Below are 115,343 nucleotides of genomic sequence, written 5' to 3' on the forward strand. Positions count from 1 at the left end.
AGTCGGAAATTGTGCTGCCGATTGGCGAGCGGGTCACTTTCACCATCGTAAGCTGTGAGCTGAGTGGCGATTTCGCAAAAGCAGAGGTTATTAAGGATGGCGGCGATGATCCGGATGCTACGCATGGCGCGAGCATTTTTTCGGAGGTCAAATGGCATGACGGCGAAGGCATCCTGCTTGATGGCGGTGTTGGGGTTGGTAGGGTTACAAAGCCCGGGCTGCCTGTGCCGGTTGGCGAAGCCGCCATTAACCCGGTGCCGCGCCGTATGATTCATGAAGCGGTAGAAGAGGTGCTGCGCTCGTTCGAGCTGGAAGGGCGAGGCGTAAGCGTCGTCATTTCCGTGCCGGAAGGCGAGCAAATCGCGCTCAAAACGTTAAATGGTCGCCTCGGTATTATCGGCGGCATTTCCATACTCGGGACGAGAGGTACGGTTGTGCCATTCTCTACCGCAGCATACAAAGCGAGCGTCGCGCAAGCGATTAATGTCGCAGCCGTCAGCGGCTGCGACCATCTTGTTTTATCGACAGGTGGCCGCACGGAAAAGTTTGGGATGGAGCTTTATCCGGATTTGCCGGAGGAGGCCTTTATCGAGATGGGCGATTTTATCGGCTTTTCGCTGAAAATGGCCCGAAACAAGCATATTCGCAAAGTAACGCTAGTCGGCATGATGGGCAAGTTTTCGAAGGTGGCGCAGGGCGTCATGATGGTGCATTCCAAAAGCGCCCCCGTCGACTTCGGCTTTCTTGCTGAAATTGCGGAATATGCCGCCGTTCCCGAAGGGCTTGTGGAAGAAATACGCGGTGCGAACACCGCTTCGCAGGTCGGTGATATGATGCAGGAGCGCGGCATCGACGCCTTTTTCGAAAGAATGAGCGAGCTGTGCTGCTACCACAGCAAGAAGGAAGCGGGCGGACAGCTGATCGTCGAGACGGTCATTATATCTATGAAGGCTTTGCTGTTAGGCAGGGCTGAACAATAGCATTTTCAAAGGCATTCTAGCTGCTTGGCAGCAAAGAATCGGGGGAGATAGAGCTTGGGGAACAAAATCAAAATGATCGGCATTGGCGATGACGGAGCGCAAGGCTTGCCGCCGCTTTATGAGGACTGGATTCAAGAGAGTGAAGTGCTCGTTGGCGGCGAGCGCCATTTGGCTTTTTTTCCACAATATGCAGGCGAGAAAATCGTCATTAAAGGCGGTCTGACCGACCTGGCAAAGCAGCTGCAAGCGGAGAGCAGGAGGACGGTCATCCTCGCTTCGGGTGACCCGTTGTTTTATGGAATCGGCGGTTATTTGGCGGGCAAGGTGGAGCTTGACATTTATCCGGCGCACAGTTCGGTGCAGCTTGCTTTTGCGCGAATGGGCGAAAGCTGGCATGATGCGCTGCTGACCAGTGTGCATGGCAAGAGCATGAAGGGGCTGGCGCAGCGTATCGACGGCAAAGCAAAGATCGCGCTGCTGACCGACGACAAAAACAATCCAAGCGTTATCGCCCGCTACCTGCTCGATTTTGGCATGACTGAATATAAAGCCTTTTTGGCTGAAAATTTAGGTGGAGCGGATGAGCGTACGGGGTGGTATGAGCTTGGCGAGCTTGCGGAGGCGGAGTTTTCTCCGCTGAATGTACTGATTTTGAAGCGCGTAGGAACTAGCCCATCGTGGCCGCTCGGCATTGCGGATAGCGAGTTTGCCCAGCGCAAGCCGGACAAAGGGCTGATTACCAAACGTGAAATCCGCGTGCTTAGTCTTGCGGCTATGCAGCTTAGAGAGACGAGCACCGTTTGGGATATTGGCACCTGCACAGGCTCTATGGCGATTGAGGCTGCGCGGATTGCGCGCCAAGGCGACGTATACGCCATTGAGAAGAACGAAGGCGATCTTGCCAATTGTGTGGAGAACGCCCGGAAATTCAGAACGGACCTGACGACCCGGCTCGGACGCGCCCCTGAGGGGCTGGATACATTCGCTGATCCCGATGCGGTATTTATCGGCGGCAGCGGCGGCGAGCTGCGCGAGCTGCTGCATATTTGCTGCACGCGGCTTAAGGAAGGCGGACGCATCGTCGTGAATGCGGCAACGATTGAGACGATGGGCAAGGCGATGAGCGCTTTTGAGGATGAGGGCTTTAAAACCGATATTACGCTTGCGCAGCTGTCGCGCAGCAAACCGATACTGGATTTGACGCGCTTTGATGCGCTTAATCCGATTTTTCTAATAACGGCATGGAAGCAGCCAGAGACACTCATCGAGGAGGAAAGCAGCAATGACTAAGCTCGGCAAATTATATGGAATTGGAATTGGACCGGGTGACCCGGAGCTGATTACCGTTAAAGCGTTTCGACTTATGAAGGAATGTCCGGTTATTGCCTATCCACGCAAAAAGATGGGTGCCAAAAGCTATGCGCTGACGATAGCTGAGCTCTATGTGAACGCAGCGGAGAAGGAAATGCTCGGACTGACGTTTCCGATGACGAAGGACCGCGAATCGCTGGAGCGCCAGTGGGAGAAGACGGTGCAGCAAGTATGGCAGCCGCTAAGTGAAGGACGCGATGTAGCTTTCGTTACAGAAGGCGATCCGATGATCTACAGCACGTATATCCACCTGATGCGGCTTATGCGTGAGCGTCATCCTGAAGTGGAGATGCAGGCGATTCCCGGCATTTCTTCGTTTAATGCGTCAGCTTCCCGCCTTGGCATTCCGCTCGCCGACGGCGACGAGCATGTGGCGATTGTTCCGGCAACGCCAAGCTATGAGGCGATGCGTACCGCGATTGAACGCCACGACTGCGTCGTCTTCATTAAAGTGGCGAAGGTGCTGGATTTGATGCTGACCGTGCTGCGCGACTTGAAGCTGGTTAAAAATGCTTATGTTCTGACGAAGGTTACATCGTCCGAGGAGCAAGTCTGGATGGATGTCGAGGAGCTGCAAGGGCGCGAGCTTGAATATTTGACATTAATGGTGGTGAGAAAATGATCGTACATATTATAGGCGCGGGTCCCGGTGATCCGGATCTCATTACGGTAAAAGGGCTAAAGCTGCTGCAAGCGGCCGATGTTGTCATGTATACCGATTCACTCGTTAACGAAGAGCTGATTGCGAAAGCGAAGCCCGAAGCCGAGGTGCTGAAAAGCGCAGGCATGGACTTGGATGAAATGGTTGGCATCATTGTAGACCGCGTGAAGCAGGGAAAAAGCGTAGCCCGCATCCATACGGGCGATCCCGCGATGTATGGGGCTATTTTGGAGCAGATGGTGCTGCTTAAGCGTGAAGGCATCCATTGTGAAATCGTGCCGGGCGTGAGCTCCGTATTTGCTGCCGCTGCCGCGGTTGGCGCTGAGCTGACGATACCTGACCTGACCCAAACGGTCATTTTGACGCGGGCCGAAGGACGGACGCCTGTCCCCGAGCTGGAGAAGCTGAAGGATTTGGCGGCGCATCGCTGTACAATCGCGTTGTTCCTCAGTGCTACGCTGACGCGCAAAGTCGTACAGGAGTTTAAAGATGCCGGCTGGGAGGACGAGACGCCGATTGCCGTCGTTCGCCGGGCGAGCTGGCCGGATCAGCTCATTATTCGCACAACGCTTGCGGGGCTTGACAATGCGATGCGTGAGCATGGCATTCGCGCGCATGCGATGATTTTGGCAGGCTGGGCGCTTGACCCAGAGCTGCACAATAAAGATGCGCACCGTTCAAAGCTGTATGACAAAACGTTCACGCACCGCTTCCGCAGAGGAGTGAAGCCGGAATGAGCGTAATCATTCAGCTGGAAGAAGGCGTAATTCCGGATATTAGCCAAAAACACGAATATGCCGTAGTTGCGATTACAAAGCATGGCGTGCAGACTGGCAGACGGCTGCTGGAAAATATGGGCGCCGTCGATTTGTATTACATGGGCAAATTTGAAGCAGGAGATGAAGAAAGTCGCGGGATTCAGCTGTTTAACGGCTCGGTGCGCATGCTGTTTCCTGCTTTGTTTCCGAAATATAAAGGAATCATCTGTATTATATCGCTTGGCGCCGTTGTGCGAATGATTGCTCCATTGCTGCAAGACAAGAAGAAGGACCCTGGCATCGTCGTTATTGACGATAAGGGGGAGCATGTCATTAGCGTGCTGTCCGGCCATCTCGGAGGAGCGAATGAGCTGACGCGTGAGACGGCGGCGGCAATTGGCGCGCGCCCAGTATTGACGACGGCATCGGATGTACAGCGCACGCTGCCTGTCGATTTGTTCGGGCGTCGCTTTGGCTGGGAGTGGGAAAGCGATGCAAAGCTGACGCCTGTCAGCGCCGCTGTCGTCAATGAGGAGCCTGTTGCAATTGTGCAGGAGTCGGGCGAGCGGAACTGGTGGATGCATGACACACCAATGCCTCCTAACCTGGTCGTATATGACTCGATTGCCGCAGCAGAGGCTGCCGCGCCTAACGCGGCGCTCATAGTCACACACCGCCTGCTGGAGGAGGAGGAGCAGAAGCTGCTGGATAATGGCGTGCTTTACCGTCCGAAGGTGCTGGCGCTTGGTATTGGCTGCAATCGGGGGACGTCTGCGGAGGAAATCGAAGCGGTTATTGCTTCTTCCTTAGAAGGTATTCGTGCTTCGATCCGCAGTGTCAAGGCAATCTGCACCATTGATCTTAAGAAGGATGAAGAGGGACTGCTTGCGGTATGCGCCAAGCATGGCTGGCCGCTGGTAACGTATACGCCTGCCGAACTGAACGAAGAGGAAATTAGCGAGCCTTCTGAAACGGTATTTAAATTTACTGGAGCATACGGAGTAAGCGAGCCTGCGGCAAAGCGTTATACGAAAAGCAATGAGCTGCTGCTGGGCAAGCAAAAATCCGGCAATGTCACGATTTCAATTGGACTTATTCCATACTCATAGGCTCGTGCAGCATTGCTTTTTTCAAAATATAGGAAGTATATGATTGCTCGATCCTTTCTCTATATTTCTCGAATGAAACGCGCTGTGCCGCTATAGGATGGCGACAGCCGTTTCACCTTGTCGCAAGTTTTTAATGAAAGGAATTCACCTGTTATGACGATAGCAACGCAGAAAAGAATCATCATTGCCGGAACGGGCAGCGGAGTGGGCAAAACGACGACAACCGTCGGGCTGATGGCTGCTTTAGCGCGCAGAGGTTTCGCGGTACAAGGCTTTAAGAGCGGGCCGGACTACATTGATCCGACCTATCATACGGCGGCGACAGGGCGGCAGTCACGTAATTTGGACAGCTGGATGTGTCCTCCTGCCACGGTGAAGGAAATTTATTCGCGTGCTTCAAGCACGGCGGATATTTCAATCATTGAAGGTGTCATGGGGCTGTATGATGGCAAAAATCCGCTTTCGAACGAAGGCAGTACCGCTGAGCTTGCGGTGCTGCTGGATTGCCCCGTGCTGCTGGTCGTCAACTGCCAAAGCATGGCTCGCAGTGCAGCGGCTATTGTGAAGGGCTTTCAGGCGCTGGATGAGAAGGTGCGTATCGTCGGCGTCATAGTGAACAAGGTGGGCAGCGACAGCCATTATGAGATTGTGAAGGCCGCTATTGAGCAGGAATGCGGCATTCCGGTTGTTGGTCATTTCAAGCGCAGCAGCGAGCTGCATATACCCGAGCGTCACTTGGGCCTCGTGCCTTCCATTGAACGCGGCGAGCTGTCGCCTTTGTTTGACCAGCTGGCTGCGATGTGCGAAGCGACTGTTGATCTTGAACGCGTGCTTGCGTTGGCAGAAGCGCCAGTCATATCTGAAGCAGCAGCGACCTCCTTATTCGCGAGAAGAGCGTCAGAGGGCAGCGTGCGAATGGCGGTTGCCAAGGACGCGGCGTTTCATTTTTATTATCCAGATAATCTTGAGCTGCTGGAGGCATGTGGAGCCGAGCTTATTTACTTCTCGCCGCTTGCAGGGGAAGCTGTGCCGAAGGATGTATCAGGCTTGTATATTGGCGGCGGCTTTCCGGAAGAATTTGCCGAGCAGTTGGCGCAGCAGCAGCACGTTCACCAGTCGGTGCGGGATGCGATTGCTGGCGGCATGCCGACGCTTGCTGAATGTGGCGGTTATATGTATTTAACGGAGCAGCTTACGAATACGAGAGGCAATAGCTATGCGATGGCTGGCGTGTTGCCGGGAAGTGTGGTCATGCAGGGCAAGCTTGCAGCGTTAGGTTATCGGGAGGCAAAGGGTCTAGGCGCTAATTTTCTGCTGCCTGAGGGCGATCAGGCTCGCGGACATGAATTTCATTATTCTGTCTATGTGCCAAGCACCGATAGCGAAACACCGGAGCCTGCCTACGAGACTAAGGGCAGACGCGGCGTGAAGCAGGAAGGGGCGCAGCTCGCGCAGCTGGTTGCAGGCTATACGCACTTCCATTTTGCCTCAAATCCGGGGATGGCTGAGCGCTGGATTGCTGCATGCCAGGCCTATTCTGCTCGTAAAGCATAACTTGCGTTGAAGCGCTTACGCTTAATGAAAATATAGGAAAGGATATGATAGTTCCATCCATTCTCTATATTTCTAAGGCAAAGCTCTTCAACGCCATGGAGGGACGACGAAATCGTTTTTGCTTGGCCATTTTAAACATTTCGTAACTTTTATATGTAGGGTTTCCGCTATCATAGTAACAGATGAGTAACCTAAACATATAACCGGGGGATGTCCAATTACTATGACGGATTTTCAATATAAAATAAATCGTTTAAGACAATGCGAGTCTACTTGCTATACGATATGTCTAAAGCTATTGCAGAACGAGCAGCAGGCGGCGAAAGCGGCGGAATGGCTGCTCAAACGCTTGTTTGCAGACGAGCAGTTTTGGCAAATCTCCGAGGCTGCACGGGATCGGTATATTTTTCGAATCGCAAGCAGTGCTTATTTAAATCAGACACAGATGCGCTCCTTTATGAAAACTTCATAGGGGGCGTGTTTGTTGTTAAGGGAAGAAAGCAGGGTGACTATGATGAATACGAGCAATACACGCAGCATTACGATTGCACTGTTCGTAGCGACCTTTCTGGCAGCGATCGAAGGGACGATCGTCAGTACGGCTATGCCGAGCATCACGCGAGAGCTGCAAGGAACCCAGCAGTATAGCTGGATTATTTCGATTTATTTGCTTGCTACGGTCGTCACAACACCGATTTATGGCAAGCTGTCAGATTTATTTGGCCGCAAAAATATGTTTATGATTGGGGCAGCGATTTTTTTGTGCGGCTCGATGCTCTCCGGCCTTGCGCAAACGATGACGCAGCTTATTGTTTTTCGCGCGATACAAGGGCTGGGGGCTGGTGCGCTTACAACGATTCCTTATACGATAATCGGTGATTTATACGCTTATGAGCAGCGGGCGAAAGTTCAGGGCTGGATGTCGAGCATTTGGGGAATAGCTGGTATATCGGGTCCTTTGCTTGGCGGGCTGTTAGTCGATTATGTCTCTTGGCGGGCGATATTTTATATGAATTTGCCCTTTGGCATAATCGCGATGTTTCTGCTTGGCTCTACTTTGAAGGAGGCTTATGAGAAGCGGAAGCGCTCGATTGATTATGGCGGAATTGGCACGTTCGCCGTAGGCATGTTCTGTTTTCTCTATGCCTTGACCCTGCTGCGTTCAGAGACGGGCGAGCAGGGAGCCAGCTATATGGAAATCGGACTGCTTTTTGCGGTTGCTGCAGTGCTGCTGGCACTGTTCTTCTATATTGAGAAGCGTGTGCAGGAGCCGCTGATCCCGCTCGTATTGTTCAAAAATCGCACCATTAGCATGGTGAATTTGCTCAGCTTTTTGCTATGCGTCGTCAATGTCGTTATTATTTTTTATTTGCCGCTCTGGCTTCAGGGGGTATATGGAAAAAGCGCCACCTATTCGGGTTTGGCGATGATTCCGCTCTCGGTCAGCTGGCCGCTCGGCTCGATTTTGGCAGGCACATGGATATCGCGAATGGGGCTGAGAAATATAACGCTGCTCAGCGCGCTTTCCCTCGTATTAGGAAGCCTGGGCTTTATGTTCCTGAATGCGGCAACGCCGATTGCCTTGTTTATGCTCTATATGTTTTTAACGGGCTTAAGCTTTGGGCTTGCATTAACCAGCTGTACCATATCCGTATCATCCGCTGTCGAACGGCAAATGCGCGGTGCCTCGGTTGCCACGAATAACTTTATACGGACGCTTGGCCAGACGATCGGAATCGCTTTATTCGGCCTTCTGCTGCACACAGGGAGCACGAATATCATCGACCCGTTGTTGCTGGAGGAAAGCTTGCACCGAATTTTTACGATAGTGGTCGTATTGTCGCTTGTTGTTGGTGCTGTATCGCTTGCATTGCCCCGTATTTCCTCGGCAGAGCGTCAGGAAACGAAGCACGCTTCTTAAAATATTCGTCATAAATAAGGGGTAGAGTGCAACTTTTCAGATTAATTTGCGTCCAAACTTTTGGCGGATATGTAGAAAAATCGCAATTTATTTTGGAAAAGGAGATTCACATGCTTAAAAAAGTCAGCTTATTTGCACTCGTATTCCTTTTTGTCTTTACTTTGGCTGTGCCGATTCAGGCGGAAGCAGCGCAAAATGTCCTAGGTCAAGAGCAGCTCGTTCTGCTTCAAAAGTCGAATAAAATGTACCAAAATGGCACGCTGTATACAGCTACACAGCCTGTAACTGAACTGAAAGGCACGACCTATGTTTCGGCGCGCTCAATTGCAGAGCGGCTCGGCGGCAAAGTCGTATTTGATAAGGTAGCTAAGGAGTATGTGCTGACGACGGAAAAAAACGTACTTCGTTATGCCATTGGGAGCTCCTCCTACAATGTGAACGGAACCGTACAAAAGTTTACTGGAGCACCTTACAATTTAAAGGGTACGCTGATGATTCCGCTTCGCACGCTGCTGCAGCCGCAGGGCATCGCGATGAAAGTGAACAAGGCGGAGAAAAAAATAACGCTGACGTGGACAGTAAAGATCGCGCCAGTCGCAACTTTTACAGTAAGCCCTAAAGTCATTTATGCGAATGAGACACAAGTGACATATACGAACCAGACGACTAGCAGCACCCCTATCATAGACGAGCGCTGGGATGGAAATTTGGCGATGTTTGAACAGCCTGGCACGTATACGGTAACGCATTGGGTTCAAGATTCGGATGGCGTCTGGAGCGAGCCATACGCAGTGACGCTTGAAGTGCTTCAACCGAACTTGCCGCCAGTCGCGAAGTTTGTCACTAACAAAACGAGCTACATGATGGGCGAGCCGATTGAATATACCGACCTCAGCAGCGATGAAGAAAATGCGATTACGAGCACAAGCTGGACGAATAAGCAGCAAGGCTTTTTCGAGCCAGGTCCACAGACGATTACCTTGAAGGTAACGGACAAGCATGGGGCGAGCAATGAATTTTCGCTTTCGATTATGATTGAAGATCAAGAGCTTTATTCCAAACAGGACTTTGGCATGTTGTTCACGCCTCCTGGAGAGCGCTTCTCGATTAATGGAGCTTCGGTTCTGAATTATGATGTGATTCCGTATTCATTGACAGAGTATGGACAGCAAACGCTGCTTCGCAGCAACAGCCCAGAGCGAATTGTAAATGAAGGCGTGTATTATACGGACTCGGCTTCTGGCAACGTCCGATTGATGTCACATAACGTAAACAACCGCCTAAACAATGTGCGCATGTACATCGTCGCGACGAACGAGACGAATCAGGAAGCGACAGTTCAGACACAGCGCGTCGGTATTGGCGGTCCTGCGCTGTACGTGTCGGCAACGGGCAAATCTTCTATTAGCAAATATTTGACCTCGCGTATGAATCCAGTCATGAATGATATTACAACGATTCCTGCGGGCGAGAGCCGTCTTATTTTGAAGCAGCTCAGCGATTTGAAAATTTCGCCGGACCGCGTTTTGACAATGATGGCGGATGTTTCGACCTCCGGCCCAATTAAATTCAGCTACGTCATTATTGATGACGGCAAGGATGTGCTGTCCGAGCTGCCGCTGCTGCCGTATCTGGAGCCGGATGGTATTCACATTCGCGGTACATTCGAGAAGGCGGACCGTACGATTAACCTGACCCAGCCTATAGGCTCAGAGCCAGGTCGTATGATATTTGGCGATAAAGTAGTTGATACACGCCTTACAACGATCGACAAGCTTACAGGAGCGACGATTTACAACGAAGGAAATTATGGCGTTGTTTACGTCGTGAAGCTGTTCAATGTTCAGCCTAATACGCTCATCGCCTTGAATCCGCGTGGCGGACATTATGGCGGTGCCTTCCTCGTCAACAACAATGTTGTTCTGACGACGAATAACTCCTTCCTTGCGAACAACGGTGAAGCAGGTGTCCTGTACCGTACAGGAAGCACATCAGAAGCTGTAACCATTGTATTCTCGCCAGCATCTGGAAGCAATCTGCCAATCAATTTGCTGTTTATGCCAATGCCAGAGAAGAAAGGCTAGCAAATACAGCAAGCAAATTAAAGCAAAAGCATCCTTCTGTTCACAACTGTGAACAGAAGGATGCTTTTTTTATCGCTTTTTATCGAGATAGGGAATTTCCGAACATTAGGCAGTGATCCATCAGCGGATACAAAGTTTTTGTTATGGCATGTGAATGATTTATGATAGCTCGTCATTGTAGCTCAGTTAATAGAGTAGACATAAAGAGTCGAGAGAATAATGAGGAGCAAAAGTACGTATGTTTGCACTCTGTTTTATTATTGGCATTCAAAGTTCGTACTGTAGTTTAAGGATTCAGGGTGGGAACGAATTGTGCTCAAAAAGGCGAACGATAGCGAGTGTTTTTCGATGGATTGTAAGGAGAAAATCAAACGAGCGAGTTCAGTTCATGTCTTCTTTTTCTTTGAAAGCGGTATATTTAGCGTGTTTTAGGCATTTGCCCACGACAACATGTTAAGTTTAATTACATATACTATTGAAAAATCAGGTTACGTGCTTTATTATGTTATAAAACATGACGCAAAATTGAAAGAGGGCAATGGTATGACGACTATACTTATTCGCAACGCAACGATTATGACGATGAATGAACGTGGCGATATTGTAACGGGAGATTTGCTCATTCGCGGCAAGCGTATTGCTCAAATTGGCGGGGAGATATCAGCTGATGGGGTGGAGCGAATCATTGAGGCTGATGGCAAAGTCATACTTCCCGGCTTCGTACAGACCCATATCCATTTATGCCAAACGTTATTTCGCGGTCGGGCAGATGATTTGGCTTTAATCGAGTGGCTGCGCGAGCGGATTTGGCCGCTAGAGGCGGCTCACAGCCCAGATTCGGTTTATTATTCCGCAATGCTCGGCATAGGTGAGCTGATCCGCAGCGGGACAACAACGATTTTGGATATGGAAACGGTGCATCATACCGAGTCGGCATTCCAGGCGATATTAGAGAGCGGCATTCGTGCCATTTCCGGCAAGGTGATGATGGACCACGGCACGGAAGTGCCGCTGGCGCTTCAGGAAAATACGCAGCAATCGTTGCAGCAAAGCGTGGATTTGCTTGAAAAATGGAATGGCGCAGGCGACGGCCGGATCCAATATGCTTTTTGTCCAAGGTTCGTTGTGTCTTGTACAGAGGAGCTGCTCATTGGAGTACGCGATTTATCTGCGCAATATAAGGTTAAGGTGCATACCCATGCTTCCGAAAATACCGGAGAGATCGCAATTGTCGAAGCGGAGCGAGGCAAGCGAAACGTCGTTTATTTGGATCATATCGGGCTGGCAAGGCCGAATTTGATTTTGGCGCACAGCATTTGGCTCGATGAGGAAGAGAAACGGATCATTAAGGAAAGAGGAGTGAAGGTCACCCATTGTCCCGGCTCCAATATGAAGCTGGCATCCGGCATTGCGGAAATTCCCGAGCTGCTGCGCGAAGGTATTGATATTGGCATAGGAGCGGATGGAGCGGCATGCAACAACAATTTGGATATGTATCAGGAAATGCGGCTGACCGCCTTTATCCAGAAGGTGAAGCATGGCCCGACGGTCATGGATGCGCGCACCGTGCTGCGGATGGCGACGATGGGCGGTGCGAAGGTGCTCGGCATGGAGGATGACATTGGTAGCTTAGAGGAAGGCAAGCTGGCAGATTTGCAAATGCTTGATTTGGAGGATTTTCATGTGTATCCATCCTATGATGCAGATTGGTTCTCGCGCGTGGTCTATGCGGCAACCCGTGGCGATGTGGATACTGTAATCATTGACGGACAAATCGTCATGGAGAAGCGCATAATGAAGACAATTGACAAGCCGCTTGTGCTGCGAGAGGCTGATCGTTCTCTTCGTGGACTGCTGGCAAGGCTGTAGCGTATAAGCTGCAAGCCAGAACTTCATTTCCTTATAACGTCATATATAAAAGGCGGTGGCTGCTTATGGATATGCACGAAGTGCTAGAGTCAATTGCGACGCTTGAGCAGCCGGCCGCACTCGCAACGATAATACGGGTAGAGGGCCATGCTTACCGCAAGGAAGGAGCAGCGATGCTGCTAAGGCTGGATGGAACGAGGACGGGGAGTATTAGTCCCGGCTGTCTGGAGGCCGATTTGCAGGAGCGGGTTAGCCGCGTGTGCAGTGCCGAAGCTTTTGAAATTATCATCTATAATATGCAGCCGGAAGAGGACATCATGTGGGGCGATACTATCGGCTGCGGCGGCATCATCCATGTGCTGCTGGAGCCTGTAACGGCAGTATTCAGAGAAAAACTGCTGACGGCCAGAAGCAGGCTACGGGCGGGAACGACCATATTTTTGAATCGAAGCTGGTTGAGTATTGGGGATAGCATCTGCTACAAATTGGAGCCTGCGGCAGCAGCCAGCCTTTCTCGAAATAGAGGGAAGGGTGGGGCTAATAAGCAAGGAGAGGCTGGGACATTTTCGGTGAAGCTGGAGCCGCGTTCACGAGCCATTGTATTTGGCGCTGGGCCGGATGCAGAGGCACTTTGCACAATGCTTCCAAGCTGCGGATTTGATGTGATTGCAGCGGATTGGCATATGCAGATTAGCTCTGAAAATCGGATTCACCCCTGTGGCAGCGTTGTGAGGGTGACGGGTAAGCCTGATGAGCTTGCCTCGAAGCTGCAATTTAATAGAACGGACTATTTCGTCGTATGCAGCCATCAGCTCCACTATGATCATCAACTGATTCAGCTGGCACTGGCAGCGCAAGCTATTTATATCGGAGTCATGGGCTCTCGCAAACGAATAAAGCAACTATTTGGTGAAGGGAAGCTTCCTGAAAATGTTTATGCTCCGATCGGACTTTCGATAGATGCAGATGGAGCATACGAAATTGCGTTAAGTATCGCTTCCGAGCTCGTGCAAGTAAGGGCTGCGCAGCGTGCGAAGGATAAGGGGGAGACTGGCGATGCAGGTGTCAGGTATTTACTTGGCGGCGGGCCTCAGCAGCCGGATGAAGCAGCCGAAGCTGCGGCTTCCTTTGTCGCCGGGAGCTATGCTTGGCAGTCAGGCGCTTCATGCGCTATTAAATAGTGCCATCAAAAGCTGGATTGTCGTTCATCGCACTAACGATGAACTGGAGTGGCTAGACACTCCTGAGCTGGAGCGGGCTTGCACCGCAGCACAGCTGCACAAGCGAGAAATCTCTTTGGCGGCACGGGGAATGTCCTATTCGCTGAACAGCGGATTTGAGGCGCTGCTTGCTCTACATCCACATACGGATGCCGTCCTTATTGCGTTAGCTGACCAGCCTTTTGTGACGGCATCAATGGCAGCGCGTTTAATTGAGGCGCTGGAGCAGGATTCTGCGCTTGATTACGCAGCCTTCAGCGACGGAGCGGCGACGATGCCTCCAGCGCTGCTGCGAGCAACGATGTTTTCCGCTTTGGAGGAGCTGGAGGGTGATCAAGGAGCAAGACGGGTCTTTGCAACAGGTAAGTATAAGGGGAAAATACTCGATTTAAACGGTGAGCCTGACTTTGCGCTTCATGATGTAGACGATGAGGAGAGCTTGCTGGCTGCTATTGATTTTTGGAACAGGAGGGAGAGCAATGGCCATGAATGAACAAACGAAGCCGGAGTCTCCCGTCATATGGCAGCCAGGTGATGCTGCGGAAGCCTGTGCGCTCAAGGCGCAGCTTGGCGAGGAGGGCATTTTTGTTGCAGGCGGTACGCTGCTTCGTACGTGGTGGGAAGCGGGAACTGCCCGTATGCCTGGCCATTTAATTGATATAAGCGGATTAGCTGCCATGCAGCAGTCGATTTCGCTTGTTACAAGCAGCAGCCATCGGCAAAATTATCAGATCGGAGCTGCGGCGCTGCTGTCAGAGGTCAGAAATGATTCCTATATAAAGACTCATTATTCGCTGCTTACAACCTCGATGAAAAATATCGCTGCCCCATCCATACGGAACCTGGCCACGATAGGAGGCAATGTTCTCTCTCGGGTAGGAGACGTGCTTCCAGCGCTGCTTGCATATGAGGCGGTGCTCCTCTGGCATGATGGGCAAGGAGAATTTCAAATTTCGCTTGCACAATGGTTATTGGAAGCCCAGGCAACTGCCGCGTGGCAAAATCTTCTGCTGCTCGCCATTATATTACCGCCAGTCGATTTAACGGAACAGAAGGGGTACAGCAGAGTGGACGTCTATCACAAGGTAGGCCGCCGCGAAGTGTTCACGCCGTCGATAGCAACTGTCGCCATAAGCGCTCTTGTAAGCTCCGAGCAGCATATCGCGGATGTACGCTTAGCAGCTGGCGGTGGACAGACGGCGCCAAAGCGGCTTGAGCATACAGAACGGCTGCTTAAGGACGGCATGCTTGACCGTTCTCTGCTCCATGCTTGTTATGCGTCGGTCATGGAGCATTTTCATCCATCAGGCGACTTGTTCGCTTCGGAAAGCTATCGTAAGAAGATCGTTGCCAACCTGATTGTGTCGGAGCTGTGGAAAGTGATGCAGCCCAAATCATAATAAGCTCGCTAGCTTAGCATTTATAGAGGAGGGGTGATAGCGATGCTGTTGAAACGTGAATCAAGCGGCAAACGGTGGCGAATCAGGCCGGATGGGCTGGAGAAGGTAACGGGCAGCCTTGCTTATTTGACGGATATGTCGGCAGCGGGCATGCTTTATGGCCGGGTTCTGCGCAGTCCTCATCCTCATGCTCTTATTCTCCGCATTTGCACGGAGAAGGCTCGGCAGCTTGAAGGCGTTCATGCCGTGCTGACCCATCTCGATGTGCCCGGTTTAAACCGCTATGGCATTGCCCATCAGGATCAGCCAGTTTTTTGTGAAAATAAAGTTCGGTATGTCGGCGATGCGGTGGCGGCTGTAGCCGCAGAGACGGCTGAGCTAGCCGAATTGGCTCTTACTCTCATTGAGGTTGATTATGAGCTGCTGCCGATCGTTGACGATGCCGAGCGGGCGCTTTTGCAGGATGCGCCGCTGCTTCATCCGCAGGGCAATATTCTTCACCACAGCCAATTTCATAGAGGACAGCTAGGCAGCGGGTTCTCCGCCTGTGCCCATATTGTAGAGGATACTTATTTTACGCCGAGGCAAATGCACACCTATATGGAAACCGAAGGCGGCTTGTTTGTGCCACAGGAGGATGGGCGGTTGACAGTATATTCGCCTACTCAGCATGGGTTTATGGATCGTCTGCAATTATCGCGAATTACCGCGATGAAGCAGGAGCGAATCCGCATCGTCTCAAGCCCCATTGGCGGCTCCTTCGGCGGCAAGGATGAATTGAATGTGCAGCCTTATGGCGCGCTGCTTGCGCTCAAAACAAATCGCCCCGTCAAGCTGCATCATTCCAGATGGGAGTCGGTTCGAGCGGGGCTCAAACGTCATCCGATGAAAATTTCGATGAAAACCGGTACAGATGCCAGCGGCCGCCTGCTTGCACATCAAGTGCGAATTATCGCCGATACTGGCGCGTACGCCACGCTGGGGGCGGAGGTGCTTAACTTTACCGTTGAGCATGTACTTGGACCATACCGCTACGAGCATGTAGAGGTAGACGGTTATTCCGTTTATACGAACAACGGAATGTCTGGGGAGTTCCGCGGCTTTGGCGGAAATCAGGCGATTTTTGCACTAGAAGGGCAGCTTGATCGGCTTGCAGAGAAGCTGGGCATGGACCCTTGGGAGCTGCGGCGAATGAATATGCGCATGCCTGATGATCCGGGGCCGTTCGGTCAGCCGATCGTCGTAACCGAAGGCGCCATGCAGGTGTGGAATGCAGCTGAAGCCAGCGACTTGTGGCAGGAAAGAGGGGCGCCGAATCGAGAAGAGGAGCGCGAGCCATGGCTTAAAGTAGGTATTGGGTCAGCCTTCACCATGCACGGCGGCGGGCTTGGCGTAGGTATTCCCGATCCGGCAGGCGGCAGGCTCTCGCTGGCTGCCGATGGTCGAATCGAAGCGATATTCGGCTACGAGGAGTTTGGGCAAGGCTTGCTTGCTACGCTGGAGCTAATGCTGATTGAGCAATTCGGATTGGCTGCATCCGATATAAGGATGATTATTGGGGATACCGATCTGGTTCCAGACAGCGGCTCTACGACTGCTTCAAGAGCGACCAGCATGATGTGGAAGACGCTGCAAAATCTGAAGCTGCCGTTTACCTCGCAATTGCTGGAGCGGGCTGCGGAGCTGCTTGGAATATCAGTCGATAAGCTCGCAATGGGAGCAGGAGGCATTTATGAAACCGCAGGCAATACCTTGCTGCTGAGCTATAAGGAGCTGGCTGAGGCAGAAGGGGAGCGGATAAGCTGCTCTACCTCCTTTCTGTTCCCGACATCAGATACCTCGCGAACAGGAGCCCATTTTTTATATACGTATGCTGCGGTTGTTGTAAAGGTTGAGATTAATCAACTGACAGGTCGAGTGAGAGTGCTTGACCAATATCATGCGGTAGCGGCAGGTCCTGTCATGAACCCGCAAGGCTTTCTTGGTCAGATTGAGGGCGGCAGCAGCATGGCGCTTGGATTTACGCTTACGGAGGATGCGCTCATGCAGCAGGGACAATATATGACGAAAAATTTGGATACCTATTTAGTTCCAACGATTGTGGAGCATCGCGGTGCGGTCACCGTTGAGCCGATTGAGCATTTGCCGCAAGGAGATAGCTACGGCCCGCGCGGCATCGGTGAAGTAGGCTCGGTTACGCTTGCTCCGGCTATCGCGGCTGCCATTCATCAGGCGGTGGGCATTCGCGTGACGAAGCTGCCGATTGAGCCGGAGCTGCTGCAAAATGATTGTGCTTTTGCTTTTGCTGAAGAGGCGGTGAGCAAGCGATGAGCAAGCATGAAATGCTGGGAGCTCCGCGAGGCGCAAAGCAGCGGGAGCTGGCCTGCACCATTAATGGCGAGGATATGAAGCTTGAAGTGAACGGTGCAAAAAGGCTGCTGTCCGTGCTGCGGGATGATTTAGCGCTTACGGGAACGAAGCGTTCCTGTGAAATTGGACGCTGCGGCGCCTGCATGGTGCTGGTCGATGGCAAGCCGATTAACGCTTGCTTAACGATGGCCTACCAATGTGCGGGCAAGCAAATTACGACAATTGAAGGCATTGGTGCGGCTGATGGAGGCATCGAGCCCATACAGCGCGCTTTTCTCGAAGAGGGAGGCTTTCAATGCGGCTATTGCACGCCAGGCATGATTATTTCGGTTAAGGCTCTGCTGGATCGAAGCCCTGACCCAAGCGAAGAAGAAGTGGAAGAAGCGCTATCAGGCAATATTTGTCGCTGCACCGGCTACGGAGGCATTAAACGGGCCGTCCAGCGGGCGATTGAGTGGAGGAGGGAAGCACCGTGAAATTGGATTTGCTAAATACGATGAGCCGTGAGGCATTTACGAAAGCGCTTGGCGCTATTTTTGAACATTCGCCTTGGGTGGCGGAACTGGCATGGGAGAATAAGCCCTTCGGCTCGGTTGAACAGCTGCATGAGAGCATGGTAAATGCGGCATATACGGCGGGAGAGGAGCGGGTGCTTGTGCTGATTCGCGAGCATCCCGATCTGGCAACTCGAATCAGCATTGGCGAATATTCCACCAGAGAGCAGCAGGGGGCAGGACTTAGCCAATTGACGCCTGAGGAGTATGAGCAGTTTGCAGCGATGAACCGCCAGTATACGGAGAAGTTTGGCTTTCCATTTATATTGGCGGTGCGTGGCAAAAGCAAAGCGGACATCAAGGAAGCGATGGCGTCGCGCATCGACAACAGCCTTCAGGAGGAGCTAGAGGAGGCAAAATGGCAAATTGCCCGTATCACTTTTTTGCGCCTTAACGATTTAATAGAGCAGTAGAACGTACAAGTTTATACCAAAATGGATATAGAACAAAGGGAGAGGGTAATTATGTTGAAGCTTCGCAGCGGACGTACACTTTATTATGGCAAAGGGGATGTACTGACTTACCGCACCTATGCCGCTCCACTGGCGGTGAAGTCTATTCCAGAATCGGCTTTTACTGGCGATACGAACGTGATTTTTGCCCATAATATTACATTTGCAGTAAGTGGCGAGACGCTGCTAACCTCTTTCTCCAAAGGAGACAATACGCAGGTCGTAGCGACGGATTCAATGAAAAATTTTATTTTACGGCAAACGGCCGACTTTGAGGGGAGCACGACAGAAGGGCTGCTGGCGTTCATCAGCAAGCAATTTCTTAGCCGTTATCCGCATATTGATGCAATTGAGCTGAGTGCAGACCGCATTCCATTCCATACGCTTGAAGTGGCAGATGGCAGTGACGGACTCGTGGATAGCTCGCTTGTATACCGCCGTTCCCATAATGATCATGCGAGCGCTTCGATGAAGCTCGTCCGTGACGGCGAAGAGGGAGCAGGCGTTATAGTGGAGCATGAGTGCGCCATTACAGATTTGCAGCTTATTAAAGTTAGCGGCAGCTCTTTCTATGGGTTTGTTCGCGACGAATATACGACACTGCCAGAGAGCTATGATCGGCCATTATTTATTTTTCTAAATATATTTTGGACCTATGGAAATATTGAGCTTGCCGTAGAAGCGGGCTCAGGGCAATACGTAGCAGCCGAGCATATTCGGGATATTACTCATAATGTGTTTCACGAATATAAAACCCCATCCATTCAATATTTAATTTATCAAGTCGGCTTGCGTATTTTGACCCGCTTTCCGCAATTGGCGGAGGTGCGGTTTGAATCGAATAACCGGACTTGGGAAACGGTAGTTGACCATACGGAGGACGATGCAGCTGCTGTCTACACAGAACCGCGCCCGCCATTTGGCTTCCAAGGCTTTACGCTTACCCGCGAGGATTTGGCAAATGAGGAAGCATCCTCATGAGCGGCAAAATAACGACGCATGTGCTCGACATTTCCACGGGAAAGGCAGCCGCAGGGATGGAGCTGGAGCTGTGGCAGCTGTGTGAGGAAACGGGGGAACGGAGGCTGCTTCAAACGGCTGCGACGAATGGAGACGGACGACTGGATGCTCCTCTGCTTGCTGGCGAGGATATGAAGCCGGGTGTTTATGAGCTTGTGTTTGATGCAGGCAGCTTTTTGTCACGCGATCGTGGCATGGCGCAGCTATCGTCGATTGAATTTATTTTTCAGCACATACCGATTCGGTTTCGCGTTAACGATGCGCAGGCGCATTATCATATTCCGCTGCTTGTTGCGCCGGGCGGCTACAGCACTTATCGCGGTACTTAGCAGCTGCGACGAAATAGAAATGAGCGGCACTTTCACTTTATGTCGCCGTAGTTCCTTAGAGCAGTGAGGTAAACAGATAGGCGTGACTGATGGGGAAAAGGGTGGATAGGGATGGCTTCCTACTATGATTGCATCGTTATGAATGGTTTTGTTGTTTTGATGGGTGAAGTGAAAAAGCTGGATATAGGCATTCGCGATGGCCGCATTGCTGCCTTGGAGCCGTCACTCGCAGGTGCCGCGGCCGGCTCCCGAATGGATGCGGAGGGACAGTATGTGCTGCCCGGCATGGTTGATATTCATGTACATTTTAATGAACCGAATTTGGGGCATTGGGAAGGGTTTGCGAGTGGGTCAGCTTCACTTGCTGCCGGAGGAGCGACCTGTTACGTAGATATGCCGCTCAATGGCAATCCGCCGACTGTAACGACGGAGGCGCTTGCGCTGAAAGCAGGTCAGGCAGAGGGCAGCTCGGCTGTTGATTATACATTTTGGGGCGGACTCGTCCCAGGAAAGCTGGAGGAGCTTGCTCCTATGTTCGAAGCGGGCATCGTCGGCTTTAAAGCGTTTATGTCCAATCCCGGCGGCGAAGGAGAAGGGCGTTTTCGCGAGGTGGATGACTGGACTCTGTATGAAGGAATGAAAAAAATCGCCGAGCTCGGCGGCTTTGTCGCTCTGCATGCCGAGAGCAACGCCATAACTTCTCAGCTCGCTGATGCCGCCCTCGCAGCCGGACGCTTGGATGCTGAGGCATTCGCAGCCTCGCGGCCGATAATTGCCGAGCTGGAGGCGGTAAATAAGGCGCTGCTGTTCGCGGAGCAGACGGGCTGCCAAGTGCATTTTGTTCATATAAGCAGCTATGACGCGGTGGAGCTGATTGATCGCGCGAAGCAGCGCGGCTTGCCGGTGACAGTGGAAACGTGCCCGCATTATTTGCTCCTTACGCAGAAGGACATGGCGGCGCTTGGAGCGGTTGCCAAATGCGCGCCTCCTCTGCGCGGGGAGGAGCAGCGTGAGGGGCTTTGGCGAATGATTAGCGAAGGTAAGCTGGATGTTATCGCTTCAGACCATTCGCCATGTCCGACCTCGATGAAGGTGGATGCTGCAAAAACGTTTTTCGAGGCATGGGGAGGTATATCGGGCGCGCAAAGCAGCATGGAGCTGGTGCTTGGTGAAGGGTGGATCAAGCGCGGACTGCCGCTGCCATTGCTAAGCTCTCTGCTATCAGCAGGACCCGCTCAGCGTTTCGGGCTTTATCCGCGCAAGGGAGCTATTGCAGTCGGCTCGGATGCCGACCTGGCTATTGTTGACCCTAATGCGGCTTATAAGCTGCTGGAGGAAAATTTATTTTATAAGCACAAGCATAGCCCTTATGTAGGGAAGGAAATGGCCTGCCGAGTCGTGGCAACACTCGTTCGAGGAACCGTTGTTTATTCGGCAAACGACGGCTTGGTACAGCCTGCATCAGGCAAGCCGCTACTAGGGCTGGGCAGCAGCGTTATACAGTAACGGGAAGATAGGAGGGCGATATTGTCAGCTTTCCTCCTTGCACGATTACCACGCCCGTCCCTGTTAAGGTTGACCCGCACGTGCTTCGTGCGTTATCTTATCCTATACTGGGTCAATTTGACCCCAAGTTTACGGCGTTTATGTAAGATGCGATGAAATTGCTAATGGCAAGGCTTGCAGACAGCTCTAGCTGAGTATGATTCGTACGATCGTTAAACTTATGCTATTTGATACCGCCGACCGGGTTTTTCCTGGAAATATGGGAATGTATATAATTTCTCCATACCTTCTCTATACTTCTCGGAATGAAACGCCGCGCGCCGCCAGAGGACGGCGGCAGCCGTTTAACCTGGTTTGGCGGTTTGCTATAGCTTTGGCTAGTATTTTAAATTTAAAGAGGTGTTTACGATGAAAGATGTAGTGGTACGGGAACAATTAAAAAAACTGCCCAAAATTGATTTGCACTTGCATTTGGATGGCAGCGTGTTGCCTAACACGCTGCGTGAGCTGGCAATGGAGCAGGGTAAGGAGCTGCCCGTTGATGCAGGCAGCGAGCTTACCCCATGGATGCTTGCAGATGAGAACTGCAATAGCTTAAAAGAATATTTGAGCAAATTTCATTTTGTCGAGCCCTATTTGCAAACGCCAGAGGCGCTGGAACGTGTAGCTTATGAAGTGGTTGAGCAATCGGCGGAACAAGGCTGCCGTTACATCGAGGTGCGATTTGCGCCGCTGCTGCATACTAAAGGAGGTTTGTCGCTGGAGGAGACGATGCGTCACACCATTCATGGCTTGAGGCGTGGAGAACGGGATTTCGGCGTTAAAGCGAGGGGAATCGCCATCTGCCTGCGCCATGATGCTTATGAGAGCAATGAACAGGTCATATTAGCTGCGGCCAAGCTGCATGGCGATGGAATCGCAGCGGTAGATTTGGCTGGTGATGAAGCATCCTTCCCGCCGGAGCTTCATCGTTCCTTATTTAATCTCGCAGCTAGCAAGGGGCTGCCGATTACTATTCACGCCGGGGAAGCAGGCGGCGCGAAAAATGTGCAGGAAGCCATTGAGAGTCTTGGCGCCTCGCGCATCGGCCATGGCGTGCGAATTACGGAAAATCCTGCTATTATGGACATGGTGCGCCGTACAGGCACGCCGCTGGAGCTATGCCCGCTGAGCAATATACAGACAAAGGCGGTTAGCGGCTGGGACGCATATCCGATTAAAGCTTTTCTGGCAGCAGGCATTCGGGCGACCATTAATACGGATAATCTGACGGTATCGGGTACGACGATTGGTTTGGAATATGAGCTGTTGATGCAAAAATGCGGCGTGACGCTGGAGGAAATCGGCACGCTGATTTTGAACAGCGCCCATGCGGCCTTTTTGGAGCAGGATGAGAAACGGCAGCTGATTGCCGACATAGAACAGGGGCTTGCGGCTGCGGGAGTAAAGCCTGCCGTATAAGGACGGTCTCTGATTCGGAAGCAATGGAGGAAACGACGTATGCGAACCATTTTAACCGTAATTGGGGATTATGATTATCGTACAATTAAGTTGGATATATAAATGCTTGAAAAGCGCAGTTCCTGCAAATGATAGAGGAACTGCGCTTTTGTCTGCTATAATAAGATCATAAGCATTACGATTAGAGGGTGGTGGGTTCAAATGGATAAAGTGATAGATGAGCAATGTGACGACACTTGTATAGGGACGAAGCCGGAGGGTGCAGATTTGCTTACCGCAAAGGTTGAGGAGCAGACGGCAATCGATTTGGCTGAAATGTTCAAGGCGCTAGGCGACCCGACGCGGGTTAAAATGATTTATGCGCTGCTTTCGCAAGAGCTGTGCGTGCATGATTTATGCGTCGTGCTGGATATGGCACAATCGGCTATTTCGCATCAATTGCGTTATTTGCGCAATGTGCGCATCGTAAAGCGGCGCAAAGTCGGGAAAACCGTCTATTATTCGCTTGACGATGACCATGTAAAGGAAATTTTCATCCAGACACTACAGCATTTGCATCATAGCTAAGTGCTGCGTCCAGATAAGGAGAGGAACTAGACGTGACAGAAATTCCGCCAAAAATTATACAGGCTAGCAAGGAACATATTGCGGACGCTGTCGCCTTTGCAGCGCTAGTACGTAAAGAGGTCATGCCAATGTTTGCGGCAAATGGTTTGTCGCCAGATCTCGTGAATTTCTCGGAGCATTATTTGCATCAAGCGGGAGCTGGTTTTTTTCTGGCCCTTTCAGAGCAGGGAGAAATACAAGGGTGCATCGGTGTGAGGCCCTATGATAACCGGATTGAAACGGCGATGTATGAAGCGGACCGGCCAGCGGCCGAGATCGTAAAATGTTATGTAGCTGCAAGCAGCCGCAGAAGCGGTGTAGGCTCGCAGCTTACAGATGTGGCCAAGCAATTTATCGCTCAGGAGGGCTACAGCGTAGCGTATTTGCACACGCATCGTTTTCTAAACGGGGCAGTCGATTTTTGGCAGCGTCAGGGCTTTGCCATAACGGCCGAAGATCAGGATGAATGGCAGACGGTGCATATGGAGGCGAGCGTTACATAATCATAATCGTACTTATACGTACTATAAACTTTAAATTGCAGCTTATAACCAGATCGATTCAGGCGCGTAGCGCTTGGGTCGTTTTTTTTGACATAGATGGGGTCAACCCTTGACATACCCCCATAGGGTATTATATGATAAACGCAACAATAGATACCCCCATAGGGTATAAGAAGGTGGCGAACGGGATGGAAAACAGGCAAACAACGCTGGAAATTTCGGGTATGACTTGTGCGGCATGCGCCAATCGCATAGAGAAAGGCTTAAATAAGCTGGAGGGTGTATCGCAAGCGACAGTCAACTTTACAATGGAGACGAGCCATGTTGAATATCGAGCAGATACGATTGATTTGGCTGCGGTCATTAAGCGGATCGAGCAGCTTGGATTTACAGCTGAGGAGAAGGTAGAGGAGAAGCAAGGAACGGACCGCCGGCGTGACGATATTCGCAAGCAGCAGCTGAAGTTCATCCTATCAGCCATATTGTCGCTGCCGCTTTTGTGGGCGATGGTTGCGCATTTTTCATTCACGTCGTTTATATGGGTGCCAGATTTATTGCTTAATCCGTGGTTTCAACTGGCGCTGGCAACCCCTGTGCAATTTATAATCGGCTGGCCCTTCTATAAAGGGGCATTTAATGCTTTGCGCAGTGGGGGCGCGAATATGGATGTCTTGGTGGCGCTTGGAACTTCGGCAGCTTATTTTTACAGCTTGTATTTAACATTGAAGCCTGAAGAGCATGCTGGAATGGCAAACATGCCCGTTATGCAGGAGCTGTATTATGAGACAAGCGCCTTGCTCATTACGTTGATTTTACTTGGAAAATGGTTCGAAGCACTCGCTAAAGGCCGCTCGTCGGAAGCGATTCGCTCGCTCATCGGTCTCCAAGCGAAAACAGCACTCGTTGTGCGCGACGGCTCCGAAATGAGCCTCCCGGTCGAGCAGGTAATGATTGGCGATCAGCTTATTGTGAAGCCGGGCGGCAAAATTCCGGTCGATGGCGTTGTGCTGGACGGCAGCTCGGCGATCGACGAATCGATGCTGACGGGAGAAAGTCTTCCTGTTGACAAGCAATCAGGTGATCAGGTATTCGGGGCGACTATAAATAAAAATGGCGTCTTGCGTATTCAGGCTACGAAGGTTGGCAAAAATACGACGCTTGCGCAAATTATTCATATTGTTGAGCAGGCACAGGGCTCGAAAGCGCCGATTCAGCGAATAGCTGACCGTATTTCTGGTATATTCGTCCCAATTGTTGTCGGTATCGCCGTTGTTACTTTTGCCTTGTGGTTTTTTTGGATCGAGCCCGGTTTGTTCGCCGAAGCGCTGGAAAAAGCCATCGCGGTGCTCGTTATCGCATGTCCTTGCGCGCTCGGACTTGCTACTCCAACTTCTATAATGGCTGGATCGGGCCGGGCAGCGGAAGTAGGCGTCTTATTCAAGGGCGGTGAGCATCTCGAATCAACGCATCATATTACAGCGGTGCTGCTTGACAAAACAGGTACGGTTACGGAAGGCAAACCTTCACTGACCGATGTTGTCATCCAAGGCGATTTGCCGGAGCAGGAGCTGCTTGCCCTTGTTGGAGGAGCTGAGAACAGGTCAGAGCATCCGCTCGCGGAAGCTATTGTTGCTGCAATTAAAGCGCGGAACATTGCGCTTCCCGAAGCAGCTGAATTTACTGCCATTCCAGGCTTTGGCATTCGGGCAACAGTGGCAGGGCGCGATATTGTTGTCGGAACACGCGCTTTAATGGAGCGTTTCGCTGTTGCACACAACGGTGAAGCGACAATGGCTGAGCTGGAGGCGGCCGGAAAAACAGTTATGCTGACAGCTGTTGATGGTCAATATACCGGCATGATTGCAGTCGCGGATACGATTAAACCTTCATCCAAGGGAGCAATTGACCGTCTTAAGCATATTGGTCAACATGTTATGATGATTACAGGAGATAATCCGCGAACGGCAGCGGCTATTGCCAGTGAAGCGGGGATAGAGCATGTCATTGCAGGCGTGCTGCCGGAAGACAAAGCGGATGAGGTCAAGAAGCTGCAAGCGTTGGGCATGAAGGTAGCGATGGTCGGAGATGGCATTAATGATGCTCCGGCACTCGCGGCAGCGGACATTGGCATGGCGATGGGCACAGGAACGGATGTCGCGATGGAGACGGCAGATGTTACCCTTATGCGCGGCGATTTAAACAGTATTGTCGATGCCATAACGATGAGCAAAAAAACGATGAGCAACATTAAGCAAAACCTGTTCTGGGCACTAGCCTACAATGTTATCGGTATTCCTATAGCAGCAGCGGGCCTGCTAGCGCCTTGGCTGGCAGGGGCGGCGATGGCGCTGAGCTCCGTATCGGTGGTACTCAATGCGCTGCGCTTGCAGCGGATGAAAATTAAAGCCTGATGCTAATGGCAGGGTTGCCCGTCCGCCTCTAAATCGGGTATTCTAAAAGGGTACTTCATTTCGTTTCTAGGAGAGGACAGCATCCAATGAATAAAAATGCAAAAATTGGCGGCGGCGGCCTTCATCACATCGCGCTGCGCGCATTTGACTTTGAAGCAACGGTGAAGTTTTATACAGAAGGACTCGGCTTTACGCCAAGACATAGCTGGGGTGAAGGCGATGGCCGCGTTATTATGCTTGATAGCGGTGATGGCAACTATCTTGAAGTATTCGCTGGCGGCAAGGCGCCGGTGGAAGGCGAAGGCTCCTATTTCCATTTAGCATACCGCTCCGAAAATATAGAGCTTGCCGTTCAGTCAGCAGTAGCTGCTGGCGCGGTAGTAACGGTCGAACCAAAGGATGCTGTGCTGGGCGACAATCCGCCAACCCCAGTGAAAATCGCCTTCGTAAAAGGCCTGAACGGAGAGATTATTGAGTTTTTCCAAAGCACAGGCGACAATCAGCTGTAAGCAAACGGCAGGCTATAAGCAAGAATCATCATCTTATGTCAAAAATGCTGAAGCAGCCGAAGGCATCGCCTTCGGCTGCTTCGGCTTATGGCCTCCTATTTTATGAAGGCGGGTAGCTATTTTTTAAATATAGGCAACGATATGATGTCGCCATCCTTTCTCAACAATTCTCGGACTGAAACGCGCTGCGCAGCCAAAAGACGGAATCAGCCGCTTTACCTTGTTGGCGGTTTTAGTAGTAAGGGGGCTTGCATGGTCATTGTTATAATAGTTGCGGCGCTTGTGCTGCTATTATATTTGTTTTTCATATTGCCGACACAGTGGCTTAAGGTGGAGCGTTACCGTTATCCGGCGGGGTTAGGGCTTAAGGTGCTGCAAATTAGCGATCTGCATGTTGAAAATATTCGTATCAGCCCAAGGCGAATCCAGAAGCTGATTGCCAAAGAGATGCCGGCATACATATTTCTGACTGGAGACTTTACCCAGAGGCTGAGTTATTTACCGAAGGTTAGACGGTATGTGAAAGCGATTTGTGCAGGAGGCATTCCGGTTTATGCGGTGTATGGCAATCACGACCATCGGATAAAGCCTTCCGGAGTGCGCGAGCTGAGGAAGCTGCTGGAACGGGAAGGCGTTATCGTTCTGACTAACGAGAGCATAGATTTAGGTGCCTTTCAGCTGGTTGGAATAGATGACTGGAGCAGCAAGAAAAGCAAGCCTGGCAAAGCTTTTCACCAAGTTGATTTTTCAAAGCCCATTATCGTGCTCGCACATGACCCCAATACGGTGCTGCACATTAAGCATTCCTATGATTATCTCATGTCAGGTCATTTTCATGGCATGCAGTTTCATGTTCCATTTTTGTTTCGGTTTATTAACAAGGGGAAGCTCGCTGCTTCCGGCTTTTATAAAGGTCAGCATAAATGGAGCAATGGCACCTTCTATATTTCCAAAGGGATTAGCCAGACTGAGCCGAACGCCCGATTCCTCATTCGCAGTGAAGTAACGGTGCATCAATTGTAGAATGGCTATAGCAAAGGGGAGATTGAACCAATGATTTATGTAGTTAGGCATGGGCAAACCGATTATAACAAGGAACAAAGAATGCAAGGAAGGTCGGGGCTGCCATTAAATGCTCAGGGGATAAAACAAGCGGAGCAGCTAAGAGAGAGACTGCGGGACGTCACTTTTCATTTTGTATTTTCCTCTCCGCAAGAAAGAGCTGTGCAAACAGCTGAAATCGCAACCGGCGCTACTGCCATAATTGATGCAAGGCTCGATGCTTTCGATTTAGGGGAAGCGGATAAATTAAAAACGAGCGAGGTGAAAATGAAAGGTTTTACTCCTGATCCAAGCGTCTATAAAGGAGTAGAGGGAACGGATCAATTTGCTGAACGAATTTTTAGCTTTATGAGTGAGCTTGAGGCGAAAAACGACGGCAAAGAGGTTAATATTTTAATAGCCGGACATGCTTGTACAACGGGCTGTATGGGGGCTTACTTCAATGGCATACCGGCAGATAGAAATATTACGAGGTACTCATCGGCTAATGGGGACTACAAGACATATGAGTTCAAATCAGAGATGGCTGATTAATAAAATAAAAGATACCGCAAGCAGCTTATCCTCCTGCTGAGGAAAATGAGCTGCTTTTCTATGACAAAAAACGCACCGTACACTCGCTTTAAGAAGCAGAGTATAGGTGCGTTTCCTTTAGCAGAGGAATGTTATTTCTGTCTATCAGGACTCATATTCCTCTGCGGTCAAGGCGAAAAGAAGGTGATCCTCCCAAACCCCATTAATTTGCAAATAACGAAGGGCAAGGCCTTCTTGGCGAAAGCCTGCACGCTCCAGAACACGAATGGAAGGCGTGTTTCGAGGCATCACCCCAGCTTGCAAGCGATGCAGACCGAGCTGCTCGAAAGCATAAGCGGCGACCAAGCGAACGGCCTCCGATACATAACCGTTGCCATGATGAGCGCGATTGAGAAAATAACCGACATTGGCATTTTGAAACGGGCCTCGTACCACATTGGACAACTCAATTCGGCCAATTAGTTGCTGCCCCAGCATAATACCGAATGGATAAGAAGCAGCCTCAGCCTGCTTCTGAATGCCAAGACTAATATGCTCCTGCTGGCCCTCCAAGGTGAAGAAGTTATCGGGGCGAACGGGATCTACTGGCTGGAGAAGGGCTTGGTTGCTTAATCTAAGCACCAGCATGGCCTCCGCATCAGCAAGCTCGAGGGGCTTTAAATAAATGCTCTGCTTTATTGTCATCTATCGGTACTCCTTTCTAAATAGCCGCACCAGAATTCGATGGTGCGGCAAACGGGGGATGGAAGCGAATCACTAAAAAATGCTAAGCTTAAAAGGCTTCTTGTAAAGCGGATAAAGCCATTTGACACCGCTCGGCGTCAACGTATCTGCGAATAAATGAGATAAGTATCCGATAATGGCCACTCGCATAATGCCTTCAAGGTGAAGCTGCTGCTCCAGTCCCCAGGCGATTGCACCCCATGCTGCGGCAGCCCATACCGTATGGGTCATACCGCGATGCTTGAGCCACGGCGCCACGGCCACGAATGCACCAAGTCCGATAAGCCAGTTCATGCCGAACCAGAAGCCCCCATACACAAAGGCTCCGCCGATAACGCTGACAAGGGCATTGCGGATGAAGCCGCGCTTCGCGACAAGTCCAAGCAGCACGACGCCGATGGAAGCAACGAGCAGCTTCCAGCCAACAGTGTGATTGACCACATACAAGTAGCTGACAATTGCAATCATAATAACGCCGCCCCAAATGAGCAAATCATGAATGAGCTTAGACACTTTGCCGAGCTTGCTGCTCAAAATACTGGGGCCATCAAGATCCGCGCTTAAGGCGGAGATAGCGGCAACGGCTACATAAGCAGCCGCATTCGCAGGGGTGAAGGAATAATAAGCTGCCGCACCGGCTCCAATAGCCATTCCAATCGTAAGATGTGTCGTGCCTTTCATTGTTCCTCCTAATGCCTGGCTATTATCCAGCGGTGTATTCAAACGTATGTTCGCTATGTTATTATACTAGAAACAGTCTTGGGGAACAAGAGTACGCATCATTTCTTTCGCAACTTACAAGTGGGGAGGCAGAAGGATGGAAGAAACGATTATATTTTTTGAGTCGCCTGCCGAATGGCGCGGCTGGCTGGAGCATAATCATGAACAGGAGACGATGCTTTGGGTCGGTTTTCGTAAAAAAAGCAGCGGAAAGCGATCCATTAGCTGGCCCGAGTCAGTGGATGAAGCGCTATGCTTTGGCTGGATTGACGGCATTCGCAAAAGCATAGATGAAGAAAATTACAAAATACGCTTTACGCCGCGGAAAAAAGGAAGTATCTGGAGCGCTGTTAATATCCAGCGTGTTACGGAGCTAAGTGAAAGCGGACTAATGCAGCCAGCAGGGCTTGCTGCTTATGAACGGCGTAAGGAAGCGAAATCTTCCGTTTATGCACATGAGCAGAAGGCGGAGCATATTGTGCTGGCACCGGAGGAGGAAGCGGCTTTCAGGGAGCAAGCCGCGGCATGGAGCTATTTTCAGGAGCAGCGTGCAACCTATCAGAAAACGACCCTGTGGTGGGTAATTAGCGCCAAGAAGGAGGAGACGCGCAGCAAGCGGCTTCGCACCTTGATTGAACACTCCGCCAGCGGACGAACCTTACAGCAATTTACGCCAATCGTCAAGAAGTGACAAGCGTAAACGGCTGTAGCTGCCCTCTGCGGCAAAGCTGCCGTTTCAAGGGTAAACGATAAGCCTGCTATAAAGGGTAAGCTTATAGATGCTTATCTGTTCTTGAAAAAATAATTTTGTTTCTTTTTTGCAACACTTTCCGCTGCATCTGCGTTGTATAGTTATAAGCATAGAAACGAGTAAGGGAGCGGTACAAAATGAAAAAAGCAATTCTCAGCGCAGCACTCGCCATCGCTTGTTTATTAACACTAGGTTTAGCCGTAGATAATGGCAAAGGCAATGCATCCAGCAGCCCGATTAATCAAACGACCGTCTATATGGATCATATAATGAAACAAAATAACGCCTTCGTCGTTACATATGATGAAATTCAGTGGTACGAAGGAGAGGAGGCGAACGTTCAGTTCCGCCAGCATGAACAAGATGCGGAAATGACGGATGCACCAGATGGCTACTACATTGTCAATGACGATCCTCAGCTTCACGACCTGCCGATTGCAGCAGATGCTGAAGTATTCATGCAAATTTACAATCGTACGGGCAACGCGGCAGAAGCAGACATTCAATGGAATGAGCCGATCACTGTTGATAAATTCGTCTCGATTATGAATTCCGATGATCCATTTCAACTGAAAAATTTCCCTTATCACGTTACGATTAAAGACGGGGAAATTGTGAAAATTGTTCAGCAATATATCCCGTAAACCAGAGTGTGAATCCGGGGCATTCGAGCCAAGGAACACATAACCCTAGCTCTGGTCTTGATGAATAGCTGCAAGAGAAGCTGTTATGCGATTATGCGTAGCAGCTTTTTATTTTGTATTAAAAAAAGTTAATTGCAATCAATTGACACAGGAATGAAGGCCGTGGTATCATTCCTGATAGTAAATATTACGAATAGATAACGAGCTAATCGCTCGTTTTTTATTTGAATACTAATCGTAAAGATTACATATATTTAGCACGAAAGATAGGCCCGAAAGGGAGAGGGAGCTTGGTTATGCTGTTATTGAAGGGGAATAAAACGAATAAAAGATTATTTTTCACCATCCTGCTGCTCGGTCTGTCTATGGTCATTGCAGGCTGCGGCAAAGCTTCAAATTCATCGTCGGAGACCGGAAATACTGGTCAATCCACTGCTGCTGCGGAAAATAAAGCAGGAAAAAAGCTGACGCTTCTCTACCACTTTAAGAGCGCAAGTTTAGACCCGCATAATGATTATATTGTTTTGAAAGCGGGCGTAGTTGAAACGCTTGTGCGTATGGATGACAAGCTGGAGCTTCAGCCGTGGCTAGCGTCCGAATGGGAGTCTGTAGATGCGTCTACGTGGCGTTTTATCATTCGCGAAGGCGTTGCCTTTCATAGTGGTGCCAAGCTTGATGCGGCTGCTGTTAAAGCTTCGCTTGAACGCGGCATAAGCGTGAACAGGGCGCTGGACACCGCACTCAAGATCGCTTCTATGAAGGCGGAAGGCCAAGAGCTTACCATTACGACAACGGAGCCGCTGCCAGCTTTTCCATCTGAGCTTGTAAATCCATATAGCGGTATTATTGATGTGGCGGCTGAGCAAGCAATGGGTAGCGAAGCGTTTAATCAGGCGCCAGTCGGTACTGGGCCCTTTCAGGTAAAAGGCTTCACGCCGAATATGGAAATAAATCTGGCCCGTTATGACAGCTACTGGGATGGTACCGCACAGCTTGAAGAAATTACGTTCAAATTTAATGAAGACGGCAATGTACGGGCACTGGCGCTTCAGGCGAAGGAGGCCGATCTCGCCTTTCAGCTTCCAGCCGAAATGGTCGACGTCATTAAACAGGATCAAGATTTGAAAATAGAGTCGCTTGCTGGCTTGCGTGCGCATTTCCTGCTTTACAACCAACAGCAGCCCGCTTTAAAAGACGTATTGGTCAGACAGGCGCTGGACTTGCTCATTGACCGTGAAAGCATGGCGAAGGATGTCATGCTGGGCCATGCTTCTCCTGCCAATGGTCCATTTAACGCGAATTTGCCTTTCGGCAGCAAGGAAGCCGTTCAGCCGCTTGATACAGTCAAGGCGAAGCAACTGCTCGAACAAGCTGGCTATGCACAAGGCAGCAGCGGCAAGCTGGAGAAGGATGGAAAGCCGCTGACCCTTGAGCTCGTTACGTATAAAGGTCGGCCGGAGCTTCCGCTCATTGCCCAGCTCCTGCAATCCGATGCCGCTAAAATTGGCGTAACGTTAACGATAAAGAACGTTGAAAATGTAGATACGTATTTGCGCGAAAATACCGATTGGGATTTGGCCACTTACAGCAATTTGACAGCTCCGCGCGGGGATGGCGGCTTTTTCCTGAATTCGGCGTTTACAGCTGGGGGCTCGCTTAATCCGGCTAATATTAGCAGCGACAAACTGAGCGCAATCCTTGCACAGCTGAATGCTACAGGTGACGCGGCGCAGCGTGTAAAGCTTACGCAAGCTGCCACTGCGGTAATTAAAGCGCAGGCTCTGCATTCCTACGCGGTCTATCCAAACATAATCGTAGGCATGAATAAGAAGGTGACGGGCTGGACACCAGGACCTGAAGAATATTATTTAGTTACAAACAAGATGGATGTGTCTTAACGTGCTGAAGCTCATAAAAAAACGATTGATTCAACTCGTATTTGTTCTCTTTATTTTATCCTTAGTTGTTTTTATTCTGATGAAGCTCGCACCCGGCGACCCTGTGCTTACCTTGCTGCATGCTGATGAAATGTCGATTACTCAGGCTGATGAAGCTGCGCTTCGGGAGGAGCTTGGCTTCAATCAGCCTGTGCTTGTGCAATACGGAAAATGGATGCTCAGGCTAATCCAGCTTGATCTGGGCACCTCATACTTAAAAGGCCGCCCGGTGCTGGATGAGCTGCTTGATAAGCTTCCGGCGACGATTCAGCTGACAGCGAGCGGGCTCGCTGTTATGGTAGCCATTGCGCTCCCACTTGGTCTCATTGCTTCGCGCTATCCAAACCGTTGGCCGGATCATGTGTCTCGTATACTGGCACTTGTTGGCGCGTCGATTCCGAGCTTTTGGATGGGACTGCTGCTCATTTACTTATTTTCCTTAAAGCTAGGCTGGCTGCCGACAAGCGGCAAGGGCAGCTTCGCACATATGATTTTGCCATCCATTACGCTCGGCTTTGCTATGGCTGCTGTCTATGCAAGGCTGCTTCGCTCCGGGCTGCTGGATAGTCTTTCCCAAGACTATATTAAGGCAGCAAGGGCGCGTGGGCTAGCTGAACACCGCATTTTAATTGGACATGCACTGCGTGCCGCGCTGCTTCCGGTTATTACAGTGTTCGGCGTTAGCTTTGGCAATTTGCTCGCAGGCTCCGTTGTCATTGAAACGCTGTTTGCTTGGCCGGGCCTTGGCAGCTTGGCGCTTGAAGCGATTTTTGAACGGGACTATCCGGTTATTCAAGGCTATGTGCTGGCGACGGGACTATTCGTTGTTGTGGTCAATCTGCTAGTTGATCTCAGCTACAGCTTGCTTGACCCACGGATACGTTTAGGAAAAGGAGCCGCCTCATGAATAGGAAAATATCCTCGGAGCTTTCTCTGCCGCTCAGAAGGACCTATAGGGGGCGGCAAATGCTGTATAACCGTACGATGCTGCTGGGTATGGGCTTGCTTGGAGTCATCATGCTGCTTGCGCTGTTAGGGCCAATTATTGTTCCTAATGATCCTTTAACGGTGCAAATGGGAGAACGGCTGCTTTCCCCAAGCTGGCAATACCCGCTTGGAACGGATCATCTCGGTCGATGCATTTTCACGAGGCTTGTTGTAGGTGCGCAGCTTACGCTAGGCATCTCAGCTATTGTTATTGTTACGGTCATCGTGATTGGCGTGCCGCTAGGGCTTATTTCGGGCTATATCGGTGGTCGCCTCGATTCGATGATTATGCGGCTTGTAGACGGCATGGGGGCGCTGCCGGAATTTATTTTTGCCATCGCGTTTGCCGGTTTTCTCGGACCCAGCCTGCCTAATTTGATTTTTGCCATTGTGCTGGTGAAATGGATTGGCTACGCCCGGGTTGTGCGAAGCGTCGCCTTATCTGAGCGCGAGAAGGAATATGTGCTGGCGGCAAAGGTTGCGGGCTGCAGCACTTGGACGATTTTGCACCGCCACTTGCTGCCTCAAATAATCTCTCCTATTATCGTGCTGGCGGCATTAGATATTGGAAAAATCATTATGATCATCTCGATGCTCTCTTATCTGGGACTTGGCGCACAGCCGCCAACGCCGGAATGGGGCGCCATGCTTAATGATGGCCGACCTTATTTTCAATCTGCGCCGCAGCTCATGCTTTATCCGGGACTTGCCATTATGGCGATCATCATTGCCTGTAATCTGCTCGGTGAAGGGCTGCGCGAAGCGTTGGATGTCCGCAGTCGCTAGTGTCGATTCGGGCTTAGTAAGGGAAAGGAGGCGCATGACCTGATGCCGCAAATAATGGAAAAGGAAATGCCTGTGCTGGAGGTTTCGCGGCTGCAAATTTTCACCCGCCTGGGGAAGCAGCAGCGCCCGCTCGTTCATGGCGTCAGCTTCGCCATCCCTAAAGGCGAGACACTTGCGCTTGTAGGGGAAAGCGGCAGCGGTAAAAGTATAACCGCAAGTGCGGTGCTTGGCTTAATGCACAGCTCGCTTGACATTGGCAGCGGTGAAATTCTCTTTCGCGGTGAAAATGTGCTAGCGTGGGCAGATAAGAAGCGGCGAGGCTTGCGTGGACGTGAAATCGGATTTATTTTTCAAAATTATCAGGAGAGCTTTACGCCGTTTATTACGGTTGGCAAGCAGATGAATGAAACGCTGCGTTCTCATGATAAGCTGACAAGGCGTCAGGCAAAGGTGCATGCGCTGGAATGGCTGGAGCAGGTAGGGCTGCCGGCGGAGCGCGTATACAGCAGCTATCCCTTCCAGCTGAGCGGGGGGCAGCTTCAACGGGCTGCCATTGCGGCGGCGATGATGCTTCAGCCTTCGCTGCTAATAGCGGATGAACCGACGACCGCGCTGGATGTGCTTTCGGGCGAGAGGGTGCTCGATGTGCTTTCCAGTCTTCAGAAGCGAACGGGCTGCGCAGTGCTGCTCATTTCACATGATCTGCGGCATGTGGTGAAACGAGCTTCAACGATAGCCGTCATGAAGGACGGACATATTGTTGAGATGGATACGGCAGAGCATATTTTGTATCACTGCCATCACGAGTATACGCAGCAGCTATTGAATGCAAGGCCATATATAACATAAATGAATGAACGTACGCACGTATGGGAATTGGGGAGGTAAATGGCAGGTGCAGCCTTTGTTGCGTGTAGAGCGTTTAAGTAAAACCTTCATGAAATCGAAGGAGCAGGTTTATGCGCTGAAGGATATTTCGCTGCAAATTGCGAGGGGTGAATGTCTGGGCGTCGTTGGCGAAAGCGGCAGCGGAAAAAGTACATTAGGCAAGGTGATTTTGGCACTGGAGCGACCGGATAGCGGTGAAGTATGGCTGGATGATGTTTCATTGCTACAGCTAAAGGGGGCAGCGCTTAGACAGCAGCGGCAGCATGTACAGGTCGTATTTCAAGACCCGAACGCCGCGCTTAACAGCAAAATGCCCATTTGGCGTTCGATCATGGAGCCGCTTGATAATTTTCCGAAGGTAATGCCGCCATTTCTGACGGGTGATCGCTCAGATAGGCTTGGCTTGGCGGCGCAGCTGTTAGCGCTGGTCGGCCTGCCTATGGAGCATTTGGCCCGTTATCCGCATGAGCTTAGCGGCGGGCAGCGGCAGCGGGTCGCCATCGCTCGGGGAATCAGCTTGAACCCGAAGCTGCTCGTCTGTGACGAGCCAACCTCAAGCCTTGACGTATCCGTTCAGGCACAAATTTTGCAGCTGCTCAAAAGCTTGAAGCAAACGCTGGGCATGTCCTACTTGTTTATTTCCCATGACATAGCCTCCGTTCAATATATGAGCGATAGAATGATAGTTATGAAGGATGGAGAAATGATTGATGAGTTTGCAAGCTCCGAGTTGACACATGAGGAGCGGCATCCCTACACCAAGCTGCTGGTGGAGGCGGCGAGCTAGCCATCAAAATACGAGAAAGAAAAAACCTGCCCCTATCTCATGAGGCTGATGGTCATGTCAGGCCATCATAGCGCATGAGACAGGGGCAGGTTTTTAAATATAGTTGTGCAGATAGGCTTTGTCAGTGTAAGCTTTCATCGTTTACAATGAGGAGGAAGGAAGCGGATGCCGAGCCTTAAGCATCGCTGCTTCGACACAATGGGTAAGGGGAGACTTGCGATGAGCGACAGAAAACGAATGATACTCGATGTAGATACTGGGGTCGATGATGCCATCGCGATTTTATACGCGCTGCTTTCTCCTGAAATTAAGGTGGAGGGCATAACGACAGGGTACGGAAACACGACGGTGGAGCAAGCTACAGACAATACGCTAAGAGTCGTGCAGCTTGCCAATTGCGGCTATGAGGTGCCGGTTGCAGCAGGGGCGGTAGCTCCTACCGTAAGGCCTTCGCGTGGAACGGATGCGCATATTCATGGGCATAATGGTATTGGAGATGCCTATCTCCCGCCTTCCTCTCAACAGCCGCTAAAGGAAAATGCGGTAGATTTCATTATTCGCAAGGCAGCGGAAAATCCGGGCGAGCTTACTCTGGTGACGACGGGAAGATTGACGAATTTGGCGCTTGCGCTGGAAAAATCCCCTGAGCTTGCTGGGCAACTGAAGCAGGTAGTGACGATGGGCGGCACGCTGTTCGCTCCTGGCAATGTCACGCCAGTTGCAGAAGCTAACATCTATGCCGACCCTGAAGCGGCGGCGGCGGTTTTTGCATCGAATGTCGCACTCACGATTGTCGGGCTTGATGTGACAGTGCCTACAAGGCTTACGGGAGCTGATTTGGAGAAGCTTGAGCGCTATGCGCCGGAAAATAAGCAAGCCATTATCCGTTTTTTGAAGGAGTCGCTGGGCGTTTATTTTGAATTTTACCGCAAGGTGAACTATTTCATTGAGGAATGTCCGATGCATGATGCGCTTGCCGTTCTAGTCGCGCTTAATCCGTCACTTGTTACAACACAAAAATTTAACGCCGTCGTTGATTGCAGCAGCGGGCTGACAGCGGGTATGATTGTTACAGACAGAAGACCACGTCCATCTGTAGGCAGAAGGGTGGAGTTTTGCGTTGAAGTGGATTCGGCCAAAGCGATTCGCCAAATGATGTCGGTATTCTGGAGCGAATAAGGCTAGATCATGAAAGATCATTTACATGTACGTAATTAAGGGAGGATTTTGGCAGATGGAGCAGCGTTTTTCGCGGGAATCAAGATGTTATAAAACAGCAAGGGTGTTTCCAACAGATGTAAATAATCATAATACGCTGTTTGGCGGAAAACTGATGGCTTATATTGATGATATTGCCTCCATTGCGGCGACGAAGCATTGCCGCCGATCCGTTGTTACCGCTTCGACGGATTCGGTCGATTTTCTTTATCCCATCCGACCAACGGATTCCGTATGTCTTGAAGCGTTCGTTACTTGGACGGGCCGTTCCTCCATTGAAGTGTTCGTTAAAGTGGTGAAAGAGGATTTGCTGCGTGGAGAGCGGGAAGTGGCGGCGACGTCCTTTCTGACATTCGTTGCACTTGATTCGGACAGGCGTCCAGTTGTGGTGCCAGCGGTCGTTCCGGAAACGGAAGAGGAGCTTAAGCTGTTTGAGACAGCAGAGCAGCGGGCGGAAATGCGCCGTACCCGCCGCGAGCAGAGTAAACGCTTTGCTGAATTTTTGACGGTAAAGCATCCCTGGGACTGAGTGGAAATGTTAGCTGTCCAAGTGGAAAAATCGTGTCTGCGGTTGTTTGAATCGCTGCTGCGATTAAGGCCGCAAGGACAGGACGTACTGAATGCATGTGTATACAAACAAGGCGAGGCCTGTACATATGCCTAAAACGATATAAACTGCTTTTTTGCCGCTCACATGGACACCAACTTTCATCAATTCTTTCTTTATTATAAAGTAGATGAGAGCGAAAGTCATGGCGAGGCAGTGGCAGAATGGTTACATATAATCAAAACAGACAGCAGCGCCCCTCCGAGCAGATAAGCCGGAAGGGGCGTTGCTGTTTATTGCCGTTTACGCTTGTAAGGATGTAATGACGCGATCCACGATGCCGTATTGTACCGCCTCCTCTGCGGAGAGGAAATAATCGCGGTCCATGTCCAGCTGAATTTTCTCCAGCGGCTGGCCGGTTCGGGCGGAGGCTATCTGATTGAGATGCTCTCGAATGCGAATAATCCGATTGGCAGAAATCGCAATATCGCTTGCTTGGCCCTGAACGCCGCCATGCGGCTGGTGGATCATTACCTCGCTGTTGGGCAGGGCAAAGCGCTTGCCTTCAGCACCCGCAAGCAGTAGAATAGCGGCGAAGGATGCCGCAAGCCCCACACATATCGTACTGACATCCGGCTTAATATATTGAATCGTGTCATAGATGGCAAAGCCTGCTGAAGTAGAGCCGCCCGGACTATTAATATAAATGCTGATGTCTTTCGCCTTGTCCTCCTCCGCGAGAAACAGCAGCTGGGCAACGATACTGTTTGCGAGCTGGTCGTCAATTGCTGAGCCAAGAAAGATGATGCGATCCTTCAGCAGCCGTGAATAAATATCATAGGATCTTTCACCGCGTGCGCTTTGCTCCACTACGTAAGGGACATAATTGGTCATAGGTTATACCTCCATTTATTCCGTTAGATATTTACTTTCACTGAGTAAACGATTATCGGGGACGAAAAGGATATGCAGCGCCGCAAGCTTTTTTTTGCTCATCTGCGTATCTTAATAAGGACTCCATTCGTTTATAAAATAAACGATTCCGCCGGACCTTCGTCCGGAATCTGGTTAAGAGGAGCATGTCCCATGCGTTTGAAAAATAAAATCGCCTTGCCGAACGTATATACTGGGCAGCAGCTTGCAGACTTGCGCAAGTACAGCATCTCGCTGACAGGCTCAAGCTGGGATGCCGAGGATTTGGCGCAGGAATCGTGGCTGAAGGCGAGCCTCTATGCGGTTGCCGCCAGCCATCAGAATCCCGAAGCGCTGCTGCGGCGCATTGCCAAAAATAGCTGGATCGACCAAGCCCGCAGAAAAGCGGTCTGGCAAAAAATAAGCGGAGAAATGCAGCATTTGCAACAGCAGGAAATCGCAGTCAATAATCAAGAGGCTAGCGACCTTGAAATTGTTTTTCATGTGCTGGTGAAGCATATGACAACGGCTCAAAGGGCTGTTTTTATGCTGCGGGATGTATATGGCTGTTCAAGCATTGAAGCTGCGGAAATTTTGGGGATGACGGAAGGGGCGGTAAAAGCGGCGCTGCACCGTGCCAGGCGAGCGCTTATTGCTGTGCGCCAGCAGCTGCTTCAGGATGGGCTGCCTCAGCCGCAGGAGGAGCAAATGAAAACCTATGTACGGGCGCTGGCCTCCGCCTATTTGTCAGGCAATATGAAGGCAGTTGCCGATTTAATGCAGCTTAGCGAAAATGATCCAGAGCTGGCCATCCATATGGCCCAGCATGAGCTGGGGCGCCTTGCGTCACGGCGGCTGACGGCTCCTGAAGAAGCGCGGAATATGGCGCTGCAATATGCTTTTATACTCGATGCCGCCTAATAGCTAAATTACGGGCTATAGACTAACGAGCGATTGAAGTCATGCCCCTTCATTGACAGTGATAGTTGCCTGGATTATAATTGCCTAAGTCAACTATGTGAGTTATGCATCAATGAGGGGGAACAGCATGCTGTCTCAAGAACAACGCCCGCGCTTATGGACTACTGCATTTATTACACTAACCATTTGCTCTTTTCTAGTTTTCTTTAATTTGCAGCTTTTGCTTTCACCGCTTACGGCTTATACGAAAAGCACATTTATGGCCAGTGACGTATCGGTCAGCCTCGTGACGAGCGTGTTTGCCGTTTCTGCGATTTTAACGCGTTTTATGACGGCATTTGTGATGAAAAGAATGCCACGATTGGCCATTTTGTACATCGGCATTGTGCTTGCTGCCCTTTTTACCGCTATGTATATCGCGGCTGAATCCTTAGGCTCCTTGCTCATCATGCGTGTATTTTATGGCATTGGCTTTGGCATAGCCAGTACGATTATTCCGACGCTCGTATCGCAAATTATTCCCGCTAGGCGCATTGGGGAAGGGATTGGCTATTTTGGCTTGTCCACCAGCCTTGCGATGTCCATTGGCCCCATGATCGGGCTAAATATTTGGAAGCAATTCGGTTTTGAGGCGTTAACCATCACGGGAACGGCAGCTATTTTGCTCGTTATCCCGATGCTTCTCGGGTTTCGTCCTCTTCCGCCAGAGCCTCCGCGCCAGAGCCGGGAGGAGCGAAAACGGGCTGCCTCAAGCAAGCCTCCCTTTAATTTCCAGCTTGTGCTTCCCGCGCTATTAACTGTGCTGCTGTCGATTACATACAGCGGGATATTAAGCTTTATCGCCTTGTATGGTGAGAAAATTGCGATCAACCAGATCGGCTTGTTTTTCTTGTTTAATGCGGTGACAATCATTAGCGTTCGTCCAATTTCTGGAAAATTGTTTGACAGCAAAGGCCATGCGGCCGTGCTTATTCCTGGTGCGTTATGTGTTATCGCAAGCTTGACGGTGCTGTCGTTTACGACCTCCATTTCGCTGCTGATCATATCGGCGCTGCTATATGGTCTAGGATTCGGCGCTGTCCAGCCAACGATTCAAGCTTGGATGCTGCGCAGCTCAAGTCCGGAGCAGCATGGAGCTGTGAATAGCATGTTCTATAACGCAACGGATCTTGGTGTTGCGACAGGAGCTATTTTATTAGGTGCCATTGCCTCAGCGACGAGCTATGAAATGATGTATCGCTGCGCTGCTGGCATCATGATTATCTTTTTACTCGTATATTTGGTTCTTAGCATAACGATGGCTGCAAAACATAAAAAGCGGCGCTGGAGCAGGCCGGGAGCGGTTTCGCAAAAATTTCAATGAGAAACAATTGACATCAACTTACTTGTCATGTAAGATGTAAAATGAATTACGATCTAACATCAGATGACAGCAAGGCATCAAACCATATATTACTTTTCGTATAACCTCGTAAGCCGTATTCAGCTGCAGCTGGATATAAGAACAGGTCGGGGGTATCTACAGGAAGCCTTTACTTCCTAACTACGATAACAAGGATCAAGCTGTATTGGTCGTTGCTATGTGGTTAGGTTTTTTGTGTTGTCTGGGCAAGCTTAGAGAGACAATCAAGGAGGTCTAAGGGTATAAATGAAGTATTTATTATCGGTTTTATTCGGTGCGATTAGTTACGGTGTGTTGTCTACAATCGTGGTACTGGCCTATGGTCAAGGCTATCAATTAGGTGAAGTGGTTGGTGCGCAGCTGCTGACGGGATTTATTTTGGCCTGGATGCTGGCTTTTTATACAAAACAGCGGGAGCAGCGCAAAGCCCGTACGGCTCCAAACGCAGTTTCTTCTGTCACTCAAGCGGCCGATGCCGCCAAAGCGCTTGCCGCTAAGCTGACGTGGAAAAGCAGAGCGCTGCTCATGCTTGCGGGTATGCCGACAGCAATAACAGGCTTGTTGTATTATCATTCGCTCCGTTATATTCCAGCCTCGCTGGCGATTATTTTATTGTTTCAGTTCACCTGGATCAGCGTTTTGATTCAAGCATTCAGCAAGCGTCAACGTCCTAAAGGCGTTATGCTGCTGGCATTGATTGTTTTGTTTGGAGGCACGCTGCTTGCTGCCGGCATTATGGAGGAAGGCGTTGCCCAGTTCAACTGGATCGGCATCATTTTCGGCTTATTGTCCGCCGTAAGCTACTCCTTGTTTATTTTGTTCAGCGGCAAAGCGGTGCCAGCTGTACATCCGGCTTTTCGCAGCGCTTGGATGATTACTGGCGGGTTGCTGCTCGTGTTTATTTTATTCCCGCCGCTGTTTCTATTTAATGGTTTGATTTGGGGACAATTGCTCGTATTCGGCATCCTGCTAGGGCTGTTCGGCGCTTTTATCCCGCCTGTCCTGTTCGCAATCGGCGTGCCGCATATTGGTGAAGGCATGGCTGGCGTATTAGGCGCTGCTGAACTTCCTGTAGCTGTCACGATGTCGGCCCTTATATTGAATGAGCATGTGAGCATGCTGCAATGGGTGGGTGTCGTTGTCGTGCTAATGGGCATATTGCTGCCAGAGCTGAAACGCTTTAAAGGGCGTTCACAGCGGACAATGGCTGCTTAGCTAACGCTTGTTTTTTGTTGAAAAGGAGCAGATTTGCAAAAGGCATAATTTCTTTTTCATCAACCATTGAAACATTTAGCTGAATTTTCTGTCTGTAGCTAAAAGGCGGTGCAAGCTTTGAAACAATGGCTGATTTTGTCGCTCCTGCTATTTTAGGTTCTGCTAAAGGATTAGGGATTTTGATAAAACACTATTTTTCTATAAATGAGCATATTTACTTTAATTGAAAAATAAGGAACAAAAAAGCCGGGAACGAGGATTCCCGGCTTTTTTGTTGTAGTTACTCCAGTAGACACGGTTTGATGAGGGCAGCTTGAGCTAGTTTATCGAGTTTGTGCTACAAGGGATAACCTTCTGGAATCGGTAACAGACAATTTATAGTGATTATAAAATAAACCCCTTATTTACATTTTATACTCATTTCATTTTATTTTTACAATTCGACAAAGAGGGATTTGGATATCGGTGTAGAACAAGGTAATATAATCCAACTATTCGATTTTTTCTCCCAAGATGTGCATTTGAAGTACATTTTTTGTCGGGTACCTCTGTAGAGTCCGCCACTATTATGTCTGGAGCAATGAGGAAAATTTTTCACAATAAAAGAGATTGAATCATGATATCAAAGGAAAGAAGGATTATTCCATGTCAATGAGTAAAACCAAGCTGGAGCTTGAAGATCATGAAGGAGCAGTTTACGTGCTTACGGAAGCACAGCGAAGAATATGGTACATGGAGCTGCTGAATCCCCATACCACGGTAGCTACACTGAACAGCTTGCTTACTATCAAGGGGACGATACAAGAGGAATTGATTGTGGAGGTGCTGCAAACTCTTGCATTTCGTCATGAAGCTTTGCGTATGCAATTGCTGTATAGGGAGGGGGAGGAGCCTCTCAGCTATGTTGTGCAATATAAGCCATTTGATATTGATGTTGTGGATTTAAGAGAGAGTGAAGCTGAAGCATGGCGGGAAAACGTCGATTTTCTATCGCGTCAGCCGTTCTCTCTTTTTGATTCGCCGTTATTTAAATTTTCCTTGCTTCGGACTGGAGAAAAGGAAGCCAGATTGTTTTTGAGCATTCATCATATTATTGCCGACGGCTATTCGCTCAATTTAATAGGGAATGAAATTATTAACGGCTACAGAGCCTTGCTTTGTCATGAGGAGCTTCCTAAGGATTTGGCACCAGCTTGTACGGGGCTGCTGCAAAGTGAGGAGCAATATTTGCAATCTTCCCGCTTTCTAAAGGATAAGGCATTCTGGGACGAAGAGTTCAGCACGCTGCCTCCAATTACTCGTATTGACTCCTCCCAAAGCGCAAGGCAGCTAGCTAGTAGTTCGGCAAGCTGTGTCTATTATGAAATAGCTGCATCCGAAGGGAATGTCATTCATGCTTTCTGTGAGGAGCAGCAGGTTTCCCCATTTAACTTGTTCGTGGCTGCTCTTTGTCTTTATTTGTCGCGGATTTGTGGGGAGGAGGAGATTGTGCTCGGAACGATGTATGCCAATCGGACATCGCGGGAGCAGAAAGCGATGGTGGCGATGCTGGTCAGCACAACGCCTTTCCGTATGCGGCTGGATGCTTCATGGTCGTTCGCAGATTTCCTGAAACAGGTGAAAAGCAAGCAAAGCGAGTTGATTCGGCATCAGAAATACCCGTTTAACCGTATTGTACCTGAGCTTCGCAACCAATTTGGTTTTACGGATGCGCTGCTGCCTGTATTTTTCAATTACCATCCGATGGAGTGGGATGCACTGCCCGCTGACGCACCTTTCCAATATGAGACGAAGCCGCTCGGGAATGAACATCAAGATAACGAATTGACGGTGCACATTCGCGAGCATGTAAAAACAGGCGAAATGGCTCTTCAAATCGATTATTTAACAGACCTGTTCGCACGCGAAGATATTGACCTTTTGATTCAACGCTTGCTGCATGTAATTAGAGAAGCGATAACTGCTCCTATGCAAGCGATAGGACATTTTAATATTCTGCCTCCTTGGGAGCTGCAAGGCGTACTGAACTCGTACAGCTATGGACAGCGGATTAAGCACCGACAGGAGCTTTTATTGCACGAAATGTTCGAGGCGCATGCTGCAAATACACCAGATCATATCGCTGTTGCGGGATCTGACGGCTCGTCGCTGACTTACTGTCAATTGAATGAGCGGGCTAATAAGCTGGCGAGAACACTAAGTCAACAAGGCATACGCCAAGGGGAGCCTGTGGCTATTTTGGGAACGCGATCTCCGCTCATCGTTACCGCTGTTCTTGCTGTATTGAAAGCAGGGGGGGCTTTCGTTCCGCTGGATAATTCGCTGCCTGCTGAACGGCTGGCCTATATGCTGTCGGATAGTGAAGCACGTATTCTGCTTACGGCAGATGATGTCATTATGGCTATTCCTGACTACTGCCAAATTATTGATTTGAGACAAGAGGCAAGCTATGGCGAGGATGGGGCCAATTTGCTGCAGCATTGTGCTGCTGAACAGCTTGCGTATGTTATCTACACGTCTGGAACTACAGGCAGACCGAAGGGGGTTATGGTCGATCAATTCAGTTGGGCTGAAACAGCGAGGTCTTGGGGCCATGAATACCAGCTGGAAGCTATGGAGGTAAGGCTCCTGCAATTAGCGAGCTTTTCTTTTGACGTGTTTGCTGGCGATTTGGCCAGAGCATGGCTCAGTGGAGGGGTGCTTGTTTTATGTTCGGATGAGGCTCGTCTCAGCTTGCCTCGTCTTCACGCCTCTATAGTCGAAAACGGCATTACGCTGCTGGAGTCGACGCCAGCATTGCTCGTACCGCTGATGGATTATATATATGAAAATGATTTAAGTACGGGCCAACTGCAGCTGTTAATTATGGGCTCTGACCGCTTTCCTGCGAAAGACTTTCAGAGGGTGCACGAGCGTTTTGGATCTGCCATGCGCATTCTCAACAGTTATGGGGTAACGGAAGCATGTATTGATGCGTCCTATTATGAAGTGGAGACGGGGGGCATTCAGCTTCAGGAAGGAAGTTTGCCAATTGGTCGACCTCTTCCCCATGTCAATCTTTACGTGCTAGGTCAGGGTGGAACGTTGCAGCCCGTTGGCGTGCCGGGAGAGCTGTGCATTGGCGGAGCCAGCGTAGCTCGGGGTTACCTGAACATGCCGGAACTGACGGCCGAGCGTTTTGTACAAGATCCATTTGTTGAAGATGGGCGCATGTATCGCACAGGGGATCAGGCTTGCTGGCTCCCGGACGGAAATTTGCAGTTTCTGGGGCGTTTGGACGACCAGCTCAGTATTCGGGGCTACAGGGTCGAGCCGGGCGAGATTGAAGCGCGTCTGCTAGATATTGAATCCATCCGCGAGGCGGTTGTTGCGGTCATGCCAGATCGCCAGAGAGAGCTGGTGCTTTGCGCCTACTACACAGCAGAAGCGGAGCTTGAAACGGCTGAACTACGAGCATTTTTGTCTTCAATGCTGCCGGACTATATGGTGCCTGTTGCCTTTAAGAAGCTGGAGAAGCTGCCTTTGACAGCAAACGGCAAAGTGGATCGCAGAGCGTTGCCTGCTCTGGATGAAATCGTCTCCTCCCAATTATACATACGTCCAGTTACAGATGCACAGCAGCGGATGGCCGCGTTATGGCAGGAGGTGCTCGGTCAAGAGCGGATTGGGCTGGAAGACAATTTCTTTGATCTTGGAGGCCATTCGCTGAAAGCCATAACGCTGCTGACGCGCATCCATCAGGAATTTCAAATAGAGCTTGGCTTGCGGGACATTTTTCAGGCTGTATCGCTCAAAGATTTAACCGAGATGGTCAGCACAGCGAGCGAATCTATTTACGAGTCGCTTATGCCCGCGCCTCTTCAGCCGTATTACCCGCTGTCATCTGCACAGAAAAGGCTATTTATGCTGCACCAATTGGATGCTTCAGGACTAAGCTACAATATGCCCACTGTCCTGCATTTGGAAGGGCACCTGGACAAGCAGCAGTTGGAGGCGGCATTGGGAGTCCTTATCGCTCGGCACGACGCTTTACGCACTTCGTTTACCGTTGTAGATGGAGAGCCTGTTCAGCATGTGCATCAGCAGTTGGTCTTCTCCCTTCCTTATGAGGAAGCAGAGGAAAACGAGGCATACGAGCAAATTTCGACTTTCATCCGACCGTTTGACCTCGGCATGGCTCCGTTGCTGCGGGCAAAAATAGTACGTGTTGGGGAGCAACGGCACCTGCTCTTTTTTGACATGCATCATATTATCTCGGATGGTATTTCCGTACAAATTTTAACCGAAGAGCTAGCTGTATCGTATGCCGGGGGAACGCTTGCGCCGCTACAGCTGCAATATAAGGACTATGCTGTATGGCAGCAAGCTTACATGCATACACATGATTACGCCAAGCAGGAAGCCTATTGGTTGAATCAGTTTGCCGGAGACGTGCCTGTGCTTCAGTTGCCGACTGACGAGCCTCGCCCGGCTGTACGCAGCTTTAGAGGAAACCGAGTGGACGCCGAGCTTCAGGGCGAGCTTGCAGCAGCGGTCCGGGAGTTGGCTCGCAAAAGCGGTGCCACCGTATATATGGTGCTGCTTGCAGCATACAGTGCGCTGTTGTCGCGAATTAGCGGGCAAGAGGAGATTGTTGTCGGAACGCCTGTTGCAGGGCGTCAGCACGGGGAGCTGTCAGGGATGTTAGGTATGTTTGTCAACACCTTAGCGCTTCGCATGTACCCGGAAGGCGACAAAACGTTTGCCGCCTATTTGCGAGAAGTGAAGCAGACGGCATTGTCTGCGTTCGAGCATGGGAATTACCCGTTTGAGGAATTGGCCCAGCGTATGGTGCAGAAGCGTGATCTAAGTCGCAATCCGCTCTTTGACGCGATGCTCGTTTTGGAGCAAGCGGATCACGAGGCGTTTAAGCTTGCCAATGTCCATGTTACATCACACGCATTGGATTATACGGCGGCCAAATTTGACTTGACGCTTACCGTGACGGAGCGGGAGGAAAGCTTCTCGTTAAGCTGGGAGTATGACTCCGCTTTGTTTGGACACCGTACGATCACACGCTGGAGCGATTGCTTCCATGAGCTGCTGGTGCAGGCTGCTTGCTCCCAGAACGCGAAGCTGGGTGCATACGATATAGTAACGGCTCAGGAAAGAGCGCAGCTGTTAGACCAATTTGCCGGGACTAAGAAAAACGATGGCCCAGCAACGTCGGTGCTAACGTTATTTGAGCAGCAAGCTATGCAAACTCCAGACCAACCGGCGATCATTTGGGAGAAGGAAGAGCTGAGCTACCGGCAACTCAATGAGTGGGCAGAGCAACTCGGCGCTGAGCTGCGGAGGCAGGGAGTAGGGGCTGACACGATTGTCGCAGTTATGACTCATCGTTCGTTAGAAATGGCGGTAGGCATACTGGCAGCCTTGAAAGCAGAGGGTGCCTACCTTCCGATTGATCCTGAATTTCCGATCGACCGCATCCGGTATATGCTGGGGGACAGCCGACCTAAAGTGCTGTTAACGTTCAGAAAGTATGAGCCGCTTGTTGCGGAACACCATCAGGGCAGTTCTATTTTATATTTTGAGGATCACCCGCTTCGGCACATCCCAGTGAAGGAAGTGAAACGCTCATTCGCTCCAGAACACTTGGCCTATGTCATTTACACATCGGGAACTACAGGTAAGTCCAAGGGCGTTATGATAGAACACGGCAGCTTGGCAAACACAATACAGTGGAAAAAACGCCACTATTCGTTTGGGCCGCATGATAGAGCGTTGATGTTGAATCCTTTTATTTTTGATTCGTTTGTGACTCACTTTTTTGGGCCTATCGTTTCAGGCGCAGCCGTTGTCATTTTGAATGATCAAGACAGCAAAGATGCTTCAGCCATTCGCGAAGCAATCGTGAACCATCAAATTACCCATTTGCAAAGCCCTCCGAGCTTCTACTCTGCCATGCTCGAAAGCATGATGGACAAGGATTGGCGCTCGGTGCGAAGTGCGGTAGTAGCCGGCGAGGCGGTTGGCCTGCCTTTAATTCGTCGACTGAAGGCTATGAATCCACATATGCAGTTGATGAATGAATACGGTCCAACCGAAAATACCGTCGTGACGACAGCAGTGGAACTAACAGTAGAGACGGCTGTAACGATTGGGCGCCCTATACCGAATGCACGGGTTTATATTTTGAATGCACATGGCATGCTGAATCCGCTTGGGGTACCGGGCGAAATTTGCATTGCTGGGGCTGGCCTAGCCCGAGGGTATATAAATCAAGAGGAATTGACGGCCTCCAAGTTTACGGCGAATCCTTTCGTGCTGGGTGAGCGTATGTACCGAACAGGCGATTGGGGCCGATGGCTGCCGGATGGCACATTGGAATATTTGGGACGAATGGATCATCAAGTGAAAATTCGGGGGAACCGGATTGAGCTCGGTGACATTGAGGCGCATCTATTAACGCTTCCAGAAATGAATGAGGTAGCCGTCACTTTAATCGAGGAATCAGAGAGCAACGCCAGCTTATGCGCTTATTTTGTAGCGGAGCGGGAATACGCTGTGAAGGAATTAAGACAGCTGCTTGGCTTGGCATTGCCGTCTTATATGATGCCGTCTTATTTTGTTCAAATACCGCAAATGCCGCTGACTGCCAATGGCAAATTGGATCGCAGAGCGCTTCCTCTTCCTGACAGCAGCAATCTGACCAAAGACAGCAGCTACTTGGCTCCAAGATCCGAGGCGGAACGAAAGCTGATCGAAGTGTGGCAGGAGGTGCTGGGCGTAAGTCCGATCGGGGTTCGGGATGATTTCTTTGAACGAGGCGGACATTCGTTAAAGGCCACGTTTGTTGTTGCTCGCATGCAAAAAGAGCTTCAGGCCGACGTTACGCTGCGGGATCTGTTCCAATATCCGACCGTTGAGACGATGACAGAAGTGATTGCATCCAGATCAATGAAAATATTCGATGCTCTGGAGCCAGCGGCACAGATGGACTATTATCCGCTTACGAGCGCGCAAAAAAGGCTATTCGTGCTGCAACAAATGGAAGGAGCAGAGGTTAGCTACAACATGCCCGCCGTTCTGCGGATGGAAGGCATGCTGGATCCATTACGCTTTGAGTCCTCCTTGCAGCAGCTCATTTTGCGACATGACGCTTTGCGAACATCCTTTGCATTTATAGACAACGAGCCCGTACAGCAAGTGCATGAGCATGTGCAGATAGCCGCAGCTTACCGGGAAGCGGAACAGCAGCAGCTTGATGCTGTAATCGCGGAGTTTGTACGTCCGTTCAATCTTGGACAGGCTCCTTTGCTGCGCGTGGAGGTTGTGCGCGTGGAAGCACAGCTGTACTATGTGCTGCTCGACATGAACCATTTGATTTCCGACGGCGTGTCAATGAGCATTTTTGTAGAAGAATTTACGAAACTATACGCTGGAGAAAAACTGGAACCGCTGCGGCTGCAGTACAAAGATTATGCCGTATGGCAGCAAAAATACACCCAAAGTGCCGTATATCTGGAGCAAGAGGCGTACTGGCTCCAGCATTTGGGCGGAGAACTGCCCGTGCTGCATCTTCCAGCTGATTACACACGTCCGATTTTGCGCAGCTTTGAGGGGGACCGGGTTGACTTCAAGCTAGACAAGGCATTGTCGGAGGCGGTACAAAAGCTCGCGCTGGATAAAGGGACCACTGTTTACATGGTGCTGCTGGCGGCGTACAGTACATTTCTGTCACGGCTGTCCAACCAGGATGAGATCCTGATTGGTTCTCCTGTTGCTGGACGTCCGCATGCAGATTTAACATCCATGATGGGGATGTTTGTTAATATGCTGCCCTTGCGTACATTCCCTTCAGGAACAAAGGGCTTTGCCCAATTTTTAGAAGAAATCAAGCAAACGACGCTGGATGCTTTAGTGCATGGGGATTATCCTTTGGAGGATTTTATTAATCAGGTTGTCAAAGAGCGGGATATGAGCCGCAATCCGTTGTTCGATGCCGTATTTGTCCTGCAAAATACCGATTTGTTGCCTATTGAGCTACCCGATTTGAGCGTAGAATCGTATCTGTTTGCCGAAACATCGGCGAAGTTTGATCTCACGCTTCAGGTTAATGAGCATCAGGACGGCTACGACTGCTCCCTGGAGTTTTCCACAGCATTGTTCGCTCGTGAAACGATAGAGCGCTGGTGCCATTATTTCACAGACATGCTTCATCATGTAGTCGCTGAGCCGGATACGCTGCTGGCGGAAGCAAGATTGCTTCGTGAGCAAGAGCAGCATGAACAGCTTATGGCCTACAGCGGGCTACCTGTGTCGCCTATGCTGCAAGTGTCTATTACAGATCGTTTTCAAGAAATCGTCCATCGTCAGCCTGAACGCCTAGCCGTTGTAATTGGCGAGCGGCAGCTTACGTACGAGGCGCTGCTGTGCCAGTCCTTAGCGATTGCTGGGAAGCTTATTAGCAACGGGCTGCTGCCGCAAGCGGCTGTTGGCATTTTGGCTGAGCGTTCCATCGAATTTGTTGTTGCGGTCATGGGCGTTTTGCAGGCGGGCGGCGCTTATGTACCTATGGACCCGGAGGCTCCGGAGGATCGCCATCTGTATATATTGAACGATTGTGGCGCCGATTGCTTGATCGTTGTTGGCGATTTGCACGTGCCGGAACGGTATGAGGGGGCGGTCATCAGGCTTGATGCTGATATGCTTCTGGAGGAGGCGCTGGGGGACGACGGGAAATCGCATACGCTCCGTCCAATTCGCGGCGATGATCCTGCCTATATCATGTATACCTCTGGCACAACAGGCAATCCAAAAGGTGTGCTGGTCACACACGGCAACGTCGTCAATCTGGTGAGGGGCGGCGGCTATGTGCCGTTTCATAGCGAGCATCGTTTTGCGCAGACCGGCTCGGTCAGCTTTGACGCGGCAACATTTGAAATTTTTGGCGCACTGCTTCATGGCGGAGCGCTGTATCCGGTAGAAAAGGACGTACTGCTGAGTGCGCGACGATTAGGACATTTTATTGCAGCAAACGGCATTACGGTCATGTTTTTGACAACATCGCTATTTCACCACTTGGCTAATGAGGAAGTGGGAATGTTTACTGGGCTTCAGCATTTGATTATGGGTGGAGAAGTATTGCTGCCGAAGCCTGTTCACGCTGTTCAGAAGGCTAGCCCGTCCATTACGATATGGAACGGATACGGGCCGACGGAGAACACTACGTTTTCGACTGCTCTCCCTGTCAGTGAGATGATTGGGATGACTAGTCTTCCAATCGGACGACCGATTGGTGGAACGACAGCCTACGTGCTGGGTGCTGGCGGTCAAATGCTTCCCGTTGGCGTACCGGGAGAGCTTCACCTTGGAGGTGCCGGTGTAGCTAAAGGCTATTGGAACCAGCCTGAGCTTACGAAGGAAAAATTCAAACCTGATCCGTTTATCGAAGGTAAAACCATGTATGCAACAGGGGATTTGGCTCGCTGGCTGCCTGATGGCAATCTCGCATATATGGGACGAATTGATCAACAGGTTAAAATTAGGGGTTACCGGATTGAACTGGGCGAAATTGAAGCGCGTCTGCTGCTGCATGCCGATATTCATCAAGCGGCAGTCGTCATTCGGAAAGATACACCTGGAAACGAAATGCTCTGCGCTTATTATGTTAGCGACGATGCGCTAGATCCCTCGAAATTGAGAGATCAGATGAGCACAGCGCTGCCTTTGTATATGGTTCCCGAGTATTACATCCGGCTTACAGAACTGCCGCTTACGAGGAATGGAAAGCTGAATCGCTCGGCATTGCCTGCACCTGCGTACGATACAGCGGCAACTGCGCCATATGTTGCGCCTCGTACAACGACGGAAGCTCAACTAGCAGCAATTTGGGAGGATGTATTGCAGACGTCGCAAGTGGGAGCGCGGGACAACTTTTTTGCACGGGGAGGGCATTCGCTAAGCGCGATGACGCTGGCATCGCGCATCCATCAAGTAATGAATGTGCGAGTGGAGATTCGTGACATATTCCGTTCTTCAACTCTTGAAGCGCTGGCGCTCAAAGTAGAGCAGGGAGCGAAAGAGCTGTTTGAGGGCTTGAGGCCTTCTGAACCGCGTGACTACTACCCGCTGTCTTCTGCGCAAAAGCGGATGTATGTGCTGCACCAGCTTGAAGGTGCGGAAATGAGCTATAACATGCCTGCGGCCCTCGTATTAAATGGACGGGTGGAGTTTGCACGACTGGAACGCGCCTTTAAGGAGCTTATCGCCCGTCACGAAGTACTGCGGACCCGTTTTGATATGCTTGACGGCGAGCCCGTTCAAAAAATTACCGCAGAGGTTGCTTTCAATTTGTCTTACCGGGAAGCTGGAGGCATACCGATTGAAGAAATAATTCGAAGGTTCATGCGTCCTTTCGATTTGAATCTGGCTCCGCTGCTGCGCATTCAGTTGACGAAGCTGACCGATACGCAGCATCTGCTGCTATTTGATATGCATCACATCATCTCTGACGGGACTTCAATCAGTCTTTTCATCGAGGAGATGACAAGGCTGTATGCAGGCGAACGATTAGAGCCGTTATCGCTTCATTACAAGGATTACGCGGTATGGCTTGCCGTTAACAAGCAGGCGGAAACGTATGTCGCGCATAAAGCATATTGGGTGCAGCAGCTTGGCGGCGAGGTGCCGATTCTTCATTTACCGTCGGATTTTCCCCGCCCAGCTATAAAAAGCTTTGCGGGAAGTCGACTGGATTTTGTTATAGATGCAAAATTGAGCACCCATTTAAAACAGCTGGCGCAAGACACAGGGACTACTTTATATATGGTATTGCTTGCTGTTTATAACGTGTTCTTAGCGAGAATCTCAGGTCAAGATGACATTATTGTGGGTACGCCGATTGCTGGTCGTCCTCATGTCGACCTGTCCAATATGATGGGAATGTTCGTAAACACATTAGCCATTAGATCCATGCCGTCTGTAGACAAAACATTCAGGGATTACTTGGAGGAAATTAAGCAAATTTCATTGGCTGCGTTCGAACATGCGGATTATCCGTTTGAGGAAATTGTCGATCAAGTCGTTCAACACCGTGATGTAGGCCGGAATCCGGTCTTTGATGCAATGTTCGCGCTGCAAAATATGAAACAATCTGAACTTCATATGTCAGATGTCGAAATCCTTCCTGTCCCGATGGAAAACCCGACGGCAAAATTCGATTTGTCTTTGTTTGTCAACGAGTCCGCAGATGAGTTGCATGGCAGCTTGGAGTATGCGACATCGCTGTTTGAGGCGGGTACCATTGAACGCTGGAAAGAACATTTTATTGCACTGCTTCGTCATACCGTGGCTGAACCGGACGTTATGCTCGGCAAGGCGAATTTGCTTAATGAACAAGATTTGATGACTCTGCATCAGTGGATGGACGGGCCTGTGAAGAAGCTCGAAGACACTAGTGTGCATGAGTTATTCCATAAGCAGGCGGAGAAAACACCGGAAGCCGCTGCGCTCGTATTTGGCGATACCCAGCTTACTTATGGTGAGCTTGATCGTTTGTCGGATCAAATGGCTGCTGCTCTACGACAAGAGCAGATCGGAGGCGGAAGCATAGTAGGACTATTGGCTCTGCGCTCTCCAAAAATGATAATCGGTTTGCTGGGCATTTTGAAAACGGGAGCGGCCTTTCTTCCGATTGATCCCTCCTACCCTGAGGAACGAATTTCATTCATGCTGGAAAATTCTAAAGTCTCTTGCTTACTGATGGATTCGGCTTGCGCCCAAACGCATGATTATCTTGTCCGTCGCAGTAAAACGAGAGTCATTGAACAGCTTCTTGCCTCAATAAGCTCCAGCGATACAAGTGGGGTTTCGCATGAGGAGCTTCGGATTACGGCGGCGACCGAAAGCAGCCAACTTCTCTACGTCATCTATACGTCGGGTACGACAGGCAATCCGAAAGGTGTCATGCTTGAACATGGCAACCTCATCAACTTAATTATGCATCAATATGAGCATACTGACATTCCGTTTGACAAGGATGTGTTGCAGTATGCCTCGTATAGCTTTGATGTGAGCTATCAAGAGATTTTCTCTACATTGCTTGCCGGAGGAACGCTGCACTTGATCGAGGAGGAGATGCGCCAAAATGCAACTGCGCTTTTCCGTTATGTGGAGGATCGAGGCATTCAGACCATGCTCCTGCCTTCGTCGTTTGTCAAATTCGTCTGGAACGATCCTACTTATGAATCGGTGTGGCCGAAGTGCGTGAAGCATTTGATTACAGCGGGAGAGGCGCTCATTGTTGGTCATACTCTACAGCAGTTTTTGCGAGAGCAGGGCGTAACGCTGCACAATCATTACGGTCCTTCCGAGACGCATGTGGCTACGACGTATACGATAATGCCGCAAGAGGCGATGGTTGCGCTGCCTCCGATTGGTAGACCGATCAGCAATTCGTCTGTTTATATTGTCGATTCGCTGGGGCAGCTGCAACCGATCAATGTAGCCGGCGAGCTGTACATTGGGGGAGCTTGTGTCGGTAGAGGCTACCTGCATCAGCCTGATTTGACAAGTGCGAAGTTTCTGCCCAATCCATGGTCGCCCGGAACCCGGATGTACCGAACGGGGGATAAGGCCCGCTGGTTGGCTGACGGAAGTATTGAGTATTTAGGCCGTATGGATCATCAGGTTAAAATTAGGGGATACCGAATCGAACCGGGCGAGATCGAAACCAAGCTGCTGGAGCTGGGCGGGATTCGAGAGGCTGCTGTAATTGCGCTTCAAGATGAACGCGGCAGCAATGAGCTATGCGCTTATGTGGCAGGTGAGCGTGAATATACATTTGTTGAGCTGCGCGCAGCGCTTAGAACGATGTTGCCGGAATATATGATACCAGCCTATTTCGTGCAGCTTGCCGTGCTGCCGGTAACCCGTAACGGAAAAATTGATCTCAGAGCGCTGCCGAAGCCGACGGAAAATTTGGCGGAAGGCGATTACGTCTCGCCGCGAACGCTTTTAGAAACTAAGCTGGCTTTGCTGTGGCAGGAGGTGCTGGGGCTTGAGCGCGTCGGCATTCGCGACAACTTCTTCGAGCTTGGCGGCCATTCGCTCCGAGCGATGACGCTTGTATCGCGTCTGCATCAGGTATTGGGAATAGAGGTTCCCCTGCGGCAGCTATTCCTTTCGCCTACGGTCGAAGGGCTGGCGGCTGTACTAGAAACAGCCGACGAGCGCGAATTTGAAGCGCTGGAGCCCGTGAAGGCTCAGGAGGCCTATCCGCTGTCCTCCGCGCAAAAGCGCCTGTACATTTTACAGCAGCTAGAGGGAGTGGAGCTTAGCTACAACATGCCAGTTGCGCTGCGACTGGCAGGAGAGCTGGATCGCGAGCGTCTGGTAAGAACGCTGCAAGCGTTGGTGGCCCGCCACGAATCGCTGCGGACAGAGTTCGTTGTAGTGGACGGAGAGCCGATGCAGCGTATTGCGGCGTCTGCCGTGTTCTCGGTAACGTACGAGGAAGCGACGGAGGAGGAAGCGCAGGAGCGCGTTCGCACCTTCCTTCGTCCGTTTGACCTCAGCAAAGCGCCGCTGCTTCGGACGACGGTAGTGCGTGTGGGCGAAGCGAATCATTTACTGCTGCTGGACATGCATCATATTATTTCCGATGGTACGTCGATGAGTATCTTCATTCAGGAGTTTACGAAGCTGTACGGAGGAGAAGAGCTGAAGCCGCTGCGGTTGCAGTATAAAGATTACGCGGTGTGGCAGCAAGGCTACCGGGAAAGTGCGTCGTATCGGGAGCTGGAGAGCTACTGGCTGAAGCAGTTCGCCGGGGAGCTGCCGGTGCTGAGCCTGCCGCTGGATTATCCGCTTCCGGCAGTGCGTAGCTTCGAGGGAGCGCACGTAGAATTTGAGCTGGACAGCGAGCTGTCAGCAGCGCTGCGGGAGCTGGCCCGGGCAAATGGAGTGACGCTGTATATGGTGCTGCTGGCAGCGTACAGTGCGCTGCTGGGTCGATTAAGCGGCCAAGAGGAGCTGATCGTGGGCACGCCGATTGCGGGACGTTCGCATGCTGACCTGCAAGGCATGCTGGGGATGTTCGTGAACACGCTGGCGCTGCGACTAAGCCCGTCAGGGGGGAAAACGTTCTCCGCCTACTTGCAGGAAGTGAAGCAGACGGCGCTAGGGGCCTTCGAACACGGGGACTATCCGTTCGAGGAGCTGGTGGAGCAGGTGGTAAGGCAGCGGGATATGAGCCGCAATCCGCTATTTGATGTGATGCTGGTGCTGCAAAACACGGAGCAATCGGAACTGAAGCTAGCGGATCTGCAATGGACACCGTACCCCATAGAAAGCGGGACGGCGAAATTCGATTTGACGCTGTCGGTAAGCGAAGAGGAGCAGGGGCTGCGTTGCACGCTGGAATACGCGGCGAAGCTGTTTGAGCAGGACACGATCGAGCGCTGGGTGGGTCATTTTACAGAGCTGCTGCGTCAAGTGACCCGCGAATCACATACCACGCTGGGAAGCATGGACTTGCTGACGGTAAGTCAGCGGGAGCAGTTGCTGGTGGACTTTAACGCGACGGAGCTGGAGCTTCCAGCGAACGCGACGGTGCATGGGCTGTTTGAGCAGCAGGCAGCGCGAACGCCGGATGATCCGGCGCTGGTCAGCGGCTTGGCGGTGTGGACATACGGCGAGCTGGAGGGGCAAGCCAACCGCATCGCGGGCTGGCTGCGCGCACATGGGGTGAGCAGCGAAGACCGGGTCGGTGTGCTGCTGTCCCGTTCGCCTTGGCTGATCGCGGGCTTGCTGGGGATTATGAAAGCGGGCGCGGCCTATGTGCCGCTGGATCCGGCGCTGCCAGGCGGCCGCCTCGAAGGGATGGTTCGAGATGCGGGAATCCGCATTCTTTTAAGCGAAGAAGCCCAACGAGAAACGGTGACAGGCTGGGTAGAAACTCCGCTGCGTCACGTGTTATGTCTGGAGGAGCAGGATGCTGCCGAACAGCAGAAGGCTTCAGATGGGAAGCAGGAGGGGCAGGATACTACTAAACAGCAGAAGGCCTCAGATGGACAACAGGAGGAGCAGGACGCTGATGCACAGCAAAAGGTTTCAGATGAACAGCAGGAGGAGCCAGTCTCCGATAAACAGCAGGCTTCGCCGGTGAGGTTCGCCGCAAGGGAAGAACTGAAAGCTTATGCCTCGTCATCACTGAAGGTGGAGAGCCGTACTGAAGGCAGCGCGTATGTCATCTATACCTCGGGGACGACGGGCACGCCGAAAGGCGTGGTAGTCGAGCATCGGAACGTGGTCAACTTTATAACAGGAATGGTGGAAGCTCTGCCCTTTGCGCCAGCTACAACGATGCTGAGCGTGACGACGGTGTCCTTCGACATCTTCGTGACCGAAAGCTGGGTACCGCTGAGCTGCGGGATGCAGGTTCTGCTGGCGAGCGAAGCGGAGCAGCAGGACCCCGCACAGCTGGCAGCGCTGCTGATGAAGCATCCGGCCGAGATGATGCAGACGACGCCGTCGCGGCTCGTGATGCTGCTGGCGGATGCGCGGAGTGCAGCGGCGCTGCGTCCGATGCAGGCGCTGCTGATTGGCGGGGAGCCCTTCCCAGCGCCGCTGGAAAGACAATTGCGCAGACAAACGGAGGCGGAGCTTTACAATATGTACGGCCCGACGGAAACGACGGTCTGGTCGACGTTTGAACCGCTGAGCGAAGCGGGGGAAGGCGGGAAAATAAGCATCGGCCGTCCGCTGGGGAATACGCAGGTGTATGTGCTGAACGAGGCAATGCAGGTGCAGCCGATTGGAGCGGTGGGCGAGCTGTGCATCGGAGGAGCCGGTGTAGCCCGAGGATACTGGGCACGCGAGGAGCTGACGAAGGAGCGGTTTGTGGCGCATCCGATTATCCCAGGCGAGCGGATGTACCGGACCGGTGATTTAGCGAGATGGCTGCCGGATGGTCGACTGGAGCATATGGGGCGGATGGATCATCAGGTGAAGATACGGGGTTACCGGATCGAGCTGGGTGAGGTGGAAGCGCATCTGCTGCACATCGAAGGGATAAAAGAAGCGGTGGTGACGGTGAACGCTGGAGAACGGGAGACGGATGCCGCGGAATTGTGGGCGTATGTGACCGTGACGGGCAGCAGCGAGCTGGGAGTGAAGGAGATGCGAAGCAAGCTGGCCGAGGGACTTCCCTCGTACATGCTGCCTACGCACATCATAGCCCTGCCGGAGATGCCGCTTACGCCTAACGGGAAGCTGGATCGCAAGGCGCTACCGAAGCCGGAGGCCGGGGCGCAAAGCGAAGCGGCGTATGTGGCGCCGCGGACACCAGTGGAAGCGGAAATTGCGCGGCTGTGGGAGGAGGTGCTGGGGCTTGAGCGCGTCGGCATTCGCGACAACTTCTTTGCGCTTGGCGGCCATTCGCTCCGGGCGATGACGCTCGTCTCGCGTCTGCATCAGGCATTGGAGACCGAGGTACCATTACGAGACGTATTTCTCTATCCGACTGTTGAAGAGCTGGCAGCGGTGATTCGCGTACGGGAACAGAAGGCGTATGCGGCGATTCCTCGTGTGGAAGCGAGAGCCTATTATCCACTATCCTCGGCGCAAAAACGGATGTACCTGTTACAGCAGCTTGAAGAGGCGGGGAAAAGCTACAATATGCCGGGGATGCTGATGCTGGAAGGCGAGCTGAACCGAGCGCGTTTTGAAGCCGCGTTCCGGGAGCTAATTGCGCGGCATGAAACGCTGCGTACGGAATTTGAGCTGGTGCAGGGTGAACCGATGCAGCGGGTAAGGGAAGCGGTTGACTTTGAGATCGCCTATGTAGAGGCCAGCAAGGAGGAGGTCGAAGGCCGTGTGCGCGACTTCGTGCAGCCGTTCGACCTCAGCGAGGCGCCGCTGCTGCGGGTTGAATTAATCGAATGGGCGAAGGAGCGCTATGTGCTGCTGCTGGATATGCATCACATCATTTCCGATGGGGCGTCGATGGATATTTTGGTGGAGGAATTCGCCCGTTTATATCGGGAGGAGAAGCTGCCTGAGCTGCGGATACAATACAAGGATTATGCGGTTTGGCAGCAGTCGGAGGCCAATAAAGCACAAATGAAGGAGCATGAAGCCTACTGGCTGAAAGCCATGGATGGAGAATTGCCGGTACTGGAGCTGCCGACAGACGCCGCACGTCCTGCGGTGAGACAGTCCGAAGGCGCTATATTGGACTTCGAGCTCGATTCGCAGCAGAGGGATGCGCTGCATGAGCTTGCGGCTCAGCATGGAGCAACGCTGTATATGGTGCTGCTCGCAGCGTATACGATTTTGCTGCATAAATACTCTGGGCAAGAAGACATCATCGTCGGTACGCCGATTGCAAGTAGAACGCATCCGGACATAGAGCCGCTAATTGGAATGTTCGTCAATACCCTTGCGATCCGCACATACCCGCACGGCAGCCTGCCGTTTTTGAGCTATTTGCAGGAAATGAAGGAAACGGCGCTCGGAGCTTACGAGCATCAGGACTACTTGTTTGAGCATCTGGTAGAAAATGTGCAAGTTAATCGTGATTTAAGCCGCAATCCAGTGTTTGATACGATGTTTGTCCTGCAAAATACAGAAAACACAGCCATTCGTATAGATGGGCTTGAGCTAAAGTCCTATCAGAGCGAATACGCGATAGCTAAATTCGACCTTGTTTTGGACGTTCGGGAAGAAAGCGACGGACTATCATGCAGCCTACAGTACGCAACAGCTTTGTTCAATAGGGAAACGGCACAGCGGATGGCGAAGCATTTTGCTCATTTGGTAGACAGCATTATTGAAGCACCTGAGGCGGAAATTGCCGATCTGAGCATGCTGAGCAGTAAGGAGCTGGCACAGATTTTGCACGGTTTCAACGATACAACAGCGGAGTATCAGCGGGAGAAGACGATTCAGCAGCTGTTTGAGGAGCAGGCGCAGCAAAATCCAAAGGCTGTAGCCGTTCTGTTTGGGCAGGGGCAGCTAACGTATCGGGCGTTGAACGAACGAGCCAATCGCTTGGCACGAACATTGAGGGCTGCAGGTGTAAAGCCTGATCAATTGGTGGGCATTATGGCCGATCGCTCGCTGGAAATGGTCGTTGGCATGATGGCGGTTTTAAAAGCAGGGGGCGCATATGTGCCGATTGATCCAGACTATCCGCAGGAACGAATCAGCTATATGCTGGAAGACTGTGGGACGCAGGTGTTATTGGTTCAGGAGCATCGGCAGCAGCAAGCTGTGTTTAAAGGCACGGTCATTTTGCTGGATCATGAGCAGTCTTATCATGAAGATGGGGCTAATCTGGAATCCGTCAATATGCCGAGCAATGCGGCCTATGTCATCTACACATCGGGGACGACAGGCAAGCCGAAAGGAACCTTGATTGAGCATAAAAATGTTGTGCGGCTGCTGTTCAACAGCAAAAACCTGTTTGATTTCGGTCCGTCGGATACGTGGACGCTGTTCCACTCGTTCTGCTTTGACTTCTCGGTATGGGAGATGTACGGGGCTTTGCTGTACGGCGGAAAATTGATCATCGTGCCGCCATTGGCGGCAAAAAATCCGGCGCACTTTCTGCAATTGCTTGCTGAGCAGCAAGTGACGATTTTGAACCAGACACCAACCTACTTCTACCAGCTGCTGCGTGAAGCACTGGCAGAGGAAGCGCCGATGCTCAGCGTTCGCAAGGTTATTTTTGGCGGTGAGGCATTAAGCCCGCAGCTGTTAAAAAACTGGAGAGCGAAATACCCGGCGACGCAGCTGATCAATATGTACGGCATTACGGAAACGACGGTGCATGTCACGTACAAAGAGATTACCGAGATCGAGATTGAGCAGGCAAAAAGCAATATCGGCCGTCCGATTCCTACGCTAAAAGTATACGTGCTGGATGCAAAGCGCAATTGCGTGCCTGTTGGTGTAACTGGGGAACTGTATGTAGCTGGCGAAGGGCTGGCGCGTCTGTATTTGAACCGTCCTGATTTGACAAATGAGAAGTTTGTTGACAATCCTTTTGATGCTGGCACAAAAATGTACCGATCCGGTGATTTGGCAAGATGGCTGCCAGATGGCAGCATTGAGTATTTGGGCCGAATCGACCATCAAGTGAAAATTCGCGGGTACCGTATTGAGCTTGGCGAAATCGAAACGCAGCTGACCAAGGTGGAAGCGGTGCAGGAAGCAATCGTTCTTGCTTGCGAGGATGGAGGCGGGGAGAAGCATCTTTGCGCGTATTTTGTAGCAGCTCAGCCGTTATCGGTGAACGAGATAAGAAGCTTGCTATCGCAAGAGCTGCCGGGGTACATGATTCCGTCGTACTTTGTGCAGATGGATCGGATGCCGCTGACTTCGAACGGGAAAATCGACCGCAAAGCGCTGCCAGCGCCTGAAGGCAGATTGCAAACAGGAGAGGAGCTTGTCGCGCCGCGCACGTCGCAGGAAGCGGCGCTTGCGGAAATTTGGCGGGAAGTGCTCAAGCTGGAGCAGGTTGGTGTAAAGGACAATTTCTTCGAGCTTGGCGGTCACTCTTTAAGGGCAGCAACGCTGGTCGGCATGGTGCGTAAAGGGCTGAATGTGGACCTTCCGCTGCGAGATGTGTTTCAATACGCTACCATTGAACAAATGGCGTTTGCGATTGGTGAGCTGGAGCAAGCTGCTTACAGCTTCATTCCTTCAATTATTGATGAAAACGAATTTTATCCGCTGTCCTCGGCGCAAAAGCGCCTGTACATTTTACAGCAGCTAGAGGGAGCGGAGCTTAGCTACAACATGCCAGTCGGGCTGCGACTGGCAGGAGAGCTGGATCGCGAGCGTCTGGCAAGAGCGCTGCAAGCGCTGGTGGCCCGCCACGAATCGCTGCGGACAGAGTTTGTTGTAGTGGACGGAGAGCCGATGCAGCGTATTGCGGCGTCTGCCGCGTTCTCGGTAACGTACGAGGAAGCGACGGAGGAGGAAGCGCAGGAGCGCGTTCGCACCTTCCTTCGTCCATTTGACCTCAGCGAAGCGCCGCTGCTGCGGACGACGGTAGTGCGTGTGGGCGAAGCGAATCATTTACTGCTGTTCGATATGCATCATATTATTTCCGACGGTACGTCGATGAGTATTTTTATTCAGGAGTTTACGAAGCTGTATGGAGGAGAAGAGCTGAAGCCGCTGCGGTTGCAGTATAAAGATTACGCGGTGTGGCAGCAAGGCTACCGGGAAAGTGCGTCGTATCGGGAGCTGGAGAGCTACTGGCTGAAGCAGTTCGCCGGGGAGCTGCCGGTGCTGAGCCTGCCGCTGGATTATCCGCTTCCGGCAGTGCGCAGCTTCGAGGGAGCGCACGTAGAATTTGAGCTGGACAGCGAGCTGTCAGCAGCGCTGCGGGAGCTGGCCCGGGCAAATGGAGCAACGCTGTATATGGTGCTACTGGCAGCGTACAGTGCGCTGCTGGGTCGATTAAGCGGCCAAGAGGAGCTGATCGTGGGCACGCCGATTGCGGGACGTTCACATGCTGACCTGCAGGGCATGCTGGGGATGTTCGTGAACACACTGGCGCTGCGACTAAGCCCGTCAGGGGAAAAATCATTCTCCGCTTACTTGCAGGAAGTGAAGCAGACGGCGCTAGGGGCCTTCGAACACGGGGACTATCCGTTCGAGGAGCTGGTGGAGCAGGTCGTGAAGCAGCGGGATATGAGCCGCAATCCGCTATTTGATGTGATGCTGGTGCTGCAAAACACGGAGCAGTCGGAGCTGAAGCTAGCGGATCTGCAATGGACACCGTACCCCATAGAAAGCGGGACGGCGAAATTCGATTTGACGCTGTCGGTAAGCGAAGAGGAGCAGGGGCTGCGTTGCACGCTGGAATACGCGGTGAAGCTGTTTGAGCAGGGCACGATCGAGCGCTGGGTGGGTCATTTTACAGAGCTGCTGCGTCAAGTGACCCGCGATTCACATGCCACGCTGGGAAGCATGGACTTGCTGACGGCAAGTCAGCGGGAGCAGCTGCTGGTGCATTTTAACGATACAGGGGCAGAAGCGCTGCTTGAGCGGTCATCGACGCTGCATGCGCTGTTTGAGGAGCAAGCGGCGAAGACGCCGGAGCGTACTGCCGTCGTGTGCGGGGATGAGGCCTTAACCTACCGAGAGCTGAACGAACGCAGCAGCACGGTGGCGCATCATTTGCAGAAGCGCGGTGTAGCGCCAGCGGATATCGTTGCCATTATGCCTGAGCGATCCGTGGAAATGATTATTGGTATTCTTGGTATTTTGAAAACGGGCGCTGCTTATGTGCCGATTGATCCGGATTATCCGGCAGAACGGATTCATTTTATGCTGGAGGATAGCAGAGCTCGTGTTTGCCTGACGCATCAAGCAAATCTTCATCAAGTTAAACATTCAGCAGTAGAGGTTCTTCTGCTAGATCTGCTAGACGGGTTAGAAAAACTAGAGGAGCATTCCGCTGAGCCTTTACCTGTAATCCAACCGACAGATGCAGCTTACATCATTTATACGTCTGGTTCGACCGGCAGGCCGAAAGGCGTTATGATCGAACATCGCTCGGTCGTTCATTTGTGCAGATGGCATCAGGCTCATTTTGATATGAGTGCAACAGATCGGACAACTCAATATGCAGGTATTGGTTTTGATGCAGCAGTGTGGGAAATATTCCCTACCCTTACGATAGGAGCCGCCTTGCATATCGTACCGGAAGATTTGCGTCTGGACCCTGTCGCCTTAAATGCCTATTTCGAGGAAAAAAGCATAACGATCAGCTTCTTGCCGACACAGGTATGCGAACAATTTATAACGCTGGAAAATCGTTCTTTGCGCGTTTTGCTGACGGGCGGGGATCGTTTGAAGAAAATTAGTCATACTCGGTATGCTTTATACAACAACTATGGACCTACAGAAGGTACGGTGCTTGCTACAACGGCCCGAGTGGATGCATCCCTTCCTGTCATACCGATTGGGGAGCCCATTTCTAACACCCGAGTGTATGTTCTTACTCAGGAGAATGGTTTGCAGCCTGTTGGTGCTGTTGGTGAACTATGTATAAGCGGAGTGGGTCTAGCGCGAGGATATTGGGATCGAGCGGATTTGACAGCGGAAGCATTTGTGTCGAACCCGTATGAGCCAGGGGAGCGGATGTACCGTACGGGAGACATGGTCCGCTGGCAGGCGGATGGCTCCTTGGCCTATGTGGGACGAAGGGATGAGCAGGTGAAAATTCGCGGTTACCGGATCGAGCTGAGCGAGATTGAGGCGGTGCTGCTGCGAGGGGAAGGGGTTCGCGAGGTCATCGTGCAGGCGCTGCCGGATGCAGCGGGCAGCCTTCAGCTGTGCGCCTACGTCGTAGGCAGCGAGCTGGAGATTGTGGGGCTTCGCAGCTTGCTGTCGGCTTCCTTGCCCGCGTATATGGTGCCGGCCTCCTTCGTGCAGATGGAGAGCCTGCCGCTCACGGCCAACGGCAAGGTGGACCGTCAGGCGCTGCCGATGCCAGAGGCTCAGGCCTCGCACCTTCCGTATGCTCCGCCTCGCACGGCGACGGAGCACGCGCTGGTGACGGTGTGGCAGCAAGTGCTTGGCGTGCCTGAGGTGAGCATCCATGACCAATTCTTCGATTTGGGCGGCGACTCGATCAAAGCGATTCAAGTCGCTTCCCGATTGCTGCAGGTCGGGTACAAGCTGGAAATGAAGACGTTATTCCGCTATCCGGTGGTGGCGCAGCTAAGCCTCCATTTGACGGCGGTAACGCGCACGGCAGAACAAGGAGAGGTGCACGGGTCGGTGCCGCTGACGCCGATTCAGCGCTGGCTGGTGGAACGTGATCCCGTTGACCTGCATCATTTCAATCAGGCGGTCATGCTGTATCAGGAAGAACGGTTTGACCGCGTAGCGCTGAGCGTGGCGATGCAGCACCTTGCCACCCATCATGACGCGCTGCGGATGACGCTGACGCAGGCCGAGGACGGCAGCTATGTCGCTTGGAACCGAAAGGTGGCGGACGGTGAGCTTTATGGGATGGACGTATTCGATTTCCGGGGAGAGGCCGGATGGAGAGAGAAGGTCGAAGCGGCTGCCACGAAGCTGCAAGGCAGCCTTTCGTTAGCGACCGGCCCGCTCATGCGGCTGGGCTTGTTCCAGTGTGAGGATGGGGATCATTTGCTCCTCGTCATTCATCACTGGGTCGTGGACGGGGTATCTTGGCGCATTTTGTTTGAGGATTTTGCGACGGCTTACGAGCAAGCGCTGCAAGGGGAAGCGATCCGGCTGCCGCAGAAAACGGATGCCTTCCAGACGTGGGCGCAGCAATGGAGCGCTTATGCGGGAAGTCCGGCCATGGAGGCGCAGCGTGCGTATTGGAAACAGATCGTAGAGAAGGTGGTTCCGCCGCTGCCTAAGGATTACGAAGTAGTCGCTTCAGAAGCCTATGAATCCTATGAAGCTTTAGGAGCCTCAGAAGCCTCAGAAGCCTCAGAAGCTTTAGGAGCTTCAACACTAGCAACCAGCCAAACGCTGGCTGTGGAGTGGTCGCAAGTGCAGACGCAGCAGTTGCTGAAGGAAGCGCACCGAGCCTACGGAACGGAGATCAATGATTTGCTGCTCACGGCGCTGGCGCTGGCGGTTCAGGCGTGGAGCGGTGTGGGTCGTGTAGGGATCATGCTGGAAGGACATGGCCGGGAAACGATCCTGAAGGATGTGGATGTCAGCCGAACAGTCGGGTGGTTCACGAGCGCGTACCCGGTAGTGCTGGAGATGAAGCCAGAGATGAGCTTGTCGCAGCAGATCAAGGGCGTGAAGGAAACGCTGCGGGCGATCCCGGACAAAGGGGTCGGCTACGGCCTGCTGCGGTATGGGTCCGAGCAGGTGGAAGGAGAGGACTGGTCGTGTGACCCCGACATAACCTTCAATTATTTGGGTCAGTTTGATCAGGATTTGGAGCGCAGCGCACTGCAATTGTCCCCGCTTTCCTCGGGAGAGGCGATCAGCAGTAGAAGGCAACGAGCCGCGGTGCTGGAATGCAATGGGATGATCGCGGGGGGAACGCTGCGCCTGACCATGAGCTACAGCGCGGCGCAGTACCGTCCAGCGACGATGGAGCTGTTCGCGGAGCAGTTGAAGCAGAGCTTGGAGGCGGTGATCGCGCATTGTGTGGCTCAGGAGCGGACGGAGCTGACGCCAAGCGATGTGGGGCTGCCGGACATGAAACAGGAAGAGCTGGATGCATTGGTGAAGCGGAGCGCAGCCATCGGGGAACTGGAGGAGGTATACGCGCTGACGCCGATGCAGCAGGGTATGTTGTTCCACAGCCGTCTGGAGCCGCAAGCGGGGGCTTACGTGAACCAGATGCAGTTGACGCTGCAAGGGGAATTGGATGTGGCGGCGTTTGAACGAAGCTGGCAAACGATTATTCAGCGGCATGCGGTGCTGCGGACGAGCATCGACAGCGGGTGGAGAAAAGAACCGCTGCAGGTCGTGTACCGCGACCGGGCGTTTGAGCTCGCGTATGCCGATCTGTCGCTGAAACCCGCCACGGAGCAAGAAGCTGGCGTGGCGCAGTGGCGGACAGCGGACCGGAGGCAAGGCTTTGATGTGGAAGCGGAGAGCCTCATGCGGGTGGCGTTGTTCCGGACAGGGAAGCATACGCACGAGCTGGTGTGGAGCTTCCATCATATTGTGATGGACGGCTGGTGCTTGCCGCTAGTCATGGAGGAAGTGCTGCGTACCTACAGCACCTACAGCACCTACAGTGCGAACAGCATCTTGGGTCGCGAAGAGGCCCAGCAGGAGCAAGAGCAGCGAAAAGGCCCGGCGTACCGGGACTATATTCGCTGGCTGTCGGAGCAGGACGAGGCGTCGGCGCTGCGCTATTGGAAGGAACGATTGGCGGGCTGCGAAGCACAGGCGGTGTTCCCGAAACGGCAGCGCCAGACGCTAGGCTATGAAGCGAGGCGTGTGAGCGGAGTTGTGGCACGGGAGCAAAGCGAGCGAATCGCGGCAGCGGCGAAAGCGCACGGCGTAACGATGAACACGCTGCTGCAAACGGCATGGGGATTGTTGCTGCATCGCTACAGCGGCAGCCGGGATGTGGTGTTTGGCGGGGTGGTAGCAGGTCGACCTGCTGACCTGCCGGGCGTGGAAAGCATGATCGGGCTGTTCATCAACACGCTGCCCGTCCGGGTCGTGTGCGAGGGAGAGGATACAGCGGCGGATGTGCTGCGGCGGATGCAGGCGGATGCGCTGGCGGCCCAAGCCTATGGCTACTATCCGCTGCATGAGATCCAAGCGCATTGCACGGGAACGAGAGAGCTATTTGACCATATTCTCGTGTTCGAGAATTATCCGATGCCGACAAGCTCGGAAACCTCTCTGGATGCGAGTGGACTCGTTATTACTAGTGTGCAGGCGGACGAACAAACGAATTATGACCTGAATGTGATGATTCAGCCTGGAGAAGAGCTGGTCGTACATTTCGACTATAACGGACAGGTGTATGAACAGGAAGCGATGGAGCGGGTGCAGGGTCATTGGCTGCAACTGTTGGAGCAGATCGTAAGCCAGCCGAACGTGCCGGTCACGCAGTTGGAGCTGCTGACGGCAAGTCAGCGGGAGCAGCTGCTGGTGGACTTTAACGCGACGGAGCTGGAGCTTCCAGCGAACGCGACGGTGCATGGACTGTTCGAGCAGCAGGCAGCGCGAACGCCGGAAGATCCGGCGCTGGTCAGCGGCTTGGCGGTGTGGACATACGGCGAGCTGGAGGGGCAAGCCAACCGCATCGCGGGCTGGCTGCGCGCACATGGGGTGAGCACCGAAGACCGGGTCGGTGTGCTGCTGTCTCGTTCGCCTTGGCTAATTGCGGGCCTGCTGGGGATTATGAAAGCGGGCGCGGCCTATGTGCCGCTAGATCCGGCGCTGCCAGGCGGCCGCCTCGAAGGGATGGTTCGAGATGCGGGAATCCGCATTCTTTTAAGCGAAGAAGCCCAACGAGAAACGGTGACAGGCTGGGTAGAAACCCCGCTGCGTCACGTGTTATGTCTGGAGGAGCAGGACGCTGATGCACAGCAAAAGGTTTCAGATGGACAGCAGGAGGAGCCAATCTCCGATAAACAGCCGTCTTCGCCGGTGAGGTTCGCCACAAGGGAGGAGCTGAAAGCTTACGCCTCTTCATCACCGAAGGTGGAGAGCCGTACTGAAGGCAGCGCGTATGTCATCTACACCTCGGGGACGACGGGCACGCCGAAAGGCGTGGTGGTCGAGCATCGGAACGTGGTCAACTTTATAACGGGAATGGTGGAAGCTCTGCCCTTTGCGCCAGCTACAACGATGCTCAGCGTGACGACGGTGTCCTTCGACATCTTCGTGACGGAAAGCTGGGTACCGCTGAGCTGCGGGATGCAGATTCTGCTGGCGAGCGAAGCGGAGCAGCAGGACCCCGCACAGCTGGCAGCGCTGCTGATGAAGCATCCGGCCGAGATGATGCAGACGACGCCGTCGCGGCTCGTGATGCTGCTGGCGGATGCGCGGAGTGCAGCGGCGCTGCGCCATATGCAGGCGCTGCTAATTGGCGGGGAGCCCTTCCCAGCGCCGCTGGAAAGGCAATTGCGCAGTCAAACGGAGGCGGAGCTTTACAATATGTACGGCCCGACGGAAACGACGGTCTGGTCGACGTTTGAACCGCTGAGCGAGGCGGGAGAAGGCGGGAAAATAAGCATCGGCCGTCCGCTGGGGAATACGCAGGTGTATGTGCTGAACGAGGCAATGCAGGTGCAGCCGATTGGAGCGGTGGGCGAGCTGTGCATCGGAGGAGCCGGCGTAGCCCGAGGATACTGGGCACGCGAGGAGCTGACGAAGGAGCGGTTTGTGGCGCATCCGATTATCCCAGGCGAGCGGATGTACCGGACTGGTGATTTAGCGAGATGGCTGCCGGATGGTCGACTGGAGCATATGGGGCGGATGGATCATCAGGTGAAGATACGGGGTTACCGGATCGAGCTGGGTGAGGTGGAAGCGCATCTGCTGCACATCGAAGGGATAAAAGAAGCGGTGGTGACGGTGAACGCTGGAGAACGGGAGACGGATGCCGCGGAATTGTGGGCGTATGTGACCGTGACGGGCAGCAGCGAGCTGGGAGTGAAGGAGATGCGAAGCAGGCTGGCCGAGGGACTTCCCTCGTACATGCTGCCTACGCACATCATAGCCCTGCCGGAGATGCCGCTCACGCCTAACGGGAAGCTGGATCGCAAGGCGCTGCCGAAGCCGGAGGCCGGGGCGCAAAGCGAAGCGGCGTATGTGGCGCCGCGGACACCAGTGGAAGCGGAAATCGCGCGGCTGTGGGAAGAGGTGCTGGGGCTTGAGCGCGTCGGCATTCGCGACAACTTCTTTGCGCTTGGCGGCCATTCGCTCCGGGCGATGACGCTCGTCTCGCGTCTGCATCAGGCATTGGAGACGGAGGTACCATTACGAGAGGTGTTTCTCTATCCGACCGTTGAAGAGCTGGCAGCAACTTTGGAAGTAGCCGACGAGCGCGAATTTGAAGCGCTGGTACCTGTGAAGGCTCAGGAGGCCTATCCGCTGTCCTCGGCGCAAAAACGGCTGTACATTTTACAGCAGCTAGAGGGAGCGGAGCTTAGCTACAACATGCCAGTCGCGCTGCGACTGGCAGGAGCGCTGGATCGCGAGCGTTTGGAAAGGGCACTGCAAGCGCTGGTGGCTCGCCACGAATCGCTGCGGACAGAGTTCGTTGTAGTGGACGGAGAGCCGATGCAGCGTATTGCGGCGTCTACCGCGTTCTCGGTAACGTACGAGGAAGCGACGGAGGAGGAAGCGCAGGAGCGCGTTCGCACCTTCCTTCGTCCATTTGACCTCAGCGAAGCGCCGCTGCTGCGGACGACGGTAGTGCGTGTGGGCGAAGCGAATCATTTACTGCTGTTCGATATGCATCATATTATTTCCGACGGTACGTCGATGAGTATTTTTATTCAGGAGTTTACGAAGCTGTATGGAGGAGAAGAGCTGAAGCCGCTGCGGTTGCAGTATAAAGATTACGCAGTGTGGCAGCAAGGCTACCGGGAAAGTGCGTCGTATCGGGAGCTGGAGAGCTACTGGCTGAAGCAGTTCGCCGGGGAGCTGCCGGTGCTGAGCCTGCCGCTGGATTATCCGCATGCGGCAGTGCGCAGCTTCGAGGGAGCGCACGTAGAATTTGAGCTGGACAGCGAGTTGTCAGCAGCGCTGCGGGAGCTGGCCCGGGCAAATGGAGCAACGCTGTATATGGTGCTGCTGGCAGCGTACAGTGCGCTGCTGGGTCGATTAAGCGGCCAAGAGGAGCTGATCGTGGGCACGCCGATTGCGGGACGTTCGCATGCTGACCTGCAAGGCATGCTGGGGATGTTTGTGAACACGCTGGCGCTGCGACTAAGCCCGTCAGGGGGAAAATCATTCTCCGCTTACTTGCAGGAGGTGAAGCAGACGGCGCTAGGGGCCTTCGAACACGGGGACTATCCGTTCGAGGAGCTGGTGGAGCAGGTGGTAAGGCAGCGGGATATGAGCCGCAATCCGCTATTTGATGTGATGCTGGTGCTGCAAAACACGGAGCAATCGGAGCTGGAGCTGGGGGATCTGCAATGGACGCCGTACCCCATAGAAAGCGGGGCGGCAAAATTCGATTTGACGCTGTCGGTAAGCGAAGAGGAGCAGGGAATGCGTTGCACGCTGGAATACGCGGTGAAGCTGTTTGAGCAGGGCACGATCGAGCGCTGGGTGGGTCATTTTACAGAGCTGCTGCGTCAAGTGACCCGCGATTCACATACCAAGCTGGGAAGCATGGACTTGCTGACAGCAAGTCAGCGGGAGCAACTGCTGGTGCATTTTAACGATACAGGGGCAGAAGCGCTGCTTGAGCAGTCATCGACGCTGCATGCGCTGTTTGAGGAGCAAGCGGCGAAGACGCCGGAGCGTACTGCCGTCGTGTGCGGGGATGAGGCCTTGACCTACCAAGAGCTGAACGAACGGGCAAATCGACTTGCGAGAATGCTACAGGGCTACGGTGCAGGACCAGAACGTATTGTTGCGGTTCAGTGCAGACGTTCCGTAGAGATGGCCGTCGCCTTGCTCGGGGTTCTTAAGGCGGGCTCCGTTTATCTGCCACTTTCTTTGGAAGAACCTGTGGAACGTAAACAGTTTCTTCTGAAGAATAGCGGTGCTTTGCTACTACTGTCTGATTCTATGCAGGAAGCATCGTGCCCCGTATTGCTATTGGATGACGCCCGCATCGATGCCGAGATGTCTGAAAATCTTTTAAACACTGCAAAGCCCGAAAATTTAGCCTATGTCATCTATACATCCGGCACGACAGGCCAACCTAAAGGCGTTATGGTGGAGCATCGCAGCATTGTTCATACACTTCAATGGAAAGCTGCAACCTACCATTTTGATCAGGGTAAAGTACTTCATGCCAGTCCGTATGTGTTTGATGCTTTCATCTCGCACTTCTTCGCACCTCTAATTACAGGAGCGACGGTCGTATTGATTCGAGATGAAGAACTGAAAGATCCGGGAGCCATTGCGGAGGCGCTAGTGGAGCATTCGATTACGCACGTTCAATTTACGACAGGGATGTTTGCTGTTCTACTGGATATGTTGGAGCCAGCCCAACTAGCAACTGTGCGCAGTGTGGTGATTGGCGGTGAGAAGCTCAGCAGGGCGCTCATTGGAAAAATACTGAATTATCCTCAAATTGCGTTTGTTAGCGAGTACGGACCGACGGAAAACAGCGTTGTTACAACCGCTATGCCTATCACTGGTGTATGGCAGGAACATGGACTTGGCAAAACGATTGGCAAAACGAAGGTCTATGTACTCGCAGCGGATGGGCAACTCCAGCCAATTGGCGTGCCAGGTGAACTATGTATAAGCGGAGTAGGTCTAGCGCGAGGATATTGGGATCGAGCGGATTTGACAGCGGAAGCATTTGTGTCGAACCCGTATGAGCCAGGGGAGCGAATGTACCGTACGGGAGACATGGTCCGCTGGCAGGCGGATGGCTCCTTGGCCTATGTGGGACGAAGGGATGAGCAGGTGAAAATTCGCGGATACCGAATCGAGCTGAGCGAGATTGAGGCGGTGCTGCTGCGAGGGGCAGGGGTTCGCGAGGTCATCGTGCAGGCGCTGCCGGATGCAGCGGGCAGCCTTCAGCTGTGCGCCTACGTCGTAGGCAGCGAGCTGGAGATGGCGGGGCTGCGCAGCTTGCTGTCGGCTTCCTTGCCCGCGTATATGGTGCCGGGCTCCTTCGTACAGATGGAGAGCCTGCCGCTCACGGCCAACGGCAAGGTGGACCGTCAGGCGCTACCGATGCCAGAGGCTCAGGCCTCGCACCTTCCGTATGCTCCGCCTCGCACGGCGACGGAGCACGCGCTGGTGACGGTGTGGCAGCAAGTGCTTGGCGTGCCTGAGGTGAGCATCCATGACCAATTCTTCGATTTGGGCGGCGACTCGATCAAAGCGATTCAAGTCGCTTCCCGATTGCTGCAGGTCGGGTACAAGCTGGAAATGAAGACGTTATTCCGCTATCCGGTGGTGGCGCAGCTAAGCCTCCATTTGACGGCGGTAACGCGCATGGCAAAACAAGGAGAGGTGCACGGGTCGGTGCCGCTGACGCCGATTCAGCGCTGGCTGGTGGAACGTGATCCCGTTGACCTGCATCATTTCAATCAGGCGGTCATGCTGTATCAGGAAGAACGGTTTGACCGCGTAGCGCTGAGCGTGGCGATGCAGCACCTTGCCACCCATCATGACGCGCTGCGGATGACGCTGACGCAGGCCGAGGACGGCAGCTATGTCGCTTGGAACCGAAAGGTGGCGGACGGTGAGCTTTATGGGATGGACGTATTCGATTTCCGGGGAGAGCCCGGATGGAGAGAGAAGGTCGAAGCCGCTGCCACGAAGCTGCAAGGCAGCCTTTCGTTAGCGACCGGCCCGCTCATGCGGCTGGGCTTGTTCCAGTGTGAGGATGGGGATCATTTGCTCCTCGTCATTCATCACTGGGTCGTGGACGGGGTATCCTGGCGCATTCTGTTTGAGGATTTTGCGACGGCTTACGAGCAAGCGCTGCAAGGGGAAGAGATCCGGCTGCCGCAGAAAACGGATGCCTTCCAGACGTGGGCGCAGCAATGGAGCGCTTATGCGGGAAGTCCGGCCATGAAGGCGCAGCGTGCGTATTGGAAACAGATCGTAGAGAAGGTGGTTCCGCCGCTGCCTAAGGATTACGAAGTAGTCGCTTCAGAAGCCTATGAATCCTATGAAGCTTTAGGAGCCTCAGAAGCCTCAGAAGCCTCAGAAGCTTTAGGAGCTTCAACACTAGCAACCAGCCAAACGCTGGCTGTGGAGTGGTCGCAAGTGCAGACGCAGCAGCTGCTGAAGGAAGCGCACCGAGCCTACGGAACGGAGATCAATGATTTGCTGCTCACGGCGCTGGCGCTGGCGGTTCAGGCGTGGAGCGGTGTGGGTTGTGTAGGGATCATGCTGGAAGGACATGGCCGGGAAACGATCCTGAAGGATGTGGATGTCAGCCGAACAGTCGGGTGGTTCACGAGCGCGTACCCGGTAGTGCTGGAGATGAAGCCAGAGATGAGCTTGTCGCAGCAGATCAAGGGCGTGAAGGAAACGCTGCGAGCGATCCCGGACAAAGGGGTCGGCTACGGCCTGCTGCGGTATGGGTCCGAGCAGGTGGAAGGAGAGGACTGGTCGTGTGACCCCGACATAACCTTCAATTATTTGGGTCAGTTTGATCAGGATTTGGAGCGCAGCGCGCTGCAGCTGTCCCCCTTGTCCGCGGGAGAGGCGATCAGCGGCAGAAGGCAACGAGCGGCGTTACTGGAATGCAACGGGATGATCGCGGGTGGAGCGCTGCGTCTAACGATGAGCTACAGCACGGCGCAGTACCGTCCAGCGACGATGGAGCTGTTCGCGGAGCGGTTGAAGCAGAGCTTGGAGGCGGTGATCGCGCATTGTATGGCGCAGGAGCGAACGGAGCTAACGCCAAGCGATGTGGGGCTGCCGGAGCTGACGCAGGAAGAGCTGGATGCGTTGGTGCAGCGGAGCGCCGCCATCGGAGAGCTGGAGGAGGTATACGCGCTGACGCCAATGCAGCAGGGCATGTTGTTCCACAGCCGTCTGGAGCCGCAAGCGGGAGCTTATGTGAACCAGATGCAGCTGACGCTGCAAGGGGAATTGGATGTGGCTGCGTTTGAACGAAGCTGGCAGACGATTATTCAGCGGCATGCGGTGCTGCGGACGAGCATCGATAGCGGGTGGAGAAAAGAGCCGCTGCAAGTCGTGTATCGCGACCGGGCGTTTGAGCTCGCGTATGTCGATCTGTCGCGGAAACCCGCCACGGAGCAAGAAGCTGGCGTGGCGCAGTGGCGGACAGCGGACCGGAGGCAAGGCTTTGATGTGGAAGCGGAGAGCCTCATGCGGGTGGCGTTATTCCGCACAGGGGAGCAGACGCACGAGCTGGTGTGGAGCTTCCATCATATTGTGATGGACGGCTGGTGCTTGCCGCTAGTTATGGAGGAAGTGCTGCGCACCTACAGCGCCTACAGTGCGAACAGCATGTCGGTTCGTGAAGAGGCGCAGCAGGAGCAAGAGCAGCGAAAAGGCCCGGCGTACCGGGACTATATTCGCTGGCTGTCGGAGCAGGACGAGGCGTCGGCGCTGCGCTATTGGAAGGAACGACTGGCGGGCTGCGAAGCACAGGCGGTGTTCCCGAAACGGCAGCGCCAGACGCTAGGCTATGAAGCGAGGCGTGTGAGCGGAGTTGTGGCACGGGAGCAAAGCGAGCGAATCGCGGCAGCGGCGAAAGCGCACGGCGTAACGATGAACACGCTGCTGCAAACGGCATGGGGATTGTTGCTGCATCGCTACAGCGGCAGCCGGGATGTGGTGTTTGGCGGGGTGGTAGCAGGTCGACCTGCTGACCTGCCAGGCGTGGAAAGCATGATCGGACTGTTCATCAACACGCTGCCCGTCCGGGTCGTGTGCGAGGGAGAGGATACAGCGGCGGATGTGCTGCGGCGGATGCAGGCGGATGCGCTGGCGGCCCAAGCCTATGGCTACTATCCGCTGCATGAGATCCAAGCGCATTGCACGGGAACGAGAGAGCTATTTGACCATATTCTCGTGTTCGAGAATTATCCGATGCCGACAAGCTCGGAAACCTCTCTGGATGCGAGCGGACTCGTTATTACCGATGTGCAGGCGGACGAACAAACGAATTATGACCTGAATGTGATGATTCAGCCTGGAGAAGAGCTGGTCGTACATTTCGACTATAACGGACAGGTGTATGAACAGGAAGCGATGGAGCGGGTGCAGGGTCATTGGCTGCAACTGTTGGAGCAGATCGTAAGCCAGCCGAACGTGCCGGTCACGCAGTTGGAGCTGCTGACGGCAAGTCAGCGGGAGCAGCTGCTGGTGGACTTTAACGCGACGGAGCTGGAGCTTCCAGCGAACGCGACGGTGCATGGGCTGTTCGAGCAGCAGGCAGCGCGAACGCCGGATGATCCGGCGCTGGTCAGTGGCCTGGCGGTGTGGACATACGGCGAGCTGGAGGGGCAAGCCAACCGCATCGCGGGCTGGCTGCGCGCACATGGGTTGAGCACCGAAGACCGGGTCGGTGTGCTGCTGTCCCGTTCGCCTTGGCTAATTGCGGGCCTGCTGGGGATTATGAAAGCGGGCGCGGCCTATGTGCCGCTAGATCCGGCGCTGCCAGGCGGCCGCCTCGAAGGGATGGTTCGAGATGCGGGAATCCGCATTCTTTTAAGCGAAGAAGCCCAACGAGAAACGGTGACAGGCTGGGTAGAAACTCCGCTGCGTCACGTGCTGTGTCTGGAGGAGCAGGATGCTGCCGAACAGCAGAAGGCTTCAGATGGGCAGCAGAAGGAGCAGGACGCTGATGCACAGCAAAAGGCCTTATATGCACAGCAGGCTTCGCCGGTGAGGTTCGCCGCAAGGGAAGAACTGAAAGCTTATGCCTCGGCATCACCGGAGGTGGAGAGCCGTACTGAAGGCAGCGCGTATGTCATCTATACCTCGGGGACGACGGGCACGCCGAAAGGCGTGGTAGTCGAGCATCGGAACGTGGTCAACTTTATAACGGGAATGGTGGAAGCTCTGCCCTTTACGCCAGCTACAACGATGCTCAGCGTGACGACGGTGTCCTTCGACATCTTCGTGACCGAAAGCTGGGTACCGCTGAGCTGCGGGATGCAGGTTCTGCTGGCGAGCGAGGCGGAGCAGCAGGACCCCGCACATCTGGCAGCGCTGCTGATGAAGCATCCGGCCGAGATGATGCAGACGACGCCGTCGCGGCTCGTGATGCTGCTGGCGGATGCGCGGAGTGCAGCGGCGCTGCGCCATATGCAGGCGCTGCTGATTGGCGGGGAGCCCTTCCCAGCGCCGCTGGAAAGGCAATTGCGCAGTCAAACGGAGGCGGAGCTTTACAATATGTACGGCCCGACGGAAACGACGGTCTGGTCGACATTTGAACCGCTGAGCGAGGCGGGAGAAGGCGGGAAAATAAGCATCGGCCGTCCGCTGGGGAATACGCAGGTGTATGTGCTGAACGAGGCGCTGCAGGTGCAGCCGATTGGAGCGGTGGGCGAGCTGTGCATCGGAGGAGCCGGTGTAGCCCGAGGATACTGGGCACGCGAGGAGCTGACGAAGGAGCGGTTTGTGGCGCATCCGATTATCCCAGGCGAGCGGATGTACCGGACTGGCGATTTAGCGAGATGGCTGCCGGATGGTCGACTGGAGCATATGGGGCGGATGGATCATCAGGTGAAGATACGGGGTTACCGGATCGAGCTGGGTGAGGTGGAAGCGCATCTGCTGCACATCGAAGGGATAAAAGAAGCGGTGGTGACGGTGAACGCTGGAGAACGGGAGACGGATGCCGCGGAATTGTGGGCGTATGTGACCGTGACGGGCAGCAGCGAGCTGGGAGTGAAGGAGATGCGAAGCAGGCTGGCCGAGGGACTTCCCTCGTACATGCTGCCTACGCACATCATAGCCCTGCCGGAGATGCCGCTCACGCCTAACGGGAAGCTGGATCGCAAGGCACTGCCGAAGCCGGAAGCCGGGGGGCAGAGCGAAGCGGCGTATGTGGCGCCGCGGACACCAGTGGAAGCGGAAATCACGCGGCTGTGGGAAGAGGTGCTGGGGCTTGAGCGCGTCGGCATTCGCGACAACTTCTTTGCGCTTGGCGGCCATTCGCTCCGGGCGATGACGCTCGTCTCGCGTCTGCATCAGGCATTGGAGACGGAGGTGCCATTAAGAGACGTATTTCTCTATCCGACCGTTGAAGAGCTGGCAGCGGTGATTCGCGTACGGGAACAGAAGGCGTATGCGGCGATTCCTCGTGTGGAAGCGAGAGCCTATTATCCACTATCCTCGGCGCAAAAACGGATGTACCTTTTACAGCAGCTTGAAGAGGCGGGGAAAAGCTACAATATGCCGGGGATGCTGATGCTGGAAGGCGAGCTGAACCGAGCGCGTTTTGAAGCCGCGTTCCGGGAGCTAATTGCGCGGCATGAAACGCTGCGTACCGAATTTGAGCTGGTGCAGGGCGAACCGATGCAGCGGGTAAGGGAAGCAGTTGACTTTGAGATCGCCTATGTAGAGGCCAGCAAGGAGGAGGTCGAAGGCCGTGTGCGCGACTTCGTGCAGCCGTTCGACCTCAGCGAGGCGCCGCTGCTGCGGGTAGAATTAATCGAATGGGCGAAGGAGCGCTATGTGCTGCTGCTGGATATGCATCACATCATTTCCGATGGGGCGTCGATGGATATTTTGGAGGAGGAATTCGCCCGTTTATACCGGGAGGAGAAGCTGCCTGAGCTGCGGATACAATACAAGGATTATGCGGTTTGGCAGCAGTCGGAGGCCAATAAAGCACAAATGAAGGAGCATGAAGCCTACTGGCTGAAAGCCATGGATGGAGAATTGCCTGTACTGGAGCTGCCGACAGACGCCGCACGTCCTGCGGTGAGACAGTCCGAAGGCGCTGTATTGGACTTCGAGCTCGATTCGCAGCAGAGGGATGCGCTGCATGAGCTTGCGGCTCAGCATGGAGCAACGCTGTATATGGTGCTGCTCGCAGCGTATACGATTTTGCTGCATAAATACTCCGGGCAAGAAGACATCATCGTCGGTACGCCTGTTGCGGGCAGAACGCACAGCGACTTGCAAGAGCAGATCGGTATGTTCGTTGGCACGTTGGCCATTCGCAGCTATCCAGAGGGCGGGAAGGCGTTATCGGCTTACTTGAATGAGGTCAAGGAGACGTTGCTTAACGCGTATGAGCATCAGCAATATCCATTTGAAGAATTGCTTGAGAATTTGCAAGTTAAGCGTGATTTAAGCCGAAATGCCGTGTTTGATACGATGTTTGTCCTGCAAAATACGGAAAGCAGGCAGTTTGAACTGGATGGGCTCCAAATGAAGCCGTATGCTAGCGCACAAAGGACAGCGAAATTTGACTTAACCCTTCAGGCAATAGAAAGTGAGGATGGGTTGGCTTTCAGCTTGGAGTACGCAACCGCATTGTATAAGCCGGAAACTATACAGCGAATTGCGGGGAATTTTGTCCGCTTGATTGATGAGATGATCGCCCGTCCTCAGGCAACCCTTGCGATGCTGCAAATCATGTCGGATGAGGAACGCACACGGCTGATAGACGTGTTTAACGATACAACGGCAGCGTATCCGCGAGAGCTAGCTATTCATCAACTGTTTGAAAATCAGGCGGAACGAAGACCGCATGCAACAGCGATTTTATTTGAAAATTCGCAATGGTCTTATGGCGAGTTAAACGATAAGGCCAATCGGTTGGCACGGACGCTCCAGAAGGCAGGACTTGAGGCTGAACAACTGGTAGCCATTGTGGCAGAGCGATCTTTTGAGATGATTGTCGGCATATTGGCGATTCTTAAAGCTGGAGGGGCTTACCTGCCTATTGATCCGGAGTATCCGGAGGAGCGCATTCGCTACATGATGCAGGATGCAAATGTGCGGACTGTACTGATCCAGAGCCATTTGCAAGCTCCTATGTTTTCGGATGCGGTGGTTGTACTGCTTGATGCTGAGCAGGCTTATGACAACGATGGTTCAAATCTGGCATCGGCCACTGCATCAACTCAAATGGCGTACGTCAACTATACTTCCGGCTCGACAGGGACTCCCAAAGGAGTATGCGTCACGCATCGCGGGGTTGTTCGACTTGTGACAGATGCGAGCTATGTGGACATTTGCGAAAATGACGTTTTCTTGCAGGGATCAACGATTTCATTCGATGCCGCGACGTTTGAGATTTGGGGCAGCTTGCTGAATGGAGCGGTATTGGCGCTTCTGCCTCCTGTCACTTTGTCGCTTGAAGATTGGACACAAGCGATCCGAAGACATCAGGTTACAATTGCATGGTTCACGTCAGGATGGTTCACGGTTATGGTTGAGCACAAGCTTGAAGGATTGGCAGGAATCAGCCAATTGCTCGTTGGAGGCGATGTAGTATCCAGAGCGCATGTAAAGAAGGCAATGGAACAATATCCGAAATTGCGTTTGATTAATGGGTATGGTCCGACGGAAAATACGACATTTACAAGCTGCCATACGATCCGTTTGGAGGATATGGAGCGTGCCTTGATTCCAATCGGGCGGCCTATCGGAAATACGCAAGTATATGTGCTCGATTCATTAGGCATGTTGCTGCCGCAGGGTGCAATTGGAGAGTTGTATGCGGCTGGAGACGGTGTGGCACGTGGTTATTTGAATCAACCGGATTTGACGGCGGAGAAATTTGTTGATAATCCTTTTGTACCTGGGCAAAAAATGTATCGGACGGGTGATCTTGCACGTTGGTTGCCAGACGGTACGCTTGAATACGTAGGGCGTATGGACAGTCAGGTGAAAATTCGCGGGTACCGGATCGAGCTTGGGGAGATAGAGGCACAGCTTGGCCGAATGGCTTCTGTGCGTGAAGTGGCTGTGGTCGCAAAAGCCGATAGCAGCGCAGTACAGCAGCTTTGTGCGTATGTTGTAGCCAATCGGGAGCTGGCTGCCGGTGAGCTGAGAAGGCACTTAGCCGAGCAACTACCTGGGTACATGATTCCAACGTACTTTGTCCAGCTCGATCGCATGCCGCTGACGCCAAACGGCAAAATCGACCGCAAGGCGCTGCCAGCGCCAGAAGGAATTATTTCGACTGCGGTCGAATATGCAGCGCCGCGTACGCACATCGAAGCGCATCTTTCCCGCATTTGGCAAGATGTTCTCGGTCTTGAACGGGTAGGGGTGTACGACAACTTCTTTGAGATTGGCGGTCAATCATTGCGGGCAACGGCAATGGTGAGCCGTCTGCATAAAGAAATGCATTTGAACGTGCCGTTGAGACACATTTTCAGATTCCCGACCATCGAGCTGCTTGCCAAAGCCATTGCAGACATGGAGCGGCAAGCGTTCCAGACTATCGAGCCTATCGAGGAAAGAGAGTATTATGCCGTCTCCTCAGCTCAGAAGAGACTGTATATTTTGCACCAGCTAGAAGGGACAGGGCTGAGCTACAATTTGCCGAGAGCTATGCTGCTGGAAGGAACGCTGGATCGAAAGCTGTTCGAGGCCGCACTGCACAAGCTAATTGCAAGGCACGAGACGCTGCGGACGAGCTTCCATATGGAGCAAGGAGAATCGGTGCAGCGTGTGCATCATGAAGTACGCTTTGCTGTGGAATATATCCAGGCAAGTGAAGAGGAAGCAGCTGAAGTCATGCGGCGCTTCATTCGCACCTTTGATCTGGAGCAGCCGCCGCTCTTGCGTGCTGGACTCATCGAGCTTTCATCTGAGCGCCATCTGTTCGTACTTGATATGCACCATATTATTTCCGATGGTATTTCGATGGGCATTTTGGTAGATGAATTCGCACGCATGTATGCCGGGGAGGAACTGCCCCCACTGCGCAATCAATACAAAGACTATGCGGCATGGGAGCAGTCATCGGAGCAGAAGAAGCGCCGACTTCAGGCGGAAGGGTACTGGCTAGATGTATTTAGCGGGGATATTCCGATTCTGGAAATGCCAACGGATTATGTGCGGCCTGCGGTGCAAAGCTTCCAGGGTGAAGAGCTTTCATTTATGCTTGGCGCTGAGCAGATTGAAGGTTTGCGGCGCATAGCGGCCGAAAGCGGATCAACGCTTTATATGATCTTGCTGGCGATATACAAAACCTTACTGCATAAATATTCGGGGCAGGAGGATATTGTGGTCGGTACACCAATTGCGGGCAGAACACATGGCGACCTCCAGTCGTTGGTGGGCATGTTTGTAGGCACATTGGCGATCCGCAGCTATCCGGCGCGCGAGAAAACATTTATTTCGTACCTGGAAGAAATCAAGGAAGCGATGCTAGGCGCTTACGAGCATCAAGGCTACCCATTTGAGGAACTGGTGGAGAAGGTGCAGGTCAGCAGGGATATGAGCCGCAACCCAATTTTTGATACGATGTTTGTTTTGCAAAATATGGAGCAAAGAGATTTGCAAATGCAAGGCTTGCAGATTCAGCCATATGCAAATGAGCATATCGCGGCGAAGTTTGATTTAACCTTCCAGCTAGAGGAAATGGAAAATGGTGTCTCGTGCAGCATCGAATATGCTTCTGGCTTATTCAAGCGCGAGACGGTGCTCCGGATGGCGAAGCAATTCGAGAAGCTAATTGAATCGGTTACGGCAAATCCGTATGCAAGTCTAGCATCGTTAGAGATTCTAACAGTGGAGGAGCACACACAGCTCGCGGTATTCAATGCGACAGCAGCGGAATATCCAAGCGAAAAAACGGTCTACCAATTGTTTGAGCAGCAGGCAGAAAAAACGCCGGAAGCGGTAGCCGTCGTTCATAATGAAGAGCAAGTGACGTATGGCGAGCTAAACGCTCGTTCCAATCGCTTGGCAAGGACGCTGCGAGCATCCGGGGTGCAACCGGATCATTTGATTGGCATTCTGGCTGATCGATCCGTGGAAATGATTATAGGCATACTGGCCGTGCTGAAAGCTGGCGGGGCTTACGTGCCAATAGATCCGGAGTATCCTGAAGAGCGTATCCGTTACATGCTGGAGGACGCTGGCTCAGAGGTGCTGCTAGTGCAGCAGCATTTGCTAAATCGCGTACCTTTTGAAGGAAAGCTTATCAATCTGAATGATCCGGAGAGCTTTAGCGAGGAAGAGCCGAACCTGGAGCCGTTATCTGGCGCGCACGATCTTGCTTATGTGATCTACACGTCGGGAACGACAGGAAATCCGAAGGGCGCGATGATTACCCACCAAGGACTAACGAATTACTTGTGGTGGGCACAAGAGGTATATATCGCTGGGGAAAAGCTTGATTTTCCGCTGTACTCATCCATTTCCTTCGACCTGACGGTAACTTCCATATTCACGCCGCTGCTTACTGGCAACCTTATTCGCATCTACAGCGGAGAAGACAAGGCGCTAATAATCGAGCAGATCGTAACAGACAATCAAGTCAACATTATTAAACTGACACCAGCCCATTTAAGTATAATCAAAGAAATGAATATAAGGGCCGGCTCCAATATTCGTAAGCTAATTGTCGGAGGTGACAATCTTGGCGCGGATATAGCGAGAAGCATCCATGACAAGTTTGGCGGAGCTATTACGATATTCAATGAATATGGACCAACTGAAACCGTTGTCGGCTGTATGATTTATCGTTACGAACCAAAAACCGATACGAGCGGCTCCGTTCCCATTGGGGTACCGGCTGCGAATGTCGGCATTTATTTGCTGGATGCGGAGCGTAAGCAAGTGCCGATTGGGGTACCGGGAGAAATGTACATCGTTGGAGATGGCGTCGCACGAGGGTACTTCCGTCGTCCCGAATTGACCGCTGAGAAGTTCGTTGACCATCCATTCATTACTGGAAAGCGGATGTACCGAACAGGGGATTTAGCCAAAATGCTGTCAAACGGAAATTTGGAATATTTAGGCCGCGCAGATGACCAAGTAAAAATACGCGGCTTCCGTATTGAGCTCGGCGAAGTAGAGGCGCAATTGATGAAAGTAGAGGCGGTGCAGGAAGCTGCGGCCATCGCTTGCGAAAACGACGCGAAAGAAAAGCAGCTATATGCCTATTATGTAGCGGATAGCGAGCTTACGGCCGGGGAGCTGCGGAGAGCATTATTGCAGAAGCTCCCAGCGTATATGATTCCAAGCCGCTTCGTGCAACTGGATAAATTGCCGTTAACAGCTAATGGTAAAGTCGATCGCAGACGTTTATCTCTTTTGCAGCAAAATGAGCCGCTTCAAGCCACTTACACTGCGCCAAGGAATCCGCTGGAACGAGCGCTTGCTGACATCTGGCAAGAGGTTCTGGGCATAGAACAGATTGGTATTCACGATAATTTCTTCGATGCAGGCGGACATTCGTTGAAGCTGATTCATATGATTGGAGAAGCTCGCAGCAGGCTGGGTGTGGAAATATCGTTTAGCACCGCCTTCACTTACCCGACGGTTATGGAGCTTGCCGAGCAACTGGAAAGCCAAAACAACCTTGATGAGCTGACAGAGCAGCAACGTACAGGGGTATCTGTGTGGAACAGCAGCAAAGGAGACGGTTTAACTTTGCATTGCTTCCCGCCAATCGTAGGCTATGGGCAAGTGTTCACGATGATGGCACAATCGTTGCAGGAAACGGCGTCTATATATGCCTATGATTTCATCGTTTGCGATGATGCAGCGGAATATTTTGCACAATATGTCCAAAAATTGCAGCCTCACGGTCCTATTCATTTGCTGGGCTACTCTGCTGGGGGCAACCTTGCATTTGAAGTAGCCAAGCGACTGGAGGAACAGGGTCGTAAAGTAGCGGGTATCCTTATGCTTGACGCCTATCCGAGAGAAACGTCTTCCACTAATATGCAGCAAGAGGCGTATCTGGAGACGTTAAAAGAAGAGATTGCGATGTTCATTCGCCATGTTCCCGGGGAGACGGCAGAAAAAGTTAAACAAAACATCCTGGCTTACACAGCATGGATTGATGGAAGTAAAACTACTGGGGAAGTTCATGCTGAAATTCATCTGATCCAATCAGCAGATGTTGTGGGAGAAGAGGAATGGAGAAGGACATCCTGGAGCCATTTAACAACAGGACAGCTGCGAATTTATTTAGGAAGCGGCAAGCATGAGCAGATGCTAGAAAGAGATTATGCTTCAACCAACGCCTTGCTTATAAAATCTATACTTGAACATTTTACTGTTTAAAGGTAACCCGTAAAAAAGGTTAATCCGACTCAGGAAATGCTCCTTGTTAAGCAGTCGGTTTATTCCTGAAACCTATCTGCTTAGCGGGAAGTATTCTTTTTACCAAAAGGAGGCCTGAGTAATCAGTCCTTCAGATTGACGAGAAACCCTGCGTCTTGTCTCAAGACAGTTGGGGTTTCTCTTTGTTATGGAGATCTGAATGAAGATAAAGGAAGGGCATTGCGCAGCCCATTATCTCGTGAGTACGTGCAAAAGTTGTCAAAGCAACTGTAGTTGCTTTATCATAAAAAAGACATCTTCAACAGACCTATAACATGCCAATGACATACGAAAGGAGCCGAATGATGGCTGTTCAAATCGGACTTACAGGCTGGGGCGACCATGATTCGCTGTATATTCCCGGTACAAAGGCGAAGGACAGGCTGGGCAAATATGCAACATATTTTCCCGTCGTTGAAGTGGACAGCTCCTTCTATGCGATTCAATCTCGAGAACGATTTGCCAAATGGGTGGCTGAAACGCCAAGCTCGCTCCATTTTATGATAAAAGCCTATCAAGGCATGACCGGGCATCAGCGCGGTGAAGCGGCAGCATCGGCGGCCTTAAACGACACCGGGCAAATGTTCGCTGCTTTTCGCGAGTCCATTGAGCCAGTTATCGAGGCTGGGCGACTGACCGCCGTGCTTTTCCAATATCCACCGTGGTTTGATTGCACGCAGGATAATGTCCGGCTGCTTCGCGAAACAAAGCTCAGAATGGGCAGCATTCGCTGCGCGCTGGAGTTCCGTCATCAGAGCTGGTTTATGCCGGAGTTTCGTGCGAAGACGCTGGCGTTTATGGAGCGCGAGGGCTGGATACACAGTGTTTGTGATGAGCCGCAAGCAGGCGTTGGCTCAGTGCCAACTGTGCTGCATGCGACTGATCAGGAGCTGACGCTCGTTAGGCTGCATGGCCGAAATGTATCGGGCTGGAACCAGAGCGGAGCGCCGAATTGGCGCGAGGTTCGCTATTTATACCGCTATAACAGTACGGAGCTGCGAGAATGGGCAGACCATATTAAGGAGCTGCAGCAGCAGAGCAAGCATATTTGCATTATTTTTAACAATAACTCTGGCGGGGATGCGGCTGATAATGCCAAAGAACTGATGGACCTGCTCGAACTGAACTGTCCGGATGGGGAAGGGCCATATTTTGTGCGCAATGAGCCGGAGCCGCCAGCGGTAGAGCAGCTGGAGTTATTTTAGATTGGGAGGACAGGTTTATGCCCTATCAGGGACTTGAGCAATCCATTGGCTTTACGATGGGAATGACCTATCGCAAGCTTACTAATTTTTTTCAACAACAATTAAGGGAATATGCGATTACGCCTGAGCAGTGGTCAGTGCTTCTTCAAATAAGCAAGTCGGAGGGCTTGATCCAGAAGGAAATTGCGTTGCGGACGAGCAAGGAAAATCCCACCGTTACCCGAATCATTGACTATTTGGAGAAGGAGCAGCTGATTTACAAGCGGCCTGGCGTACAGGATCGCCGCAGCTTTGTAGTATATATTACAGATAAAGGCCAGCAGCTTATTAATGAAACGATTGCCATAAATGAGTCGGTGAACGATGAAGTCAAGAAGGTCATTTCCGCAGCGGAATATGAGCTGATGATTTCACTAATGCTGCGAATTAATAATCATATGCAGGCATCAAGCGAGAAAAATTAACCGTTTCGGCAGCTGTTAGATTTTTTTCGGCACATAAGGTTTCTTGGAATCTGTTGAAATATCCTCTTAACAATCCAACATTTCCCACCGATATAATTAAAAAGGTCGATGCGATGTTATTAAAAACGGGCTGCGCCGTGTACATATATAGAGCAAATACTTGTGCGCGTGGGAAAAAGGTTGGAGGAGGGAAGGCTTTGGGCGATACAGGCCACAGCAGCAGAGATGCCGGGGAGGCAGCTTTCCAATGGATCAGGCTGACAGGCTTTGAACGGGAAGAGCCGTGCAGACGGCGAGAGCGGAAGGATATCCGAAAAGTACGGGCGTTAAAGCACTTCTATAAAAATTGCTTTATACCAGCTCTTGAACAAACGGTTTTTCAGGAAAATCGTTATTACCAACACCATCAGGAACAGCTGATCGAGCTGTTTTTATCTTCTTTTCGCCAGCTGTGTAATCGGCTCTATGTCAGGCAGCAGGAGGGGCGGATCGGAGCCATTAGCATCATTGAATACAGCTTGCAGCCATCCCCAAGTACGGTAGAATTATTTGGCTATCGGGTAGTGGCCTATGGCGAGCAGGGGTATGAAGATACGGAGCCTTACACGGAAAATTATAATACCGCCTGGCTGTATCAGTTCGTACCAGAGCTGATGACGAATTTAAATGAGCAGCGTAAAGCATATAAGGGAAAAATATTGGGCGGCGATGTTGAGAACATGATGCGGGGCGAGTTGGTTTTGTTCCACCAGTTTGCAGCCCAACTTATCCGCAGCGCCATTCCAAGGGCCATCAGTGAGCCGCAATATGCGGCGCTGGCCAAAACAGAATCGTTCAACATTCGTCTGGGCCGAGAAGGAAAAGGACGCAAGACGATATATATAAAGCATGATTTCTTTGACTTTGGTGGATAAGGATAGGTTGAATATAGAGCAATAGAAGGGAGCTTGAGATGAACAGAGAACAACTGGTAGCGCTATTTACGAAGGAGCAGCGGATGGATATAGTGTTTCCTGGATATCGCCGCGAGATGGACGGCGATATTATTCGGCAAATCGCGCTCGAAAATGACGGCGAAGGCGGCTTCGTTCTATATACCGATTTGAACGAGGATAATGTTGATGAAGCCATTGAGGCGCAGCTTGCTTATTTCCGCAAGCTTGGGCAATCGTTTGAGTGGAAGGTGTACAGCGATGACAAGCCTCTCAATCTCAAGGAGCGCTTGCTGGCACATGGCTTCGACATCGGCGAAGAAGAGGCGATGATGGTTATTCAGCTTGCGGAAGGGCATGAGCTGCTCCAGTGTGAAATTTCACCAGCTATTCGCCCTGTGACAGATGCGGCAGGCATTGATGCATTAGTAGCGCTGGAAGAAGCGGTATGGGGAGTTTCCCACATCGAGCATGGGGAGCGACTGAAGCAGGATTTACAGGATGAGCAAATTGGGCTGCGCATCTATGCCGCTTATGAGGGAGACAAAATGGTCAGTGCTGCCTGGATGTACTTACACGAGGGAACTTCGTTTGCAAGCATTTGGGGCGGATCTACGCTTGCGGAATACCGCGGCAAAGGATTTTATACAGCGTTGCTGGCTGTGCGTGCACAGGCTGCCTGGCAGGCAGGCTTTCGTTTGATGACCGTGGATGCGAGTCCTATGAGTCGCCCGATTTTGGCGAAACGAGGCTTTGAGCAGCTTGCCTATACATGGCCTTGCATGTCGCCAGCGATAAATATTTGATCTAGGTTGTTCATTATAATCATGCTACAATGGACAAAGCTATTGCGAATAATGGGAAGATGCAGGAGGACGAAATGACGATTTTATTGCTGCTCGGCAGCATCAATATGTTTTTAGCGGTTATGCTTGGCGCTTTTGGCGCGCATGCCTTGAAGAAGAAGCTTTCCGCCGACATGCTGGCTATTTATCAGACGGGGGTGCAATACCAAATTGCCCATGCGCTGGGCTTGCTGCTTGCTGGTGTTTTAGCAGGCGGTATACTTACGAGCGGGCTCGTTGTAACCGCAGGCTGGTTTTTATTTGCGGGCATTATTTTGTTCAGCGGCAGCCTTTACGCTCTTAGCCTCAGCGGCGTGAAGAAGCTTGGCGCGATTACTCCGCTAGGCGGACTGTGTTTTTTGATCGGTTGGGTCATTCTGGCCGTTGCAATTGTTCAAGGCTAGCTGCATAGCCGTAGAAAACGAGAGAGCTTGCCGCGGGCAGGCTCTTTGGTCATTTTGCGATAAGGATTGGGAGGAAGCTGGTTTATGTTTACGGGATGGCGCCTTTCGGTGCTGGGACTAGTTGTTGTAGGGACGACAGCGGTTGTCGCTCCGCTGTTCAAACTAATGGATTACGGAAAAACGATTCCGTTGTTTATTTTATTTGCATTGTTTATCGGCTGTATGGAGCTAATGGAATGGATCAAGCGGCGCAATAGAAGACGTTAATTTTTCGGATAAGTAGCAAATACTAATAAATGACAAAAGCTTGCTAATTAAGAGATAGGAGATTTTAGCAAATGCCGCAAATCGACACGCCGTCTGTCCTGCTGCTTTTTTTCGCGCTGCTGGGCATATTGAGCAAAAATAACTCCATCACCATCGCCGCCGTATTTCTGCTGCTTCTCCGGGTAACGAACGTACATCAGGCTTTCCCGTGGATTGAGAAGCACGGCCTCACTTTGGGCATCATCATATTGACAATTGGCATTCTCGCGCCGCTGGCGAGCGGAACGATCAGTATGAAATCCGTCTATGAATCGTTTCTCCATTGGAAATCGCTAGCGGCCATCGTCGTCGGAGTGATGGTTGCTTATTTGGGCGGGCGCGGCTTCCATCTCATGTCCAGCCAGCCGACGATCGTGACCGGTCTAATTATCGGCACCATTATCGGAGTTGCTTTTTTCAAAGGCGTTCCAGTCGGTCCGCTAATTGCAGCGGGGCTGCTGTCGCTGTTGATTAGCAAGTGAGGGTTAGCCATTCTTCTTGCAGGATGGCGTAATAATATTCGTCCCACCAATCGTGGGCGCCACTAGGAATGCACTTTTTGAAAAAGCCCTCCCGACGCATCCCGATTTTCTCCATCACCCGATAGGAGGGAGTGTTTTCGGGTTGGCAGGTGGCAATAATGCGGTGAAGCCGCAGCTCCTCAAAGCCATATTTCAACATCGAGCGTGCAGCTTCCGTGGCATAGCCCTGATTGCGATAATGCGGGCTGAATACCCAGCCGATTTCATAGGTGTGATCGCCAAAATACTTATGAAACACAATATGTCCAATAAGCGACCCGCCGTTTTTCAATCGTACAGCGTAATTTTGCGCCTTGTCGCCGATATTATGGATAACGAACTGCTTGGCGTCTTCTTCTGTTTGCACGCCTCCGGGTATGTAATTCATGACAGCGGGATCGGATGTGTACGCAAGCACTGCTCTCCAATCCTCTCGTTCAAATAGACGAATCCATAATCGTTCAGATGCAATTAACATATAAAGAACTCCATTTCACAATGAATAGTATTAAGCGTAAACGGCCGAAAGCCGTCCTCTGGCGGCAAAGCTGCCGTTTCGCGTAGAAACATAGAGAAAGGATGGGGAAATTATAGCCTTTCCTGTATTTTATAAACAAGTTCGGATTAATGGGCAGCTTTTCCCTTAAATTATACAAAAACACGGAACAGTTACAAGCTTTTCTTATTTTGAAGCTATATTACAATTCGAAAGGCACGCCAGCTCCACCTGTCAAAGGTGTAAGCTGGCGTGCCTTTTAAAATATAGAAAAGGATATATTACCTTTGCAAATACTGTCCTTGCTCTTGCTCCTCATCCAATGCCTGCGGCGGCGGGTTGCCAATTCGCCATTGTACGCCTTGCGCCGCTTCGTTACTGTAGCCGCCATATCCGCTTGCGCCAGCTTGGGCATTGACGCATGCCGGTCCGATAATGGTCGTATTTTGAATCGGCGACAGTACATGGGCAAGCTGCCTTGCATCGACACAATAGGCGAGCTGGAACACCTCCTTTGGTGTAAGACGCAGCACGTCAGAGCCGAATACCGTTTGTGGACAGCGGTCATCAAAAATCGTAATAAAATGCGTATGCTCGCTGCACGCAATAATCCAGTGCCACCAGCCCATTGGAATGTATACGGCTTGATGGTCGCATAACCGATAAGTAAGCAGCTGCTTCGTAAAAGGATTTAAAATCGAAACGACAATTTCACCATGCGTGACGAATACAAGCTCCGTCGTATTGGGATGCCAATGCGGCTCAACGATATGATTTTTGGTCATATGCGCATCAAAAAACGACGTGCTTTTTAGCACCGGCAATTGCTGTGCCGTTAATTGGTTTAAGTAGTTGCAGGAGTCCTTATGGAACAAGGGGGCGCAATTAACATCGTAAAACAAATTTAATGCGGGTGAAGCGAGGTCTACATATTCTGTGCTCATGATCGGCCTGCCTTTCTGAAATCGCAGTTTTTCCAGCATTGTATGCAGCTGCCTAGACGGAGGTGAAGAGCTGGCGCGGAAGTCGGTTCAATGGGCGGTTCACGAAATCAGAATATAGTCCATTAGAACAAGTGTATCGTGAATTGGCTCTCCTGCTCTCAGGCGCTAAAGTTAAAGCATCAAAGCTAGGGAGGAATCACGTTGGAGCAGCAGGTGAAGATTTGGGAAGAGACGGTTTCCATACCGACCTACGGCATAGGCAAACCAGAGCGAAATCCTATGTTTTTAGAAAAAAGAGTGTATCAAGGCAGCTCGGGCCGGGTTTATCCGCATCCCGTTATTGATAAAATCGAAAATGAAAAGCAGCCACAGCCCTACAAGCTCGTCATTCTCGAAAATGAATATGTGCGTATCGAAATGATGCCAGAGCTAGGTGGACGCATTTATCGGGCGCTGGATAAAACGAATGACTACGATTTTGTCTATTACAACAGGGTCATTAAGCCTGCGCTGGTGGGGCTTGCGGGGCCGTGGATTTCCGGCGGCATTGAATTCAACTGGCCGCAGCATCATCGTCCAAACACCTACGGGCCAGTAGAATATCGTCTAGCTGAAAATAAAGACGGCAGCGCTACCGTATGGGTCAGCGAGATTGATCGCATGTATGGCACGAAGGTAACGGCTGGCTTCACGCTGCACGCAGGCAAGGCTTATTTGGAAATTTCCGCACAGCTTTACAACCGTACGTCGCAGCCGCAAACTTTTTTGTGGTGGGCGAATCCGGCGGTTGCGGTTAATGAGCATACGCAGTCGGTATTTCCCCCTGATGTGACCGCGGTGTTCGATCACGGCAAGCGGGACGTAAGCCGCTTTCCAATTGCAACCGGCACCTATTATAAAATGGATTATTCCGCCGGCGTCGATATTTCCCGCTATCGCAACATTCCCGTGCCAACCTCTTATATGGCTTACAAATCCGATTATAATTTTGTAGGCGGGTATGACCATGGGGTGCAGGCGGGCCTGCTGCATGTAGCGAACCATCATATTTCCCCCGGCAAAAAGCAATGGACTTGGGGGAACGGCGAATTTGGCATTGCCTGGGATCGCAATCTGACCGATGAGGACGGTCCTTATATTGAGCTGATGACGGGCGTCTATACGGACAATCAGCCGGATTTCACCTGGCTTCAGCCGTATGAGGAGAAGTCGTTCAAGCAATATTTTATGCCCTACAAAAAGATAGGAGTCGTCAAAAATGCGTCTATTGATGCCGCTGTTAATTTGGAGGTCGATGAGCAGGCGCAGGAGGCTACGCTTTTCGTTTATGCGACAGCTGTGTTCGAGGATGCCCAGATCGAGCTGCGCGGATGGGGGCGCAGCTATTTGCAGGAGAAGGTGAAGCTGTCGCCGACCGACATTTTCAAGCGTGTCGTCGCATTGGATGATGCAGACCAGGCTTGTGATTTGCTGCTGTCGGTTCATGATGCGGCAGGCAGGCTGCTCATTTCTTATCAGCCCGCCAAGCCCGCGCTAGAGCAAATACCTGAGGCGGCGAAGCCGCTTGAAGCGCCAGCTGCGCTCAAGACGAATGAGCAGCTGTATTTGGCGGGGCTCCACTTGGAGCAATATCGTCATGCGACCTTTGAGCCGGAGGCGTATTATTTGGAAGGGCTGAAGCGCGACGCAAGCGATAGCCGCATAAATATAGCCTATGGCACGCTGCTGCTGCGGCAGGGGAAATTTCAACAGGCGGAGGGCTATTTCCGCACCGCCGTTAAGTCGCTGACGTTGCGCAATCCGAATCCATATGACAGCGAGGCACTTTATCAGCTTGGCGTTGCCTTGAAGCATCAAGGGAAGCGCAAGGAAGCGTTCGCCGCCTTCTACAAGGCAACGTGGTCAGCGGCTTGGCAGGATGCCAGCTACTTCTCGCTGGCGCAGATCGCTTGCGCGGAGGGCGCGCTTGCGGATGCGCTGGAGCTGGTGGAGCGTTCCATCGTGCGGAACGCCCGTAATTATAAAGCGCGCCATTTGAAGGCGGCGCTGCTGCGCAAGCTGGGACGCAGCGAGGAGGCGACAGCCTTCGCGGCGGAGACGCTCGGGCTCGATGTGGCCGATTTCGGAGCGGCCAACGAGCGGTGCTTGGCGCTGGCTGCTGGAGGACAGCAGCAGCTTGCGGATCAGGCGCGCGCCGAGCTGCTGCGGCTGATGCGCGGCGATGCGCACAATTATTTGAACTTAGCTGCCGACTATATGGGCAGCGGGCTGCATGAGGAAGCGATTGAGGTGCTGGCGCGCCTCGTGACTTTACTAGAAGACGAAGCGGCGGCGATCTATCCAATGCTGCATTATACGCTTGCGTATGCCTATGAGCAGACAGGCCATTCGGAAGCGGCTGCTGCTTCGCGCCAAGCTGCGGAATTAGCTGCTCCTCATTATTGCTTCCCAAATAGCTTGTTTGAGCTGCTCGTTCTGGAGCATGCAATAGCGGCCAATCCGCATGATGCGAAGGCGCATTATTATTTGGGCAATTTATTGTATGACAAAAAGCGGCATAGCGATGCGATTGCCCATTGGGAGGCGTCGCGCGCAGCAGAGCCGAACTTTGCCACCGTACATCGCAACTTAGCGCTTGCCTACTACAATAAACGCGGCGACAAGGCCGCTGCACTTGAAGCATTGGAGCAGGCTTTTTCACTTGACCAGACCGACGCTCGCGTCTTCTATGAGCTGGATCAGCTGTATAAAAAGCTAGGCTACCCCGCTGAGCAGCGGCTCGCCAAGCTGGAACAGCAGCGAACGCTTGTCGAGCTTCGCGACGATCTGTACATCGAATATGTCACGCTGCTAAATGCGGCTCAGCAGCATGAGCAAGCGGCAGCGGCGCTATCTTCCCGTCAGTTCCATCCTTGGGAGGGTGGAGAAGGCAAGGTGACGGGGCAGCATGTATTCACGCATGTGGAGCTGGCCAAACAGGCGCTCCAGCAAGGGAATGCTCCCCATGCAATTCAATTGCTGAACAATGCGCTCATTTTTCCGGAGCATTATGGAGAAGGCAAGCTGCATGGCGCGCAGGAAAACAATATTTATTATTACTTAGGCTGCGCGTATGAAGCGCTGAATGATCCGCATAGAGCGGAAGAGTGCTTTAAGCAGGCCTCCCAAGGGCTGGAGGAGCCTGCAAGTGCGCTGTATTACAATGACCAGCCGCCGGATATGATTTTTTATCAAGGGCTAGCGTGGTTGAAGCTAGGCAATGAGCAGGAGGCGAAGCGCCGCTTCCATAAGCTGCTTGATTATGCGGAAAAGCATATTTTCGACCGGGTTGAATTTGATTATTTTGCTGTATCACTGCCGGATTTCCTCGTGTTTGAGGATGACTTAAGCAAACGCAACGAAATTCATTGCCGTTATATGATGGGGCTTGGCCTTCTTGGACTTGGCGAGCGAGAGCGGGCAGCGGAGCAGCTTGGCGCCGCCTTGCAATTGGATAACAATCACAGCGGAGCGCGCATTCATAGTCGGCTGCTCGAATAAATGCAAATGAATGAAGCAATTATTTGGAATCTGCTAGCTCTTAGCCCTCATTTGTCATACAATTGTTTCTGGCAATCTTAATTTACCAGAAGGAGTCTATGATGAAACGATTGATTTGGCTAGGCTGTTTGTCTTACTTCATTATCGGGCTTGCCCATGTTGTGCTTGGCTCTGTATTGCCCGTTGTGCTTGAGCATTATGGCAAAGCCTACAGCGAAGGCGGCACGCTCATTTTCACACAGTTCGGCGGATTTCTAGTCGGCGTGCTGCTCTCGCCGTGGCTGAACCGTCATTTGGGCAAAAGGGGAGGACTGCTCCTTGCTTTCGCTATGCTGTTTAGCGCCGAGCTTGCCTTCATGCTGCTGCCGCCTTGGAGCTTGCTGTATCCGATCGCCATTGTAGCTGGCTTTGGCTTTGGCATGATTGAAGCGGTAATCGGAACGATTATTATCGCAGCAGTCAAAAATCAAACGGCCGTCGCCATGAGCCGCCTTGAGGTGTTTTTCGGCGTAGGCGCTATGGTGATGCCGCTCATTGCAAGCGGCCTGATCTGGGCCAATTATTGGCAGCTGTCCTTTATGTTCGTTTCGCTATTTGCTATTTTGTCTTTGATTTTGTGGGCAAAAGGCTCCTTTGGCGAGCTTGATGCGGTGCTGCGAAAGTCAGTCGCAGCGGCGGCAGAGGAAAGGCAGCAGGCGAAAAGTGGAGGCAAGCCGCTTTATCAGGGCAAGCAGTGGATTATTTTTTCCTTATTCCTTGTGTTTTTCTTTCTCTATGTGGGGACGGAGATGAGCCTTGCAAACTTTATGCCCGCCATTCTTATTGAGAAGCTAGGCATGAAGGAGGCAGGAGCAACGCTAAGTGTAACCTGCTTCTGGGTTGCAATGGCATTCGGACGAATGTTCGCCGGCGTCATTGCCGAGAAAATCAAATACCGGGTGTACATAATGGCGAGCTGTGGTGCGACGGTGCTGCTGTGCATCCTGTTTCCGTTCATGAACCAGGTATGGTCCGCTTTTGCGGTTATATTGCTGCTTGGACTTGCTATGTCCGGCGTGTTCTCTATTGCGCTCGTCTTTTCGAGCAAGCTGCTGCCAGGCGCTGAGGAATCTACCCCAAGCTTTATGATTGCAGCGGGTGGTGTCGGTGGTGCCGTACTGCCGCTTACGATGGGCTGGGGGCTGGATCATTTGCAGTTGAACCAGTCGGTATGGCTGCTGGCTGCTTTTTCCGCTGGATTGATTGTATTGAGTGTTGTCGCCTTCCGGTTGGATCGCAGGCAATTGAGCATGCGGGCTGGGGGAGGCTCTATAGGACGGCCTAAGCACGAAACATAAAAGGCTGACGAAACTGTAAATTGCCAAACGGCGGTTTGCAGTTTTTTTATTGTCTACGTCTGTTTTAGACCTGATTTTTGCTTGAGGGGTGAAGGAAGGAGGAACGTTATCTATTGCCGAATGTTATAGCAGGAGCACATGACAGATGATGGCAAGCGGGTGAAGCGAGCGGTAAAGCAAATATCTATTGTGCTGGGATGTGATTATACTGATCATTGACCGATATAAGAAATAAGAGCTTACAATTTATTTGTGAAAAAAGAGGTGAGGGCGTGTCTATTGCTCCTGTCCATCCAGTCTTTGAAGTAAAGCTGTCGCCTCTCGGAGATACGGCGATTATCGTAGAGCTCGGCAGCGCGATTGACTGCAAGACGCATGAGCGCGTGCAAGCACTCCGCACCTATTTGCAGCGTGAGCCATTTCCTGGCTTCGTTGAGCTTGTTCCGGCTTATGTCACGCTGACGATTTTTTATGATCCAATGAAGCTGCTGACCTCGCTAGCCGAGAACAACTGGCATTCGCAAGCTGAAGCGGCTGCTTCTCCGTATGAATGGGTATTCCAGTTGCTCACGAACATGGTCAGCAAGCTGGAAGGGGAGCAGGCTGCTGCTCCACGAATCGTAAGGCTGCCCGTTTGCTATGGCGGAGAGCTGGGGCCGGATCTCGCAGCGGTTGCGGAACATAGCGGACTTTCGGAAAAAGATGTCATCGCCTTGCATGCGGCGCAGCCATATCTCGTACATATGGTGGGCTTTGCACCTGGCTTTCCTTATTTGGGAGGCCTGCCTGAGCGAATCGCGACACCTCGGCGGACCACGCCCCGCTTGCGTATTGAGCCAGGCAGTGTAGGTATCGGCGGCAATCAGACGGGCGTCTACCCTATCATCTCCCCTGGCGGCTGGCATATTATCGGGCGTACTCCGCTCGCTCTGTTCCGTCCGTCACATGAGCAGCCGAGCTTATTGCAGGCGGGAGATCAGGTTTATTTTGAGCCGATTAGCTATGAAGCCTTTATGGCATGGGAGGAGCAGACATAATGGGCATTCGAATTAAACATGCTGGTCTCCTCACGACTGTGCAGGATCGAGGGCGTCCCGGCTATAGGCAGCAGGGCATTATTGCAGGCGGGGCAATGGATGATTTTGCGCTTCGCGCCGCTAATTTGCTCGTTGGCAATGAGGCGGGAGCAGCGGTGCTGGAAGCTACGCTTATCGGCCCGAAGCTGATTTTTGAGCAGGATGCATTAATCGCTATTTGCGGGGGCAATCTGTCGCCTGCCGTGCAAGGAACAGCCGTACCGCTGTGGCGGCCGGTATACATAAAAGCAGGGAATGAGTTGTCGTTCGGAGCTTGCCAGGCGGGCGCCCGCGCTTATATAGCAGCGGCCGGAGGCATTGATGTCCCGCTAGTTATGGGGAGCAGAAGCACGTACACACGTGCGGCGATAGGCGGCTTTGCAGGCCGCGCGTTGCGAGCGGGGGATGTGCTGGCGATCGGAGAAGGAGCATCGGAAACGCTGTTTTATTGGGAGCAGGAGGCGGAGGACAGGCAGGACGACGCGCCTTTTTTTGCAACCAGCTGGTCGATTGGCTCAGAGGGACGTCCCTTTTATCGGAAAAATCCGGTCATTCGCTTCGTGCCGGGACGGCATTTTGATGCGTTTACCGAAGGGAGCAGAAAGCATTTTTTGCAAAGCGATTTTCGAATATCTTCGCAATCGGATCGGATGGGCTATCGGCTGGAAGGACCGCGTCTTGGGACAGCAGCAGCGCTGGAGCCTATTTCGGAGGCGGTGTCCATGGGAACGATTCAGGTTCCTGCTGGCGGCAGCCCGATAATTTTGATGGCGGACCATCAGACGATTGGCGGCTATCCGAAAATCGCCCAAGTGGCGACGGTAGATTTGCCGCTGCTTGCGCAAGTAAAACCGGGTGAGACGATTAGATTCCAGCAAATTACACGGCAAAAATCAGAAGAGCTTTACATCAAGCATGAGCTTCAAATGCAGCGTCTCTCCATGTTTATTGAAATACGCTATAGAGAGGAGAGATAGACGAATGACGCTGACCATTGATCTGAATTGTGATTTGGGCGAGCATTATGGCGTGTATGAGCTGGGGCAGGATGCTGAGTTGCTGCCGCTCCTTACATCGGCCAACATTGCTTGCGGCTTTCATGCCGGCGATCCGGGGACGATGAGGCGAACGGTGAAGCTGGCGCTGGAAAATGGCGTTGCCATCGGCGCCCACCCTGGGCTGCCGGACTTAATCGGCTTCGGACGGCGTGAGATGGCGATTTCGCCAGAGGAAGCCTATGAGCTGACCGTATATCAAATCAGCGCGCTGAATGGCTTTGTGAGGTCGGAGGGCGGTGTGATGCAGCATGTGAAGCCTCATGGCGCTCTCTATAACATGGCTGCGAAACGCGCCGAACTGGCTGAAGCGATTGCTGAAGCGGTGTATAAGGTGAATCCGGAGCTTATTTTATACGGCTTATCGGGGAGCGAATTGATTCATGCGGGCAAAAAGCGAGGGCTGCGCACGGCGAGCGAGGTGTTTGCAGATCGTACCTACCAGCAAGACGGCTCACTGACACCCCGCAATCAAGCAGGCGCTCTCATAGAGGAGCCGAAGGAAGCGCTGAAGCAGCTTCTTCAGATGCTCAGAGAAGGAGCTGTATCGTCGGCGCAGGGAGTGAAGATTCCGCTAGCTGCGGAAACGATTTGTGTGCACGGTGATGGGGAGAGGGCTCTCTTGTTCGTCAGGCAGATTCGCAAGCTGCTGGAATCGGAAGGAATTATTCTTTGTGCGCCGAGCTCCAATCCATTTCATTCATTCAATTAATGAGCTTCTCTAGTGGATATGCTATTATCATTTCAATAAGAAATAGGAAGATGTCATCATTATGTTTGCAGGGGGCTGGAAAATGGATGATTTGCGCTTTCCCATCGGTTTGTTTGAGCAGGAGGGTGAGATTTCGCAGCAGCAGCTGGATCGCTGGTTTGCCGACATTGAATCGGCTCCAGCACGGCTTCGAGCAGCTGTAATCGACCTAAGCGAGGAGCAGCTTGATACGGTATATCGCCCGGACGGCTGGACGGTAAGACAGGTTGTACATCATTTGGCGGACAGCCACATGAACGCGTATACACGGTATAAGCTGGCGCTGACAGAAGAAATGCCGACTATACGTCCTTATTATGAGGAAAGATGGGCCGAGCTTAGTGACGGGCGTACAGGCCCTATTGAGTTGTCCTTAGCGCTTCTCGATGCGCTGCACGGCAGGTGGCTGCTGCTGCTTCGCTCGCTAAGCCGTGAGCAGCTAGAGCGCGCTTTTATCCATCCCGAATCTGGAAATACAATTAGGCTGGATTGGAATGCAGGCAATTATGCATGGCATGGCAATCATCATATCGCCCATATTACCCGGCTGCGTGAGCGTATGGGCTGGAGCATGGAGTAACATACAATAGCAGGCAAGACTGTTTATCACTCGAAAAAGGGGGGCGCTTGGAATGGATTTGGAACGTATTTATTTGGATAGCATCCAATCACAGTTCCACTACTACAAAAAACTGGCTGAGAAAGCGATGAATCAGGTTGAGCCAGAGCAGCTATTTGTGCAGCCTAAAGAGGATGTGAACAGCATTGGCACCATCGTCAAGCATATGTGCGGCAACATTTTGTCCAGATGGACGGATTTCCTGACGTCAGACGGGGAAAAGGAATGGCGGGATCGCGATGCCGAGTTTGAAAACGATTGGGCGAATAAGGAAGAGCTGCTCGCGAGCTGGGATGAAGCATGGGCTTGTTTTTTTGAGGCGATAGACTCGCTCCAGCCGGAGCAGCTTGGTCAAATTATTTATATTCGCAACGAAGGGCATACCGTTTTAGAGGCGATCAACCGTCAGCTGGCACATTACCCCTATCATATCGGACAAATCGTTTATGCGGCAAAAGGGTTAAAGGAAAACGAATGGAACAGTTTGTCCGTGCCAAGAAACGGCTCGAAGCAATACAATGCCGGGAAATTTGCCAAAGAGAAAGCGATCAAGCATTTTACCGATGAGGAGCTAAAGCGGTTGGATGGTGATGGACTTAGAGAATGAGACGTTTATTAAACCGTCAAAGCACGCTTTGACGGTTTTTTTGTGTTCAAGTGGGGGGAAAGTTTCGAAAAGGGGTTACATATGCCTATACCGCACAGTGGCTTGCTGCATAGGCTGTTATCATTACTAGGAAACGAAGGAGCTTAATCCGGATGTCAAAAACAACTACAAAACCGGAATCGAATGAGCCTTCAGCCGATGATCTCGCCTTATGGTCCGCAGTTATATTAGTGGTCGGTGATCTTTTTGGGCTATTTGCTGTTTTAAAAGCCAGAGCGGAGAAAGAGGATACCTCCTGAAGAGGTTTTGAACAATCTCGCTTTATATATATGGCTGATTAATATAATCAATTGTTGAGGAGGGGTTAATAATGGCTCATGAACAAAAAATAACCTCTGACGACCTATTTAAAATTTCAGCTTCGTTGTCGCTGATTGGTGATGGCTTAGCCTTGCTAGCGTTAAAAAAGGCGGAAGCGGAAAGCGTTAATCAGAAGGCGATGACCGCGGCATTAAATCGCTTGATTCGAAAACGTCCCTAAACGATAAATGAAGGGCGGATAGGCAAATGAAATCGGGAGGAAAGCCTGTTCACACAGGCTTTTTGGTCGTTATACAACCCTATAGCTGTTTCGGAAAAAGGCAGTGAATGAGCTTGGTTTTCAATAATAAAGGATATCGTAGTATAATGTGGTCTTACTTAACATTTTGGTAAAGCCTCAATGGACAATAACTCAACTTGGCAACAATTCGAGACAATAAGGAAGTGGTTGGAATTTCTATTTCAAAGTTGAATTTGCTGGCAGTAGTCTGCTTCGTTCTCTTTATATTAATCGGATTAACCTTTCAAACCCCATTTGTGAAAATGATGGATCAATGGTTGATTCATTACATTCAAGCGTTTGAAGCTCCAAGCTGGACAAGCATTATGAAATTTCTTTCGTTTATTGGCTCTGTAAACGTTGTGATTATAAGCTCAGTTCCCATTATTTTATTTTTGCTTTTTGTATGGAAAAGCCGCAGGGAGACGCTTCTTTTTTTAATAGCTGTATTTGGCTCTGCGCTGCTCAATGCGGGGCTAAAGCTATTGTTTCAACGGGCAAGGCCGAGCTTGAATGCGATTATTACCGAAGTCGGGTACAGCTTTCCAAGCGGGCATTCGATGAATGCGTTTACCTTTTATGGCATCCTTACGTACTTATGCTGGCGGCATATTCCATCAGAGCAGGCAAGGAAATGGCTGCTTGCCTTCAGCTCGATTATGATTGTCGGCATTGGGCTCAGCCGAATATATTTAGGCGTGCATTATCCAAGTGATGTCGTAGGTGCATATTTGATCAGCTTGGTTTGGCTGATTGCTGTTATTCAGTGCACGCGGTACTTTACTCGTGTACAAGCTGCTTAAAGCTGTGTATACAGCTCCAAAATCAACATGAAATAGCAGGGCAGACCGCCGTAGAGCTTGGATGATAGGTCCAAGCCCTGCGGCGGTTTTTTGAAATATGAATGAAGAATAAGGTTCAGCCTAATATGAAAATTCAAATACCAAGTTGACAGATAGGGATTGATGTGGTAGTTTTGGTCTAAGGTTTGAACCTTAATGTTTTTCTGTTGAGTTGGAGGGGTCAAATGCAGTTCGAAAAAGTATCCGCTAAAAAAGTTAGCGATTTTATTTTGGAGCAGCTAGAGGAAGCGATTATCCTTAAAGATTTTCTAGCGGAGGAGCAGCTGCCGACGGAACGGGAGCTTGCAGCGGTATTCAAGGCCAGCAGGCTTGCGGTCAGGGAAGCTTTATCCGAGCTTGAGGGCAAGGGATTAATTGAGAAGCGAATTGGAGCCAAGGGCGGCACATTCGTTCTTCCTTTAACGATAAACTCGCATCAGAGAACGCGGGAGGAAGTGCGCGGCGGCTGGGACGATATGCTGAAAGTTTTTGAATATCGCTCCATTATAGAGCCAGAAGCGGCTTACCTCGCTGCAAAGCGGATAAGCACGGCAGAGCTCGAACAGCTGCGAGGTTTTATTGAAACGAGCATGGAAGAGGATTGCACGCGTGAAATGTTCCGCTCTCTGGACGTCAAATTTCACTTGTCGATTGCGAAAGCTTCCGGCAACGATTATTTCGAGAAGGCAGTCAGGAAAATTCGGACCAAAATTAATCCTGCACTGGATTTAATGCCCTACAACGAGAACGTCAGGCGGACAAGTTATGACAAGCATATGCTGCTGCTTGATGCGCTGCAAGCTGGTAATGGAATCGGCGCAAAGGAAGCGATGAAGCAGCATATTGACGAAACGGTACATGCGATTTATGCGCGTGTCGTTGTCGAAGGAGACAGTTAACTGGTCAACCGGCACTGTGGGAGGGTGAGGATTTTGAAATTAAATGAGCTTCTTGCTCTTGCAAATCAGCAGAAGGAACAACTAGTAGCATGGCGCAGAGACCTCCATCAATACCCTGAAACTGGATTTGAGGAAGTAAGAACGTCGGGAATCGTCACCGAGCATTTGCGGCAGCTAGGGTTGGAGGTTCAAACAAATATAGGGAAAACAGGCGTAGTCGCACTGCTTCGCGGTGAAAAGCCTGGTCCCACCATTGCTCTGCGGGCGGATATGGATGCCTTGCCGATTGAGGATCTGAAATCCGTTGCTTACAAATCGAAAATACCCGGCAAAGCCCATTTATGCGGCCATGATGCGCATACAACTATGCTTATGGGTGCCGCTCAGCTGCTTGTGGGTTTAGGCAAGCCAGCCAGCGGAAATATCAAATTTGTGTTTCAGCCTGCTGAGGAAGGGCTAGCTGGCGCGAAGGCAATGATGGACGACGGTGTGCTGCAAAACCCCGCTGTGGACGTGATGGCCGGGCTGCATGTTTTCCCTTCACTGCCGACAGGCTTCATTTCCGTAACGAAGGGGGACGCCTTCGCGTCAGCCGACAGTATTACCATTAAGATCATCGGCAAAGGCGGCCACGCCGCCCGTCCTCATGAAGGGGTAGATGCGATTACGGTAGCAGCACAGGTGATATCGGCCTTGCAGCATGTGGCTAGTCGTCTAGTTGATCCGCTTGAGCCGGTTGTCGTGACGATTGGAAAAATCAACGGGGGCTACATGGGGGCGGCGATTGCTCCTGAAGTGGAGATGGTTGGCACAGTCAGAACACTGACGCCGGCAGTCCGCGAGCGGATGCCGCAGCTGCTTGAAGACATCATTCGCGGCGTGACCTCATCCTTTGGGGCAGACTACGAATTAAACTACAAGATGGGTTATCCGGTTGTGCAAAACGATGAAGCAATGGTTGATTTTCTTACCTCGACAAGCGAGCAGTTATTAGGTGGGAAAAAATGGATTTATGTTAAGCCGTCAATGGGCGGCGAGGACTTTGCCTTTTATTCCGAGGCAGTGCCAAGCGTGTTTTTCCGTCTAGGCGTTGGAAGCGGCGAGGAATATACCTCTTACCCGCTGCATCACCCCCAGTTTGATTTGGATGAAGCAGCTCTTCCTTACGGTACGGCCATGCTGTCAGCTCTTGCACTAAACTATTTGGCTGATCCATGGAAAAAAACAAACTAGAACGAATTTCAGGAGGCTGAGCGATTTGAAACGATGGTATGTACAGGGCTTTGCAGCCATAATAGCGGTTATGCTGGTAATTACAGGTTGCGGCAACGCCACAGAGACGAAAAATGAGACGCAAACGAATGGCGGGACAGCTAGCGCTCCAGCGGGCGGTGACAAAACGACTTTAACGATCGCTAACGCAACGGATATTGAAAGCTTTGATACTCATAACAACAACAATACGATGAGCGAAGCGGTGCTCGTCAATGTGTTTGATTATTTGCTGAAAAATGACGCGGAGCAAAACAAAGTGCCCGTGCTTGCCACCTCGTGGGAGCAGGTTAATGATACGACATGGAGATTGAAGCTGCGTGAAGACGTCAAGTTTCACAATGGCGACCCATTCACAGCTGCGGATGTAAAGTTCTCGCTTGAGCGTGTTGCAAAGGACACTACCTTGAAGCAAAATACGTATTACAAGCACATTAAAGAAGTCAATATTATTGATAATTATACGGTTGATATTGTTACGGAAACGCCAGACCCGATTATGCTTAATCGTTTGTCCCGCATGGGCGCAGGCATTTTGCCTTCCAAATATATTGAGGAAAACGGCATCGAAGCTTTCTTGAAGGCTCCGATTGGCACAGGCCCTTATAAATTTTCCAAATGGACGAAGGATGACCGCATTGAGCTGGTGAAAAATGCCGATTATTTCGGTGGAACGCCGAAATGGGAAAATGTTGTTTTCCGCTCCATTCCTGAAGCGTCGACTCGGGTTTCCGAGCTGCTGACTGGCGGAGTTGATATTGCTGCCGGTGTTCCAGCAACGGATATTGCGCGTATAGAAGGTGTCGATGGTCTAAGTGTTGAGCAAGCGAAAATTCAGCGTGTGCTTCATATCATTATGCGCATGACCGAAGGCTCGATTACCGCTGATCCTAAGGTTCGCGAGGCGATTGATCTTGCAATCGACAATCAGGTTATTATTGATAGCATTGCTGGCGGAGCGGGGATCCCAACGAGAACGTCGGTTACGCCTGGCAACTTCGGTTCAGATCCGAGCCTGTATGAAACGTTTGAGTATGATCAGGAGCGTGCGAGAGCCTTGTTGAAGGAAGCTGGTTATGAAAATGGCGCGAAAGTGTCGTTCTCATCCTCCGTTCAATATAAAGAAGTAGCTGAGGTAGTAGCGGCTATGCTTACAGATGTAGGCTTCGAGGTCAATTTGGAAATTTTGGAGGCCAGCAGCTTTAGCGAGAAGCTGAACTCGAAGAAATTCAACGAGCTGTTCCTGCTTGGCGTAGGAAATTCCTTATTTGATGCCTCGAACAATTACAATCGCTTTAAGAAAGAAAATGCGGCTGGCGAGACCGATTATAACAATCCAGAAGTAGAGGAGCTGCTGCAATCGGCGCTGCAAAACATGGATGTAGCGGATCGTGAGAAGCAATATCAGAAGGTTCAGCAGCAATTTACAGTTGACCGTCCGACGATTTACCTGTACCAAATGAAGGGCATTTACGGCATTGGAGCAGGCATCGGCTACACGCCAAGGCTTGATGAGATGTATTATGCGGAAGATATTACGCTGAAATAACAGCAGATATAAAGGAGGGAATAGAAGGAATAGCGTTCTATTCCCTTCCTTTTGCTTTAATCCATTACTTAGGAGAGGGGCCGTTCAGTGGGCAAATATACAATTAAATCTTTGCTGCAAATGGTGCCGGTTCTATTTCTCATTTCCGCCATCGTTTTTGTGCTTGTGCATGTGACAGGCGACCCGGTCAATCTGATGCTGCCCGAGACGGCTACTGAAGAGGATCGGGCTGTTTTGTCAAAAGCGCTAGGGCTGGACCGGCCGCTATATGTTCAATTCGGCCTATTTCTCTATAATGCTGTACAGGGAGACTTCGGACATTCCTTCCATTACGGACAATCAGCTTTGCCGCTTGTGCTGGAAAGGCTGCCTGCCAGTTTCCAGCTTGCTGGAGCGGGAATGCTGATTGCAACGCTGATTGCTATTCCGCTAGGCATTATTTCGGCGCTGAAGCGCAACACGTATTTGGATCTATTTATTTCAGGCTTGTCTGCGCTTGGCAAAGGAATGCCCAATTTTTGGACGGGCATTATGCTGATTTTATTATTCTCCGTTATACTGGGAATTTTCCCCGTTTCGGGAAAGGGCGGACTGGAGCATCTCGTCCTGCCTGCCATAACGCTAGGAGCCGGCATTGCGGCGCAAATGACGAGGCTCATTCGGGCAAGCATGCTGGAGATTTTGAATCAAGAATATATTCGTACGGCCAGAAGCAAGGGACTGCTGGAAACCGTCGTTATTTTCAAGCATGCGCTGCGCAATGGACTGATTCCCGTCGTTACGATTATGGGCCTGCAATTTACAAGCCTGATTGGCGGGACGCTCGTTACCGAGACGGTGTTCTCATGGCCAGGACTTGGGCAACTGCTAGTGTCGGCCGTCAATACACATGATATGTCGATTGTACAGGCTGCCGTATTCGTCATTGCGATCATCGTATTGGTTGTGAATTTATTGACGGATATTGTATACCGGTATCTCGACCCACGCATTAAATACAGTTAAAGCCAGAGGTGAGGCAGATGTCGTTATTATCCAAATCGCAAGCGGATGGCTTGCCGGGCAAGCGGCCTGAGGAGTCGGAAAGCAGATGGCGGCAGGGAATCAAGTCGCTGCTAAAAAGCAAGACCGGTACGCTCGGTATTTTGATCGTACTCGCCGTATGCATCATTGCCATTGGCGCGCCGTTATTTGCCACTCATGAGCCAGCGAAAATTAGTCCGGCGCAGAGGCTGCTTCCGCCCATGTGGCTGGAGGGCGGCATGCATGAGCATTTACTGGGGACGGACAATTTAGGCAGAGACATTTGGAGCCGCATTGTTTACGGCTCGCAAGTATCCTTAATCGTCGGAATTGGAGCCGTTATGCTGTCTGGAGCAATCGGAGCCCTTCTGGGCTTGCTGGCAGGCTTTTATGGAAAATGGGTAAATGCCATTATTATGAGGGTTGCTGATGCTTTTATTGCCATTCCAGCTATTTTGTTCATGCTGGTTGTACTCGCCGTGCTTGGACCGGGACTTGGAACGCTAATCTTTGTTATTGGCGTCACCAACTGGGTTTCTTATGCCCGGGTTGTCCGCGGGGAAGTGCTCAGCGTGAAGGAACGGGATTTTGTTAAAGCGGCGAGAGCATTGGGCGCACGTAACGGACGGATTATTTTTACCCATATTTTGCCGAACGTACTGTCATCCTTCATTATTATTTCCACGATGAGCGTGGCGACCACGATTATTATGGAGGCTTCTCTCAGCTTTCTCGGGCTTGGCATTAAGCCGCCTGTTGTTTCCTGGGGCGGGATGCTAAGCGACGGACGTCAATATTTGGCTACAAGCTGGTGGGTGGCTACTTTTCCGGGACTTGCCATTACAATTACGGTTCTAGGCGTTATCTTTTTCGGAGATTGGCTTCGCGATATGCTGGACCCTCGCATGAAATCGAAGGAATAAGAAGGGAAATGAGGGAGCAATATGCCGACACCTTTGCTGGAAGTAAAAAATTTGCATACGAGCTTTAAAACGGACAAAGGCGTGATTCCTTCCGTAAACGGTGTAAGCTTTTCCGTCGAAAAGGGGGAAACGCTTGCGATTGTAGGGGAATCCGGCTGTGGAAAAAGCGTCACTTCGTTGTCCATCATGGGGCTCATCGCTTCACCCGGCTCTATAACGGGCGGGGAAATTATATGGCAAGGCCGCGATTTGGTGAAGCTGTCTCGCAAGGAGCTGCGGAAGCTGCGCGGCAACGAAATGTCGATGATTTTTCAAGAGCCGATGACCTCGCTCAATCCTGTGTTTACGATCGGCAATCAGCTGTCGGAAGTATTTCGGGTTCATCAAGGGGCAAGCAAAGCGGAAGCCAGACAGAAAAGTGTGGACATGCTGGAGCGTGTAGGCATAGCCAATGCTTCCAAGCTGATTCGCCAATTTCCTCATCAGCTGTCTGGAGGAATGCGGCAACGGGTTATGATTGCGATGGCGCTCGCCTGTGAGCCGCAGCTGCTTATTGCCGATGAACCAACAACGGCGCTCGATGTGACGATTCAGGCACAAATTTTAGATTTGATTGCGACGCTCAGCAAGAAGCAGCAGACGGGCGTTATTTTAATTACGCATGATTTGGGCATTGTGGCAGAAATGGCGGATCGCGTCGTTGTGATGTATGCAGGAGAAGTAGTCGAAGAAGCAGCTGTCGCTGATTTGTTCTCTGCTCCGAAGCATCCTTATACGGCCGGATTACTCGGTTCTTTGCCAAGAATGGACGAGCAGCGTGATCAGCTCGCAACGATACCCGGCATGGTGCCTAATTTGCTGGCCATGCCAAGCGGTTGTCCTTTCCACCCTCGCTGTTCCTATGCAGGCAGCGAATGCACGGTTATTAAACCGGAGCTTGAGCGAGTTGGCACGGGTCACTATGCGAGATGCCTGAAAAGCGAGGAGGTGTCATGATGAGCCAGAGCGACTTTAATGCTGCCCCCCTTCTGGAAGTGAAGGATTTACGGAAGTATTATCCCTTGAAACGGGGCTGGTTTGCGAGGGGGAATGAATATGTCCGTGCAGTGGAGGGCCTTGATTTCACTATTAATCAAGGGGAAACGCTAGGCATCGTAGGCGAGTCTGGCTGCGGCAAATCAACAACGGGCGAGATGGTAGCGCAGCTGCTTGAGCCAACGTCTGGCGAGATATGGTTTGAAGGTAGACGTCTGACGGGAATGAATGAGCAGAACATTCGGCAGGTAAGACGTGAGCTGCAAATTATTTTTCAAGACCCTTACGCTTCTCTGAATCCGAGAATGACGATTAAGGATATTGTCAGCGAGCCGCTCAAAATTCATGGTCTGGCGAAGGGGCGAGAGCTGCATGGCGAGGTATTGGAGCTTCTGGAGACGGTAGGGCTTGGCGCACATCATCTGGATCGCTATCCCCATGAGTTCAGCGGCGGACAAAGGCAGCGAATTGGTATCGCCAGGGCACTGGCGCTTAAGCCAAAGCTCATTGTTTGTGATGAGCCGGTATCGGCCTTGGACGTATCCATTCAAGCGCAAATTTTAAATTTGCTGAAATCGCTGCAACAGAAATTTTCGCTCACCTATATTTTTATCGCCCACGGCTTGCCTTCGGTCAAGCATGTTAGCGACCGCATTGCGGTCATGTATTTGGGGCGAATTGTCGAGCTTGCGGATCGAGATGACTTGTTTGCGCGGCCGAAGCATCCGTACACACAGGCATTGCTATCAGCCGTTCCTGTGCCTGATCCGACGATCCGCAAGGAGCGCATTGTGCTGTCCGGTGAGTTGCCGAGCGCGGTTAATCCGCCGACGGGCTGTGCCTTTCATCCCCGCTGTCCCTACGTACAGCCTATATGCAAAATAGAGGCACCTGCCTTAAAGCCTTCCGGCACTCGGCACATGGCGGCCTGTCATTTTCCGCCGAATTAGGGCGCACATCCCAGTCAAAAGCTAAGATCAAGAGGAGGCGCTAATATGTCAGAGCCCAAACGCTTAATCAAGCCAGAGGATTTATACCGCTACAGCTGGGTCAGTGATCCAGCGATACATCCGGTCACCTCTTCAGTAGCTTATGTACACAAAGAAATGGATCAAGACAACAACGATTACAGGACGCATATTCGCGTCGTAACCATAGATGGCGAGCAGGATGCTCCTTTAACTGATGGTTCCAAGGATTTTGCTCCGAGCTGGTCGCCGGACGGCACGAAGCTTGGAATTTTGCGGGTAAACGAAAACGGCAAGCAGGTGTGGCTGGTAGATGTGAGTGACGGAACAGCTGTCCAGCTTACTTCGGCCAAGCAAGGGGTTGCCGCTTTCGTCTGGTCGCCGGATGGGAACACAATCGCCTATACGAGTCGCGTCAGCGAGGAAGAATCGCAGGGAAATCGCTCGCTGGATGAAATGCGCAAGCAAGAAGGCCGCCGTGGCCGAAGCTATGAGCGGACGATTCCAAAAGCCGAAGGATTAGGCTGGTGGGACGGAAGATACAGTCAGCTGTTCCGGATTGAGCTTGCAAGCGGAGCCGTGACACAGCTTACAGCAGGTGCATGCGATGTGTCACAGCCCGTATGGACGCGAGATGGGAGCAGGCTTGCTTTTCTTAGCAAAAAGATAGACGATCCGAAGCAGGATGCTGACTTAATTTCCTATCAGGATTTGTTTACGGTCAGCTCATCGGGTGGAGGGCTTCACCGGGTAACAGATACTTCCCTTCAAATTAGCCAGTTCGGCTATTCGCCGGACGGCAGCGTTATTGCCCTGATTGCCGAGGATCGCAAATATGGCAGCGGCACTCAAAGCAGCATCTATCTCGTGCCGAGTACTGGGGGAGCTCCTGTTGCTTGGCAGGAGACAGAAATACAGGTCGGCAATTATATTTTGAACGATATGCGTACAGCTGCTGTTGTGCCCGGACCGTCTGTAGCTTCTGATGGAACCCGTGTATATGCGATAGGCACTTTTCAGGGGCAGGCTCATCTTTATCAGTTCAGCGAAGGAGAAGCGCCAGCGGCGGTATCGCGGGGAGAGCGCGACATCTACCAGTTCGCCGAAACAGCCGATGGCCGTTACTTCATCGTGCTGTCGATGGATGCTCAAGGATCAGGCGAGCTTTACCGCTTGGATCGACTTAGTGGAGAAGAGCTGCGGTTGACGTCTTGGAATAAGGCGGTAATGGAGGAGCTGGACATCAGCTTGCCTGAGGCATTCTGGTATAATTCCACGGATGGAGATCGCGTCCAAGGGTGGATTATGCGTCCGCCAGCACTGCCGCAAGGCGGCAAGGCACCGCTTGTGCTCGTCATACATGGCGGACCTCATGCCATGTATGCGCCAACCTATAGCCATGAGCTTCAAACGCTAGCTTCCGCAGGCTATGCGGTTCTATATGTGAATCCGCGCGGCAGCTTCGGCTACGGCCAGAGCTTTGCGAAGAGCTGCCGAGGTGATTTTGGGGGCGGCGACTATCGGAATCTCATGGATGCCGTTGACGTGGCGGTCGAAAGATTTGATTTTGTTGATGCTACGCGCTTGGGGGTTATGGGGGGAAGCTATGGCGGGTTAATGACCAACTGGATCATTTCTCAGACTAACCGTTTCCAAGCTGCCGTGTCACAGCGCTGTATTTCGAATTGGCTTTCCTTCTACGGGACGAGCGATATCGGCATTTCCTACACCGAAGGCATTGTGGGAGGGAGTCCTTGGGAGCAGCAGGCCCTGCTTCTGGAAAAATCACCGCTTACCTATGCGGCTCAAGTAGAAGCGCCCGTGCTTATTATGCATGGCGAGCAGGATTTCCGCTGTCCGGTCGGACAATCGGACGAGTGGTATACCGCTCTAAAAAGGCTAGGCAAGCAAACGAAGCTGATTCGGTATCCAGGCTCCAATCACACTTTTCTCAAGAACGGCAAGCCGAGCTATCGTGTAGAGGCACTCCGTGAAGTAAATGCTTGGCTGGACAAGCATCTTGCTGCGGCTGGAGGAAGAGGGGGAGCGTCAGATGAAGCATAAAATGCAGCTGCCGCTGCCGCTCGCTTTGCTGATTGAGAACTGCCGGAGCAGCGGTGAAGCGGATGCGGTCATTGCAGCTTGCATTCGAAGTAAGGATTTCTCCTCCATTATGGAGAGGACGGCGGAGCCAACAATGGCATTCGTAGAGCGAGTTCAGCTTGCGGAGGAGCTGCATATTGATTTGGAGCAAGCTTTGCGCAGCGGCTATGAATTTGGTTTTTTACATTTGAATGGTTTGAAGAAGCTGCTTCGTTTCCGCTTCAGTCTTCAAGCGGAGCGGGATTATAGCAGTGTGGATGATGGGGTGCTAGGCTTCGAGCTGAATGAGGCTGCGGCAATTGAACTGCAAGCACTTATTCATCGGCAGTGGCAGTTGGTTCAAGACGGGGAAGCTGATGAGAGTGGTAGCCGCTTGTTTTCCATTTATTTAAAGCGGGAGCAACATGATTAGTGATATACAAGATACAAGAGAGAGGGCGGCTGACCAGCTGCCCTTTTTCTATGGGGATACCCGTTAATCCCGTCCTGCTTCATATAGCTTCTGTGCAAGCATGCGTGGCTCGGTTTTTGCGGTAGACAGGTGGTCGCCATGCCCATATATAAGCCGGAATAGGCCGAGCCTGCTGGACATATGGGGATGCCAGCCATACATTTGATTAAATTGCGGCATAACATTATCTACGGTGAAGTACAGATAGCTTCTGGGGGTAGTGAGGCTGTAAAATTTTTTGAGATCCAGCTTTTCATAGGATGGACCGGCTGGCTCGGGAGAAATTTGGCTGTACATACGCTTGGCGAGGCCAAGGCTTGCAAGATTAACGAAGGTTTCTCGAAAAAAAGGAAAAGGCAGCATGATCGTATCATCGTTGGAGCTTTCTCGCAGCTGTTGAAACAGAGCCTGAGCAGCCGGCGGGAACTCGTCCGCTACCCGTTCTCCATCCTTCAGCACGAAGGCGTTGAAAAATACGAGCCGTTTTAGCCGATCCGGGACAAGCTCCGCCACTTTCTGAACTAAAGAACCGCCAAAGCTGTGTCCGACTAACACGATTTGCCGCAATTGATGGGCAATAATGTAATCTGCAATGGAGCGCGATAGCATGGCGTGGGTCACCGCTTTATTCGGGTCCTTGCCATGCCCGGGATACTCTGGTGTATATACCGTATGGCCCATTTGACGCAATTCGGCGGCTGTTTCATCCCAAAAGCTGGCATCCGCCCAAGCGCCATGAATGAGTACGAAAGTAAGCGGCTGCGTGGGCTCGCCTAGCTGGGCTTTCATGTGCATCGAGGCGTGCTGAGGCTGGGATTGCCAGCCATTCATCGGATACGTGCGATAGTGCTGGTGGTGATTATGGCTTGCAAAAGTAGCAGTCATCTTCATATTCCTCTCAAACTAAGATGCTCCACTATATGCCCATTCTAGCAAATAGGTTAATGAACAGCAGGGCAGGCTGCGGCTTCGTAGGCGGTCTGTACGTTGGCGGGCAGAGCAGCCACACTTTGGTTGCCTTCAAGCCTATTTGTCTGTTTAAATAAATTGTGTGTGTCGTAGCCAACGGCAAAAGCGAGGTTATATACGAGGAACTTAAATCCAGCTAAAAAACTAAGGTTGACATTCAATCATGCAGGTCTATAATTTTCATATTATCGCAAAATACCAATTATGAAAGCAAATGGAGTACAGCGATTTGGAGCGTCCAATGATCAGAAATGAGGATAGAGAACATTGATTTTTAAAATAGTCAAACCATTAATTGCAGTAATTGTCGTTTGTATACTAGCCATAAATGTGTTACTGCTCTCTGTTTCAGCCACGAACCAAGGAACACTTAGCTCATCGGGGATGTCAGACATACCGACCGTGGAATCGTTGCAGCTTAATGTTAAATCCGCCATTCTTATTGAACAAACGACGGGAGTTATACTATTGTCCATTAATGCCGATCAGAGCCTCGCGCCGGCAAGCATGGTCAAAATGATGACAGAATACATTGTTGCCAAAAAAGTTAGAACAGGAGAACTATTCTGGGATGACATCGTCACAGTCAGCAATCATGCAGCTAGAAGCGTAGGCAGCCGTGCATTTCTTGCAGAAGGCGATCAGCATACGGTAAAAGAACTGTACACTGCAATGGCAGTGGGCTCCGCGAATGATGCTGCGATTGCTCTTTCTGAGCATGTATCGGGCACAGAGCAGAACTTTGTAACACTTATGAATGAGGAAGCCACACGCATGGGACTGACTAAAACTCATTTTATCAATGCTACCGGACTGAGCCTCGCCGACATGCCAGAAGGCTTTCGCCCTGATGAAAGGGGAGAAACGCTGATGTCAGCCAAAGACGTGGCCACATTGGCGAAAAACCTTATTCAAGATGAGCCAGATTATGCTGATGTGACATCCCTTCCATTTTACAAGCTGAATAAGTCGGATAAAGAACCCGTTGTCAATTCGAACCGGATGCTAGAGAATTACCAAGCTACTCCGAGCTTTGCTTATGAGGGCCTGGATGGACTCAAGACAGGATATACCAAAAGCGCAGGCTATTGCTTTACCGGAACTGCAAAGCGCGATGGTATGCGTTTAATCAGTGTTGTCATGGGGACTCCATCCATGGAGAGCCGCTTCGAAGAGACGGCAAAGGTATTGGACTATGGATTCAACCACTTTACAATGAATCAAGTAATCCCCGCTGGAAGTTTAGTTACTGGGATGGAAACATCTCCTGTCAAGGACGGGAAACAAAAAAATGTTCAGATCGTAACCAAAGATGATGTTTATTTTATTGTCCCGAAATCAGCTTTATCTGCCCAACCTATTGCTACAGTCCATTTAGCTTCAGGCGGGCTCGCTGCCCCTGTGGCAGCTGGTACAAAAGCAGGAACGGCGACATTTACTTACGAAATCGAAGGGCACAGCATCGTACAAACAAGAACGGTTGATTTAATTACTGAGCGCACCGTGGAGAAGGAAAACTGGTTTATGCTGCTTCTTCGGTCAATTGTCGGTTGGAATCGCGCCGAATAAATTTTATAATGGAAGGGGACGAGGCAGGCGCCTCTGAGCAAGCAGGAGGAAATGAATCGCTGCAAGCATGTGCAATAAAAAATAATACGAATTCATAATTCGACTCAACTATGGGGGAATCACATTGAAATTCAGGCCTTGTATAGATATGCATGATGGAAAAGTAAAGCAAATCGTGGGCGAGACACTAAGTACGGATAAGCAGGCGGTCGTAGAAAACTTCGTTTCCAGCCATCATTCCGTCTATTATGCCGAAATGTTTAAGCAGGACGAGCTTTATGGCGGACATGTCATTATGCTGGGCGGCGGCAATGAAGAGGAAGCGGTTCGTGCGCTTCAAGCGTATCCCGGCGGCTTGCAAATTGGCGGCGGCATAAAGGCAGACAATGCGCAGCACTACCTCGCGCAAGGTGCCTCGCATGTCATTGTGACCTCGTACATTTTCAGCAATGGGCAGCTCAATCGTGACAATCTGGAAAAAATCGTCGCAGAGGTAGGCAAGGACCGATTAGTGATTGATTTGAGCTGCAAAGAGCGTGATGGCAAATGGTATGTGGTGACGAACCAATGGACGCAGTTTAGCGATTTCGAAGTGAATGAGGCAAATATTCGGATGCTTGAGCAATATTGCGATGAGTTTCTTATTCATGCCGTAGATGTTGAAGGCAAGCAGAGCGGTATTCAGCAAAGCTTGGTGAAGGCGCTGGCAGCATGGGTTACTATACCGTGTACGTATGCGGGCGGTGCTCGTTCAATGGCTGATTTAGAGCTGTTCGAAAGTTTGTCTGGCGGGAAGCTGGACATTACGATTGGCAGTGCGCTCGATATTTATGGCGGCGCATTGCCTTACAAGCAGGTTGTTGCTTACTGCCGCAGCTAAAACCCGATCAATGAGAAGGGGGAATAAAAATGTGCCGAAATATTAAGCCTTTGTTTAACTTTGACCCTCCAGCAACGGAATACGAAATTATGGCAGCCTCGCTGCAATTTGTCCG

At 51.8% G+C, this 115,343-nt stretch carries 74 protein-coding genes and 1 riboswitch (2 of these 75 only partly in view); of the genes, 68 read left to right on the plus strand and 6 right to left on the minus strand.

All coding sequences use genetic code 11. The annotated features are described in order from the left end of the window. From V5J77_RS12360 to V5J77_RS12485, 26 genes are all read left to right on the plus strand, one after another. Nucleotides 1-980: the 3' portion of a cobalt-precorrin-5B (C(1))-methyltransferase gene (locus V5J77_RS12360; protein WP_338556190.1), read on the plus strand. 112 nt of this gene lie to the left of the window's left edge; 980 of the gene's 1,092 nt are visible here — the last part of the coding sequence; its start codon lies off the left edge, out of view; its stop codon occupies nt 978-980. Between the two features lie 54 nt (nt 981-1,034). Further along, nucleotides 1,035-2,270, plus strand: a complete 1,236-nt coding sequence (gene cbiE, locus V5J77_RS12365) for a precorrin-6y C5,15-methyltransferase (decarboxylating) subunit CbiE (protein WP_338556192.1) — start codon at nt 1,035-1,037, stop codon at nt 2,268-2,270. Continuing rightward, nucleotides 2,263-2,973 (plus strand): precorrin-2 C(20)-methyltransferase, encoded by a 711-nt coding sequence (gene cobI, locus V5J77_RS12370; RefSeq protein ID WP_338556193.1) that lies wholly within the window; start codon nt 2,263-2,265, stop codon nt 2,971-2,973. The genes cbiE and cobI overlap by 8 nt, the downstream gene beginning before the upstream one ends. Next, entirely contained in the window at nt 2,970-3,749 is a 780-nt protein-coding gene (gene cobM, locus V5J77_RS12375) for a precorrin-4 C(11)-methyltransferase (protein WP_338556194.1), read from the plus strand. The genes cobI and cobM overlap by 4 nt, the downstream gene beginning before the upstream one ends. After that, complete coding sequence (locus V5J77_RS12380) at nt 3,746-4,879, plus strand: cobalamin biosynthesis protein (RefSeq protein ID WP_338556196.1); 1,134 nt, start codon at nt 3,746-3,748, stop codon at nt 4,877-4,879. The genes cobM and V5J77_RS12380 overlap by 4 nt, the downstream gene beginning before the upstream one ends. A 159-nt stretch (nt 4,880-5,038) precedes the next feature. Further along, entirely contained in the window at nt 5,039-6,433 is a 1,395-nt protein-coding gene (locus V5J77_RS12385) for a cobyrinate a,c-diamide synthase (protein ID WP_338556745.1), read from the plus strand. 223 nt (nt 6,434-6,656) lie between these two features. Next, nucleotides 6,657-6,905, plus strand: coding sequence for a hypothetical protein (locus V5J77_RS12390; protein ID WP_338556198.1), 249 nt, complete (start codon nt 6,657-6,659; stop codon nt 6,903-6,905). Between the two features lie 39 nt (nt 6,906-6,944). Beyond that, nucleotides 6,945-8,354 (plus strand): MDR family MFS transporter, encoded by a 1,410-nt coding sequence (locus V5J77_RS12395; protein ID WP_338556747.1) that lies wholly within the window; start codon nt 6,945-6,947, stop codon nt 8,352-8,354. Between the two features lie 110 nt (nt 8,355-8,464). Beyond that, nucleotides 8,465-10,438 carry a stalk domain-containing protein gene (locus V5J77_RS12400; RefSeq protein WP_338556200.1) on the plus strand — a complete coding sequence of 658 codons (1,974 nt, stop codon included), beginning with the start codon at nt 8,465-8,467 and terminating at the stop codon, nt 10,436-10,438. A 543-nt stretch (nt 10,439-10,981) separates the two neighbouring features. Continuing rightward, on the plus strand, nt 10,982-12,307 hold the full coding sequence (locus tag V5J77_RS12405; RefSeq protein ID WP_338556202.1) for a 5'-deoxyadenosine deaminase: 1,326 nt from the start codon (nt 10,982-10,984) through the stop codon (nt 12,305-12,307). Nucleotides 12,308-12,372: 65 nt separating this feature from the next. Beyond that, nucleotides 12,373-13,488 (plus strand): XdhC family protein, encoded by a 1,116-nt coding sequence (locus tag V5J77_RS12410; RefSeq protein WP_338556204.1) that lies wholly within the window; start codon nt 12,373-12,375, stop codon nt 13,486-13,488. Then, on the plus strand, nt 13,370-14,020 hold the full coding sequence (locus tag V5J77_RS12415; RefSeq protein ID WP_338556749.1) for an NTP transferase domain-containing protein: 651 nt from the start codon (nt 13,370-13,372) through the stop codon (nt 14,018-14,020). Before V5J77_RS12410 ends, V5J77_RS12415 begins: the two co-directional genes overlap by 119 nt. Then, complete coding sequence (locus V5J77_RS12420; RefSeq protein ID WP_338556206.1) at nt 14,007-14,927, plus strand: FAD binding domain-containing protein; 921 nt, start codon at nt 14,007-14,009, stop codon at nt 14,925-14,927. The genes V5J77_RS12415 and V5J77_RS12420 overlap by 14 nt, the downstream gene beginning before the upstream one ends. 42 nt (nt 14,928-14,969) lie before the next feature. After that, nucleotides 14,970-17,258, plus strand: a complete 2,289-nt coding sequence (gene pucD, locus V5J77_RS12425; RefSeq protein WP_338556208.1) for a xanthine dehydrogenase subunit D — start codon at nt 14,970-14,972, stop codon at nt 17,256-17,258. Beyond that, nucleotides 17,255-17,773, plus strand: coding sequence for a (2Fe-2S)-binding protein (locus V5J77_RS12430; protein ID WP_338556210.1), 519 nt, complete (start codon nt 17,255-17,257; stop codon nt 17,771-17,773). The genes pucD and V5J77_RS12430 overlap by 4 nt, the downstream gene beginning before the upstream one ends. Continuing rightward, a complete protein-coding gene (gene uraD, locus V5J77_RS12435; RefSeq protein WP_338556212.1) occupies nt 17,770-18,264 on the plus strand; it encodes a 2-oxo-4-hydroxy-4-carboxy-5-ureidoimidazoline decarboxylase in 495 nt (164 codons plus the stop codon). The genes V5J77_RS12430 and uraD overlap by 4 nt, the downstream gene beginning before the upstream one ends. Nucleotides 18,265-18,315: 51 nt before the next feature. Next, a complete protein-coding gene (pucL, locus tag V5J77_RS12440) occupies nt 18,316-19,284 on the plus strand; it encodes a factor-independent urate hydroxylase (RefSeq protein ID WP_338556214.1) in 969 nt (322 codons plus the stop codon). After that, on the plus strand, nt 19,281-19,652 hold the full coding sequence (uraH, locus tag V5J77_RS12445) for a hydroxyisourate hydrolase (protein WP_338556216.1): 372 nt from the start codon (nt 19,281-19,283) through the stop codon (nt 19,650-19,652). The genes pucL and uraH overlap by 4 nt, the downstream gene beginning before the upstream one ends. Nucleotides 19,653-19,763: 111 nt before the next feature. Then, complete coding sequence (locus tag V5J77_RS12450) at nt 19,764-21,158, plus strand: allantoinase (protein WP_338556218.1); 1,395 nt, start codon at nt 19,764-19,766, stop codon at nt 21,156-21,158. Nucleotides 21,159-21,566: 408 nt separating this feature from the next. Further along, nucleotides 21,567-22,619, plus strand: a complete 1,053-nt coding sequence (add, locus tag V5J77_RS12455; protein ID WP_338556220.1) for an adenosine deaminase — start codon at nt 21,567-21,569, stop codon at nt 22,617-22,619. Nucleotides 22,620-22,820: 201 nt separating this feature from the next. Next, nucleotides 22,821-23,186 carry a metalloregulator ArsR/SmtB family transcription factor gene (locus V5J77_RS12460; protein WP_338556222.1) on the plus strand — a complete coding sequence of 122 codons (366 nt, stop codon included), beginning with the start codon at nt 22,821-22,823 and terminating at the stop codon, nt 23,184-23,186. A 32-nt stretch (nt 23,187-23,218) separates the two neighbouring features. Next, the gene (locus tag V5J77_RS12465) at nt 23,219-23,728 is read left to right on the plus strand and encodes a GNAT family N-acetyltransferase (protein ID WP_338556224.1); all 510 of its coding nucleotides are present in this window, start codon (nt 23,219-23,221) and stop codon (nt 23,726-23,728) included. Between the two features lie 188 nt (nt 23,729-23,916). After that, complete coding sequence (locus tag V5J77_RS12470) at nt 23,917-26,139, plus strand: heavy metal translocating P-type ATPase (protein WP_338556226.1); 2,223 nt, start codon at nt 23,917-23,919, stop codon at nt 26,137-26,139. 86 nt (nt 26,140-26,225) lie between these two features. Next, nucleotides 26,226-26,648 carry a VOC family protein gene (locus V5J77_RS12475; protein WP_338556228.1) on the plus strand — a complete coding sequence of 141 codons (423 nt, stop codon included), beginning with the start codon at nt 26,226-26,228 and terminating at the stop codon, nt 26,646-26,648. Nucleotides 26,649-26,900: 252 nt separating this feature from the next. Further along, nucleotides 26,901-27,671 (plus strand): metallophosphoesterase, encoded by a 771-nt coding sequence (locus V5J77_RS12480; RefSeq protein WP_338556230.1) that lies wholly within the window; start codon nt 26,901-26,903, stop codon nt 27,669-27,671. A 30-nt stretch (nt 27,672-27,701) separates the two neighbouring features. After that, nucleotides 27,702-28,244, plus strand: coding sequence for a histidine phosphatase family protein (locus tag V5J77_RS12485; protein ID WP_338556232.1), 543 nt, complete (start codon nt 27,702-27,704; stop codon nt 28,242-28,244). Nucleotides 28,245-28,388: 144 nt separating this feature from the next. On the opposite strand, the gene V5J77_RS12490 is transcribed toward V5J77_RS12485, so the two are convergent. After that, the gene (locus tag V5J77_RS12490) at nt 28,389-28,928 is read right to left on the minus strand and encodes a GNAT family protein (RefSeq protein ID WP_338556233.1); all 540 of its coding nucleotides are present in this window, start codon (nt 28,926-28,928) and stop codon (nt 28,389-28,391) included. Nucleotides 28,929-29,000: 72 nt separating this feature from the next. Further along, nucleotides 29,001-29,648 carry a metal-dependent hydrolase gene (locus V5J77_RS12495; protein ID WP_338556235.1) on the minus strand — a complete coding sequence of 216 codons (648 nt, stop codon included), beginning with the start codon at nt 29,646-29,648 and terminating at the stop codon, nt 29,001-29,003. Between the two features lie 136 nt (nt 29,649-29,784). Here V5J77_RS12495 and V5J77_RS12500 point away from each other — a divergent pair, with 136 nt between their 5' ends. The 9 genes from V5J77_RS12500 (at nt 29,785) to V5J77_RS12540 (ending at nt 38,214) form a co-directional block, all read left to right on the plus strand. Then, entirely contained in the window at nt 29,785-30,378 is a 594-nt protein-coding gene (locus tag V5J77_RS12500; protein WP_338556237.1) for a YdeI/OmpD-associated family protein, read from the plus strand. Between the two features lie 197 nt (nt 30,379-30,575). After that, a complete protein-coding gene (locus V5J77_RS12505) occupies nt 30,576-31,082 on the plus strand; it encodes a hypothetical protein (protein ID WP_338556239.1) in 507 nt (168 codons plus the stop codon). Between the two features lie 296 nt (nt 31,083-31,378). Next, complete coding sequence (gene nikA / locus V5J77_RS12510; protein WP_338556241.1) at nt 31,379-32,980, plus strand: nickel ABC transporter substrate-binding protein; 1,602 nt, start codon at nt 31,379-31,381, stop codon at nt 32,978-32,980. 4 nt (nt 32,981-32,984) lie between these two features. Continuing rightward, on the plus strand, nt 32,985-33,926 hold the full coding sequence (gene nikB, locus V5J77_RS12515; protein WP_338556751.1) for a nickel ABC transporter permease: 942 nt from the start codon (nt 32,985-32,987) through the stop codon (nt 33,924-33,926). Next, nucleotides 33,923-34,792: a nickel transporter permease gene (nikC, locus tag V5J77_RS12520; RefSeq protein ID WP_338556243.1), complete on the plus strand. Its 870-nt coding sequence runs from the start codon at nt 33,923-33,925 to the stop codon at nt 34,790-34,792. Before nikB ends, nikC begins: the two co-directional genes overlap by 4 nt. Nucleotides 34,793-34,834: 42 nt before the next feature. Next, complete coding sequence (locus V5J77_RS12525) at nt 34,835-35,641, plus strand: ABC transporter ATP-binding protein (protein ID WP_338556245.1); 807 nt, start codon at nt 34,835-34,837, stop codon at nt 35,639-35,641. Between the two features lie 46 nt (nt 35,642-35,687). Beyond that, the gene (locus V5J77_RS12530) at nt 35,688-36,467 is read left to right on the plus strand and encodes a dipeptide/oligopeptide/nickel ABC transporter ATP-binding protein (RefSeq protein WP_338556247.1); all 780 of its coding nucleotides are present in this window, start codon (nt 35,688-35,690) and stop codon (nt 36,465-36,467) included. Nucleotides 36,468-36,686: 219 nt separating this feature from the next. Beyond that, nucleotides 36,687-37,646 carry a nucleoside hydrolase gene (locus V5J77_RS12535; RefSeq protein WP_338556249.1) on the plus strand — a complete coding sequence of 320 codons (960 nt, stop codon included), beginning with the start codon at nt 36,687-36,689 and terminating at the stop codon, nt 37,644-37,646. Between the two features lie 55 nt (nt 37,647-37,701). Next, entirely contained in the window at nt 37,702-38,214 is a 513-nt protein-coding gene (locus V5J77_RS12540) for an acyl-CoA thioesterase (RefSeq protein ID WP_338556251.1), read from the plus strand. Between the two features lie 321 nt (nt 38,215-38,535). On the opposite strand, the gene clpP is transcribed toward V5J77_RS12540, so the two are convergent. After that, nucleotides 38,536-39,126, minus strand: a complete 591-nt coding sequence (gene clpP, locus V5J77_RS12545) for an ATP-dependent Clp endopeptidase proteolytic subunit ClpP (RefSeq protein ID WP_338556253.1) — start codon at nt 39,124-39,126, stop codon at nt 38,536-38,538. A 192-nt stretch (nt 39,127-39,318) separates the two neighbouring features. Here clpP and V5J77_RS12550 point away from each other — a divergent pair, with 192 nt between their 5' ends. The 11 genes from V5J77_RS12550 (at nt 39,319) to V5J77_RS12600 (ending at nt 89,680) form a co-directional block, all read left to right on the plus strand. After that, a complete protein-coding gene (locus tag V5J77_RS12550; RefSeq protein ID WP_338556255.1) occupies nt 39,319-40,065 on the plus strand; it encodes an RNA polymerase sigma factor in 747 nt (248 codons plus the stop codon). 127 nt (nt 40,066-40,192) lie between these two features. Further along, nucleotides 40,193-41,428 carry an MFS transporter gene (locus tag V5J77_RS12555; protein WP_338556257.1) on the plus strand — a complete coding sequence of 412 codons (1,236 nt, stop codon included), beginning with the start codon at nt 40,193-40,195 and terminating at the stop codon, nt 41,426-41,428. A 76-nt stretch (nt 41,429-41,504) separates the two neighbouring features. After that, nucleotides 41,505-41,631, plus strand: a riboswitch (purine riboswitch). A gap of 82 nt (nt 41,632-41,713) precedes the next feature. Continuing rightward, nucleotides 41,714-42,682, plus strand: coding sequence for a DMT family transporter (locus tag V5J77_RS12560; RefSeq protein WP_338556259.1), 969 nt, complete (start codon nt 41,714-41,716; stop codon nt 42,680-42,682). 645 nt (nt 42,683-43,327) lie between these two features. Then, nucleotides 43,328-85,003 carry a non-ribosomal peptide synthase/polyketide synthase gene (locus V5J77_RS12565; protein WP_338556261.1) on the plus strand — a complete coding sequence of 13,892 codons (41,676 nt, stop codon included), beginning with the start codon at nt 43,328-43,330 and terminating at the stop codon, nt 85,001-85,003. 341 nt (nt 85,004-85,344) lie between these two features. Then, a complete protein-coding gene (locus tag V5J77_RS12570) occupies nt 85,345-86,247 on the plus strand; it encodes a DUF72 domain-containing protein (RefSeq protein ID WP_338556263.1) in 903 nt (300 codons plus the stop codon). Between the two features lie 17 nt (nt 86,248-86,264). Then, nucleotides 86,265-86,711: a MarR family transcriptional regulator gene (locus V5J77_RS12575; protein ID WP_338556265.1), complete on the plus strand. Its 447-nt coding sequence runs from the start codon at nt 86,265-86,267 to the stop codon at nt 86,709-86,711. Between the two features lie 197 nt (nt 86,712-86,908). Then, nucleotides 86,909-87,625 carry a hypothetical protein gene (locus tag V5J77_RS12580; RefSeq protein WP_338556267.1) on the plus strand — a complete coding sequence of 239 codons (717 nt, stop codon included), beginning with the start codon at nt 86,909-86,911 and terminating at the stop codon, nt 87,623-87,625. 38 nt (nt 87,626-87,663) lie between these two features. Beyond that, the gene (locus V5J77_RS12585) at nt 87,664-88,449 is read left to right on the plus strand and encodes an N-acetyltransferase (protein ID WP_338556269.1); all 786 of its coding nucleotides are present in this window, start codon (nt 87,664-87,666) and stop codon (nt 88,447-88,449) included. A 74-nt stretch (nt 88,450-88,523) separates the two neighbouring features. Then, on the plus strand, nt 88,524-88,892 hold the full coding sequence (locus tag V5J77_RS12590) for a DUF423 domain-containing protein (RefSeq protein ID WP_338556271.1): 369 nt from the start codon (nt 88,524-88,526) through the stop codon (nt 88,890-88,892). 84 nt (nt 88,893-88,976) lie between these two features. Next, the gene (locus V5J77_RS12595; RefSeq protein ID WP_338556273.1) at nt 88,977-89,159 is read left to right on the plus strand and encodes a hypothetical protein; all 183 of its coding nucleotides are present in this window, start codon (nt 88,977-88,979) and stop codon (nt 89,157-89,159) included. Nucleotides 89,160-89,230: 71 nt separating this feature from the next. Beyond that, the gene (locus V5J77_RS12600) at nt 89,231-89,680 is read left to right on the plus strand and encodes a DUF441 domain-containing protein (protein ID WP_338556275.1); all 450 of its coding nucleotides are present in this window, start codon (nt 89,231-89,233) and stop codon (nt 89,678-89,680) included. Here the strand turns inward: V5J77_RS12600 and V5J77_RS12605 are convergent. Further along, the gene (locus V5J77_RS12605) at nt 89,670-90,197 is read right to left on the minus strand and encodes a GNAT family N-acetyltransferase (RefSeq protein ID WP_338556277.1); all 528 of its coding nucleotides are present in this window, start codon (nt 90,195-90,197) and stop codon (nt 89,670-89,672) included. The two genes, V5J77_RS12600 and V5J77_RS12605, sit on opposite strands and share 11 nt — an antisense overlap. A 299-nt stretch (nt 90,198-90,496) precedes the next feature. Then, nucleotides 90,497-91,159: a cupin domain-containing protein gene (locus tag V5J77_RS12610; protein ID WP_338556279.1), complete on the minus strand. Its 663-nt coding sequence runs from the start codon at nt 91,157-91,159 to the stop codon at nt 90,497-90,499. Between the two features lie 201 nt (nt 91,160-91,360). On the opposite strand from V5J77_RS12610, the gene V5J77_RS12615 reads away from it, so the two are divergent. From V5J77_RS12615 to V5J77_RS12705, 19 genes are all read left to right on the plus strand, one after another. Then, nucleotides 91,361-94,699, plus strand: a complete 3,339-nt coding sequence (locus V5J77_RS12615) for a DUF5107 domain-containing protein (protein WP_338556281.1) — start codon at nt 91,361-91,363, stop codon at nt 94,697-94,699. A gap of 98 nt (nt 94,700-94,797) precedes the next feature. Then, complete coding sequence (locus V5J77_RS12620) at nt 94,798-96,036, plus strand: MFS transporter (protein WP_338556283.1); 1,239 nt, start codon at nt 94,798-94,800, stop codon at nt 96,034-96,036. Between the two features lie 272 nt (nt 96,037-96,308). Continuing rightward, nucleotides 96,309-97,073, plus strand: a complete 765-nt coding sequence (gene pxpB, locus V5J77_RS12625) for a 5-oxoprolinase subunit PxpB (protein WP_338556285.1) — start codon at nt 96,309-96,311, stop codon at nt 97,071-97,073. After that, a complete protein-coding gene (locus V5J77_RS12630) occupies nt 97,073-98,089 on the plus strand; it encodes a biotin-dependent carboxyltransferase family protein (protein ID WP_338556287.1) in 1,017 nt (338 codons plus the stop codon). The genes pxpB and V5J77_RS12630 overlap by 1 nt, the downstream gene beginning before the upstream one ends. A 4-nt stretch (nt 98,090-98,093) precedes the next feature. After that, a complete protein-coding gene (locus tag V5J77_RS12635; protein ID WP_338556289.1) occupies nt 98,094-98,879 on the plus strand; it encodes a 5-oxoprolinase subunit PxpA in 786 nt (261 codons plus the stop codon). An 82-nt stretch (nt 98,880-98,961) separates the two neighbouring features. Then, nucleotides 98,962-99,498 (plus strand): YfiT family bacillithiol transferase, encoded by a 537-nt coding sequence (locus V5J77_RS12640; protein ID WP_338556292.1) that lies wholly within the window; start codon nt 98,962-98,964, stop codon nt 99,496-99,498. Nucleotides 99,499-99,550: 52 nt separating this feature from the next. After that, the gene (locus V5J77_RS12645; RefSeq protein ID WP_338556294.1) at nt 99,551-100,144 is read left to right on the plus strand and encodes a DUF1572 family protein; all 594 of its coding nucleotides are present in this window, start codon (nt 99,551-99,553) and stop codon (nt 100,142-100,144) included. 152 nt (nt 100,145-100,296) lie between these two features. Further along, the gene (locus V5J77_RS12650; protein WP_338556296.1) at nt 100,297-100,443 is read left to right on the plus strand and encodes a hypothetical protein; all 147 of its coding nucleotides are present in this window, start codon (nt 100,297-100,299) and stop codon (nt 100,441-100,443) included. A gap of 71 nt (nt 100,444-100,514) precedes the next feature. Continuing rightward, nucleotides 100,515-100,685 (plus strand): hypothetical protein, encoded by a 171-nt coding sequence (locus V5J77_RS12655; protein WP_338556298.1) that lies wholly within the window; start codon nt 100,515-100,517, stop codon nt 100,683-100,685. A 197-nt stretch (nt 100,686-100,882) separates the two neighbouring features. After that, entirely contained in the window at nt 100,883-101,548 is a 666-nt protein-coding gene (locus V5J77_RS12660; RefSeq protein ID WP_338556300.1) for a phosphatase PAP2 family protein, read from the plus strand. A 224-nt stretch (nt 101,549-101,772) separates the two neighbouring features. Beyond that, a complete protein-coding gene (locus tag V5J77_RS12665; RefSeq protein ID WP_338556302.1) occupies nt 101,773-102,486 on the plus strand; it encodes an FCD domain-containing protein in 714 nt (237 codons plus the stop codon). A 33-nt stretch (nt 102,487-102,519) separates the two neighbouring features. Further along, nucleotides 102,520-103,719, plus strand: a complete 1,200-nt coding sequence (locus V5J77_RS12670) for a M20 family metallopeptidase (protein ID WP_338556304.1) — start codon at nt 102,520-102,522, stop codon at nt 103,717-103,719. A 70-nt stretch (nt 103,720-103,789) separates the two neighbouring features. Then, the gene (locus V5J77_RS12675) at nt 103,790-105,307 is read left to right on the plus strand and encodes an ABC transporter substrate-binding protein (protein ID WP_338556753.1); all 1,518 of its coding nucleotides are present in this window, start codon (nt 103,790-103,792) and stop codon (nt 105,305-105,307) included. 87 nt (nt 105,308-105,394) lie between these two features. Next, complete coding sequence (locus V5J77_RS12680) at nt 105,395-106,312, plus strand: ABC transporter permease (protein WP_338556306.1); 918 nt, start codon at nt 105,395-105,397, stop codon at nt 106,310-106,312. A gap of 17 nt (nt 106,313-106,329) precedes the next feature. Further along, on the plus strand, nt 106,330-107,253 hold the full coding sequence (locus V5J77_RS12685; protein WP_338556308.1) for an ABC transporter permease: 924 nt from the start codon (nt 106,330-106,332) through the stop codon (nt 107,251-107,253). Between the two features lie 21 nt (nt 107,254-107,274). After that, nucleotides 107,275-108,249: an ABC transporter ATP-binding protein gene (locus V5J77_RS12690; protein ID WP_338556310.1), complete on the plus strand. Its 975-nt coding sequence runs from the start codon at nt 107,275-107,277 to the stop codon at nt 108,247-108,249. After that, nucleotides 108,249-109,238: a dipeptide ABC transporter ATP-binding protein gene (locus V5J77_RS12695; RefSeq protein WP_338556755.1), complete on the plus strand. Its 990-nt coding sequence runs from the start codon at nt 108,249-108,251 to the stop codon at nt 109,236-109,238. The genes V5J77_RS12690 and V5J77_RS12695 overlap by 1 nt, the downstream gene beginning before the upstream one ends. A 45-nt stretch (nt 109,239-109,283) precedes the next feature. Then, nucleotides 109,284-111,320: a S9 family peptidase gene (locus tag V5J77_RS12700; protein ID WP_338556312.1), complete on the plus strand. Its 2,037-nt coding sequence runs from the start codon at nt 109,284-109,286 to the stop codon at nt 111,318-111,320. Further along, complete coding sequence (locus V5J77_RS12705) at nt 111,310-111,771, plus strand: hypothetical protein (protein WP_338556314.1); 462 nt, start codon at nt 111,310-111,312, stop codon at nt 111,769-111,771. The genes V5J77_RS12700 and V5J77_RS12705 overlap by 11 nt, the downstream gene beginning before the upstream one ends. A 63-nt stretch (nt 111,772-111,834) precedes the next feature. Here V5J77_RS12705 and V5J77_RS12710 read toward each other — a convergent pair whose 3' ends face one another. Then, nucleotides 111,835-112,695 carry an alpha/beta fold hydrolase gene (locus V5J77_RS12710; RefSeq protein ID WP_338556316.1) on the minus strand — a complete coding sequence of 287 codons (861 nt, stop codon included), beginning with the start codon at nt 112,693-112,695 and terminating at the stop codon, nt 111,835-111,837. Nucleotides 112,696-113,046: 351 nt separating this feature from the next. Between V5J77_RS12710 and V5J77_RS12715 the strand changes: the two genes are divergently transcribed. The 3 genes from V5J77_RS12715 to V5J77_RS12725 form a co-directional block, all read left to right on the plus strand. Continuing rightward, nucleotides 113,047-114,348, plus strand: a complete 1,302-nt coding sequence (locus V5J77_RS12715) for a D-alanyl-D-alanine carboxypeptidase family protein (protein WP_338556318.1) — start codon at nt 113,047-113,049, stop codon at nt 114,346-114,348. Between the two features lie 124 nt (nt 114,349-114,472). Further along, nucleotides 114,473-115,228 carry a phosphoribosylformimino-5-aminoimidazole carboxamide ribotide isomerase gene (gene hisA, locus V5J77_RS12720; protein WP_338556320.1) on the plus strand — a complete coding sequence of 252 codons (756 nt, stop codon included), beginning with the start codon at nt 114,473-114,475 and terminating at the stop codon, nt 115,226-115,228. Nucleotides 115,229-115,257: 29 nt separating this feature from the next. Next, a protein-coding gene (locus V5J77_RS12725) for a DUF2277 domain-containing protein (RefSeq protein WP_338556322.1) crosses the window boundary here: on the plus strand, nt 115,258-115,343 show its 5' portion. Its footprint extends 193 nt past the window's final position; only the first 86 of its 279 coding nucleotides appear in the window; its start codon is at nt 115,258-115,260; the stop codon falls past the right edge of the window.

The sequence above is a fragment of the Paenibacillus sp. KS-LC4 genome, assembly GCF_036894955.1.
GTDB lineage: Bacteria > Bacillota > Bacilli > Paenibacillales > Paenibacillaceae > Pristimantibacillus.

What these genes read in the sequence shown, in the direction of transcription:
- V5J77_RS12400 (WP_338556200.1), top strand. Translation starts at nt 8,465, where the DNA reads ATGCTTAAAAAAGTCAGCTTATTTGCACTCGTATTCCTTTTTGTCTTT.
- V5J77_RS12535 (WP_338556249.1), top strand. Translation starts at nt 36,687, where the DNA reads ATGAGCGACAGAAAACGAATGATACTCGATGTAGATACTGGGGTCGAT.
- V5J77_RS12600 (WP_338556275.1), top strand. Translation starts at nt 89,231, where the DNA reads ATGCCGCAAATCGACACGCCGTCTGTCCTGCTGCTTTTTTTCGCGCTG.
- V5J77_RS12485 (WP_338556232.1), top strand. Translation starts at nt 27,702, where the DNA reads ATGATTTATGTAGTTAGGCATGGGCAAACCGATTATAACAAGGAACAA.
- V5J77_RS12550 (WP_338556255.1), top strand. Translation starts at nt 39,319, where the DNA reads ATGCGTTTGAAAAATAAAATCGCCTTGCCGAACGTATATACTGGGCAG.
- V5J77_RS12610 (WP_338556279.1), bottom strand. Translation starts at nt 91,159, where the DNA reads ATGAGCACAGAATATGTAGACCTCGCTTCACCCGCATTAAATTTGTTT.
- V5J77_RS12635 (WP_338556289.1), top strand. Translation starts at nt 98,094, where the DNA reads ATGACGCTGACCATTGATCTGAATTGTGATTTGGGCGAGCATTATGGC.
- V5J77_RS12475 (WP_338556228.1), top strand. Translation starts at nt 26,226, where the DNA reads ATGAATAAAAATGCAAAAATTGGCGGCGGCGGCCTTCATCACATCGCG.
- V5J77_RS12395 (WP_338556747.1), top strand. Translation starts at nt 6,945, where the DNA reads ATGATGAATACGAGCAATACACGCAGCATTACGATTGCACTGTTCGTA.
- V5J77_RS12450 (WP_338556218.1), top strand. Translation starts at nt 19,764, where the DNA reads ATGGCTTCCTACTATGATTGCATCGTTATGAATGGTTTTGTTGTTTTG.
- V5J77_RS12470 (WP_338556226.1), top strand. Translation starts at nt 23,917, where the DNA reads ATGGAAAACAGGCAAACAACGCTGGAAATTTCGGGTATGACTTGTGCG.
- V5J77_RS12430 (WP_338556210.1), top strand. Translation starts at nt 17,255, where the DNA reads ATGAGCAAGCATGAAATGCTGGGAGCTCCGCGAGGCGCAAAGCAGCGG.
- V5J77_RS12710 (WP_338556316.1), bottom strand. Translation starts at nt 112,695, where the DNA reads ATGACTGCTACTTTTGCAAGCCATAATCACCACCAGCACTATCGCACG.
- pucL (WP_338556214.1), top strand. Translation starts at nt 18,316, where the DNA reads ATGTTGAAGCTTCGCAGCGGACGTACACTTTATTATGGCAAAGGGGAT.
- V5J77_RS12420 (WP_338556206.1), top strand. Translation starts at nt 14,007, where the DNA reads ATGGCCATGAATGAACAAACGAAGCCGGAGTCTCCCGTCATATGGCAG.
- V5J77_RS12700 (WP_338556312.1), top strand. Translation starts at nt 109,284, where the DNA reads ATGTCAGAGCCCAAACGCTTAATCAAGCCAGAGGATTTATACCGCTAC.
- V5J77_RS12645 (WP_338556294.1), top strand. Translation starts at nt 99,551, where the DNA reads ATGGATTTGGAACGTATTTATTTGGATAGCATCCAATCACAGTTCCAC.
- V5J77_RS12505 (WP_338556239.1), top strand. Translation starts at nt 30,576, where the DNA reads ATGAAAAAAGCAATTCTCAGCGCAGCACTCGCCATCGCTTGTTTATTA.
- V5J77_RS12540 (WP_338556251.1), top strand. Translation starts at nt 37,702, where the DNA reads ATGGAGCAGCGTTTTTCGCGGGAATCAAGATGTTATAAAACAGCAAGG.
- nikC (WP_338556243.1), top strand. Translation starts at nt 33,923, where the DNA reads ATGAATAGGAAAATATCCTCGGAGCTTTCTCTGCCGCTCAGAAGGACC.
- V5J77_RS12575 (WP_338556265.1), top strand. Translation starts at nt 86,265, where the DNA reads ATGCCCTATCAGGGACTTGAGCAATCCATTGGCTTTACGATGGGAATG.
- V5J77_RS12495 (WP_338556235.1), bottom strand. Translation starts at nt 29,648, where the DNA reads ATGAAAGGCACGACACATCTTACGATTGGAATGGCTATTGGAGCCGGT.
- V5J77_RS12405 (WP_338556202.1), top strand. Translation starts at nt 10,982, where the DNA reads ATGACGACTATACTTATTCGCAACGCAACGATTATGACGATGAATGAA.
- V5J77_RS12410 (WP_338556204.1), top strand. Translation starts at nt 12,373, where the DNA reads ATGGATATGCACGAAGTGCTAGAGTCAATTGCGACGCTTGAGCAGCCG.
- V5J77_RS12705 (WP_338556314.1), top strand. Translation starts at nt 111,310, where the DNA reads ATGAAGCATAAAATGCAGCTGCCGCTGCCGCTCGCTTTGCTGATTGAG.
- nikA (WP_338556241.1), top strand. Translation starts at nt 31,379, where the DNA reads ATGCTGTTATTGAAGGGGAATAAAACGAATAAAAGATTATTTTTCACC.
- V5J77_RS12675 (WP_338556753.1), top strand. Translation starts at nt 103,790, where the DNA reads ATGCTGGTAATTACAGGTTGCGGCAACGCCACAGAGACGAAAAATGAG.
- V5J77_RS12595 (WP_338556273.1), top strand. Translation starts at nt 88,977, where the DNA reads ATGTTTACGGGATGGCGCCTTTCGGTGCTGGGACTAGTTGTTGTAGGG.
- V5J77_RS12695 (WP_338556755.1), top strand. Translation starts at nt 108,249, where the DNA reads ATGAGCCAGAGCGACTTTAATGCTGCCCCCCTTCTGGAAGTGAAGGAT.
- V5J77_RS12570 (WP_338556263.1), top strand. Translation starts at nt 85,345, where the DNA reads ATGATGGCTGTTCAAATCGGACTTACAGGCTGGGGCGACCATGATTCG.
- V5J77_RS12560 (WP_338556259.1), top strand. Translation starts at nt 41,714, where the DNA reads ATGAAGTATTTATTATCGGTTTTATTCGGTGCGATTAGTTACGGTGTG.
- cobM (WP_338556194.1), top strand. Translation starts at nt 2,970, where the DNA reads ATGATCGTACATATTATAGGCGCGGGTCCCGGTGATCCGGATCTCATT.
- V5J77_RS12555 (WP_338556257.1), top strand. Translation starts at nt 40,193, where the DNA reads ATGCTGTCTCAAGAACAACGCCCGCGCTTATGGACTACTGCATTTATT.
- V5J77_RS12500 (WP_338556237.1), top strand. Translation starts at nt 29,785, where the DNA reads ATGGAAGAAACGATTATATTTTTTGAGTCGCCTGCCGAATGGCGCGGC.
- V5J77_RS12690 (WP_338556310.1), top strand. Translation starts at nt 107,275, where the DNA reads ATGCCGACACCTTTGCTGGAAGTAAAAAATTTGCATACGAGCTTTAAA.
- V5J77_RS12650 (WP_338556296.1), top strand. Translation starts at nt 100,297, where the DNA reads ATGTCAAAAACAACTACAAAACCGGAATCGAATGAGCCTTCAGCCGAT.
- uraH (WP_338556216.1), top strand. Translation starts at nt 19,281, where the DNA reads ATGAGCGGCAAAATAACGACGCATGTGCTCGACATTTCCACGGGAAAG.
- V5J77_RS12590 (WP_338556271.1), top strand. Translation starts at nt 88,524, where the DNA reads ATGACGATTTTATTGCTGCTCGGCAGCATCAATATGTTTTTAGCGGTT.
- pucD (WP_338556208.1), top strand. Translation starts at nt 14,970, where the DNA reads ATGCTGTTGAAACGTGAATCAAGCGGCAAACGGTGGCGAATCAGGCCG.
- V5J77_RS12605 (WP_338556277.1), bottom strand. Translation starts at nt 90,197, where the DNA reads ATGTTAATTGCATCTGAACGATTATGGATTCGTCTATTTGAACGAGAG.
- cobI (WP_338556193.1), top strand. Translation starts at nt 2,263, where the DNA reads ATGACTAAGCTCGGCAAATTATATGGAATTGGAATTGGACCGGGTGAC.
- V5J77_RS12490 (WP_338556233.1), bottom strand. Translation starts at nt 28,928, where the DNA reads ATGACAATAAAGCAGAGCATTTATTTAAAGCCCCTCGAGCTTGCTGAT.
- add (WP_338556220.1), top strand. Translation starts at nt 21,567, where the DNA reads ATGAAAGATGTAGTGGTACGGGAACAATTAAAAAAACTGCCCAAAATT.
- V5J77_RS12390 (WP_338556198.1), top strand. Translation starts at nt 6,657, where the DNA reads ATGACGGATTTTCAATATAAAATAAATCGTTTAAGACAATGCGAGTCT.
- V5J77_RS12380 (WP_338556196.1), top strand. Translation starts at nt 3,746, where the DNA reads ATGAGCGTAATCATTCAGCTGGAAGAAGGCGTAATTCCGGATATTAGC.
- V5J77_RS12565 (WP_338556261.1), top strand. Translation starts at nt 43,328, where the DNA reads ATGTCAATGAGTAAAACCAAGCTGGAGCTTGAAGATCATGAAGGAGCA.
- V5J77_RS12480 (WP_338556230.1), top strand. Translation starts at nt 26,901, where the DNA reads ATGGTCATTGTTATAATAGTTGCGGCGCTTGTGCTGCTATTATATTTG.
- V5J77_RS12685 (WP_338556308.1), top strand. Translation starts at nt 106,330, where the DNA reads ATGTCGTTATTATCCAAATCGCAAGCGGATGGCTTGCCGGGCAAGCGG.
- V5J77_RS12585 (WP_338556269.1), top strand. Translation starts at nt 87,664, where the DNA reads ATGAACAGAGAACAACTGGTAGCGCTATTTACGAAGGAGCAGCGGATG.
- V5J77_RS12665 (WP_338556302.1), top strand. Translation starts at nt 101,773, where the DNA reads ATGCAGTTCGAAAAAGTATCCGCTAAAAAAGTTAGCGATTTTATTTTG.
- V5J77_RS12525 (WP_338556245.1), top strand. Translation starts at nt 34,835, where the DNA reads ATGCCGCAAATAATGGAAAAGGAAATGCCTGTGCTGGAGGTTTCGCGG.
- clpP (WP_338556253.1), bottom strand. Translation starts at nt 39,126, where the DNA reads ATGACCAATTATGTCCCTTACGTAGTGGAGCAAAGCGCACGCGGTGAA.
- V5J77_RS12630 (WP_338556287.1), top strand. Translation starts at nt 97,073, where the DNA reads ATGGGCATTCGAATTAAACATGCTGGTCTCCTCACGACTGTGCAGGAT.
- V5J77_RS12620 (WP_338556283.1), top strand. Translation starts at nt 94,798, where the DNA reads ATGATGAAACGATTGATTTGGCTAGGCTGTTTGTCTTACTTCATTATC.
- V5J77_RS12640 (WP_338556292.1), top strand. Translation starts at nt 98,962, where the DNA reads ATGGATGATTTGCGCTTTCCCATCGGTTTGTTTGAGCAGGAGGGTGAG.
- V5J77_RS12460 (WP_338556222.1), top strand. Translation starts at nt 22,821, where the DNA reads ATGGATAAAGTGATAGATGAGCAATGTGACGACACTTGTATAGGGACG.
- V5J77_RS12655 (WP_338556298.1), top strand. Translation starts at nt 100,515, where the DNA reads ATGGCTCATGAACAAAAAATAACCTCTGACGACCTATTTAAAATTTCA.